Annotated in this window: 108 protein-coding genes and 1 tRNA gene (1 of these 109 only partly in view); 69 read left to right on the top strand and 40 right to left on the bottom strand. The window is 68.2% G+C overall.

Features of this window, described 5'->3' with window-relative positions; all coding sequences use genetic code 11:
- Positions 1-13: 13 nt before the first annotated feature.
- Complete coding sequence (locus IEW24_RS05205; RefSeq protein ID WP_188576034.1) at positions 14-1597, top strand: MDR family MFS transporter; 1584 nt, start codon at positions 14-16, stop codon at positions 1595-1597.
- Positions 1598-1779: 182 nt separating this feature from the next.
- Here IEW24_RS05205 and zigA read toward each other — a convergent pair whose 3' ends face one another.
- Positions 1780-3030 (bottom strand): zinc metallochaperone GTPase ZigA, encoded by a 1251-nt coding sequence (gene zigA / locus IEW24_RS05210; RefSeq protein ID WP_188576036.1) that lies wholly within the window; start codon positions 3028-3030, stop codon positions 1780-1782.
- 119 nt (positions 3031-3149) lie between these two features.
- Positions 3150-4025 (bottom strand): bifunctional helix-turn-helix transcriptional regulator/GNAT family N-acetyltransferase, encoded by an 876-nt coding sequence (locus IEW24_RS05215; RefSeq protein WP_188576038.1) that lies wholly within the window; start codon positions 4023-4025, stop codon positions 3150-3152.
- A 293-nt stretch (positions 4026-4318) separates the two neighbouring features.
- Here IEW24_RS05215 and IEW24_RS05220 point away from each other — a divergent pair, with 293 nt between their 5' ends.
- The 8 genes from IEW24_RS05220 (at position 4319) to IEW24_RS05255 (ending at position 11611) form a co-directional block, all read left to right on the top strand.
- Positions 4319-4549: a hypothetical protein gene (locus IEW24_RS05220; RefSeq protein WP_188576040.1), complete on the top strand. Its 231-nt coding sequence runs from the start codon at positions 4319-4321 to the stop codon at positions 4547-4549.
- Positions 4550-4871: 322 nt separating this feature from the next.
- Positions 4872-5423 carry a hypothetical protein gene (locus IEW24_RS05225; RefSeq protein WP_188576042.1) on the top strand — a complete coding sequence of 184 codons (552 nt, stop codon included), beginning with the start codon at positions 4872-4874 and terminating at the stop codon, positions 5421-5423.
- A gap of 377 nt (positions 5424-5800) precedes the next feature.
- Entirely contained in the window at positions 5801-7171 is a 1371-nt protein-coding gene (locus tag IEW24_RS05230; protein ID WP_188576044.1) for a DNA-packaging protein, read from the top strand.
- 511 nt (positions 7172-7682) lie between these two features.
- The gene (locus IEW24_RS05235) at positions 7683-8861 is read left to right on the top strand and encodes a phage portal protein (protein ID WP_188576045.1); all 1179 of its coding nucleotides are present in this window, start codon (positions 7683-7685) and stop codon (positions 8859-8861) included.
- An 11-nt stretch (positions 8862-8872) separates the two neighbouring features.
- Positions 8873-9058: a hypothetical protein gene (locus IEW24_RS05240; protein WP_188576047.1), complete on the top strand. Its 186-nt coding sequence runs from the start codon at positions 8873-8875 to the stop codon at positions 9056-9058.
- Positions 9059-9610: 552 nt separating this feature from the next.
- A complete protein-coding gene (locus IEW24_RS05245) occupies positions 9611-9787 on the top strand; it encodes a hypothetical protein (protein WP_188576049.1) in 177 nt (58 codons plus the stop codon).
- Entirely contained in the window at positions 9787-10329 is a 543-nt protein-coding gene (locus IEW24_RS05250; RefSeq protein WP_188576051.1) for an HK97 family phage prohead protease, read from the top strand. The genes IEW24_RS05245 and IEW24_RS05250 overlap by 1 nt, the downstream gene beginning before the upstream one ends.
- 34 nt (positions 10330-10363) lie before the next feature.
- Positions 10364-11611, top strand: a complete 1248-nt coding sequence (locus IEW24_RS05255) for a phage major capsid protein (RefSeq protein WP_188576053.1) — start codon at positions 10364-10366, stop codon at positions 11609-11611.
- A gap of 37 nt (positions 11612-11648) precedes the next feature.
- On the opposite strand, the gene IEW24_RS05260 is transcribed toward IEW24_RS05255, so the two are convergent.
- Positions 11649-12395 carry a S1 family peptidase gene (locus tag IEW24_RS05260; RefSeq protein ID WP_188576055.1) on the bottom strand — a complete coding sequence of 249 codons (747 nt, stop codon included), beginning with the start codon at positions 12393-12395 and terminating at the stop codon, positions 11649-11651.
- Between the two features lie 338 nt (positions 12396-12733).
- Here IEW24_RS05260 and IEW24_RS05265 point away from each other — a divergent pair, with 338 nt between their 5' ends.
- The 8 genes from IEW24_RS05265 to IEW24_RS05300 are packed head-to-tail and all read left to right on the top strand — an operon-like array spanning position 12734 to position 15967.
- Positions 12734-13297: a head-tail connector protein gene (locus IEW24_RS05265; protein ID WP_188576057.1), complete on the top strand. Its 564-nt coding sequence runs from the start codon at positions 12734-12736 to the stop codon at positions 13295-13297.
- Entirely contained in the window at positions 13294-13620 is a 327-nt protein-coding gene (locus IEW24_RS05270; RefSeq protein ID WP_188576059.1) for a head-tail adaptor protein, read from the top strand. The genes IEW24_RS05265 and IEW24_RS05270 overlap by 4 nt, the downstream gene beginning before the upstream one ends.
- The gene (locus tag IEW24_RS05275; RefSeq protein ID WP_188576061.1) at positions 13617-13907 is read left to right on the top strand and encodes a hypothetical protein; all 291 of its coding nucleotides are present in this window, start codon (positions 13617-13619) and stop codon (positions 13905-13907) included. The genes IEW24_RS05270 and IEW24_RS05275 overlap by 4 nt, the downstream gene beginning before the upstream one ends.
- Positions 13907-14323, top strand: coding sequence for a DUF3168 domain-containing protein (locus tag IEW24_RS05280; RefSeq protein WP_188576063.1), 417 nt, complete (start codon positions 13907-13909; stop codon positions 14321-14323). Before IEW24_RS05275 ends, IEW24_RS05280 begins: the two co-directional genes overlap by 1 nt.
- Before the next feature lie 14 nt (positions 14324-14337).
- Complete coding sequence (locus IEW24_RS05285) at positions 14338-14745, top strand: phage major tail protein, TP901-1 family (RefSeq protein WP_188576065.1); 408 nt, start codon at positions 14338-14340, stop codon at positions 14743-14745.
- Between the two features lie 11 nt (positions 14746-14756).
- On the top strand, positions 14757-15110 hold the full coding sequence (locus IEW24_RS05290; protein ID WP_188576067.1) for a gene transfer agent family protein: 354 nt from the start codon (positions 14757-14759) through the stop codon (positions 15108-15110).
- On the top strand, positions 15107-15328 hold the full coding sequence (locus tag IEW24_RS05295; protein ID WP_188576069.1) for a rcc01693 family protein: 222 nt from the start codon (positions 15107-15109) through the stop codon (positions 15326-15328). The genes IEW24_RS05290 and IEW24_RS05295 overlap by 4 nt, the downstream gene beginning before the upstream one ends.
- Positions 15329-15340: 12 nt before the next feature.
- Entirely contained in the window at positions 15341-15967 is a 627-nt protein-coding gene (locus tag IEW24_RS05300) for a phage tail tape measure protein (protein ID WP_188576071.1), read from the top strand.
- Between the two features lie 144 nt (positions 15968-16111).
- Here IEW24_RS05300 and IEW24_RS05305 read toward each other — a convergent pair whose 3' ends face one another.
- On the bottom strand, positions 16112-16441 hold the full coding sequence (locus IEW24_RS05305) for a hypothetical protein (RefSeq protein ID WP_188576072.1): 330 nt from the start codon (positions 16439-16441) through the stop codon (positions 16112-16114).
- Between the two features lie 554 nt (positions 16442-16995).
- The gene (locus IEW24_RS05310) at positions 16996-17700 is read right to left on the bottom strand and encodes a hypothetical protein (RefSeq protein ID WP_188576074.1); all 705 of its coding nucleotides are present in this window, start codon (positions 17698-17700) and stop codon (positions 16996-16998) included.
- Between the two features lie 109 nt (positions 17701-17809).
- On the opposite strand from IEW24_RS05310, the gene IEW24_RS05315 reads away from it, so the two are divergent.
- From IEW24_RS05315 to IEW24_RS05340, 6 genes are read left to right on the top strand one after another with little or no spacing between them, the layout of a single operon-like run.
- The gene (locus tag IEW24_RS05315; protein ID WP_188576076.1) at positions 17810-18448 is read left to right on the top strand and encodes a DUF2460 domain-containing protein; all 639 of its coding nucleotides are present in this window, start codon (positions 17810-17812) and stop codon (positions 18446-18448) included.
- 21 nt (positions 18449-18469) lie between these two features.
- A complete protein-coding gene (locus IEW24_RS05320; protein WP_188576077.1) occupies positions 18470-19357 on the top strand; it encodes a phage/gene transfer agent baseplate hub protein in 888 nt (295 codons plus the stop codon).
- Complete coding sequence (locus IEW24_RS05325; RefSeq protein ID WP_188576079.1) at positions 19354-19815, top strand: NlpC/P60 family protein; 462 nt, start codon at positions 19354-19356, stop codon at positions 19813-19815. The genes IEW24_RS05320 and IEW24_RS05325 overlap by 4 nt, the downstream gene beginning before the upstream one ends.
- Positions 19816-19848: 33 nt before the next feature.
- Positions 19849-23766: a baseplate multidomain protein megatron gene (locus IEW24_RS05330; RefSeq protein ID WP_188576081.1), complete on the top strand. Its 3918-nt coding sequence runs from the start codon at positions 19849-19851 to the stop codon at positions 23764-23766.
- Positions 23767-23786: 20 nt separating this feature from the next.
- Entirely contained in the window at positions 23787-25268 is a 1482-nt protein-coding gene (locus tag IEW24_RS05335; protein WP_188576083.1) for a DUF2793 domain-containing protein, read from the top strand.
- Between the two features lie 18 nt (positions 25269-25286).
- Entirely contained in the window at positions 25287-25553 is a 267-nt protein-coding gene (locus IEW24_RS05340; RefSeq protein WP_188576084.1) for a hypothetical protein, read from the top strand.
- Positions 25554-25579: 26 nt separating this feature from the next.
- On the opposite strand, the gene IEW24_RS05345 is transcribed toward IEW24_RS05340, so the two are convergent.
- Entirely contained in the window at positions 25580-25780 is a 201-nt protein-coding gene (locus IEW24_RS05345) for a hypothetical protein (RefSeq protein ID WP_188576087.1), read from the bottom strand.
- A gap of 85 nt (positions 25781-25865) precedes the next feature.
- On the opposite strand from IEW24_RS05345, the gene IEW24_RS05350 reads away from it, so the two are divergent.
- The 14 genes from IEW24_RS05350 (at position 25866) to IEW24_RS05415 (ending at position 42599) form a co-directional block, all read left to right on the top strand.
- Positions 25866-26720 (top strand): glycoside hydrolase family 108 protein, encoded by an 855-nt coding sequence (locus tag IEW24_RS05350; protein ID WP_188576088.1) that lies wholly within the window; start codon positions 25866-25868, stop codon positions 26718-26720.
- 17 nt (positions 26721-26737) lie between these two features.
- On the top strand, positions 26738-27025 hold the full coding sequence (locus IEW24_RS05355; protein ID WP_188576090.1) for a hypothetical protein: 288 nt from the start codon (positions 26738-26740) through the stop codon (positions 27023-27025).
- Between the two features lie 383 nt (positions 27026-27408).
- Positions 27409-28080 carry a response regulator transcription factor gene (locus IEW24_RS05360; RefSeq protein ID WP_188576093.1) on the top strand — a complete coding sequence of 224 codons (672 nt, stop codon included), beginning with the start codon at positions 27409-27411 and terminating at the stop codon, positions 28078-28080.
- Between the two features lie 28 nt (positions 28081-28108).
- Positions 28109-29503, top strand: coding sequence for an ATP-binding protein (locus IEW24_RS05365; RefSeq protein WP_188576094.1), 1395 nt, complete (start codon positions 28109-28111; stop codon positions 29501-29503).
- Positions 29504-29627: 124 nt separating this feature from the next.
- A complete protein-coding gene (locus IEW24_RS05370; RefSeq protein ID WP_188576096.1) occupies positions 29628-30050 on the top strand; it encodes an RT0821/Lpp0805 family surface protein in 423 nt (140 codons plus the stop codon).
- A 127-nt stretch (positions 30051-30177) separates the two neighbouring features.
- The gene (gene ccmI, locus IEW24_RS05375; protein WP_188577393.1) at positions 30178-31350 is read left to right on the top strand and encodes a c-type cytochrome biogenesis protein CcmI; all 1173 of its coding nucleotides are present in this window, start codon (positions 30178-30180) and stop codon (positions 31348-31350) included.
- 5 nt (positions 31351-31355) lie between these two features.
- Positions 31356-31907 (top strand): cytochrome c maturation protein CcmE, encoded by a 552-nt coding sequence (ccmE, locus tag IEW24_RS05380; protein ID WP_188576098.1) that lies wholly within the window; start codon positions 31356-31358, stop codon positions 31905-31907.
- A complete protein-coding gene (locus tag IEW24_RS05385; RefSeq protein WP_188576100.1) occupies positions 31904-33910 on the top strand; it encodes a heme lyase CcmF/NrfE family subunit in 2007 nt (668 codons plus the stop codon). Before ccmE ends, IEW24_RS05385 begins: the two co-directional genes overlap by 4 nt.
- A gap of 8 nt (positions 33911-33918) precedes the next feature.
- Entirely contained in the window at positions 33919-34425 is a 507-nt protein-coding gene (locus tag IEW24_RS05390; protein WP_188576102.1) for a cytochrome c-type biogenesis protein, read from the top strand.
- A 168-nt stretch (positions 34426-34593) separates the two neighbouring features.
- Positions 34594-36138 (top strand): Do family serine endopeptidase, encoded by a 1545-nt coding sequence (locus tag IEW24_RS05395; protein WP_188576103.1) that lies wholly within the window; start codon positions 34594-34596, stop codon positions 36136-36138.
- Positions 36139-36437: 299 nt separating this feature from the next.
- Positions 36438-37154 (top strand): response regulator transcription factor, encoded by a 717-nt coding sequence (locus IEW24_RS05400; protein ID WP_280514956.1) that lies wholly within the window; start codon positions 36438-36440, stop codon positions 37152-37154.
- A gap of 31 nt (positions 37155-37185) precedes the next feature.
- Positions 37186-38580 (top strand): sensor histidine kinase, encoded by a 1395-nt coding sequence (locus tag IEW24_RS05405; protein ID WP_244644174.1) that lies wholly within the window; start codon positions 37186-37188, stop codon positions 38578-38580.
- Positions 38581-38780: 200 nt separating this feature from the next.
- Positions 38781-41753 carry a bifunctional [glutamine synthetase] adenylyltransferase/[glutamine synthetase]-adenylyl-L-tyrosine phosphorylase gene (locus IEW24_RS05410; RefSeq protein WP_188576105.1) on the top strand — a complete coding sequence of 991 codons (2973 nt, stop codon included), beginning with the start codon at positions 38781-38783 and terminating at the stop codon, positions 41751-41753.
- A gap of 147 nt (positions 41754-41900) precedes the next feature.
- Positions 41901-42599, top strand: coding sequence for a superoxide dismutase (locus tag IEW24_RS05415; protein WP_188576107.1), 699 nt, complete (start codon positions 41901-41903; stop codon positions 42597-42599).
- A 4-nt stretch (positions 42600-42603) separates the two neighbouring features.
- Here IEW24_RS05415 and IEW24_RS05420 read toward each other — a convergent pair whose 3' ends face one another.
- From IEW24_RS05420 to IEW24_RS05445, 6 genes are read right to left on the bottom strand one after another with little or no spacing between them, the layout of a single operon-like run.
- Positions 42604-44412 carry a BatD family protein gene (locus tag IEW24_RS05420; protein ID WP_188576110.1) on the bottom strand — a complete coding sequence of 603 codons (1809 nt, stop codon included), beginning with the start codon at positions 44410-44412 and terminating at the stop codon, positions 42604-42606.
- The gene (locus IEW24_RS05425) at positions 44409-46472 is read right to left on the bottom strand and encodes a VWA domain-containing protein (protein ID WP_188576112.1); all 2064 of its coding nucleotides are present in this window, start codon (positions 46470-46472) and stop codon (positions 44409-44411) included. Before IEW24_RS05425 ends, IEW24_RS05420 begins: the two co-directional genes overlap by 4 nt.
- The gene (locus tag IEW24_RS05430; protein ID WP_188576114.1) at positions 46469-47500 is read right to left on the bottom strand and encodes a vWA domain-containing protein; all 1032 of its coding nucleotides are present in this window, start codon (positions 47498-47500) and stop codon (positions 46469-46471) included. Before IEW24_RS05430 ends, IEW24_RS05425 begins: the two co-directional genes overlap by 4 nt.
- Entirely contained in the window at positions 47497-48033 is a 537-nt protein-coding gene (locus tag IEW24_RS05435) for a DUF4381 domain-containing protein (protein WP_188576116.1), read from the bottom strand. The genes IEW24_RS05430 and IEW24_RS05435 overlap by 4 nt, the downstream gene beginning before the upstream one ends.
- Positions 48030-48989 (bottom strand): DUF58 domain-containing protein, encoded by a 960-nt coding sequence (locus IEW24_RS05440; protein WP_188576117.1) that lies wholly within the window; start codon positions 48987-48989, stop codon positions 48030-48032. The genes IEW24_RS05435 and IEW24_RS05440 overlap by 4 nt, the downstream gene beginning before the upstream one ends.
- Before the next feature lie 38 nt (positions 48990-49027).
- Positions 49028-49948 carry an AAA family ATPase gene (locus IEW24_RS05445; protein WP_244644245.1) on the bottom strand — a complete coding sequence of 307 codons (921 nt, stop codon included), beginning with the start codon at positions 49946-49948 and terminating at the stop codon, positions 49028-49030.
- Positions 49949-50437: 489 nt separating this feature from the next.
- On the opposite strand from IEW24_RS05445, the gene IEW24_RS05450 reads away from it, so the two are divergent.
- The 5 genes from IEW24_RS05450 (at position 50438) to IEW24_RS05470 (ending at position 55968) form a co-directional block, all read left to right on the top strand.
- Positions 50438-50959, top strand: a complete 522-nt coding sequence (locus tag IEW24_RS05450; RefSeq protein ID WP_188576121.1) for an RNA polymerase sigma factor — start codon at positions 50438-50440, stop codon at positions 50957-50959.
- Positions 50960-50996: 37 nt separating this feature from the next.
- Positions 50997-52028, top strand: a complete 1032-nt coding sequence (locus IEW24_RS05455; protein ID WP_188576123.1) for a FecR family protein — start codon at positions 50997-50999, stop codon at positions 52026-52028.
- A gap of 164 nt (positions 52029-52192) precedes the next feature.
- On the top strand, positions 52193-54592 hold the full coding sequence (locus tag IEW24_RS05460; protein WP_188576125.1) for a TonB-dependent siderophore receptor: 2400 nt from the start codon (positions 52193-52195) through the stop codon (positions 54590-54592).
- A 107-nt stretch (positions 54593-54699) separates the two neighbouring features.
- On the top strand, positions 54700-55782 hold the full coding sequence (locus IEW24_RS05465) for a PepSY-associated TM helix domain-containing protein (protein ID WP_244644175.1): 1083 nt from the start codon (positions 54700-54702) through the stop codon (positions 55780-55782).
- 3 nt (positions 55783-55785) lie between these two features.
- Positions 55786-55968, top strand: coding sequence for a hypothetical protein (locus IEW24_RS05470; RefSeq protein WP_188576129.1), 183 nt, complete (start codon positions 55786-55788; stop codon positions 55966-55968).
- 250 nt (positions 55969-56218) lie between these two features.
- Here IEW24_RS05470 and IEW24_RS05475 read toward each other — a convergent pair whose 3' ends face one another.
- Positions 56219-57382, bottom strand: a complete 1164-nt coding sequence (locus tag IEW24_RS05475) for an acyl-CoA dehydrogenase family protein (protein WP_188576131.1) — start codon at positions 57380-57382, stop codon at positions 56219-56221.
- 258 nt (positions 57383-57640) lie between these two features.
- Positions 57641-58573 carry a 3,5-dioxohexanoate:acetyl-CoA acetone transferase gene (gene kce / locus IEW24_RS05480; RefSeq protein WP_188576133.1) on the bottom strand — a complete coding sequence of 311 codons (933 nt, stop codon included), beginning with the start codon at positions 58571-58573 and terminating at the stop codon, positions 57641-57643.
- A 625-nt stretch (positions 58574-59198) separates the two neighbouring features.
- Between kce and IEW24_RS05485 the strand changes: the two genes are divergently transcribed.
- A complete protein-coding gene (locus IEW24_RS05485; RefSeq protein ID WP_188576135.1) occupies positions 59199-60221 on the top strand; it encodes an NADP-dependent oxidoreductase in 1023 nt (340 codons plus the stop codon).
- A 104-nt stretch (positions 60222-60325) separates the two neighbouring features.
- On the top strand, positions 60326-61075 hold the full coding sequence (locus IEW24_RS05490) for a FadR/GntR family transcriptional regulator (RefSeq protein WP_188576137.1): 750 nt from the start codon (positions 60326-60328) through the stop codon (positions 61073-61075).
- 75 nt (positions 61076-61150) lie between these two features.
- Here IEW24_RS05490 and IEW24_RS05495 read toward each other — a convergent pair whose 3' ends face one another.
- Both IEW24_RS05495 and IEW24_RS05500 read right to left on the bottom strand, forming a co-directional pair.
- Positions 61151-62023 carry an HpcH/HpaI aldolase/citrate lyase family protein gene (locus IEW24_RS05495; RefSeq protein ID WP_188576139.1) on the bottom strand — a complete coding sequence of 291 codons (873 nt, stop codon included), beginning with the start codon at positions 62021-62023 and terminating at the stop codon, positions 61151-61153.
- Between the two features lie 43 nt (positions 62024-62066).
- Positions 62067-62297: a hypothetical protein gene (locus IEW24_RS05500; RefSeq protein WP_188576140.1), complete on the bottom strand. Its 231-nt coding sequence runs from the start codon at positions 62295-62297 to the stop codon at positions 62067-62069.
- Between the two features lie 69 nt (positions 62298-62366).
- Here IEW24_RS05500 and IEW24_RS05505 point away from each other — a divergent pair, with 69 nt between their 5' ends.
- The 3 genes from IEW24_RS05505 (at position 62367) to IEW24_RS05515 (ending at position 65119) form a co-directional block, all read left to right on the top strand.
- Positions 62367-63341, top strand: a complete 975-nt coding sequence (locus IEW24_RS05505) for a Bug family tripartite tricarboxylate transporter substrate binding protein (RefSeq protein ID WP_188576142.1) — start codon at positions 62367-62369, stop codon at positions 63339-63341.
- A 68-nt stretch (positions 63342-63409) separates the two neighbouring features.
- Positions 63410-64600, top strand: coding sequence for a CaiB/BaiF CoA transferase family protein (locus IEW24_RS05510; RefSeq protein WP_210324126.1), 1191 nt, complete (start codon positions 63410-63412; stop codon positions 64598-64600).
- Positions 64601-64651: 51 nt separating this feature from the next.
- Positions 64652-65119 (top strand): MaoC family dehydratase, encoded by a 468-nt coding sequence (locus tag IEW24_RS05515; RefSeq protein ID WP_188576145.1) that lies wholly within the window; start codon positions 64652-64654, stop codon positions 65117-65119.
- A gap of 360 nt (positions 65120-65479) precedes the next feature.
- Here IEW24_RS05515 and IEW24_RS05520 read toward each other — a convergent pair.
- A tRNA-Thr gene (locus IEW24_RS05520) sits at positions 65480-65555 on the bottom strand.
- Positions 65556-66266: 711 nt separating this feature from the next.
- On the opposite strand from IEW24_RS05520, the gene murA reads away from it, so the two are divergent.
- From murA to IEW24_RS05545, 5 genes are all read left to right on the top strand, one after another.
- Positions 66267-67556, top strand: coding sequence for a UDP-N-acetylglucosamine 1-carboxyvinyltransferase (murA, locus tag IEW24_RS05525; RefSeq protein WP_188576146.1), 1290 nt, complete (start codon positions 66267-66269; stop codon positions 67554-67556).
- A gap of 134 nt (positions 67557-67690) precedes the next feature.
- Complete coding sequence (locus tag IEW24_RS05530) at positions 67691-68128, top strand: DUF2948 family protein (RefSeq protein WP_188576148.1); 438 nt, start codon at positions 67691-67693, stop codon at positions 68126-68128.
- A gap of 131 nt (positions 68129-68259) precedes the next feature.
- Positions 68260-69564: a histidinol dehydrogenase gene (hisD, locus tag IEW24_RS05535; RefSeq protein WP_188576150.1), complete on the top strand. Its 1305-nt coding sequence runs from the start codon at positions 68260-68262 to the stop codon at positions 69562-69564.
- A gap of 6 nt (positions 69565-69570) precedes the next feature.
- Positions 69571-70056, top strand: a complete 486-nt coding sequence (locus tag IEW24_RS05540; RefSeq protein ID WP_188576152.1) for a UPF0262 family protein — start codon at positions 69571-69573, stop codon at positions 70054-70056.
- A 5-nt stretch (positions 70057-70061) separates the two neighbouring features.
- Entirely contained in the window at positions 70062-70538 is a 477-nt protein-coding gene (locus IEW24_RS05545; RefSeq protein ID WP_188576154.1) for an arsenate reductase/protein-tyrosine-phosphatase family protein, read from the top strand.
- Positions 70539-70625: 87 nt separating this feature from the next.
- Here IEW24_RS05545 and IEW24_RS05550 read toward each other — a convergent pair whose 3' ends face one another.
- Complete coding sequence (locus IEW24_RS05550) at positions 70626-71699, bottom strand: alpha/beta fold hydrolase (protein ID WP_210324127.1); 1074 nt, start codon at positions 71697-71699, stop codon at positions 70626-70628.
- 268 nt (positions 71700-71967) lie between these two features.
- Here IEW24_RS05550 and IEW24_RS05555 point away from each other — a divergent pair, with 268 nt between their 5' ends.
- The 4 genes from IEW24_RS05555 (at position 71968) to IEW24_RS05570 (ending at position 74891) form a co-directional block, all read left to right on the top strand.
- Positions 71968-72588, top strand: coding sequence for a Maf-like protein (locus IEW24_RS05555; RefSeq protein ID WP_188576158.1), 621 nt, complete (start codon positions 71968-71970; stop codon positions 72586-72588).
- A complete protein-coding gene (gene yacG / locus IEW24_RS05560) occupies positions 72585-72788 on the top strand; it encodes a DNA gyrase inhibitor YacG (RefSeq protein ID WP_188576160.1) in 204 nt (67 codons plus the stop codon). Before IEW24_RS05555 ends, yacG begins: the two co-directional genes overlap by 4 nt.
- 119 nt (positions 72789-72907) lie before the next feature.
- Positions 72908-74308, top strand: coding sequence for an aspartate aminotransferase family protein (locus IEW24_RS05565; protein ID WP_188576162.1), 1401 nt, complete (start codon positions 72908-72910; stop codon positions 74306-74308).
- Positions 74309-74501: 193 nt separating this feature from the next.
- A complete protein-coding gene (locus tag IEW24_RS05570; RefSeq protein ID WP_188576164.1) occupies positions 74502-74891 on the top strand; it encodes a DUF1236 domain-containing protein in 390 nt (129 codons plus the stop codon).
- A gap of 99 nt (positions 74892-74990) precedes the next feature.
- Here the strand turns inward: IEW24_RS05570 and IEW24_RS05575 are convergent, their stop codons facing one another.
- The 9 genes from IEW24_RS05575 to IEW24_RS05615 form a co-directional block, all read right to left on the bottom strand.
- Positions 74991-75581: a glutathione S-transferase family protein gene (locus tag IEW24_RS05575; RefSeq protein ID WP_188576166.1), complete on the bottom strand. Its 591-nt coding sequence runs from the start codon at positions 75579-75581 to the stop codon at positions 74991-74993.
- A gap of 137 nt (positions 75582-75718) precedes the next feature.
- A complete protein-coding gene (locus IEW24_RS05580) occupies positions 75719-76570 on the bottom strand; it encodes a 23S rRNA (adenine(2030)-N(6))-methyltransferase RlmJ (RefSeq protein ID WP_188576168.1) in 852 nt (283 codons plus the stop codon).
- Positions 76571-76615: 45 nt separating this feature from the next.
- Positions 76616-77257 (bottom strand): ribonuclease T2 family protein, encoded by a 642-nt coding sequence (locus IEW24_RS05585; RefSeq protein ID WP_188576170.1) that lies wholly within the window; start codon positions 77255-77257, stop codon positions 76616-76618.
- Entirely contained in the window at positions 77257-77724 is a 468-nt protein-coding gene (locus IEW24_RS05590; RefSeq protein ID WP_188576172.1) for a hypothetical protein, read from the bottom strand. Before IEW24_RS05590 ends, IEW24_RS05585 begins: the two co-directional genes overlap by 1 nt.
- Positions 77725-77839: 115 nt before the next feature.
- Entirely contained in the window at positions 77840-78814 is a 975-nt protein-coding gene (gene msrP / locus IEW24_RS05595) for a protein-methionine-sulfoxide reductase catalytic subunit MsrP (protein WP_188576174.1), read from the bottom strand.
- A gap of 82 nt (positions 78815-78896) precedes the next feature.
- Positions 78897-79640, bottom strand: a complete 744-nt coding sequence (locus IEW24_RS05600; protein WP_188576175.1) for a DUF992 domain-containing protein — start codon at positions 79638-79640, stop codon at positions 78897-78899.
- A gap of 14 nt (positions 79641-79654) precedes the next feature.
- Positions 79655-80179: a DUF992 domain-containing protein gene (locus IEW24_RS05605; protein ID WP_188576177.1), complete on the bottom strand. Its 525-nt coding sequence runs from the start codon at positions 80177-80179 to the stop codon at positions 79655-79657.
- Between the two features lie 85 nt (positions 80180-80264).
- Complete coding sequence (locus tag IEW24_RS05610; RefSeq protein ID WP_188576179.1) at positions 80265-80747, bottom strand: DUF992 domain-containing protein; 483 nt, start codon at positions 80745-80747, stop codon at positions 80265-80267.
- 120 nt (positions 80748-80867) lie between these two features.
- Positions 80868-82070: a pyridoxal phosphate-dependent aminotransferase gene (locus tag IEW24_RS05615; RefSeq protein WP_188576181.1), complete on the bottom strand. Its 1203-nt coding sequence runs from the start codon at positions 82068-82070 to the stop codon at positions 80868-80870.
- Positions 82071-82302: 232 nt separating this feature from the next.
- On the opposite strand from IEW24_RS05615, the gene IEW24_RS05620 reads away from it, so the two are divergent.
- On the top strand, positions 82303-82980 hold the full coding sequence (locus tag IEW24_RS05620; RefSeq protein WP_373870011.1) for a glutathione S-transferase family protein: 678 nt from the start codon (positions 82303-82305) through the stop codon (positions 82978-82980).
- Positions 82981-83149: 169 nt separating this feature from the next.
- Positions 83150-83506, top strand: coding sequence for a hypothetical protein (locus IEW24_RS05625; RefSeq protein WP_188576183.1), 357 nt, complete (start codon positions 83150-83152; stop codon positions 83504-83506).
- 52 nt (positions 83507-83558) lie between these two features.
- Here the strand turns inward: IEW24_RS05625 and IEW24_RS05630 are convergent, their stop codons facing one another.
- Complete coding sequence (locus tag IEW24_RS05630) at positions 83559-83909, bottom strand: DMT family protein (RefSeq protein ID WP_188576184.1); 351 nt, start codon at positions 83907-83909, stop codon at positions 83559-83561.
- A gap of 148 nt (positions 83910-84057) precedes the next feature.
- On the opposite strand from IEW24_RS05630, the gene IEW24_RS05635 reads away from it, so the two are divergent.
- The 4 genes from IEW24_RS05635 to IEW24_RS05650 all read left to right on the top strand — a co-directional run bounded on the left by IEW24_RS05635 (position 84058) and on the right by IEW24_RS05650 (position 89419).
- Positions 84058-84387, top strand: a complete 330-nt coding sequence (locus tag IEW24_RS05635; protein WP_188576187.1) for a DHCW motif cupin fold protein — start codon at positions 84058-84060, stop codon at positions 84385-84387.
- Between the two features lie 63 nt (positions 84388-84450).
- A complete protein-coding gene (gene uvrB, locus IEW24_RS05640; RefSeq protein ID WP_188576190.1) occupies positions 84451-87081 on the top strand; it encodes an excinuclease ABC subunit UvrB in 2631 nt (876 codons plus the stop codon).
- A gap of 156 nt (positions 87082-87237) precedes the next feature.
- Positions 87238-88773, top strand: coding sequence for a GGDEF domain-containing protein (locus IEW24_RS05645; RefSeq protein ID WP_188576192.1), 1536 nt, complete (start codon positions 87238-87240; stop codon positions 88771-88773).
- 67 nt (positions 88774-88840) lie between these two features.
- The gene (locus IEW24_RS05650; protein WP_188576194.1) at positions 88841-89419 is read left to right on the top strand and encodes a DUF2478 domain-containing protein; all 579 of its coding nucleotides are present in this window, start codon (positions 88841-88843) and stop codon (positions 89417-89419) included.
- Positions 89420-89440: 21 nt separating this feature from the next.
- Here IEW24_RS05650 and IEW24_RS05655 read toward each other — a convergent pair whose 3' ends face one another.
- The 5 genes from IEW24_RS05655 to IEW24_RS05675 all read right to left on the bottom strand — a co-directional run bounded on the left by IEW24_RS05655 (position 89441) and on the right by IEW24_RS05675 (position 96960).
- Positions 89441-89845 carry a DUF930 domain-containing protein gene (locus IEW24_RS05655; protein WP_188576196.1) on the bottom strand — a complete coding sequence of 135 codons (405 nt, stop codon included), beginning with the start codon at positions 89843-89845 and terminating at the stop codon, positions 89441-89443.
- Positions 89846-89956: 111 nt separating this feature from the next.
- Positions 89957-91837, bottom strand: a complete 1881-nt coding sequence (locus IEW24_RS05660) for a DEAD/DEAH box helicase (RefSeq protein ID WP_188576198.1) — start codon at positions 91835-91837, stop codon at positions 89957-89959.
- Between the two features lie 275 nt (positions 91838-92112).
- Positions 92113-94428: a sensor histidine kinase gene (locus IEW24_RS05665; RefSeq protein ID WP_188576199.1), complete on the bottom strand. Its 2316-nt coding sequence runs from the start codon at positions 94426-94428 to the stop codon at positions 92113-92115.
- 353 nt (positions 94429-94781) lie between these two features.
- Positions 94782-95759, bottom strand: coding sequence for a LysR family transcriptional regulator (locus IEW24_RS05670; RefSeq protein ID WP_188576201.1), 978 nt, complete (start codon positions 95757-95759; stop codon positions 94782-94784).
- Positions 95760-96009: 250 nt separating this feature from the next.
- The gene (locus IEW24_RS05675; RefSeq protein WP_188576203.1) at positions 96010-96960 is read right to left on the bottom strand and encodes a DMT family transporter; all 951 of its coding nucleotides are present in this window, start codon (positions 96958-96960) and stop codon (positions 96010-96012) included.
- Positions 96961-97085: 125 nt separating this feature from the next.
- On the opposite strand from IEW24_RS05675, the gene IEW24_RS05680 reads away from it, so the two are divergent.
- Positions 97086-97577, top strand: coding sequence for an Lrp/AsnC family transcriptional regulator (locus IEW24_RS05680; RefSeq protein WP_188576205.1), 492 nt, complete (start codon positions 97086-97088; stop codon positions 97575-97577).
- 10 nt (positions 97578-97587) lie between these two features.
- On the opposite strand, the gene IEW24_RS05685 is transcribed toward IEW24_RS05680, so the two are convergent.
- Positions 97588-98529 carry an ABC transporter ATP-binding protein gene (locus IEW24_RS05685; protein ID WP_188576206.1) on the bottom strand — a complete coding sequence of 314 codons (942 nt, stop codon included), beginning with the start codon at positions 98527-98529 and terminating at the stop codon, positions 97588-97590.
- A 53-nt stretch (positions 98530-98582) separates the two neighbouring features.
- Here IEW24_RS05685 and modA point away from each other — a divergent pair, with 53 nt between their 5' ends.
- Both modA and modB read left to right on the top strand, forming a co-directional pair.
- Complete coding sequence (modA, locus tag IEW24_RS05690; protein WP_244644176.1) at positions 98583-99323, top strand: molybdate ABC transporter substrate-binding protein; 741 nt, start codon at positions 98583-98585, stop codon at positions 99321-99323.
- On the top strand, positions 99320-100024 hold the full coding sequence (gene modB / locus IEW24_RS05695) for a molybdate ABC transporter permease subunit (protein ID WP_188576210.1): 705 nt from the start codon (positions 99320-99322) through the stop codon (positions 100022-100024). Before modA ends, modB begins: the two co-directional genes overlap by 4 nt.
- Positions 100025-100045: 21 nt before the next feature.
- On the opposite strand, the gene pepN is transcribed toward modB, so the two are convergent.
- Positions 100046-102676, bottom strand: a complete 2631-nt coding sequence (pepN, locus tag IEW24_RS05700) for an aminopeptidase N (protein ID WP_188576212.1) — start codon at positions 102674-102676, stop codon at positions 100046-100048.
- A 132-nt stretch (positions 102677-102808) separates the two neighbouring features.
- A complete protein-coding gene (locus IEW24_RS05705) occupies positions 102809-103279 on the bottom strand; it encodes a MarR family winged helix-turn-helix transcriptional regulator (RefSeq protein WP_188576214.1) in 471 nt (156 codons plus the stop codon).
- 230 nt (positions 103280-103509) lie between these two features.
- Here IEW24_RS05705 and IEW24_RS05710 point away from each other — a divergent pair, with 230 nt between their 5' ends.
- Together IEW24_RS05710 and IEW24_RS05715 are read left to right on the top strand one after the other, a co-directional pair.
- Complete coding sequence (locus IEW24_RS05710; protein WP_308468404.1) at positions 103510-103911, top strand: hypothetical protein; 402 nt, start codon at positions 103510-103512, stop codon at positions 103909-103911.
- Between the two features lie 162 nt (positions 103912-104073).
- Complete coding sequence (locus IEW24_RS05715; RefSeq protein ID WP_188576217.1) at positions 104074-105291, top strand: acyltransferase family protein; 1218 nt, start codon at positions 104074-104076, stop codon at positions 105289-105291.
- Here IEW24_RS05715 and hisG read toward each other — a convergent pair.
- Both hisG and IEW24_RS05725 read right to left on the bottom strand, forming a co-directional pair.
- The gene (gene hisG / locus IEW24_RS05720) at positions 105255-106250 is read right to left on the bottom strand and encodes an ATP phosphoribosyltransferase (RefSeq protein WP_188576219.1); all 996 of its coding nucleotides are present in this window, start codon (positions 106248-106250) and stop codon (positions 105255-105257) included. The genes IEW24_RS05715 and hisG overlap by 37 nt on opposite strands.
- Positions 106247-107398, bottom strand: a complete 1152-nt coding sequence (locus IEW24_RS05725) for an ATP phosphoribosyltransferase regulatory subunit (protein ID WP_188576220.1) — start codon at positions 107396-107398, stop codon at positions 106247-106249. The genes hisG and IEW24_RS05725 overlap by 4 nt, the downstream gene beginning before the upstream one ends.
- 226 nt (positions 107399-107624) lie before the next feature.
- On the opposite strand from IEW24_RS05725, the gene IEW24_RS05730 reads away from it, so the two are divergent.
- The gene (locus IEW24_RS05730) at positions 107625-107903 is read left to right on the top strand and encodes an exodeoxyribonuclease VII small subunit (protein WP_188576222.1); all 279 of its coding nucleotides are present in this window, start codon (positions 107625-107627) and stop codon (positions 107901-107903) included.
- A gap of 108 nt (positions 107904-108011) precedes the next feature.
- Here IEW24_RS05730 and IEW24_RS05735 read toward each other — a convergent pair whose 3' ends face one another.
- Positions 108012-108632 (bottom strand): protein-S-isoprenylcysteine O-methyltransferase, encoded by a 621-nt coding sequence (locus IEW24_RS05735; protein ID WP_188576224.1) that lies wholly within the window; start codon positions 108630-108632, stop codon positions 108012-108014.
- Positions 108629-109939 carry a hypothetical protein gene (locus IEW24_RS05740; protein WP_188576226.1) on the bottom strand — a complete coding sequence of 437 codons (1311 nt, stop codon included), beginning with the start codon at positions 109937-109939 and terminating at the stop codon, positions 108629-108631. Before IEW24_RS05740 ends, IEW24_RS05735 begins: the two co-directional genes overlap by 4 nt.
- Before the next feature lie 196 nt (positions 109940-110135).
- Between IEW24_RS05740 and IEW24_RS05745 the strand changes: the two genes are divergently transcribed.
- A protein-coding gene (locus tag IEW24_RS05745; protein WP_188576228.1) for a glycosyltransferase family 2 protein crosses the window boundary here: on the top strand, positions 110136-110517 show its start. 578 nt of this gene lie beyond the right edge of the window; the window shows 382 of its 960 coding nt (coding positions 1-382); it begins with the start codon at positions 110136-110138; its stop codon lies beyond the right edge, outside the window.

Consider the following 110517-nt stretch of genomic DNA (forward strand, 5'->3'; position numbering starts at 1 on the left):
TCACGAGTCGCCGATGTCCGCCCTTCCGCCCGCTTCCGCCCAAGCCGACGCCTCCGAACCGTCTTCCTCCGAACCGTCTTCCTGCGCCCCGGACAGCCCGCCCGCTCCATCCGGGGCCGCCTCCCAGAAGGCCAAGACGACACCGCGCAAGCAGCCCGGCTATCGCGCCGTGGCGCTGATCGTGGCCAGCGCCATGTTCATGGAGCAGCTGGACGCCACCATCCTCTCGACCGCGCTGCCCGCCATGGCGCGCGACTTCGGGGTGACGGCGCCGCACATGAGCATCGCGCTGACCTCCTATCTGCTGTCGCTGGCGGTGTTCATTCCCGCCTCCGGCTGGGCGGCGGACCGCTTCGGCGCCCGCACCGTGTTCGCCACCGCCATCGCCGTCTTCACGCTCGGTTCGCTGGCCTGCGCCTATGCGGACAGCCTGACCTATCTGGTGGTCGCCCGGCTCCTCCAGGGCATGGGCGGGGCGATGATGATTCCCGTCGGCCGCCTGGTGCTGCTGCGCTCCACCACCAAGGCGGAGCTGGTCTCGGCCATGAGCTGGCTGCTGGTGCCGGCCATGATCGGCCCGGTGGTGGGCCCGCCGCTGGGCGGCTTCATCGTCACCTATCTGGACTGGCGCTGGATCTTCTACATCAACGTGCCCATCGGCATTCTCGGCCTCATTCTGGTGAGCCGCTTCATCGCCAACACCCGCGAGGAGCGCCCCGGCAAGTTCGATGGCATCGGCCTCCTGCTCTCCGGCGTCTCGCTGGGCAGCCTGCTGTTCGGCTTCGAGCTGACCAGCCGCGGCGAGGGCGATGCCCGCGTCATGTACGGCCTGCTGCTGCTGGGCCTCATCTCCGGCGCGCTCTATCTGCGCCATGCCCGCGTGCTCTCGGCCAGCGGCCGCCTGCCCATCCTCGACATGTCGCTGATGAAGATCGAGACCTTCCGGCTCTCGGTGATCGCCGGCAACATCACCCGCATCACGCAGGGCGCGCAGCCCTTCCTGCTGCCACTGATGCTGCAGCTCGGCTTCGGCATGACGGCGGCGCAGTCCGGCCTGATCACGCTCTCCACCGCCGTGGGCTCGCTGCTCAACAAGGGCGTGGCGCCCAAGGTGCTGCGCCGCTTCGGCTTCCGCACCACGCTGCTGGTGAACGGCGTGATCTGCACCAGCATCTATGCGCTGTGCGCGCTGATGCGTCCGTCCTGGCCGGAATGGTCCATCTATGTGCTGCTCACCGCCGCCGGCTTCTTCATGTCGATGCAGTTCACGTCCTACAACACCATCGCCTATGACGAGATTCCGGCCGCGCGCATGAGCGCCGCCTCCAGTTTCTACACCACCTTCCAGCAGCTCATGCTCTCCATGGGCATCTGCGTGGCGGGCGTGGCGCTGGCCACCTCCATGGCCGCCTATGGCCGCACGGTGGCGGGGCTGGCGGACTTTTCCGTCGCGTTCGTCTGCGTGACCACCATCTCCATGGCGGCCACCTTCTGGAACGCCCGCATGCCGCATGACGCGGGCGCGGAGATCTCCGGCCACCGCAAGCGCCGCAGTCTCGCGGCAGCGGTGAACGAGGCGACCGACGCGCCGGATTGAGGGGGCTACACTCCCTCGGACCCGTCATCCCCGGGCTTGTCCCGGGGATCCACACCGAGCGGCCGGGAACAGCTTTCGAAGGTTTGCACCGTCGGCCCGACGTGGATGCCCGGGACAAGCCCGGGCATGACGTTGTTCCTGGTGAATAGCGCTCGATAAGCCTCGGCTATTCCCTTCCTCCCTCACGCCACGCGCTGCGGGGCCCAGCTCGGGAACGGGTCGGGCAGGTGGCTCAGCTTGGCGAAATCGAGCTGTGACGGATCGGTGGGGCCGGCGAGGCAATCGTCCAGCGCGGCGCGGATCGTGGCCTCGTCGAGCTTCATGCCGATGAACACCAGCTCCTGCCGCCGGTCGCCATAGAAGGCGGTCCAGTGGCGCTTCAGCTCCATGCGCCATTCCGCATTGTCGGGCCAGTGCTCCTGCGGCACCGCCGCCCACCACAGGCCGAGCTTTTCCGTGCGGCAGAGCGCGCCGGCAAGGCTCATCTCGCCCACATAAGGATCGCGCGTCGCCAGCCAGAACAGGCCTTTGGCGCGGATCAGCCCCGGCCACGTGCGCTTCAGGAAGTCGGAAAACTTCTGCGGGTGAAACGGCCGGCGCGCGCGATAGACAAAGCTGCCGACGCCATATTCCTCCGTTTCCGGCACATGGTCGGCGAAGCCGTTCAGCTCCTTGTACCAGAGCGGATGCTGGTGGGCGGCCTCGAAGTCGAAGCGGCCGGTGTCGAGGATGGTGTCCAGCGGCGCCTGCCCGAAATCCACCTCGATCAGCGCCGCATCCGGGTTCAGCCCCCGGATGACGGCGCGCGCCAACTTCAGCTGCTCGGGATCGGTGGACGACACCTTGTTGAGCACCACCGCATCGGCGAACTCGATCTGGTCCACCATCAAATCGACGATGGTGCGCTCGTCCTCCTCGCCGAGGCTCTCGCCCCGGTCGCGCAGGAAATCGGTGGAGGCGTAGTCCTTCAGCAGGTTCGCCGCATCCACCACCGTCACCATGCTGTCGAGGCGGGCGATGTCGGAGAGGGAGAAACCCTCCTCGTCGCGGAACTCGAAGGTGGCGGCCACGGGGAGGGGCTCGGCGATGCCGGTGCTCTCGATCACGAGGGCGTCGAAGCGATCCTCGCGGGCGAGGCGCTTCACCTCCGAGAGCAGGTCGTCGCGCAGGGTGCAGCAGATGCAGCCGTTGGTCATCTCCACCAGCGTCTCCTGCGTGCGGGAGAGATCGCCGCCGGAGGCGCGCACCAGCTCGGCGTCGATGTTCACCTCCGACATGTCGTTGACGATCACCGCCACTTTGAGCCCGGCGCGATTGGCGAGGATGTGGTTGAGCAGCGTGGTCTTGCCGGCACCGAGGAAGCCCGAAAGCACAGTGACCGGCAGGCGCGGATCGGACTGCGCGCTGCGGCGCGAGGGGGAGCGGGAAACCATGGCGTCACCTGTAAATGATATAATGTATCTTTTACTGCCATGGGAGCGGCGCAGGGCGCAAGGGGGCTCCCTGCGGAAGGGGAGGAAGAGCGGACGGGGAGGCGGCGGCGGGCCGCCGGTCAGAGGCGCTTTTCGAAGAACGTGTCCGGATAGGGATCGTCGTTGAAGCGCGGGATCTCGGTCCAGCCGGTGCTGCGATAGAGTTTCTGGGCTTCCGGCAGCGCCTTGTTGGTATCGAGGCGCAGCACCTCCACCCCCAGCGAGCGTGCCGCCTCTTCGGCGCCGGCCATCAGTTTGTGGGCAAGGCCGATGCCGCGCGCGGCGGGCGACACCCACAGGCGCTTGACCTCGGCCACGGCTCCTCCTTGCCCCTTCACGCCCACGCAGCCCACCGCCAGCTCTTCCGACAGGGCCACCAGGAAGGCGCCGCGCGGGCGGATCATGTCGGCGGCATCCGGATCGCGCGACAGCTTCACGTCGAACCCGCCCTCGAACCGGACGGCCAGCTCGGCATAATAGGCTTCAAGGCAGGCGCGGGCGACGGGATCGCGCGGGTCCATCTCCTCCAGCGCGATGCGGTGGCGGCCGAGTGCCGAGGCCACCAGATCCATGGCCGCCAGCAGTTCGTCCGGCCGGGCGTGGCGGTCGAGGAAGCCGCCCGCCTGCGTGTTGGACAGATCCTCATAGGCGGCGAACTCGGCCGCTCCCGCCGGCGTCAGCCGGGCCACGCGGCGGCGGGCATCCTCCGGATGCGGCACGGTCTCGATCAGCCCCTCCTCCTCAAGCGCCCGCAGCAGGCGGCTCATGAGGCCGGAATCCAGATTGAGACGCTCGCGGATGGCGGTGACGTCCGACTGGCCGTGGCCGATGGCGTTCAGCACCCGGGCGCTGCCCAGCGGCCGGCCACGCCCGAGAAAGGACGTATCCAGCGCCCCCACCTCGGCGGTGACGATGCGGTTGAAGCGGCGGATGCGGGCGATGGCGTCGGATGTCATGATGTCTGACTTAAGTCAGCTAATGCGCATCGTCAATCACACCTTCGGCATCCGGATGAGGTGGGCGTAGGCCGGACGGCACCGAAAGGGTGTTGGGTATAACCATACGTCACTTTTGCCACTCAATTGCCAGCTTCGGGCAATCCAAATGCCGTAAGGTTCGGGTCATCTGGAGTGCGCGCATGGCCGTAGGATGGTCATGATCCGGATGCCGCGCAGCACCGCCGAAGAGCCGGCGGACGCAGCGGCGCAGCGAGCAGGCGGGGGGCCGCGAGAGACGCGGAAGAAGCGAGATGGCGACGTTTCTGCAAGCCAGCAAGACGATCATGGAAGCGGACCACGCGTTCGACGACCGCACGGCCTATTGCACCCGCTGCGGCTGCCACTGGAACACGGCCTACCAGCTCCGCAAGGGCTGCGTGGACGCGCCGAACGTGACCGCGATTTCCCATCTGCGGGCGCGGGCGCGGCTCGATGCGCTCATCGCCGCCCGGCCCCCGCACGCCCCCTACGGCGAGGTGTGAGGCCCGCAACCGCATCTGTCAGAACGGCGTTTTCCGCCGGGTTGCGGTTGTAGGAAAATATACCTTGACAGCGTGGCGCTGCTCACGCATGCTTATCCCACGCTCCAGATTTGTGCCCCGGCCACTTGGCGGTGATGCCGCCGCTGCGCAAGCATGCCAACGGCTTTGAGCTTTAGGGGCGCATCAGCGTTCGTTCTTTCTGCGGCTTTCGTCGGCGTCCTTCGGGGCGCCGTTTGCGTTTCTGACTTCGGCTTCTTCGCTTTTCGCGCGCCGCCGCAGGCGGTGTCTTCCGTGCCGCGTCCCCGCTTTCGGATCCGAGCCCATGCCCAATCCTCCGTCGCCGGAAACGACCGAGCAGGCCCGCGCGCTCTATGCGCGCGGCGTGCCCGTCAGAACCATCATGGCCGACACCGGCCTTTCCCGCCGCCAGATCTATTACTGGCTGGACCGTGGACCGGGGCGGGACGCAGAGGCCACGCCGAAACCCACGCCGCGCCGCGCCACGCGCCGTCGCAGCGATCTCGCCCGCCCGCCGAGCCTTGAGGCCCGGCGCCGGCTGATGGGGCGGCTGTGGCGGGCGGCGGAATGCCAGATCAGCGAGATCGAGGATCGCCTCGTGGCCGCGACCGCCGGGGAGGCCGATGCGCCGCCCCGCGATGCCGAGCGCGATGCCCGCGCGCTGGCGGTGCTGGCCCGGGTGATGCGCGAACTCTCCGCGCTCGATGCCGCCGCCCGCCGCGACCGCGCGGCGGACGAAGCCGGACGCGCCAGCCGCGACCCCGAGACCTTCCGCCGCGAACTCGCCCGCCGCCTCGCCCAGATCCAGTCGGGGGAGAAGGGGGCGGCGGCGCAGGCGGAGGGGGAGGGGGAGTGAGGGGCTACAGGACTTTCCCTTCCGGCTCGCCGGGTCTGCCCCCTCCCTAGCGCTCCCCCGCACGCAAGTCGGATGTTTCCGACTTGCGTGCGTTGCTTCCGAAACCGGCAACATCCGGTTTCGGGCGGGAGAGGGAACTGCGGTGTTCCCGGCCTGCCCGTCGCCATACTGTTCCCGCACTCACCACCTGCCTGACAGGCTCCCTCTCCCGCTTGCGGGGGAGGGGTGGGGAGGGGGAAGGGCGCGAGGGGGCAGGCTGGGCGGCTCCCGTCCCATTCCGGCACACCTTCTCCGGAGCACCGGAACAGCACCGGCACAAACCCCGTCCGAATCGGCGCGCCCTTAAGATTTCCCTTTTGTTCGCAGGAGCGTAACCCATGCATCTGCCGCCCGTGTCCGCGACGCCCGAGGGGCTGCGGGCGGCGCTGCAAGCCTGCCTCGCACGGCCGGCCTGGACGTGCAGTCTGCTCGACACGCTGGGCGAGGAAGATGCCGAGCAGCTGCTCAGCGACTGGCCGCTCTGGGCGCGACCCGATCAGCTGCCGCCGCAGACCGCGCCCAACGGGCGCCCCTGGACCACATGGCTGGTGCTGGGCGGGCGCGGCGCCGGCAAGACGCGGGCGGGCGCCGAATGGGTGCGTGGCCTCGCGCTCGGCCGCCCGCCCTTCGCCGATCGCCCGGTGGGGCGCATCGCGCTGATCGCAGAGACCATGGCCGATGTACGCGAGGTGATGGTGGAGGGTGTTTCCGGCCTCATCGCCATTCATCCAGCCGGCGAACGCCCGGTGTTCGAGGCGACCCGCCGCCGTCTCGTCTGGCCCAATGGCGCGGTGGCGCAGGGTTTTTCGGCGGAAGACCCCGAGAGCCTGCGCGGCCCCCAGTTCGAGGCCGCCTGGCTCGATGAGCTGGCCAAATGGCGGCGCGGGGAAGCCACCTTCGACATGCTGCAGTTCGGCCTGCGCCTCGGCGACTGGCCGCGCCAGATGGTAACGACGACGCCGCGTCCCGGCGCGCTGCTGCGCCGCCTGCTGGCCGATCCGGCGACCGTCACCAGCCGCGCCCGCACGGCGGACAATGCCTTCCATCTCGCCCCCGCCTTCCTCGACACCGTGCTTTCCCGTTATGGCGGCACGCGGCTCGGGCGGCAGGAGCTGGACGGCGAGATCATCGAGGACCGCGCCGACGCTCTGTGGTCGCGCCCCGCGCTGGAGGCCGCGCGCGAGCGTGAGGCGCCACCGCTCGCCCGCATCGTGGTGGCGGTGGATCCGCCCGCCTCCTCCCGTGCCGGGGCGGACGCCTGCGGTATCGTCGCGGCCGGCATCGATACTGGCGGCACGGTGCATGTGCTGGCGGACGAGAGCGTCGCGGGCCTGCGCCCGGCGCAATGGGCGGCACGTGCCATCGCGCTCTATGTGGCGCATGAGGCCGACGCCATCGTCGCCGAAGTGAACCAGGGCGGCGAGATGGTGCGCGCGGTTCTGGCCGAGGTGGATGCCGCCGTACCGGTGGTGAGCGTACGCGCAACGCGTGGCAAATATGTACGGGCCGAGCCCGTGGCCGCGCTCTACGAGCAGGGGCGCGTGCGCCATGCCGGCGCCTTTCCGGCGCTGGAGGACGAGATGTGCGACTTCGGCCCGGATGGCCTGTCCTCCGGCCGTTCGCCGGACCGGATGGATGCTCTGGTCTGGGCCGTCACCCATCTGGCGCTCGGCCCGCAGGCCCCCGCGCCAAGGGTGCGGCGGTTCTGAGGGTTTGCAGGAGGTTGCGCCCGGTCTGCCCCCTCCCTAACCCTCCCCCGCAAGCGGGAGAGGGGATGTGTTGTGCGTGGTCGGACCGTTGTCCTGTTCTTACGCTTCCGCAGCGCTGTTGATCGTGCACTTCCTTTCCATCTGAGCGACAGGCTCCCTCTCCCGCTTGCGGGGGAGGGGTGGGGAGGGGGAAAGCGCGCTCTCCGCTGGCGTGCTGAAGGTCATGAGAACACGCACCCCATACAGTTCGTCATGGCCGGACTTGATCCGGCCATCCACGTCCCTCCGCATGTGGTTGGTTCAATGATGAGCGAGCGGTCATCATCCGCTTCATTCTGCTGACGGCCGCCAACGTCGCGACGTGGATCCCCGGGAGTCGGCTCTTGCCGACCTCCGCACTTTGGAACCGAAGTCGGAAACATCCGACTTCGGGATCAAGTCCGGGGATGACGGTCCTTTGCTGCACGGACCTCGTTCTGTGCAGGCCGATCCCTTTCCCCCGGAGCCCGACATGCTGCAAACCCTCGCCCGCGCTTTCCGCTCCCCGCAGTCCCGTCCGCAGGAAGCCAAGGCCAGCCGCACCGCCGCTCTCGTGGCGCTGCTCTCCACCGGGCGGGCGCGCTGGACGCCGCGCGATTATGCCGGCCTTGCCCGCGAGGGGTTCGCCCGCAATGCGGTGGCCTATCGCGCCGTGCGCCTCGTGGCGGAAGCCGCCGCCAGCGTGCCGCTGCTGCTGATGGACGGCCCCCGCGAGATCGACGCCCATCCGCTGCTGGATCTCATCGCCCGGCCCAACCCGCGCGCCGTGGGCGCGGAGGTGCTGGAGGCGGTCTATGGCCATCTCATGGTGGCCGGGAATGCCTATGTGGAAGCGGTCGCGGCGGGCGGCGCGGTGCGCGAGCTGCACGCACTCAGGCCGGACCGCATGAAGGTGGTGCCGGGGCCGGACGGCTGGCCGGAGGCCTTCGACTACACGCTGGACGGGCGCACCCTGCGCATTCCGCAGGAGAGCATCCTCTCCGACGCCACGGTGCCGCCGCTGCTGCACCTGACCCTGTTCAATCCTCTGGATGATCTCTACGGCTTCGCCCCCATGGAGGCGGCGGCGCAGGCGCTGGACCTGCACAATGCGGCGGGCGCCTGGAACAAGGCTCTGCTCGACAATGCCGCGCGCCCCTCCGGAGCGCTTGTCTATGGCGGCACGGGCAGCCTGAGCGAAGACCAGTTCGAGCGTCTGAAGGGTGAGCTGGAAGCCAGCTTCCAGGGCGCCGCCAATGCCGGGCGGCCCATGCTGCTGGAAGGCGGGCTCGACTGGAAGCCGCTGGGGCTGTCGCCGCGCGACATGGATTTTCAGGCGGCGCGCGAGGGCGCGGCGCGGGAGATCGCATTGGCGCTCGGCGTGCCGCCCATGCTGATCGGCATCCCCGGTGACAACACCTATGCCAATTATGCCGAGGCCAACCGCGTGCTGTGGCGGCAGACCGTGCTGCCGCTGGTCAAGCGCGTGGCAGCCTCGCTCAGTGCGTGGCTCGGGCCGGCCTATGGTGGTGCGCTCACTTTGGTGCCCGACCTCGACCAGGTGGAGGCGCTGGCAACCGAGCGCTCCGAAATGTGGGCGCGCGTGGGCGCGGCGTCCTTCCTCTCCGATGACGAGAAGCGCGCGGCTGTGGGCTACGGCCCGGCGCGCTAAAAGGCTGCTCGATGGACGCCGTGATCCGCACCTTCGCCGAGCGCGGCGACCTCGCCCATCTGGCGCTGGTGGCCTGGGCGGTGAGCGCCTCCGGCGTCGCCATGGCGGCGCTGGGGGCCCTGTCGCGCGCACACCAGCGCATGGATGATTTCGTCCGCGAACTCGCCCGCTTCAACGCCCGGCACGGGGAGGAGTAGGGGGCGTGATGCCCGGTCTCCGCGCTGGCGCGCGGCCCCCTCCCTGGCCCTCCCCCGCAAGCGGGAGAGGGGATCCGGTGTGCGGGGTGGGACTGCTGTTCTGCTTTTTCGCCGTGCTGCTGATCGCGCGCTTCCTTCCTCGCCTGCGCAACCTGCTCCCTCTCCCGCTTGCGGGGGAGGGGTGGGGAGGGGGCTGGCGGGGCGCCTGTCCCTTATCGGGACACACGATGTCGATGCACGGAACGGGGCGAGGACAAAGCCTGTCCGAATCGCTGTCTGGGCGATGTGCGCCGTTCGTTCCACCCGGCTCCCCGCGCTGGCGCGCGGCCCCCTCCCTAGCCCTCCCCCGCAAGCGGGAGAGGGGATCCGGTGTGCGGGGTGGGACTGTTGTTCTGCTCTTCCGCCGCGCTGTTGATCGCGTGCTCCCCCTCGGCCCGGGCAGCCTGCTCCCTCTCCCGCTTAAGGGGCCGTGGGGACGGGGCGAGCCGGGCGGGCACGCAGCGCCGCAAGTGATCCAACACTCATCTAAACCGGTCGCAACAGGAGACTTCCATGCGTCCTCCCTTCCTCGCCAAGGCGTCGGTGCCGCGCATCCGGGCGATTGCGCCCGGTGCGCCGCGCGTCGCGCCGCCGCCCTCGGCCGGCGTGTTCCGCGAGTTCGTCGCCACGCTCGAGCGGCTGGAGAAATCCCGCCGCCGCAAGCCGCGCACCCCGCCGAGGCCGCGTTGATGGACGGGCTCTTCAGCCCCTTCGAGGGCTATGCCTGCCTGTTCGGGCAGCAGGATCTCGGCCGCGACATCATCGCTCCCGGCGCCTTCGCCGATACGCTGGCGAAACGCGGCGTGGGCGGTGTGCGGCTGCTCTATCAGCACGATCCCGCCGAGCCCATCGGCGTGTGGGCGCGCCTCACCGAGGATGCCATCGGCCTCAGGGTGGAAGGGCGCCTTTCGCTGGAGGTGAAGCGCGGCCGCGAGGTGGTGGCGCTGATCGCCGCCGGCGCGCTGGATGGACTGTCCATCGGCTTCAAGGCGGTGGAGGCCCGTACCGATCCGCGTGCCCGCGTGCGGCGGATCACCCGTATCGATCTGTGGGAGGTGTCCGTCGTCACCTTCCCCATGCAGCCCGGTGCCCGCATCCGCCGCCCCGATGGGCTGCGGATGCCTGCGCTTACGTCGTCCGGCCCGCTGTCGCCCGCCGCCGCCAGCCGGCTGGCGGCAGCCGCCGTCACCCGCGCCGCCGCGCGGCTGCGGCCGCATCTCGCGTCCGTCTGATCGTTTCATCCTCTCTCAAGCCAGGGAATTCTCCATGACCGTCCTCACTGCGCCCGAAACCAAGGTGGCCGCGCCCGAGAGCCAGTCGGCGCTCGATACGCTGATGCGCGCCTTCGAGACCTACAAGGAGACCAACGAGACCCGCCTCGCGCAGATCGAGCGGCGCGGCGTCGCTGATCCGCTCACCGAGGATCAGGTGACGCGCATCGACGCCGCGCTCGCCGCCTGTTCGGCGCGCATCGCGCAGGTGGAGACGCGCGGCGCGCGCCTGCCGCTGGGCGGGCGGCTGGAGACCGGCGACGCGCAGGCCCGCGCCCACGGCAGCGCCTTCCTCTCTTATGTGCGCCATGGCGAGGCGGATGGCCTCAAGGCGCTGGAGGCGAAAGCCCTGTCCGCAGGCGTCGGCGCCGATGGCGGCTATCTCGTGCCCTATGAGACCGAGCAGGAGATCGGCCGTCGCCTCGCTGCGCTCTCGCCCATCCGGGCGCTGGCCACCGTGCGCACCATCGGTGCGGGCACCTATCGCAAGCCGTTCATGACCTCCGGCCCCGCCACCGGCTGGGCGGCGGAGACGGCGGCGCGGCCGCAGACCGACAGTCCCGCTCTGGCGGAACTCGCCTTCCCGGCCATGGAGCTCTACGCCATGCCCGCCGCCACCCAGACCTTGCTGGATGATGGGCAGGTGAACATCGAGGAGTGGATCGCCGGCGAGGTGGACAGCGCCTTTGCCGAGCAGGAGGGCACCGCCTTCGTCTCCGGTGACGGCGTGGCCAAGCCGAAGGGTTTTCTCGCTTATCCCAAGGCGGCGGAGAGCGCCTGGAGCTGGGGCAGCACGGGCTATGTGGCGACGGGAGCTGCGGGGATGTTTCCCGCCGCCGACTCCTCCGACGTGCTGCTGGATCTCGTCTATGCGCTGAAGGGCGGCTACCGGCAGAATGCGGCCTTCGTGATGAACCGCCGCACCCAGTCGGCGGTGCGCAAGCTGAAGGATGCCTCCGGTGCCTATCTGTGGGCGCCGCCCGCTGCGGCGGGGCAGCCGGCGAGCCTGATGGGCTTCGCGGTGCATGAGGCGGAAGCCATGCCGGATATGGCGGACGGCGCCTTTCCCATCGCCTTCGGCGATTTCCGGCGCGGCTATCTGGTGGTGGATCGGGCGGGGGTGCGCGTGCTGCGCGATCCCTATTCGGCGAAGCCCTATGTGCTGTTCTACACCACCAAGCGGGTGGGCGGCGGCATCCAGGACTTCGACGCCATCAAGCTGCTGAAGACCGCCGCGAACTGAGCGCGGCGGCCGGAGGTGGATAGGCTCGGCCCCCCGCTCAGTTGAGCGGGCTGCCGAGCTTGCGCGCGGTGGCGTCGATCCAGTCGCGGTTGAGCCCCACGAGGGTGATGCCGGTGACGCCGCCGCAGCCGCGCGCGCCGTTCGGCCCCGTGGCCCAGCCGATCACGCCGGACAGCTTGCCCGACTGGAAGGCCGGGCCGCCGCTGTCCCCGGTGCAGGCGCCGGCCAGGCCGATGGAGGGCGAAAGCCGCGCCATGATGCCGCCCGTGGTGCCTATGCTGGCCAGACTCACGCAGCGCAGGGTGCCGGCGGTGTTGTCGTCGCCATCCGCCGCCATGCCGTAGCCGGCGATGAGAAATTCCGTGCCCGCCTGCGGCAGGGTGGTGGTGCTGGCCATGGTGGCCGGGCGGATGCTGGAGGGCAAAGCCTCGGCCAGCTTCACCAGCGCGATGTCGGGCGTGGGATGGCGGTTGCGATACTGGTCCGGATCGAAGCGCGGATGCACCACGACGCGCAGCGCCGGGATCAGTCGGGGCGTGCTGCCGCCCACCAGCGCCACCGCATAGTCGCCGGCCGGGCCGACGCAATGGGCGGCCGTGAGGATGAGATCCGGTGCGATGGCCGTGCCCGAGCACGAGGCGCCCCGGGTGGACACCAGCATCACGGTGTGCGGACCTGCGCTGCCGCCGCCGATGCGGCCGGCGACGATGGCATGGGCCGGGGCGAGCCCCGACAGCAGTGCTCCCGCCACCAGCATGGCGCCCAAAGCGTTTCCGCGTTTCATGGAAACGCGGAAACGCTCCAACCATTCAGTAGAGACTGTCTTTCGGCTCTGATTGCAAAGCAACCGACGCCGGACATGCTCTGGCGCGCCTTTGCGGATCGACGAAACGGCTTTGTGCACGAACCCCTCTTCCTCTGCTCGGGCAGGCGCGGCCTGCGGCGGCAGTTGACCTCTGCGGGGCTCTTGCGGCCCCCGGACAACGCCGGTTGACCCCGGCGCGACCGACCCATCGTCGCAAGTTCGGGGCGCTCCTGTCCAGCACCCAACGGGGTACCGGCGTGCCGCCGCCCGTTCCGCGCCCGTCTCCCGAAACCCTACCAGCCCATCAGGACGGTCCCATGACGCAACGTATCGCGGCCCCTGCGGCCGAACCCCTCACGCTGGCCGAGGCACGGGATTTCCTGCGTCTCGACCAGACCGACGGGGACGCGCTGGTGGCGGCGCTCATCGCCGCCGCGCGGCAGATGGTGGAGTCCGCCACCGGGCGCGCGCTGATGGCGCAGGACTGGCGCGTGACTCGCGACGCCTGGCCGCCGGGCGGCATCTTTCCGCTGCCGGTGGCGCCGGTGAGCGCGATCATCGATGCCCGCGTGCGCGCCGCCGATGGCAGCGAGATCCTCGTGCCCGAGGGCGCACTGCGTCTCATCGCCGATCGCGCGCCCGCGCTGATCGAGGTGGACGGCCCGGCCGTGCCCCGGCCCGGCGTGGCGCGCGGCGGCATCACCATCGACATACGCGCCGGTTATGGCGGCACGGCGGCGGACGTGCCGCCGGATCTCGTGCAGGCGGTGCGGCTCGTGCTGGCCCATCTGCATGAACATCGCGATGCGCCCGGCGATACCGCGCGCCTGCCGGCCACCGTCGCGGCGCTGGTCGCGCCCTATCGGCTGGTGCGGCTGTGAGCGGGCCGGCCATCGGCGCGCTGCGTCATCGCGTGGACCATCTCGCCCCGGTGGAGACGCCGGACGGCGCGGGGGGCAGCACCATCAGCTTCGTCACCGTGGACCGCCTGTGGGCGGCGCTGGAGGAGAGCGCCGCCGGCGCCGTCTCCGAGGAGCGCCGCATCGCACTGGCGGGCGTGCGCGTGACCGTGCGCGCGCCCAACACCATTGCGGCGGGCCACCAGCTGCGCCTCGGCACGCGCCAGCTGGAGGTGGAAGCCACCTCCGATCCGGACGGGCGCGGCCGCTTCACCCGCGTGCATTGCCGGGAGGAACGCACATGATCATCTCCGCCCGCATGATCGGGCTCGACGATCTCGCCGCGCGGCTGGAGGCGCGGCTGAACGAGGCGCCGATTGCCGCTGTGCTCGATCGCATGGCGGACCGCCTCGCCACCGCCGCCATCGCGCGCGGCGGCACCGGCGTGGAGGTGGAAACCGCGCCCGGCCGGCGCGAGGTCGGCAGCGCGGATCCCGCCGCCGTGGCGCGGGAGATCGGCGGGCCGCACACGCCCGCCGCGCCCTGGCTCATGCCGGCGCTCGCCGCCGTGCGCAGCGGGGAGGGCGCGTGATGAGCACGCCCATCTCCGCCGCGCATGCGCTGCGCCGGGCGCTGCGCGCGCGGCTTCTCGTCGACACGCCGCTGGCGGCGCTGGTCGGGGCCCGCGTCCATGATGTGCCGCCTGCGGACGTGGTCTTTCCCTTCGTGACGCTCGGTGAGGCGGTGGTGTCCGACTGGTCCACCGCCACCGAGGGCGGTAGCGAACAGGCGCTGACCCTGCACGTCTTCTCGCGGCAGGGCGGACGGGCGGAAGCCTCGACCATCTGCGCCGCCGTTCAGGAGGCCCTTCACGATGCGCCGCTGGCGCTGGAGGGCCACCGCCTCGCCAATCTGCGCGCCACCACCGCCGAGGTCCGGCGCGATGGCGACGGACGCACCTTCCACGGTCTCGTGCGCTTCCGCGCCATCACCGAGCCGCTCACCTGACAGGAGGATTTTTCATGGCCGCGCAGAAGGGCAGCGACCTGCTGCTGAAGATGCTCGATGGGGCGAGCGCTGTGACGGTGGCGGGCCTGCGCTCGCGCCGCATCGCCTTCAACGCCCAGACCGTGGACGTGACCCACGCCGAGAGCGCCGGGCGCTGGCGCGAGCTGCTGGCGGGGGCGGGCGTGAAGCGCGCCAGCATCACCGGCTCCGGCGTGTTCAAGGATGCCGCCTCCGATGCGCTGGTGCGTGCCGCCTTCTTCGCCGGTGAGCTGCGCACCTGCCAGCTGGTGATCCCGGACTTCGGCACGCTGGAGGGATCGTTCCAGATCTCGGCGCTGGAATTCTCCGCCGCGCATGATGGCGAGGTGACGTTCGACCTGACGCTGGAGAGCGCGGGCGCGCTCACCTTCGCCGCGCTGTGAGGGAGGGCATCATGGTCAATCGACATCGGGGGGAAATCTCGGCTGTCCTCGACGGCGCGCCGCGCACTCTGGTGCTCACGCTGGGCGCGCTCGCCGAACTGGAGGCCGCCTTCGCGGCGGACGATCTGGTGGCGCTGGCCGAGCGCTTCGGGCGTGGCCGGCTGGCCGCCGCCGACATGGCGCGCGTCATCGGCGCGGGCCTGCGCGGGGCGGGGGCTGCGATCAGCGACGATGAGGTGAAGGCCATGCGTGCGGAGGGCGGCGCGGCGGGTTTCGCGCGCATCGTCTCCGCGCTCATCACGGCGACCTTCGGCGGCGAGACGCGGGAGGACGCGCCACGCCCTTCGCCGCCGCAGGGGGCGTGAGCGAGGCCCGGCCGCGTGCCTTTCCCTGGGACGCGGCCATGGGCTTCGGGCTCGGCTGCCTGCGGCTTGCTCCCCGTGACTTCTGGGCCATGACGCCGCGCGAGCTGGCCGCCGCCGTGCGGGCCGTGAACGGGCCGCCGACGCGCGGCGCGGCGCTCGATCGTGCGGGGCTGGCGGCGCTGATGGCGCGCTTTCCCGATGCGCCGCTTATGGGCTGAACGGAGAGGCATATGGAGATCATCGATACGATCGGGGTGGCGGTCATCGCCGACACCTCCGCTTTCACCGCCAGCGTCGCGGAGGCGCAGAAGGCGATGGAAAATCTCGGCACCGGCACCTCAGCGGCGCTGAATGCGGCGCAGGCCCCCGCGCGCTCCTTCAGCAGCGCGCTCACCGATGCCTTCACCGGCCTGGCGGTGAAGGGGCGCGACCTCGACGACGTGGTCGCGAGCCTCGGCCAGCGCCTCTCCAACATGGCGCTCAACGTAGCGCTGAAGCCGCTGGAACAGGGGCTCACCGGGAGCATCGGCAAACTGCTGAGCGGCATGTTCGCCGATGGCGGCGTGCTGCAGGCCGGGCGCGTGCGCGCCTTTGCCGATGGCGGCGTGGTGTCCGCGCCCACCTATTTTCCCATGGCGACCGGCGTCGGGCTGATGGGAGAGGCGGGAGCGGAAGCCATCCTGCCGCTGGCACGCGGGGCCGATGGCGCGCTCGGCGTGCGCACGGAGGGCGGGGGTGGCGGCACGGTGGTGAACGTCTCCGTGGCGACGTCGGATGCCGGTTCCTTCCGGCGCTCGGATGCCTATCTCTCCGGCCTCATCGCCCGCGCCGTGGCGCGCGGCCAACGCAGCCTGTGAGGCGTGCCGGGTGCCAAGTATTGAGCAGGGAGGCAGGGGGCGCTGGCAGAACGTCGGTTGTATAAGCGGGAGCTTGGCCGTGCGCGCGGATGGTGTGCCTGGGCGAATGCGGAGCGAACTGTCGCGGGATATACCCCGGTCCGCTCAGCGGGTGCGCATCCACGTATTGTCGGAGCCGGTCGGTGAGGAGGGCGGCGTGGGCGTGCCCGAAAAACCCTGGTTGGGCGCGTTGACCAGCGACCGGCCGGTGCCCACCGTGATGCCGACACTGCCACTGATCTGCACGCAGGTATTGCTTCCGGGCACGCGCTTGAAACCCTCGCCCATGGCGGCGCAGGCGGCATCCGCCCGCGCGTCCTTATCGTCCGCATGCGCCACCGGCGCGGCGAGGCAAAGGGCGGCGGCGATCAGGCCGGCGGTTCCGGAGAGAGCCTGCCACGCGCGCCTGTCGCGAAGACGGGAAAGTGAGGTCATGGCGTGTCTCCCGTGGTCGGCGTCCTGCCGAGCGGCAAGCCTGCGGCAGTCGGCATATACGGCCGCAGGGTAGGCGAGACGATGTCCGTTGCAAGCCCCGTGGCGCACATCTGCGCGAGCGGCGTCACGTGATGCGTAGAGGGGAGAGCGTCCGGCTGTGCTGCCTGCGGCGGTCGATGCGCGGGGACGGCTGATGTGATGCGGGCCGAACGGAAGAGCGCGCGATGGAAAGGTGCGCAGGCTCGGATGCGTGCAGCTGGGTTGCGCGCAGATCCGCAGGGCAGCTCTTCAGGGGCAGGTTCGGCGGGAACCGGGCAGATGCGCGTCGGTCCAGCGCGGGGCCAAGCCAGTGCGGATCCAGGCCGGTGAGTGTCCAGGCCGGTGTCCGGAAATCCAGGGTCCGATCATCCCGATGCCGGAATGTCCGGCGCAGCGGATGCCGCGATCTGGTGACTGTGTGTTGAAGCGTCGCGCACTCCGCGCCATCCGGCGTACGCATGATCGCAGACGCAAGATACAGCGCCGCGCCCGTTGAGGGCGCGGCGCTGAGCGGATCACTTCTTCTTCGCGGGCGCCTTCTTGGCGGCGGCGGGCTTGGCAGCCTTCGGCGGCTCGGCGGCGGCGGCCGGAGCGGCCGGAGCAGCGGCCTTGGCGGCAGCCTTCGGCGCCTTCTTCGGCGCGGCGGCTTTCACCGCGGGTGCCTTCTCTGCGGCCTTGGGAGCAGCGGCGGCTTTCGGCGCAGCAGCCTTCTTGGCGGGTGCCTTGGCCTTCGGAGCGGCGGCAGCCTTGGGAGCCGCAGCGGGCTTCGCGGCGGCGGCGGGCTTGGCAGCCGCGCTCTTGGCAGCCTTGGGCGCCTTCGCGGCCTTCGGCGCGGCGGCTGCCTTGGGGGCAGCAGCAGTCTTGGGAGCAGCGGCCTTCGCCGCCTTGGGAGCGGCAGCGGCCTTCGGAGCCGCGGTCTTCGCGGCGGTGGCCTTGGGGGCCTTCGCCGCCTTCGGAGCAGCGGCCGCCTTGGGGGCAGCGGCGGCCTTCGGAGCGGCAGCGGCCTTGGGTGCCTTGGCAGCCTTCGCGGGCGCCTTGGCGGCGGGTTTCGCAGCCGCCTTCGCGGGGGCCTTCGCCGCGGATTTCGCAGCGGCCTTTGCGGGTGCCTTGGCGGCGGGTTTGGCGGCAGCCGGCGTGGGGGCGGCCGGGGTCACAGCTTCGGTCTTCTTCGCAGCCGGCGCCTTGGCGGCGACGGTGGTCTTCCGGGTCTTGGTGGCCATCACGGCGGCTCCATCCTTTACGACGGACCTAAAGACAAGTCGTCACACTCAACTATGTCAAGACTGATTTTATTAACGGAACGCCAGAATTGAAGGGAATAGAGAGAAGATGCCCTCCTTTCATGAGGTTTTGTTTCCGATCGACGTGGCACGCGGTGCCGCAGGCGGCCCGGAACGGGTGACGGAGGTCGTCACAACCGTCTCCGGACGCGAAGAGCGGAACACGCGACGCGCTGATTCGCGTCGCCGATGGGACGCCGGATACGGGGTGAAATCGCTCGCCGCGCTCCACACCGTCCTGGCGTTTTTCGAGGAGCGTCGCGGACGTCTTCACGGCTTCCGCTGGCGTGATCCGATGGACCCCTCTTCCAGCGTGCCGGGCGTGGCGATCACGCCTCACGATCAGGTCATCGGAACCGGCGATGGCACGACGCGTGCCTTCGTGCTCACCAAGACCTATGGCGCGCTCCACGCGCCCTATGTGCGGCGGATCACGAAGCCCGCTGCGGGCGTGCGCATCGCTGTGGGCGGTGTGGAGCGGCAGGAGAACACCGACTTCACCTGCGACCTCTCCACCGGCACCGTGTGGTTCGCGGAAGGCCACGCGCCACCGGCCGGCGCCACCGTCTCGGCCGGCTTCACGTTCGACGTGCCGGTGCGCTTCGACACCGATTATCTGGAGATCAATCTGTCGCATTTCGCGGCCGGCGATATCCCTCGCATCCCCATCATCGAGATCCGTCCCTGACGCACGGCGGAGGAGGCTTCCATGCGCGCGCTTCCCGAGGCCATGAGCACGGTTCTGGCCAGCGGTGTCACCACCTTCTGCAATGGCTGGCGGATCACACGCCGCGATGGCCTGGTGCAGGGCTTTACGGATCATGACAACGACATCGTCGCCGATGGCACTTTGTTCCGCGCGGCGAGCGGCATCGCCGGCAGCGAGAGCACCCTCGCGCAGGGGCTCGGCGTCACCGGCATGGAACTCTCCGGTGCGCTCAGCGACGATGCGCTGAGTGAGGATGACCTCGCCGCCGGTCTCTATGATGGGGCGACCATCGACCTCCTTCTCATCGACTGGATGTCGCCCGCCAGCTGTGTGCTGTTGCGGCGGGGCACGCTGGGCGAGGTGCGGCGGCAGGGGCTCGCCTTCACGGTGGAATTGCGCAGCCTCGCCGATGCCCTCAACCAGGTGCGCGGGCGGGTCTACAGCGCGCTGTGCGACGCCGATCTCGGGGATGCCCGCTGCGGCGTGGACCTCGCGCAGGCGGCCTTTCATGCGGTCGGCATCATTGTCGCGCGGGAGGAGGGCGCGCGGCTGCGCGTGTCCGGTCCAGCCCATTCGGCGGGCTGGTTCACGGGCGGGCGGATTACCGTTACCTCGGGCGCGCTGGCGGGCTTCGCCGGCGAGGTGAAGACCCATGTGTGGGATGCCTCCGGCGTCGTGCTCGATCTCTGGCAGGAGATGCCTGCGGGCATCGGCGCGGGTGATGCGTTCGCCGTCACGGCGGGCTGCGACAAGCGCTTCTCCACCTGCCGCGAGCGCTTCGCCAACGGGGTGAATTTTCGCGGCTGCCCGCACATGCCCGGCAATGATCTCGTGCTCGCCATGGGCGTGCCCGGCGAGGGCGGCAACGACGGCTCGGTGGTGTCATGAGCGGGGCGGTCATCCAACGCGCGACCGCCGATGTCGATCGCCGCGCCCGCATCATCGCCGAGGCGCGGGCGTGGGTCGGTACGCCCTATCATCACCGCGCCTCGGTGCGCGGGGCGGGGGCGGATTGTCTCGGTCTCGTGCGCGGTGTCTGGCGCACGGTGATGGGCACCGAGCCGGAGGCGCTGCCCGCCTATGCGCCCGACTGGGCGGAGGCGCTCCGGCAGGAGACGCTGGCCGAGGCGGCGGCGCGCCATCTCGTGCCCGTGGCGCTCACCGACATCGCGCCCGGCGACGTGCTGCTGTTCCGCTTCCGCGCCCATCTGCCGGCCAAGCACTGCGCCATCCTCGCGAGCCCTTCCACCATGGTCCACGCCTATGACGGCGCGGCGGTGTGCGAGGGCCGGCTGGCGCCCTGGTGGCGGCGGCATCTGGCCTACGCCTTCGCCTTTCCCGGCTGATCCTTCTTTCTTCCCACACGCAGGACATCATCCATGGCGACGCTCCTTCTCGGCGCGGCGGGCAGCTTCATTGGCGGCGCGCTGTTCGGCCCCATCGGCGCCATCGCCGGGCGCGCGCTCGGCGCGCTGGGCGGAGCGATGATCGACCAGACGCTGCTGGGTGGATCGCGCTCCACCACCACCACCGGATCGCGCCTCACCGACCTCGACGTGATGACGTCCAGCGAGGGCGCCAGCATGCCACGCCTCTATGGCCGCGCCCGCGTGGGCGGTCAGGTGATCTGGGCCACGCGGCTGGAGGAGCAGGTGTCGGTCTCTTCCACCACCACCGGCGGCAAGAGCGCATCTCAGGGGGTGAAGAGCACCAGCATCGAGTATCTCTATTACGGCAGCTTCGCGGTCGGTCTGTGCGAGGGGCCGGTGAGCCGCATCGGCCGGGTGTGGGCGGATGGCAAACTGGTGGATCTCACCATCGTCACCATGCGCGCCCATCTCGGCACCGAATGGGAACAGCCCGACCCCTGGATCGAGGCCAAGCAGGGGGCTGGCAATGCACCGGCCTATCGCGGCATCGCCTATGTGGTGTTCGAGCGCCTGCCGCTCGCCAGCTATGGCAACCGCCTGCCGCAGATCACGGTCGAGGTGGAGCGGGTGGTGGGGCAGCTGGAGCATCAGGTGCGCGCCGTCACCCTCATCCCCGGCGCCACCGAATTCGGCTATGCGCCGGACCAGTTGCTGCGGGTGATCGGCGCCGGAGCCTACACCCCCGAGAACCGCCACGCCTCCACCCATATCTGCGATCTCTATGCCTCGCTCGACATGCTGCAGGCGCAGTGCCCGAACCTGAAGCGGGTGTCGCTGGTGGTGAGCTGGTTCGGCAGCGACCTGCGGGCCGGGGCCTGCCGCATCGAACCCAAGGTGGAAAGCCGGGGCCGCGAGACGGTGGGCGCCCAGTGGCAGGTCGGCGCGCTGGTCCGCGCCACGGCCGCCACCGTCTCGCTGCATGGCGGGTCCGCCGCCTATGGCGGCACGCCGTCGGATGTCAGCGTCATCACCTGCATCCGCGAGCTGAACCGGCGCGGGATTGAAGTCACGCTCAATCCTTTCGTCATGATGGACATTCCCGCCGACAACGCGCTGCCGGACCCCTGGACGGGCGGCGTGTCCGCGCAGCCCCCCTATCCCTGGCGCGGGCGCATCACCTGCGATCCGGCGCCGGGCGTCATCGGCTCGCCGGACACCGCCACGGTTGCGGAGGAGCAGGTGGACCGCATGTTCGGCGCCGCGCAGGCGAGCCACTTCCTGCGCTTCGGCGACATGCTGTTCTATTTCGGGCCGGATGAATGGAGCCTGCGCCGCATGGTGCTGCACTACGCCCATCTCGCCATGATGGCGGGCGGCGTGGAAACCATGCTGATCGGCTCCGAGCTGACCGCGCTGACACGGGTGCGCGGCGCGCAGGGGCGCTTTCCCGCCGCCGAGCGGCTCGCCACGCTGGCGGCCGACGTGAAGGCCATCGTGGGCACGGGCACCAACGTCTCCTATGGCGCCAACTGGGATGAATATGGCGCGCAGACCTTCCTCGACGGCGCCACCGCCTTTCCGCTGGATGTGCTGTGGGGATCGGCGTCGGTGGACTTCGTCGGCATCGATTATTACGCCCCGCTGGCCGACTGGCGCGACGGAACCACCCATCTCGATGCCGCCAAAGTGCGCACCATTTCCGACCGCGCCTATCTGAAGGCGAACCTGCGCGGTGGGGAAAATTACGACTGGTATTATGCCGATGAGGCCGCCCGCCTCGCGCAGATCCGCACCCCCATCACCGATGGCGCTTATGGCGAGCCCTGGGTGTTCCGGCAGAAGGACATGTGGTCCTGGTGGAGCCTGCTGCACCACGCGCGGCCCGCCGGGGTGCGCAGTGCATCGCCGACCGCGTGGGTGCCGGGCTCGAAGCCCATCCGCCTCATGGAGACCGGCTGCGGCGCCGTGGACAAGGGGCCGAACCGGCCCAGCACCTTTCCCGACGCAAAGTCCTCCGAGGGCGGCTACCCGCCCTTCTCCAACCAGAGTCGCGACGACCTCATTCAGCGCCGCATGCTGGAGGCGGTGACGGCCGCCTTCGATCCTGCCTTCGGCGCCGGCGATGGCGACAATCCGCCCGCCGCCGTGCCGGGCGGGCGCATGGTCGATCCGGCAGGCATCTATATCTGGACCTGGGATGCGCGGCCCTTTCCGCAGTTCCCGCTCTCCACCGACGTATGGGCCGATGGCGAGAACTGGGAGACCGGCCACTGGCTCACCGGCCGCCTCGGCACCGCGCCGCTGGATGGGCTGGTCGCCGCCATCTGCACCGACCATGGCCTCACCGGCATCAGCACCGCCGCGCTGGAAGGCGTGGTGGACGGCTATGTGGTGGACCGCCCCATGAGCGCCCGCGCCGCCATCGAGCCGCTCGCCAATGCCTTCTCCTTCGCGGCGGTGGAGGACGGGGCGACGCTGGTCTTCCGGCCGCGCGGCATGGCGGTGGCGATGAGCCTCAACGAGGATGATCTGGTGGTGGCGGAGGAAAGCGGGCCGCTGACGCTCACCCGCACGCAGGAGAGCGAACTGCCATTGCAGGTGCAGATCTCCTTCGGCGACGGCACCGCCGATTTCCGCCGCCTCAGCGTGTCGTCCCGCCGCCTCACCGGTGCGAGCCGGCATGTGGCGCAGGCCGAGGTGGCGGTGATGGCCACCGATGCGGTGATGGCGCGCGCCGCCGACATCTGGCTGCAGGATCTGTGGGCGCGGCGGGAGAGTGCGAGTTTCACGCTCGCCCCCTCGCGCCTCGCCTTGCTGCCGGGTGACGTGGTGGACCTGACCTGCGATGGCCGCACCCGGCGGCTGGAGCTGACCGAGGTGCGCGACGAGGGCGCGCGCGTGGTGAGCGCACGCTCCATCGACCTGTCCGTGTTCCGCGCCGCCTTGCGCAGCGCGAGCAAGGGCAGCGTGAGCGTGCCCGCCGCAGTCGGCCCGCCCTTTGCCCTGACGCTGGACCTGCCGGCGCTGGATGGCATCGACCCGCCGGTGCTGCTTTATCTGGCTGCCGGCGCTTCGCCCTGGGCGACGCTGGCGGCGTGGCGCTCGCTCGATGGCGCGAGTTTTTCCCTTGCCGCCACCGTGACCGCGCCGGCCACCGTGGCGCAGCTTCTGGATGACCTCGCACCGGGGCCGCTGTGGCGCTTCGACCGTACTGCGCGACTGCGGGTGCAACTCGTCTCCGGCGCGCTCATCGGGGCCAGTGAGGCGCAGGTGCTGGAGAGCGTCAATGCCGCCGCCCTGATCGCCGATGGGCGCGCTTTGGAGGTCATCCAGTTCACCGAGGCCGAACTGCTGGAGACCGGCGTTTATCGCCTGTCCGGCCTTCTGCGCGGGCAGGCGGGCACCGAGTCTGCGGGTGAGGAGACCTGGCCGGCAGGTACGCATCTGGTGGTGCTGGATCGTGCGCTGGTCCCGTTGTCCACGGGCCTGCCCGATCTTGGCCGCACGCTCATTCATCGCATCGGCCGCGCCGATCGCGGCGAGGGCGATGCCATGGTGAGCGAGGTCACGACCACAGTGTCCGGCACCGCGCTTCTGCCCTATGCGCCGGTGCATCTCTCCGCCGTGCGTACGTCCTCGGGCGTGGCCTTCTCATGGGTCCGCCGCACCCGTGTGGACGGCGACAGCTGGGCGGCGGTGGAGGTGCCGCTTGGCGAGGAGAGCGAGATGTACCGCGCCGAGATTCTCTCAGGGGAGACCGTCGTGCGTACGGTCAACGTGGGGGAGGCCGGCTGGCTCTATCCGCGGGCCGAGGAACTGGCCGACTTCGGCGCGCCGCAGGCGGCGCTGACCCTGCGTGTGACGCAGCTGTCGGCCGTGGCCGGGCCGGGACGGGCCGCCACCGCGACACTGATCCTTCCCGCCTGATCCCGATCCGGAGATATCCCATGTCGAGCCTTACCAGCGCCAATCTGGCGCTGCCCTATCTCGCCGCCGCGCAGGCGCAGAAGCACATCACCCACAACGAGGCGCTCCGGGCGCTCGACGCCCATGTGCACCTGCGGCTGGAGAGCCTTGCCGTCACCGCGCCCCCGCCAGGTTCGGCGGAGGGCGCATGCTGGTTCGTGCCTGCCGGCGCGAGCGGGGATTTCCTCGGGCGGGAGGGCACCATCGCGGCACATGAGAGCGGGGCCTGGGATTTCCTCGCCTGCCCGGCGGGTACGCTGGCCTATGTGGTGGATGAGCGGCGGCTCGCTCTGTTCGACGGCACGTACTGGGTGTCGCCGCTGGCAGCGGGGGCGCATGGCGGCATGCTGTCGGCGCACGTGCTGGAGGAGGATGTCTTCCTGTTCGGTGCCAGCGTTTCCACCACCATCGCCATTCCCGACCGGGCCATCGTGTTCGGCGTCTCCACGCGCACGCTGGAAACGGTGACGGGGGCGAGCGCCTATCATTGCGGCGTGGCTGCGGAGCCCAACGCCTTCGGCGGCTGGCTGGGTGTCGGCGTGGGCAACACCAATTCCGGCGTCATCGGCCCGCGCGCTTACTACGCGCCGACGCCGCTGTTGATCAGCGCCGAAGGGGGCGTCTTCACCGGCGGCATCGTGCGGGTGGCACTGCATTATTTCACCTGCGATGTGCCGCGTGCCGAGGCGGCCGCCTTCGCCCTTTCGCGGCCGGAAACAATGGCGCTGGTGGCTCGCATGGGGACCCCGCCTCCGCTGTCCCGGCAATGGCTGATCGACCGCTTGGTCGGCGAACTGGTGAAGGCGGGCGTCTGGGCGAAGCTTGATGCGCTTTATCTGCTGGCGGCACCCGATGCGCAGGCAGCCCGGCTCAACTGGATCTCATCCGCCTATGGCCTCACGGCGGTGAACAGCCCGGCCTTCACGGTCGATCGCGGCTATGCGTCCGATGGCGCCGCCGGCCATTTGGTCACTGGTTTCGTACCGGGCGCGGGCACCTTGTTCCAGCAGGATGCGGCGGGGCTCGGCACTTGGGTGCAGGAGAATGGCCGGCTTGGCCTCGCCATGGGCGCGCTGCTTGCGTCGACATTTTCCGGCAGCCACATCGCGCGTTACGGTTTGGAAGGTGGCTCCTATTGCGCATTGACGGCGACGGAGGAGGCCATTCGGAGCGTCAGCAGCTACGCTGATTATCTCGCCACCGGCTTCTATGCGGCGGTGCGTAGCGGGCCGAACGCGGTAGTTTGCTATCGCAATGGTGTGGGGTTGGAGACGGCGGCGACTGGCTCGGTGCCATCGCCCCAGCTCGATTTCTATCTGCTCGGCATCAATTTCGGCGGTCCGCTGGTGAACAGCACCGGACGGCTGGCCGCCGCCTTCATGGGCGCCTCCCTCACACCCGCGCAGATGGCGGCCTTCCACGCCGCGCTGGCCCGCTATCTCACCGCCATCGGCGCGGCTTGAAAATCACAGGAGACATCCATGCAGGACGATAGTGAGCAGCCCGATGCGACGGGCACCGAATGCCTCATTCTCACCGCGACGGACGCGGCTGCGCTGGCGGGTCCGACTGCGCCCGGTGCCGCGCTGGCACCGGTGGCGCTTGCCGATGGCGTGACCTTCGTGCTGCCGCTGCAGGTACTTGACGATCCCGCACATCAGGCGCTGTCGGCCCTGCTGGCCCAACTGCCGGTGGAGCGGGTGGAGGCCACGCGCTTCCCGGCGCTTCCCGCGCAACTGGTGCCGTAGAGGCAGGCTGGAGCCGGAACCCGGCGCTAGAAGGTCTGGCGGGTCAGCGGGCACTTCCGACGCGAATCGTGGAAGGTTACATCGTGGAACTCAAGGCCAGAATAATAATGGCAGGTGAGTTCGTCGCCGCTGAAGGTGCGCCAGTACAGAATGCCATAGGCATTGGCGTGCAAGTAGAAGACTGCGCTCACAAGCGCGAGGGTCAGGCCGAGAAATAAGACGGCCAATGCCCGTTCCATGACAGTGCCTCATGTGGCCGACGCGCAAACGTTGCGCTTCGCAACCGATTCTCACCATCAATAGGAGGTACTAATGGTCGCGTCCAGTTTTGACGCAGCCCTTTCGCGCGTCCTGGTGCATGAGGGGGGGTATTCCAACCATCCCGCCGATCCCGGCGGCCCCACCATGCGCGGCGTGATTCAGCGGGTTTATGATGCCTACCGCACGGGCAAGGGCCTCAACCGCCGGCCGGTGCGGCAGATCGAGGCAGCGGAGATCAGGGAGATCTACCGGACCCAGTACTGGGACGCGGTGCGGGCGGACGATCTGCCCGCTGGCCTCGATTACGTGGTGTTCGACGGGGCGGTGAATTCCGGGCCCGGTCAGTCCGCCAAATGGCTGCAGCGCGGGCTCGGACTTGGCGCGGACGGGCAGGTGGGCGCGGTGACGCTGGCCGCTGCCCGCGCCTCGACCGATCTGCCGGGGCTCGTGGAGGCGATCTGCGACCGCCGCCTCGCCATGCTCAAGAGCCTCTCCACCTGGCCGGTGTTCGGTGCTGGCTGGGGGCGGCGGGTCGCGGAGGTGCGCCGCGACGGGCTCGCCTGGGTGGCGGCGGGCACGGCCGAGCCGGTGGGCGGCAAGGCACGCGCCGACAAGGCTGTGGCCGGCAAGGCTCCGGCCGCCAGTGCGCCGCCTCACGCCACCGGCCTTGCCACCGGCACGGCGGCGGGCGGAGCGCTGGCTTCGGCGGTGTCCGAGGCGGCCCGTCAGATCGCGCCTTTCGCGGGCGGCTCCTCCACGCTTGCCCTGCTGTTCGCGGGTCTCACCGTGCTCGGCGTGCTGGTGACGCTGGGCGGCCTCGTTCTCATGTGGCGAGCCGGCCGGAAGCAGGCGGTGCGGGCGGCGGTGCTCGATCTGGAGGCGGGGGCCGCCGGAGGTGGCACGTGAGCGCGCTCGCGCTCTGGTTGTCCTATGGCCTGCCGTGGTGGGTCTGGGCGTTGCCGGCGCTCGCCGTGGTGCTGGGGCTGACACGCCTGTTCGGCTGGCGGGTGGGGCTGGGGACGCTTGGTGTCCTCGCGCTGGTGCTGGCGCACCGGCGCGGGGCGCAGCGGGGCTGGGCTGGGGCGCGGGCAGGGGAGGCGAGGCATGCTGACGAGGCTGTGGAACGGGCGGCGCAGGCACGCAGCGCTGCCGATCTTGCTGGGGCTGACGCTGGCCGGCTGCGGGACACCGACGGCTGGCGGCGGGACTGATGTGTTCTGCCGCGCGGCACGGCCCCTGCGCTGGTCGGTCGCGGATACGGACGACACCATAAGGCAGGCCAAGGCGCACAATGCGGTGGGGCGCACGCTCTGTGGCTGGCGCTGAATTGGCAGCAGATTTGCCCTGTCCTCCCCTTACGGGGCCTGACAGGCGGCGGCGGCTCTGGCATGTTCGCAGCGAAAGCGGATTCCCCCTTGTCCTCCATCGGCGTGACGGAGGAGGTGCCCGGGGGGCCGCTTCGTGAGGTAGAGCGCGTTTTACCGACCTTTTCGGGGCGGAACGGCGCTCGCATGCTGGAGCGCGGCCGCCTGCGGGGGTAGGATCGGCTCGCCGCAAACGCTCCGGCCTGCGGGATCATGATTGAGGAACCACCGTGCGGCTGTTGGTTATCGAGGACGATCCGGATCTGAACCGCCAACTTGTTCATGCCTTGGGGGATGCGGGTTACGCCGTGGACTGCGCCTTCGATGGCGAGGAAGGGCATTTCCTCGGCGACAGCGAACCCTATGACGCGGTGGTGCTGGATATCGGCCTGCCCAAGCTCGACGGCATCTCGGTGCTGGAGCACTGGCGCCGCGCCGGCAAGCGCATGCCGGTGCTGATCCTCACCGCCCGTGATCGCTGGAGCGACAAGGTGCAGGGCTTCGATGCCGGCGCCGACGATTATGTGGCAAAACCCTTCCATATGGAGGAGGTGCTGGCGCGCCTGCGCGCGCTGCTGCGCCGGGCCAGCGGCCACGCCTCCAGCGAGCTGACCTGCGGCCCGGTGCGGCTCGATACCCGCTCGGGGCGGGTGTCGGTCAACGGCACGCCGGTGAAGCTCACCAGCCATGAATACCGCCTGCTGTCCTATCTGATGCACCATGCCGGCCGCGTGGTCTCCCGCGCGGAACTGGTCGAGCATCTCTACGAGCAGGATTTCGACCGCGATTCCAATACCATCGAGGTGTTCGTGGGGCGCCTGCGCAAGAAGATCGACTGCGACGTCATCCAGACGGTACGCGGCCTCGGCTATCTGCTCACGGCGCCGGAAGCGGCGCGGTGAGCCTGAAGGACGGATCGCCGCGCGCCCCATGATCCTGCCTCGCACTCCCGGCTCGCTGGCCTTCCGCCTGTTCCTGTCGGCGGTGGTGGTGACGGCGTTGGTCCTGCTGGTGGTGGGCGTGGTGCTGTCCTCGCTCTACCGCGCGGGCACCGAGCGCGCCTTCGACCGCCGGCTCGAGGTCTATATGAAGACCATCGTCGGCGGCATCGCGAACAGCGCGGTGCCCTCCGCCAGCAGCCTGCCGGACCCGCAGGCGCTCACCGATCCCCTGTTCATCTTCCCATTCTCCGGCTGGTACTGGCAGATGGCGCGGCTGGATACGCCGGAGCCGGAGGTCCGGCGCTCGCGCTCGCTGCCCGAAGGCAAGCTGCCGACGCTGGAATCGCTGGGCGTGGAGGAGCGGCCCGGCGGCGTGCGCGAAGGCTATGCGCCGGGGCCGGAGAAGCAGGTACTGCGGCTGGTGGAGCGTTCGCTCGATCTCGGGCAGGACGGGCGCTACCTGATCACGGTGGCAGGCGACGCCTCGGAGATCGAGGAGGAGATCACCAATTTCAATCTCGCGCTGGTGGGCACCTTCGGCGTGCTCGGCCTCGCCTTCCTGCTGATCGTGGTGTTCCAGGTGCGGTTCGGCCTGAAGCCGCTCGGCCGCATCCAGGAGGCGCTGTCCGCCGTGCGCTCGGGCAAGGCGGAGCGGCTGGAGGGCGAGTATCCGGAGGAAATCGCCCCGCTGGTGCGGGAGGTGAACGGCCTCATCGACGCCAACAAGGAGATTGTCGAGCGTGCCCGCACACATGTGGGCAACCTCGCACATGCGCTGAAGACGCCGCTCTCGGTGCTGGTGAACGAGGCCGGCAATCGCGACGATCCGCTGGCGGTGCGGGTGCGCGATCAGGCGGCGGTGATGCGCAATCAGGTGGGCCACCATCTGGAACGCGCCCGCATGGCGGCGCGCGTGTCGCTGGTGGCCACCGTGTGCGAGGTGACGCCCATCGTCACCGGCCTTGCCCGCACCATGGAGAAGATCCACCGCACCAAGGATCTGGCCATCGACGTGCTCGGCGCCGAGCAGGACGTGCGCTTCCGGGGCGAGCGCAACGATCTGGAGGAGATGATCGGCAACCTCATCGACAATGCCTGCAAATGGGCGGGGTCGCGGGTGGAGGTGAGCATCATCACGGACGTGCGCAGCGGGCGTGAGCGCAATTTCTTCCGCATCATCATCGACGATGACGGGCCGGGCCTCAGTCCCGGCAAGCGGGCGGAAGTGCGCCGGCGCGGTCGGCGGCTGGACGAATCCAAGCCGGGCTCGGGACTGGGCCTGTCCATCGTGCATGAGCTGACGGCGCTCTATGGCGGCCGGTTCGAGATGAATACCGCCCCGCTGGGCGGCCTGCGCACCGAGCTGGTGTTGCCGGCCGTATGAATTTTTGAAGAGGATCATGCAGATCGGTGCATCTGGGCAGGTGCACAACGCTGATCTTTCGCCTAAATCAGGGCAGTCCCTCAGCTTCCGCATTGCGGAAGGTTCCTGCCAAGGCTGTCGTGTGATGATTCCGCGAAAGGCGCTCTGTGTTCCCTTCCTCGCCCTGTCCCTGTCGGCGTGCATCAGCACGTCGGGCGACGGGCCGAAGGTTGCCGCCTTGAGCACGCCATCCGCCCCGCCGGTTTCCACCAACCCCGTTCTGGGTCTGGAAGCGGGCTATGCCAATGCCGCCATCGGCGAGCAGGAGCGCCAGCGGGCCTATGCCGCCGAGGTGCAGGCGCTGGAATATGGCGGCCCCGGCGCGCCCGTGGGCTGGAAGGGCGACAGCGGCGCCTATGGCACCGTGATCGCCGGCCCGGCCTATGCCCGGCCGGGTAATCCACAGTGTCGAGATTACTCACATACCATTTATGTGCAGGGCAAGCCATTGACGACTCGTGGTGTCGCCTGCCGCAGCGCGGATGGCACCTGGGGTGCGCCCAGCTGACACATGGTCGTCCGGTACCATTTTAGAGTTATGTCAATGACGGTTGCGTGAGGTTCCGCGACGGTGACACGCCGCGACCGAAAGCGGCGTTTGCTTTTGGCCTCCACTCCGTTAACGGCAGAGGATGATGACGTCCGCCCCGCTTTTTGTTGCCTTTGCTGCCATGACCGCCATCGCGATCATGGCGGTGCTCTGGCCCCTCAGCCGCCGGCGCCTCGCCCGGAGCGAGCGCGCGGCGGATCTTGCCGTTTATCGTGACCAGCTCGCTGAAGTGGTGCGCGACCAGGCCGCTGGCCGGCTCTCGGCCGAGCAGGCGGAAGCCGCCCGCATCGAGGTCAACCGCCGCATTCTGGCGGCCGGCGCGCGCGACGACGCGGCCGGGGAGGGCACGGGTTCCACCGGGCGTCGCCGCGCCGCCGCCCTCTTCGCGCTGCTGCTGGTGCCCGCCGTGGGGGCTGGGCTCTATATGACGCTGGGCTCGCCTGCGGTGCCCGGCGCACCGCTCGCCGCGCGCCTCGCCGCCCCGCCGGATGGCAACGACATCGCCATTCTGGTGCGCCGGGTGGAAGAGCATCTCTCCGCCAATCCCAATGACGGCCGGGGCTATGAGATCCTCGCCCCGGTTTATGCCCGCCTCGGCCGGCTGGACGATTCCGCGCAGGCCTATCGCGCCGCCATCCGCACGCTGGGGCCGAGCGTGGAGCGCTATTCGGCGCTCGGCGAGGTGCTGACCGCCGCCGCCGACGGCATGGTGCCGCAGGATGCGGTCAAGGCCTTCACCGCCGCCGTCGACATCGACCCGAGGGCTGTGAAGGCGCGCTATTTCCTCGGCCTCGCCGCCGAGCAGGACGGCCGCAAGGCCGATGCCGTCGCCCTCTGGCGGAGCATGCTGGATGAGGCGTCTGCCAATGCGCCGTGGCGCCCGCTGGTGGAAGCCGCGCTGACCCGCGCGGGCGCTGCCCCCAAGGCTGGTGCGCCCAACACTGGTGCGCCCGCGGTGTCCGCGCCGCAGGCGGCCGCCCCTGGCCCCAGCGCCGAAGACGTGGCCGCCGCGCAGCAGGCCACGCCTGAACAGCGTTCCGCCATGGTTATGGGTATGGTGTCGCGCCTTGAGGAGCGCCTCGCGGCCGAGCCGAAGGATCTCGACGGCTGGCTGCGTCTGGCCCGGGCCTGGAGCGTGCTGGGGGACAAGGCCAAGGCTGGTGCCGCGCTCCAATCTGCAATGACCGCCTTCACCGGCGATGAAGACGCCGGGCGCCGCATCGAGGCCGCCCGCGCAGACCTCGGACTTGGAGGCTGAGGACCATGACACGCAAGGGCCGCCGCCTCGTTCTCATCTCCGTTGGTCTCGGCGTGCTGGCGCTCGCCGCCGGCCTGATCCTGACCGCGCTGAACGACACCATCGTCTTCTTCCGCACCCCCACCGAGGTCGCCGCCAAGACCTTCGCCCCCGGCTCGCGCCTGCGCATGGGCGGGCTCGTGGAAAGTGGCAGCGTCGAGAAGCACGGCGCCACCACGCAATTCATCGTCACCGATGGCAATGCGCAGGTGAAGGTCGCCTATACGGGCCTGCTGCCGGATCTGTTCCGCGAGGGGCAGGGCGTGGTGACGGAAGGTATTCTCCAGAGCGACGGCACCGTGAAGGCCGACAGCGTGCTGGCCAAGCATGACGAGCGCTACATGCCCCGTGAGGTGGCCGATGCGCTCAAGAAGTCCGGCCACTGGAAGGAAGGCGAGGAGGGCGGCCCCATGCCGCCGCCGGCCAAGCCCGCCGCGCCGGTGAAGCCCTCGGCGGCGCTGCCGACCGTCTCTCCCGCGCCGGTCACGGCGGCTGCCGAGCGGAGCCCTGCCCAATGATCGCGGAACTCGGCCATTACGCCCTTGTCCTCGCGCTGGCGCTCTCGCTGGTGCAGATGGTGGTGCCCTTCTGGGGCGCGCGGAAGGACGATCCGGTGCTCATGGGCGTCGCCGCGCCGGTGTCGCTGATGATGCTGGCCTTCGTCACCTTCTCCTTCGGCGCGCTGATGACGGTCTACGTCACCTCGGATTTCTCCGTGCTGAACGTGGTGGAGAATTCCCACTCGCGCATGCCGCTCATCTACAAGTTCACCAGCACGTGGGGGAACCATGAGGGCTCCATGCTGCTCTGGGTGTTCGTGCTGGCGCTGTTCGGCGGGCTGGTGGCGCTGTTCGGCGGCAATCTGCCGGATCGCCTGAAGGCCAATGCGCTCGCCGTTCAGGGCGCCATCGCGGTGGCCTTCCTCACCTTCATCCTGTTCACCTCCAATCCCTTCACGCGCATCATCTCGCCGCCCGCCGAGGGACGCAGCCTCAATCCGATCCTTCAGGATCCCGGCCTCGCCATCCATCCGCCGCTGCTCTACCTCGGCTATGTGGGCCTCTCCATCGCCTTCGCCTTCGCCATGGCGGCGCTGATCGAGGGCCGCATCGATGCCGCCTGGGCGCGCTGGGTCCGGCCGTGGACGCTGGCGGCGTGGGTGTTCCTGACGCTGGGCATCGCCATGGGCTCCTACTGGGCCTATTACGAGCTGGGCTGGGGCGGCTGGTGGTTCTGGGACCCGGTGGAGAATGCCTCCCTGATGCCGTGGCTCGCCGCCACCGCGCTGCTGCATTCCGCCGTGGTGATGGAAAAGCGCGACGCGCTGAAGATCTGGACCGTCCTGCTCGCCATCCTGGCCTTCTCGCTGTCGCTGATCGGCACCTTCCTGGTGCGCTCGGGCGTGCTGACCTCCGTGCATGCCTTCGCCACTGATCCGGCGCGCGGCGTCTTCATCCTCGGCATCCTCACCTTTTTCATTGGCGGCAGCCTGCTGCTGTTCGCGCTGCGGGCGGGCGATCTGCGGCAGGGCGGCATCTTCGCGCCGGTGTCGCGCGAGGGCGCGCTGGTGATGAACAACCTGTTCCTCACCGCCGCCACGGCAGCGGTGTTCGTGGGCACGCTCTATCCGCTGGCGCTGGAGATGATCTCGGACGCCAAGATCACGGTGGGGCCGCCCTTCTTCAACATCACCTTCGGCGGGCTGATGCTGCCGCTGGTGTTCGCCATTCCCTTCGGCCCGCTGATGGCCTGGAAGCGCGGCGACCTGCTCGGCGTGGCCCAGCGCCTCACGGTGGCTGCGGCCGTCGCGGTGGTGGCGATCGTGGTCACGGCGGCGGCGACCGGCGGCGGGCCGGTGCTGGCGGCGGTGATGGTCGGGCTCGGCGTGTTCATCATCGCCGGTGCCCTCACCGACATCGCCGAGCGCGCCGGCATCGGGCGCGTGTCCGCGCGGGTGGCGTTCGCGCGCCTCAAGGGCGTGCCGCGCTCGGCCTTCGGCACGGCGGTGGCCCATCTCGGCGTCGGCGTCTGCCTGATCGGCATCGTCTGCGAGACCACGTGGAGCCAGGAGCACATCGCCTCCATGAAGGTGGGCGACAGCTTCACCATCGGCTCGCATGATCTGACCTTCCTGCGCATTGAGAATCGCACGGGGGCGAACTTCACCGCCCGCACCGCCGTGTTCGGCCTGTCCACGGACGGCGAGCCGGAAGGCAACATCGAAGCCTCGCGGCGCAATTTCGAAGCCCGGCAGATGGGCACCACGGAAAGCGGCATCCGCACCTTCGGCTTCTCGCAGCTCTATCTCTCCATGGGCGAGGAGACGCCGGACGGCCACATCTCCGTGCGCGCGACGTGGAAGCCGCTGGTGACGCTGATCTGGCTCGGCGCGGTGGTGATGTCGCTGGGCGGCTGCCTGTCGCTGGCCGACCGCCGCCTGCGGGTGGGCGCGCCGCGACCGGCCAAGGCCAAGCCGCGCCAGGACAAGCGCCCCGCGCCCCAGCCAGCCCCGGCGGAATAGGACATAAGATGACGTTTCTTCGCCGCCTCGCCTGTGTCCTCCTGCTGCTCGTGAGCGTCGGTCCGGCGTTCGCCGTGCAGCCGGACGAGGTGCTGAGCAATCCCGCGCTGGAAGCTCGCGCGCGCACGCTCTCCAAGGAGCTGCGGTGCATGGTCTGCCAGAATCAGTCCATCGACGATTCGGATGCCCCGCTCGCCCGCGACCTGCGCATTCTGGTGCGCGAGCGGCTGGCGAAGGGCGACAGCGACCGGCAGGTGCTGGACTTCCTTGTGGCGCGCTACGGCGAGTTCGTACTGCTGCGTCCCACCTTCTCCGCCCGCAATGCGCTGCTGTGGAGCCTGCCCTTCATCGTGCTGGTGGTGGGCGGAATCGCCGCTTTCATGGCGTTCCGGGGCCGCTCGCAGACGGATGTGCAGCAACTGACGCCGGAAGAGGAAGCGCGCCTGCGCGCCATTCTCGCCGCCAATGGCGAGACCGGGGCCGAGACCCCGCCGAAGGGCGGCAAGCCGGGCTGACGGCGTCGAGGGGTAAGGCTTTGCGCCCTTCCGCCGCTGCTCACGCGGCCGTGACGCGCCTTACCGATCTGTAATCCCACCGCCAGCGGGCCGTAAGGGTCGCGGCGCTAGCTTCTCCTTCAGACGCCGCCCAGATGGGGCGGCCGACAGAAGAGAGATGCAACGCGCATGACCCGCCTTTCCACCTTCTCCTCCCTGACCAAGCGCCGCACCGCTCTGATGGCGGGCGTGGTCGGCCTCGCGGTCGCCGGTGTCGCGATCGGCCAGTTCGGCTATCCCTCGACCCCCGCGCTGGCCCAGGCTCAGGCGCCCCTCACCAGCAACAGCTTCTCCTTCGCCGACATCGTGCAGAAGGTGAGCCCGGCCGTGGTCTCGGTGAAGATCAAGAAGGACAGCTCGTCCCAGCAGACGGCCATGGGCGATGACGACGACTTCGGCGGTCAGCAGGTGCCCCCGCAGATCGAGCGCTTCCTCAAGCGCTTCGGCCTTGAGAACGGCCCGCAGGGTCCGCAGGGCCCCATGCAGCGCGCCCCGCGCTCCGGCCCCGGCGAGCGCCGCGTGGTCGGCCAGGGGTCCGGCTTCATCATCTCCGCCGACGGCTATGTGGTGACGAACAACCACGTGGTGGACGGCGCCGCCGAGGTGGATGTGACCACCACCGACGGCAAGGAATACACCGCCAAGGTGATCGGCACCGATCCGCGCACCGACGTGGCCCTGATCAAGATCGAGGGCAAGACCGATCTGCCGTTCGTGAAGCTCTCCGACACCGCGCCGCGCGTGGGTGACTGGGTGATCGCGGTCGGCAATCCGTTCGGCCTCGGCGGCACCGTGACCGCCGGTATCGTCTCGGCCCGTGGCCGCGACATCGGCTCCGGTCCCTATGACGACTTCGTGCAGATCGATGCGCCCATCAACCGGGGCAACTCGGGCGGCCCGACCTTCGATCTTTCCGGCAACGTCATCGGCATGAACACCGCCATCGTGTCGCCCTCCGGCGGCAACGTGGGCATCGCCTTCGCCATCCCCTCCGAGACGGTGAAGACGGTGGTGGACCAGCTCCGGTCTTCGGGTTCGGTGGCGCGCGGCTATATCGGCGTGCAGATCCAGCCGGTCACGGACGATCTGGCCTCCGGTCTCGGCCTCAACACCGCCGAGGGCGCTCTGGTGGCGCAGGTGCAGTCCGACACCCCCGGTGCTAAGGCCGGCCTGAAGAGCGGCGACGTAGTGACCAAGGTCAACGGTGAGGCCATCAAGGATGCCCGCGACCTCAGCCGCAAGATCGGCATGATGAAGCCCGGCACCTCCGTGGCCCTCACCGTGGTTCGCGACGGCAAGGCCATGCCCTTCGACGTGAAGCTGGAGCAGCTGCCCGGCGAGAAGCAGCTCGCCAGCGTCTCCGGCAAGGACGAGGGCACCCATGACGTGCCGCGCCTCGGCCTCCAGCTTGCCCCCGCCAAGAGCGTGCAGGGTGCCGGTAGCGAGGGCGTGGTGGTGACGGAGGTGGACCCGCGCGGTCCCGCCGCCACCCGCGGCATCCGCTCCGGCGACGTGATCCTGGATGTGGGCGGCAAGTCCGTCTCCAGCCCCGCCGACGTCCGCGCCGGCCTTGCCGCAGCCAAGACCGAGAACCGCAAGGCGGTGCTCATGCGGGTGAAGAACGATCAGGGCACGCGCTTCGTCGCCATCACCCTCGATCCCAAGGCGGGCTGATCGCTCGGTCCAGCCTGATGTGTTCGGGCCGCGGGGGGCCTAAGGGCGGGAATGGCGCGGGGAACGCCGTTCTCGTCTCTCCCGAAGCCCGGCGCGCCGCGCCTCGCATGGCGGCCCGGCGCCCCCGGCCGGATCGGAGTCCAAGCGGTCCGGCCGGGACGATATTGCGATTGGTGCCGAGGCGGTCCTCCGTCGCCCCAAACTCCGCCAAGACACCGATCGGCGGGGGAAGCGAAGTCTTCCCCCGCCGTCATCTTTTCAGCGCCTGTGCGCGGACTTGAGATGGTGAGTAGACTGCCATGGACGCGAATCTCGAACCGGACTTCAGCTTCTCCATGCGACTGCTCCTCGTCGAGGACGACCAAGACGCCGCCGACTACCTGCGCAAGGCGTTCCGCGAGGCGGGCCACGTGGTGGACCACGCCGCCGATGGCGAGGACGGCCTCGCCCATGCGCTGGACGGCAAGTATGACGTGCTGGTGGTGGACCGCATGCTGCCCAAGCGCGACGGCCTCTCCGTGGTGGCCGAACTGCGCGGGCGCGGCGATGCCACCCCGGTGCTGATCCTCTCCGCCTTGGGCCAGGTGGACGACCGCGTTGTCGGCCTGCGCGCCGGCGGCGACGACTATCTGCCGAAACCCTACGCCTTCACCGAGCTGCTGGCCCGCGTCGAGGCGCTGTCCCGGCGCGGCGCGCCGCAGGCGGCCGAGACGGTCTATCGCGTGGGCGATCTCGAACTGGACCGGCTGGCCCATCGCGTCGCGCGCGGGGGCAAGGAGATCCCCCTCCAGCCGCGTGAGTTCCGGCTGCTCGAATATCTCATGCGCCATGCCGGGCAGGTGGTGACGCGCACCATGCTGCTGGAAAACGTCTGGGACTATCATTTCGACCCCCAGACCAACGTCATCGACGTCCACGTCTCGCGCCTGCGCTCGAAGATCGACAAGGGCTTCGAGGTGCCGCTGATCCATACCGTGCGCGGCGCCGGCTACATGGTCCGGGTGGGGCTGCGCTGATGCGCGCCTTCCGGGGAGAGACCGGCACGCCATGATGCTTCCACGCGATCTCTCGCGTCTGGTCCGCACCACCGCCTTCAAGCTGATCGCCGTCTATCTGGTGGTGTTCGCCGTGTTCGCCGTGGGCATGATCTCCTATGTGGCGTGGCACACCCGCGCGCTGGTGGAGAGCCAGGTGTCGGACAATGTGGAGGGAGAGGTGCGGTTCCTCGCCGAGCAGTATCGCATCGGCGGCATCCAGCGCCTGATCTTCGTCATCGACCGCCGCACCCGCAGGCCGGGCTCGTCCATCTATCTCGTCACCAATTTTGCCGGCGAGGTGCTGGCCTCCAACGTCTCCGAACTGCCCATCGGCCTGCTCGACCAGCAGGGCGCGCGCATCACCTCCTACAAGCGCTCCGACGAGCCGGGGGCGAAGGAGAACCTCGCCTATGTGCAGGTGTTCATGCTGCCCGGCGGCTATCGTCTGCTGGTGGGCAAGGACGTCGAGGATCGCGACACCCTGCGCCAGCTCGTGGTGCGCCCGGCACAGGGCGCGCTGGTGGTGATCCTGCTGCTGGGTCTCGCGGGCGGCATCTTCGTCACCCGCCGGGTGCTGAAGCGCATCGACGCCATGACCGCCACGTCTGAACGCATCATGGCCGGCGACCTGTCCGGCCGGCTCTCGGTGGACGGCTCCGGCGACGAGTTCGACCGCCTCGCCCACAGCCTCAACCAGATGCTGGACCGCATCGAGGCGCTGATGGCGGGGCTCAAGGAGGTTTCCGACAATATCGCGCACGATCTGAAGACCCCGCTCACCCGCTTGCGCAACCGGGCGGAGGAGGCGCTGCGCGGCGCGCGCGCGGAGGAGGACTGGCGCTCGGCGCTGGAGACGACCATCGAGGAGAGCGAGGGCCTCATCCGCACCTTCGACGCGCTGCTGATGATCGCCCGCGCCGAGGCCGGGCAGGCCCGCGACACAATGGTCGGTGTGAGTCTCGCCGATATCACCGAGAATGTGGCCGAGCTGTACGAGCCATTGGCCGACGAACAGGGGCTGGACCTCGTCGCCGAAATCCAGCCGGTGACGCTGTACGGCCAGCGTGAACTGCTGGCGCAGGCGCTCTCCAACCTCATCGACAATGCCATCAAATACGGCCTGCCGCCCGACGGCGCGCGCGGCCGCATCACCGTCTCGCTCGCCCGTGACGGAGCGTTCGCCGTGCTGACCGTCACCGACAGCGGCCCCGGCATTCCCGACGCCGACCGCGACCGCGTGATGGAGCGCTTCGTTCGGCTGGAGGCCAGCCGCTCACGCCCCGGCTCGGGTCTTGGCCTGTCGCTGGTGGCGGCGGTGGCGCGGCTGCATGGCGGGCAGCTCAGCTTCTCCGATGCCGCGCCGGGCCTGCGTGCGACACTCCGCCTGCCGGCGAAGGATGGATGATCTGGTGGAGGTAGTATCGGCGGGTGTGGCGCAGGAGAACGTTCACTGTTGAGGGGATAAACTTTGCGCAGCAAGCGGCGCCGGTTCAACCTATGATCTCCGGCGTGGAGACTTCTCCTGCCGGAATATCCCGCCATGTGCCTGATATTACAGCTCCGGACTTGCGCAGGCCCCTCGGCTTGTGCCTTTAAGTCGAGCACATGACTGCGCCAACCCTTCATGCCCCAGACCTGAGCTCCGGCCTCGCCTCGCGGATGCGGGAAGCCCCGGTGCTGATCGACGCGTCCGCCGCCGCCGTGCGGCTGGAACAGGTGCTGGAACGGCTGGATGCGCCGGGCCGGGCCCGCCTCGACGCGCTTCTGGCGGACGCGCCCGTCGCCCGCACGGTGGTGCTGGGTGTCATGGAGGGCGCGCCCTTCCTCACCGATGTGATCCGCCGCGATCCCCTGCGCCTCATCCGCGCGCTGGAGACGCCGCCGCTGCTCCATGTGGAGGGGCTGGCGGCCGCCGCCCGCGCGGCGGTGAAGGCGGCCCGCGACGAGAGCGACGTCATGGCGGCGCTGCGGCGCATGCGCAGCGAGGCGGCCCTCGTGATCGCGCTCGCCGACATCGGCGGCGTGCTGGGCCTCATGGAGATCACCGGCGCGCTGACGCTGGTGGCCGACACGGCCGTGGCCGGCGCACTCGACTTCCTGCTGCGCGAGGCCGCCGCGAGCGGCAAGCTCATCCTGCCCGATCCCGAGACGCCGGGCACCGGCTGCGGCCTCGCCGTGATCGCCATGGGCAAGCATGGCGCGCGGGAACTGAACTATTCCTCCGACGTGGATCTCATCCTCGTCTATGACCGCGAGGTCGCCCCGGTGGCCGAGGGCGTGGAGCCCGGTCCGCTCTATGTACGCATGGCGAAAAGCCTCGTGCGCCTTTTGCAGGAGCGCACCGAGGACGGCTATGTGCTGCGCGTGGACCTGCGCCTGCGGCCTGATCCCGGCTCCACGCAGGCCGCCCTCTCCACCGCCGCCGCGCTCGCCTATTACGAGCGGGAGGGCGCCACCTGGGAACGCGCGGCCTATATCAAGGCCCGGCCCATGGCCGGCGACATCGCGGTGGGCCGCGAATATCTCTCGGATCTCGCCCCCTTCATCTGGCGCCGGGTGCTAGACTATCAGGCGATCTCCGACGTCCATGCCATGAAGCGCGAGATCCATGCCTTCCGCGGCCACGAGGTGGTGGCGGTGGAAGGGCACAATGTGAAGCTCGGGCGCGGCGGCATCCGCGAGGTGGAATTCTTCGTCCAGACCCAGCAGCTCATTGCCGGCGGCCGCGACCGCGACCTGCGCTCGCCGCGCACGCTGGAGGCACTCGGCGCGCTGGTGGAACACCGCTGGATCGCCGCCGAGGTGCGTGACGACCTTGCCGAGGCCTACGACTTCCTGCGCCGGGTGGAGCATCGCCTCCAGATGGTGGCGGACGCCCAGACCCACACCTTGCCGGAAGAGCGCGCGCCGCTGGAAGCCTTCGCCCGCTTCATGGGCTATGCCGACCGCGACGGTTTCGCCGCCGCGCTGGTGGAGCGGCTGCAACGGGTGCAGGGGCATTACGCCCATCTGTTCGAGGATTCGACCACCCATCCCTGTCTTCAGGGCGAGCTGAACTTCCCCCCTGACGCCGATGACAAGCCGACGCTGGGCACGCTCTCCCGCCTCGGCTATCGCGAGCCGGTGGCGGCGAGCCGCACGGTGCGGGGCTGGCTCTCCGGCGAGCCGCGCGCCCTGCGCACCGAGGTAGCCCGCGATCACCTCATCAAGATCGTGCCGCTGATGCTGGAACAGCTCTCCCACGGCGGCGATCCCGATGGCGCGCTCGGCGCCATGGATGCCTTCCTGCGCGATCTGCCGGGGCCGCATCTGCTGGCGGCGCTGGAGCACAATCCGGACCTCGTGCGCCTCATCGCCACCATCGTGGCGGCGGCCCCGCGCCTCGGCGAGACGTTGGCCCGCCGGCCCTCGCTGGCCGATGCGCTGCTGGATCCGGCCTTCTTCGACACCTTGCCCGACGAGGCCAATCTCACCCAGCGCCTCAACGATCTGCTCGACGCCGCCCCCGATGACGAGGAGCGGTTCGATCGCGCCCGCCGGTTCCGGCAGGAGCAGCATGTGCTGATCGGCGTGCGCATCGTCTCCGGCACGCTTCCGGCGGCCCGCGCAGGCGAGGCCTATGCGCGGGTTGCGGAGGTCATCATCCGCGCACTGCATGCCCGCGTCTGGGCGCGCTTCAAGGAAAATCACGGCAGCATTCCCGGCGCCGAGACAGCGGTGCTCTTCATGGGCAAGCTGGGTAGCCGCGAGATGACGGCGGGTTCGGACCTCGATCTCATCCTGCTCTATGACTACGACCGTGAAGCCGACGGCATGTCGGACGGCGAGCGGCCCTTGCAGGGCGCGCATTATTTCGCCCGCTTCACCCAGCGCCTCGTCACCGCTCTGACCTCGCTGACCAATGCCGGCAAGCTCTACGACGTGGACCTGCGCCTGCGCCCGTCCGGCCGTGCCGGCCCGGTGGCGACCCGGCTCGGCTCGTTCGCGAATTACCAGCGCACCGAGGCCTGGACCTGGGAGCACATGGCGCTGACCCGCGCTCGGGTGATCACCGCCAGCGCCGATTTCGGCCTCACGGTGCAGCAGGTGATCCTGGAAGTGCTGGCCAATCCGCGCGATCCGCGCCGCATCGCGGGCGACATTCTCGACATGCGCCGGGCGATTGCCGCCGAGAAGGGCGAGGATGACCGCTGGAACCTGAAGCATGCGGCGGGCGGGCAGGTGGACGTGGAGTTCCTCGCCCAGTTCCTCGTTCTGGTGCATGCGGCGGGCCATCCCGAGATCGTGGACACCGCCACCGCCCGCATCCTCTCCGTGGCCGGCGCGCTGGAACTGCTCTCGCCGGAGGATTGCGCGCAGCTGTCCGCCGCCTGCAAGCTCTATCAGGACCTCACGCAGGTGCTGCGCCTCGCCATCGACCGGCCGTTCGTGCCGGCGGAAGGCAGTCAGGCGCTCAAGGCGCTGCTGGCGCGGGCCGGCGAGATGCCCGACTTCACCACGCTGGACGCGCATCTGGCGGACACGCAGGCGCGTGTGCGCGCCATCTTCGAGCGCATTCTGGAGAGCGCGGCGGGCTGAGGGGCGGGGCCGGCGCGGTCACGTCTGCGCCAGCCTTGTCTTAAGGGACGGACCCATCCTCCGCCGTCCGGGTTGTCTGCGTGACGGCCTCGTTTTCGCGCTCGTGCGCCTGAGGCCGCCGCAAGCAACGACTGGCGGAGACCTCCAATGGATACGCACCCCACAGCCTCGTCCGCCTTCAGCCGCCGCGCGGCGCTGGCGCTCGGCACCGCAGTGCTCGCGGGCGCCGTGTTCCGCCCCCATGTGGCCCGCGCCGCAGGCCCCTTCACCCAGCCGCCCTTGCCCTACAAGGAGGACGAACTGGTGCCCACCATCTCGGCCCGCACGGTGGGCCTGCACTATGGCAAGCACCACAAGGGCTATTACGACAAGCTGAACACGCTGGTGCAGGGCAAGCCCTATGCGGACATGTCCCTCTCCGAAGTGGTGGTGGCCGCCCGCAAGGCCAATGATGCGGACGTGTTCAACAACGCCGCGCAGGCCTGGAACCACGACCTCTACTGGGCGAGCTTCAAGGGTGGCCCGGCCGCGCCCACGGGCGCCTTCGCGCAGGCCGTGGAGAAGGAGTTCCAGTCCGTCGTCGGCCTCCAGCGCAAGATGGTGGAGGCGGGCGACAAGGTGTTCGGCACCGGCTGGGTATGGCTGGTGCGCGATGGCGACAAGCTCGCCATCATCGGCATGAAGGATGCCGCCAACCCGCTGCCGGACGGCAAGAAGGTGCTCCTGGGTATCGACGTGTGGGAGCACGCTTATTATCTCGACTATGAGAACCGCCGCACCGCCCATGTGGAGGCGGTGCTGAAGGATCTCGTCAACTGGCAGGTGGTGAGCGAACGCTTCGGCTGACCTGTCAGCTGGGATAAAGCGGGGCGAGCTTCGCCCCGCGTACCGCTTTCGGTTTGGCGCCGCGCGCCTTCTGCTCGGCGCGGAAGGCCTTCAGGAAGCTGCCGCCGTCGAAGCGCGCGGGTGTCTCGCCATAGACGCTCGTGCGCAGAGTGCCGAGGGCGCGCTCCAGATCCGGGCTCACCGGCGTGCCGGCGCCGCCCGACAGGCGCAGCCACGCGAGCACCGCGCGATGGGCTGCACCCGCATCCTTCGCCTTGCAGGCGTTGATCAGCGCCTGCTCTGCCGCTTCCGGATCACGCAACGCGTTGGCGCGGGAGGGCGTTGCAGGGGCGGTGACGGCAACGGGCGCGTTCCGCTTGCGGGCGGCGATCGCACCGCGCAGCCAGCGACCGAGATAGCCCAGCGCGAACAGGACGATGGCTGCCCCCAGCACGCTGCCGATGATTTCGCGATGGCGCAACAGGAAGGCCCAGACGTCCGCCATGCGGTCGCTGGCCGGCGCGGCCACCGGCGGCGGGGTGGGCGTGGCGCCGGGGGGCGGGGCCGTGGTGCTGGTGACGGGTGTCGGAGGCTCCTGCGCCATGGCGCGCGGATCGGGGGCGACGGTGAAGGTCTCCGCCGGCAGCACCGCCGTCTGCTGCTGCTGGGTGGCCGTGTTCCACCATGCCACCTCGATGGCGGGCAGCGTATAGGTGCCGGCGCGGGTGGGCACCACGGAGACGGTCTGCGTCAGCAGCGCGCCCTGCTCGCCACGGATGGGCGCGCTTTCGGAGCGGTTGGTCTCCACATACTGGCGGATGCCGGCCACATCCGCCGGGGTCAGGGGCGGCAGCTGGTTCGGGCCCGCGCCGACCGCTTCCAGGCGGATGGTGCGCGAGAGCACGCTGCCCACCTTCGCGTCCTTGAGCGGCGTGGTCCATTCGCTGGAGATGGCCACCCTGCGGGCGGGCAGGAACCAGCCCTTGGCATCGGCAGGCCGCTCGCGCACGGTGATGGTGAGCGGATTGGACTCCGTGATCATCTCGCGGGTGGCGGTGGGCGTGTTCATCCACGGCATGGTGCCGGGCGGCCGGCCGAGCATGCGCGCCATGGCATCGGACGCCTCGTTGCCGCTATAGGACACCACCCGCGCCCGCAGCGTCACCGGCTTGACGGTGATGGTGCCGGAGCGCTGCGGGCGCATCAGATAATTCTGCTCGATCACCTGATACCGGAACTTGCCGATGGCGCGCGCGTACTGGCGCTGCTCGCCCTGCGGGGTGAAGGCGGCGCCGTCCGCCTCGGGCGGCGAGAGGCCGCCGCCCAGCATGTCGATGCGCGCATAGACGCGCACGCTCACCGGAATGTCGCTCTGCACGAAAGGTGAAACGTCGCCGGCCTCCAGCCGCACGAACAGCGGCTTCTCGTCCATGTCCTGCGTGGCCGTGGCGGAGGGCACCACGGTGATGGTGAGCGGTTGCGAGAGGAGGCCGGCCACCGCCAGCTGCGGAATGACCAGCTTGCCCGACCGCTTGGGGGCGAGGGTGATCAGCCACTCATTCACCGTGACGCGGCGGCCGTTCTCGGTGACGGGGCGGCTGCGGCGGCCCTGTTCCACCACATCGAAGTCGCGGGTGAGGGCGGAGAGGTTGGGCGGCTGCTTGCCGTCGCCATCGGTGAGGCTGAGCACAAGCTCAACGGTATCGCCGTCGATGATGTTGGTGGGCGACACGGTAGCGGTCAGGCTCGCGGCTATCGCAAGGCCCGGGGCGAGGGCCAGCAGCAGGACGAGGGCCGCGCGGAGCCGGGCGAGGTGCGTGGGCAGACGCATCATGGCGCGTCCGTCCCCTGCACCGGCACGGGCCGGCCGGCATAATGGGCGCGGATGCGCGCGCGCAGCAGGCCCATGGGATCGTCCGGCACCATGCGCAAAGCCTGCTCGCGGTTCTGCTCGTCCGCCGTGAGCGGACGCTGGCCGAGCGGCAGCGCGGCGAGGTCCTGCTTGTCCTCGTCCTTCTCCGCGCCCGGCTTGTCGCCGCCCGGTTGTGCGGGTTGCGCCTGCATGGGCTGAGGCTGAGGGGCCGGCTCCGGCTTCTGCGGGTCGGGCTTGGCGGGCTGGTTGCCGGCGTTCTTCGGGTCGGGTCTAGCCGGGTCCGTGTCGCCGGGCTTGGGCTGGTTCTGCGGCTGGTCCTTGCCCGGATCCTTGTTCTGGCCCTGCTCCTTCGGATCCGGCTTGGATTTCGCCTGATCGTCGCCCTGTGGCTTCTGGTCCTTCGGCGTATTGCCTTGATCCTGCGGCTTGTTCTGCGCGCTGTCCTGCTTCTGGTCCTGCTTGTCAGGCTGGTTCTTCTGGTTCTTCTGGTTCTGCTGGTCCTGCTTGGCCTGATCCTGCTTGTTCTGGTCGCTGCCGCCACCGCCACCACCCTGCTGGGGCGGGGGCTGGGGGAGGTCGGGCTTGTTCTTCGCGTCGATCTGCTTCTGGGTCAGCGCGCGGTTGTAGAGCGCGTCGGCATTGTCGGGATCGGATTTCAGCGCCTTGTCATAGGCCTTGATCGCATCGTCCAGCTTGCCGGCGCGGGCCAGCGCATTGGCCTGATTGTAGGCGCCGTTCGGCAGCCGGCCGAAGGCTTCGGCGGCCTTCTCATACTCGCCGTTCTTGTAGAGCGACGTGGCCTGCCAGTCCGGGTTCTGAAAGCTCTGGGCCGCGCCGGAATAGTCCTTGCGGTCGAAGGCGCTGGCGCCCTGCTGGTCCGGCGTCTGCCAGAGATCCCGCCAGCGCTGCTCGAATGGGGGCGCGGTGCTGTCCTGCGCCCGCGCATCGCGCGGCGCGCCGCCTGTCGCCAGCACTGCCAGCAACAGTGCGGCGATCCAGCCGCGCCGGAAGGCGAGGGGGGCGAGCGCGATGGCCAGCACCAGAACGAGCCACGGTCCCATGTCCACCCATTGATCGGCCGAGAGGCCCGCGTCCTGCGGGTTGGTGCGGGCGGTCCCGGGCAGAGCATCGGCGAAGATGGTGTCGAGATCGCGGTCGCCTGCGGTAAGCGGCGTGAAACGGCCGTGGCCGGCGGCGGCCAGATCGCGCAGGCCGGCGGCATCGAGGCTGGTGGTCAGAACGGTGCCGTCGCGCCCGTCCAGCTTGCGGCCGTCGAAGGCCAGCAGCGGCACCGGCGTCTCGCCGCCGAGGCCGATGACATTCACGCTATAGCCGGCTGCGGCCGCAGTCGCGGCGGCGGCGCGGGTCTGCTCCGGCCGGTCGCCCAGCCCATCGGTGAGCAGCACGATGCGGCCGGTGGGGGAGCCGGTGTTCTTCAAAAGCTCCACCGCTTGCCGGATGGCGGCGTCCGGCCGGTTGTCCATCACCGGCATCAGGTCGGTGGCGATCTCGGGCAGCATCTGCTCGACGACGCGCGCATCCTCGGTGAGGGGCGCGGCGACGAAGGGCGCGTCGGCGAAGATGACGAGCGCCACCTGTCCGCCGCGCATGCGGTTGAGGATGTCGGCCACCTTGTGCCGGGCCGCCGTGATGCGGTTCGGGCTCTGGTCGGTGGCGTTCATGGACTGGGCGAGGCTGAGCACCACCACGGTGGGGTCGATGCGATCGGAGGCCGGCTGCGGCAGTTTTTGCCATGTGGGGCCAGCCATGGCGATGCTGGCGAGGGCCACGGCCAGGAACAGCAGCGGCACGGGCCAGCGCTTGGCGGAGCCGCGATCCTTCAGCGCGAGCGCGCGCAGGAGATGGGCGTCCACAAGTCCGATCCACGCGCTGCGCCCCTTGCCCATGCGATGCCACAGCAGCCCACAGAGCAGCAGCGCAGGCACCATTGCCAGCATCCAGAGCGGGCGCAGGAGATGGAAATCGGCGGGCAGGATGGCGGCGAGGGCTGCGGGCATCATGGCCGTGCGCCCTCCGCTTGCGGGGGCTCGGGCTGCGGAGCGGTGGACCGCACGCGGCGCGGCAGCAGCAGCGCGAAGCCGAACAGGCCGGCAAGCCCCAGCGCCGCTCCCAATGGCCAGAAGAACAGCGCCACCGTGGGGCTGAGATAGAGCGGATCGCCGGCCGTGGGCTCCATGCGGTCGATGTCGTTATAGATGGCCGCCAGCCCCGCCGCGTCACGGGCGCGGAAATAGCGGCCGCCGGTCATTTCGGCGATCTTGTTGAGCGTCTCTTCATCCAGCTCGCTGGTGGCGTTCACCATGCGCTGGCCGATGGCGAAGCCGTCCGCGCCGACGCCGATGGTATAGATCTTCACCCCGTCCGCCTTGGCCAGCTCGGCGGCCTGCACCGGGTCGAGCACGCCGGAATTGTTGGCGCCATCGGTAAGCAGCACCAGCACGCGCTGTTCCTTCGGCCGCGTGCGCAGCGTCTTCACCGCAAGCGCGATGGCGTCGCCGATGGCGGTTTCCTGCCCGGTGAGGCCGATGACCGAGGTGCGCAGCAGATCGCGCACCACATTGCGGTCGAAGGTGAGCGGGGCCTGCACATAGGCGCGGGTGGAGAACAGGATCAGCCCCACCCGGTCGCCCCTGCGCCGGGCGATGAAGTCATCGGCCACGCCCTTCACCACGGTCAGGCGGTCCACGGGAATGCCGCCGCGCGCCAGATCCTGCCGCTGCATGGAGCCGGAGAGGTCCACCGCCATCATCAGGTCGCGGCCTTCCACCGGCACCGGCACGGGCTTGCCCATCCAGGCCGGGCGCATGGCGGCGAGGACCAGCAGCAGCCAGATGACGCTCATGAGCGCGAGGCGCACGAGGCGCTTGCGCCGCCCGCCATCCGAGACGAGCCCGACGCCGGCGATCTCGCGATAAAAGGGCAGGCGGAGCGCGCCCGCGCGCGTCTTCGGCGCGGCGGGCATCAGCAGACGCACCAGAAGGGGCAGGGGCAGGAGAGCGGCAGCCCAGAGCCACTGGAACTCGATCATGCGTTGCCCCGGATCCAGCGCTTCAGCGCGCGCACCAGCCTGTCCCGCTCCATGGCACGGGCGGCGGGCGCGGTGGGCGGCAGATAGGGCGCGGCGGCGAGGAAGCGGCTGATGTCGTCCGGCAGGCCGGCCTTGCCTTTGCCGAGGAAGGACTGCCAGTCGTCGCCGGTCAGTACGGCGGCGGCAGGGGAGTGGGCGCGGGTCACGAGGATGCGGCGCACCAGCAAGGCGGCGGCGGCGCCGACCGCGCGGGAGTCCTGATAGCGCGCGGTGTCCTTCGCGATGGCCTCCAGCTCGCGCATGGCGCGATAGGCGAGCGTCTGCCGCCGCCGCCATTCGAGGATGGCAGCCAGCAGGGCGGCCAGCAGGATGATGGCCAGCAGCCCCCACCAGCCGGGGGCGGGCGGCCAGAAGGACACCGCCTGCGGCAGATGGATATCGCGCAGCGCCAGCAGCGGATCGCCCGCGCCGGGATCGAGCCGCAGGCCGGGGGCGTTGGTGGGCACGCTGTCGGGGGCGGGGGTATCCGTCATGCGCTTGCGCCCTTCGGCCGGCGGGCGAGGCGCTCGGGATGGAGAAGGTCGGCGGGGTCTTCGCCGGTGCGGATGGGCACGAAGCCCATGCCCCGCTGCCGGGCGAGCGCCGCCACCATGTGCCGGCGGGCGGCAAAGCGGCGGGCATAGGCGGCGCGCACCGCCTCGCTGTCGGCGTCCAGCATCGCTACCGCGCTGCCGTCGCTCACCGGATAGGCGCCGTGCGCGGGCGTGTGAGCCTCCAGCGCGTCATAGATGAAGACGTTGGTGACGTGGGCGTGCAGCGACAGGCGGTTCAGCTCGCGCGCGGCGGCGGCGTCGAAATCGTGGAAGTCGCTGACGATGAACACCAGCGTGCCCGGCCGCGAGACGAGGCGCAGGCGGCCGATGGCCTCGGCCAGCGGGGGCTCCGATCCGGCCATGGGCTCGCGGCCGAAGCCGTCCTGTGTTGCTTCCGCGACGGCTCGCACGAAGCCCAGCACCCGGCTGCGGGCGCGCTGCGGCGGAAAAGCGTGGGCGCCGGTGGGGGAGAGCACCACGCCGCCCACGCGGTCGCCGCCATCCATGGAGGTCCAGGCCAGCACGGCGGCGGCCTTGGCGGCGAGCACGGACTTGAAGGTGTCGCGGGTGCCGAAGCGCATGAAGCTGCGCGCGTCCATGAGGATGAGGACGGGGCGCTCGCGCTCCTCCTGAAACAGCTTGGTATGGGTGCGGCCGGTGCGGGCGGTCACGCGCCAGTCGATGGTGCGGATGTCGTCGCCGGGCTGATAGGCGCGCACCTCGTCGAATTCCATGCCGCGCCCCTTGAAGGGCGAGCGATAGCCGCCGTTCTGCTGGGTCTTCACCCGGCCACGGGAGGCAAAGCCGTCGCGGCCGCCGGGGCGCACGGCGATAAGCTCGTCGAGCCGGGCGACGAGGCCATAGAAATCGGAGCTGGCGAAGTCCGGGTTGGGCATATGAGGTCTGTGCGGGTCGGGTTCTGGCGGCTGTTACGTCAGGCCACGGGCACCCGGCCGATGAGCGTATCGAGGAACAGGTCCGTCGTCATGCCGTCCGCCTGGGCCTCGAAGTTGAGCAGGATGCGGTGACGCAGCACCGGCTTGACGATGGCCTGCACGTCCTCGGGCACCACATAGTCCCGGCCGCGCAGCCAGGCGAAGGCGCGGGCGCTGCGGTCGAGCGAGATGGTGCCGCGCGGGCTGGCGCCGAAAGAGATGACGCCCGCCAGATCCTTGCCGTACAGCTCCGGATTACGGGTGGCGAAGACGAATTGCAGCAGATACTCCTCCACCGCTTCCGACATGTAGGTGGCGAGTGCCTGCCGGCGTGCGCCGAAGATGGTGGACTGGCTGACGCGCTCGCCGAACGCCACCACCTCGCCCTGCGCCTCGCCACGCACGAGGCGCAGGATGGCGCGCTCGGCGGCGATGTCGGGATAGTCCAGCTTCACATGCAGCAGGAAGCGGTCGAGCTGGGCCTCGGGCAAAGGATAGGTGCCCTCCTGCTCGATGGGGTTCTGGGTCGCCATGACGAGGAACAGCTTGGGCAGCGCATAGGTGGCCCCGCCCACCGTCACCTGCCGCTCGGCCATGGCTTCCAGCAGCGCCGCCTGCACCTTGGCGGGGGCGCGGTTGATCTCGTCCGCGAGGATGAAATTGTGGAACACCGGCCCCGCCTGGAAGCGGAAGGAGCCATCCTCGGGGCGGTAGATGTCCGTGCCGGTGAGGTCGGAGGGCAGCAGGTCCGGGGTGAACTGGATGCGCTGCTCGTCGCAGTCGATGGCCTTGGCCAGCGCCTTGATGGCCTTGGTCTTGGCAAGGCCCGGCGCGCCTTCCACCAGCAGATGGCCATCGGCCAGCACCGCCACCAACAGCAGGTCCACGAAGGCCGGCTGGCCGAGGATGGAGGCGTTCATATAGTCGGCGAGGCGGTGGAAGGCCCTGCGGTAGCCGTCATGTGCCTGCGCGGACTGGGCCTGCGCATTTGCGGCCATGGCGAGGGCGTCGGGGGTCACGGTCATTCCAGAAATCGTTCCAGTTCGGGCATCCACCTGCGCCCTCTATACCTCAGAGGCAGGTCGCACTGGAAATGTTCTCTGGCCGCAATCACGCAGCCGTGGCCCACGCCCGGTCAGGATTGCGTATGACGCCTGCCGGAGGTGCGCGAGGCAGGGCTGAACCCTACTTGGGTAATGCTGAATTCAGCCGGAGCACGCATGGCGTGGCTGCATCGGCCGGGCTCAAGCATCCGCTCGCATTGGCATTGCGCCTTTCGCCAACAGATAAATATCTTCATTATAATAATTAAAAGTAATGCATATTGATGTTTTCTCTGGGGCACGCTTAGCATGCGTTGAATTGGTGGGCGCTTCGACAGGTCCAGCGTCGTCCCTGTTGGAAACGGCATGCAGTCCGAAAGTCTGACCCATATCCTTTCGCAGACCTTCCGGAGCGAGAAGGGACGCCTCGTCCGTCTCGTGCAGCGGATCGTGGGCAATCGCGCCACGGCGGAAGAGCTGGTGCAGGACGCCTTCCTCAATCTGATGAAAGCCGATGGCGTGGACCGCGCGCCCGCCTATCTGGCGCGGGCGGCGCGCAATCTCGCCTTCAATCATCTGCGCCATCTCCGGCAGGGGGTGGAGCTGGATGTGGGCGAGGCGGCACGCGACAGCGTGGCCGATGCCGCCCCCTCGCCGGAGGAGATCGCCCTCTATCGCAGCGAGCTTCGGCGGCTGCTGGAGGCGGTCGCCGCCTTGCCGCCCCGGCGTAGGGAGGTATTCGTGCTGCACAAGTTCGAGGGCCTGTCTTATGACGCGGTGGCGGCGCGCATGGGCATCGCGCGCAATACGGTCATGGTGCAGATGGTGAATGCCCTGGCCGATCTCGACCGCGCGCTCGGCGCGGATACGCTGTTCACGGAGTGGTGAGCGGGTAATTCTCAATCCAGCCCCACGGGTCTAACCCATGAGGACGCCGCTTCCGCCGCTCACATGGCCGTTCGAGGACTTGCAGGTGCCACCCGCCGAGCCCATGCCGCCCGCTGCATCCGCCCCGTCCGGGCCGGAGGAACCATCCGCGCTTTCGCCTGTGCAGCAGGAAGCGCTGGGCTGGTTCGTGCGCCTGCGCGACGAGGCGGCGACCCCGGCCGATCATGCGGCCTTTGCCGCCTGGCTGGCGCAGGGGCCGGACCATGCCGTCGCCTTCCAGCGCGCCGAGCGACTGTGGCAGCGCTTCGATCTGCTTGATGACACCATGCGGGAGGGCCGCCGGCAACGCCGCCCCAGCCGTCGCGCGGTGCTCTCCGGCGCGGCCGGCCTGCTGCTGGCGGGTGGGGGCCTGTGGTGGGCCTCGCGGCCGGGCCGGTTCGCCGACTATGCCACCGATGTGGGCCAGCGGCGCAGCTTCGCGCTGCCGGACGGCTCGCAGGTGGAACTGGGCGCCTATAGCGCGCTGGATGTCGCCTTCGGTTCGGATCTCCGACGGGTGACGCTGCATTATGGCGAAGCCTATTTCACGGTCACGGAAGAGGCCGCACGTCCCTTCGTGGTGGAGGCCGGGCCGGGCCGCACACGGGCGCTGGGCACGCGCTTCGACGTGAAGCGCCTCGATGGCCATGTCACCGTGGCGGTGGACGAGCATGCGGTGGAGGTCCGTGTCGGAGGCGGTGCGCCGGTGGCGCTCGAGACCGGCTATCAGGTGAGCTACGACCGCGACGGCGTAGGGGCCGTGACCGCCGCCGACGCAGAGACCGTGCAGGCCTGGCGGCGCGACCGGCTGGTGTTCGCCGATGTGCCGCTGCGACGGGTGCTGGCCGAACTGGAGCGCTACCGGCGCGGCTCCATCCTGCTGGCGGATCAGCGTCTGGGCGACATTCCCGTCACCGCCGTGTTCGATGCCCGGCAGAGCGATCAGGCGCTGCGCTCGCTTGCCGATACGCTCCAGCTATCCATGGTCGGCGCGCCGGGCTTCGTCACCGTCATCCTGTCGGGCGGCTGAAAAAATCCGCATGCCCATAATGCTCCCCCGCCTGCCGGGTGTCGGGAAAACATGAGGCCCGTGATGCGGGCCGGTTGTTTCATCGGATTGGCAGAGGTGGGGATATGACGCGCGCGGCGGCTGGAACGGCATTCGGCAGCAACGGCACCCGGAGCAAGGCGCGTATGCGTGCGCTGCTGGTGTCCACCGTGCTGGCGGCGGCCCCGTTCGCGGTTCTGCCGCAGATGGCGGCGGCGCAGGTGGCGCGCCCGTCCGAGATCGCCTTCAACCTGCCGGCCCAGCCGCTCTCGCAGGCGCTGCTGCAATTCTCCCGCGTGGCCGGCGTGGAGCTGTTCCTCAATGCCGACCTCGTGCGCGGCAAATCCTCTCCCGCCGTGGTGGGCAGCATGAGCCGCGAGCAGGCAATGGCGCGGCTGCTGGCGGGCAGTGGGCTGACCTATCGCTTCACCAATAATTCCGTCTCCATTCAGGCCCCGGCGCGCGGCGGGGCGGTCGATTCCGGTGGCGGCATCCTGCTCGATACGGTGGACGTGCAGGGCGCGCAGCAGACGGCGCTCGGCCCGGTGGACGGTTATGTGGCGCTGGTGAGCATGGCCGGCACCAAGACCGACACGCCGCTTGTGGACGTGCCGCAGTCCATCTCCGTGGTGACGGCCGACCAAATCCAGGATCAGGGCGCGCAGAACCTCGTGCAGGCGCTGCGCTACACGCCCGGCGTCTTCGTCGAGCCCAATGGCGAGAGCGCGCATTATGACGACATGCGCATCCGCGGCTTCGATCCGCTGAAATATCTCGACGGCATGCCGCTGCCGCTGCTCCAGTTCTACGGCTCCCCGCGCATCGAGGTGTACGGTCTGGAGCGGGTGGAGGTGATCAAGGGGCCGGCCTCGGCGCTCTATGGCGAAAGCTCGCCCGGCGGCCTCATCAACATGATCAGCAAGCGGCCGACCGCGGAGACGATCCGCGAGATCGAATTGCAGACCGGCAGCTTCGACCGCATTCAGGGTGCCTTCGACGTGGGCGGGGCGGTCAATGACAGCAAGACCCTGCTGGTGCGCCTGACCGGTCTCGCCCGCGATGCCGGCACGCAGGTGAACGACACCAAGGACGAACGCCTCTTCCTCGCGCCCTCCTTCACGCTGAAGGCGTCCGAGGACACGACGCTGACCGTGCTCGCCCAGTATGGCCGCGACGAGGGCACCTATCCGCAGGCCTTCCTGCCGGCGCAGGGCACGCTGTTCCCGAACCCCTACGGGCGCCTGCCGCGCTCCACCTATCTCGGCGACCCCGCCTTCGACAATTATTCGCGCGAACAGTGGATGGTGGGTTACGAGTTCAACCATCGCTTCAACGATGTGTGGAGCTTCGAGCAGAAGGCCCGCTACGCCCATGTGACGGCGGATGTGAGCGCCACCCGCTCGGAAGGCGTGCAGAGCAATCTCTTCATGGTGGACCGCAGCGCCTTCATCATGGGGGCGGACGCTGGCACCTTCACCATGACCAATCTCGCCAGGGCCGAGTTCGCCACCGGCGCGCTCCGGCACGAGATGCTGTTCGGCCTCGACTATCTGCGCACCTCCGGCGACTTCAACATGAAGGTGGCGCTGGCACCCGCCGTGAACATGTATGCGCCGCCCGTTTCCGTGCCCATCGGGCCCTTCTTCAACCGCACCGACAATTCGCAGACGCAGACGGCCTGGGGCGTCTATGTGCAGGACCAGATCTCGTTCGACCGCTTCATCCTGACTGTCTCGGGCCGGCAGGACTGGGCCAGCATGGACACCACCGACTGGCTGGCCGAAACCAGCTCCAGCCAGAACGACAGCGACTTCACCTATCGCGCCGGGCTGACCTACAAGTTCGACAACGGGATCGCGCCCTACATTTCCTATGCCACCTCGTTCCAGCCCGTGATGGGCTTCGACGCCGATGGCAACGGCCTCAAGCCGACCACGGGCGACCAGATCGAGGCCGGCGTGAAGTATCAGCCGCCGGGCATGGACGCGCTGTTCACGGCGGCGGTTTTCCAGATCCATCAGGACAATGTGGTGACGACGGATCCCGTCACCTTCATCTCCTCGCAGATCGGCAAGGTGGAGGTGAAGGGACTTGAGCTGGAGGCCAAGGGCAAGCTGAACGCCAATTGGGAGTTCACTGCCGGCTATTCTTATGTGGACAGCGAGACCACGGAGAGTTCCAATCCTTATGAAGTGGGACGTCCGGCGCCTTACACGCCCGAGAACCAGGGCTCAGTTTGGATTAAATACAACTTCACTCAGCCCCAGCTGGCCGGCCTTTCGGTGGCCGGGGGCGTGCGGTATGTTGGCTCGACTTATTCGGAAATTTCGAGCGTGGACCCGATCAAGGTTCCCGGATATTCACTGGTCGACGCGGCGGTGTACTACGACTTCGGAGCGCTTTCCACGCAGCTTCAGGGGGCGAAGTTCGCGCTGAATGTGAGCAACCTGTTCGACAAATACTATCTGACCTATTGCTACGGCGCGCCTTACTGCGCGCTCGGCTCGGGTCGCACGGTGTTGGCGACACTATCCTACAAGTGGTGATGCTGGAGCGCACGCAAACCCCGCCCAAGGAACCCACACGGGAACCTGCAAAGCATGCAAAGCCCGGCAAGTCCGGGCTTTCTCCACGTGGGCTCAAGGCATGGCAGGTGGTGCACACCTGGACCAGCCTGATCTCCACCGTGTTCATGCTGCTGCTCTGCCTCACCGGGCTGCCGCTCATCTTCCATCACGAGATCGACCACATGCTCGGGCAGGAGGCGGAAGCGCCCGACCTGCCGGCGGGCACGCCGCATCTGAGCCTCGACCGCATCATCACCAACGGTCTCGCGCCCAATTCCACCGAGCAGGTGCGCTATGTGGTGTTCGATGATGACGATGCCAATCTCGTCCATCTCCTCATCGCCGCCACCAAGGACGCGCCGGACGAGGACAACCGCTTCGCCACGCTGGATGCCCGCACGGGTGAGGTGCTGCGCGCGCCCGACCGGAGCCTGACCTTCACCGGCCTCATGCTGCGCCTGCATACGGACCTGTTCGCCGGGCTGCCCGGCATGCTGTTCCTCGGCCTGATGGGCCTGCTGATGGTGGTGGCCATCGTTTCCGGCGTGGTGCTCTATGCGCCCTTCATGCGGCGGCTGGAGTTCGGCACCGTGCGCAAGGGCCGCTCGCCGCGCCTGCGCTGGCTTGACCTGCACAATCTGCTCGGCATCGTCACCGTGTGCTGGCTCACCGTCGTGGGCTTCACCGGCGTCATCAATACGTGGTCGCAGCTGGTGCTGATGGTCTGGCAGCAGGACCAGCTGGCTGAGATGGTGGCGCCCTATCGCGACATGCCGCCGCTGACCCGTCTCGGCCCCGTGCAGCCTGCGCTCGACACCGCGAAGCAGGCGGTGCCGGACATGCACGCCTCCTTCATCGCCTTTCCGGGCACGCCCTTCACCAGCGCGCACCATTATGCGGTGTTCATGAAGGGCGACACCACGCTGACCTCGCGCCTGATCCGCCCGGCGCTGATCGATGCGGAGAGCGGCAAGCTGACCGACTCGCGCGTGCTGCCCTGGTACGTGACGGCGCTGCTCGTCTCCCAGCCGCTGCATTTCGGTGATTATGGCGGCATGCCGCTGAAGATCATCTGGGCGGTGCTGGACGTGGCCGCCATCGTGGTGCTCGGCAGCGGCCTTTATCTCTGGATCGCCCGCCGTCGCGGCGCGCACGGGCGAAAGGCGTAAGCCATGAGTGCGCGTGATCTTTCCATGTCCCGCATCTTCGCCATCCCGACCCTGCTGGCGGTACTGACCGCCATCGGCCTTCTGGCCGGGCTGCTGGGCGAGGGCCCGTGGAAGTGGGTGTGCTGGGCCGGTGTGGGCATCCCCGCCGCCGTTCTCCTCTGGTACGTCTGGCGCGCCGACCGCTGAGGGCGCGTGCGGAACCCGTCCGACGCGATCGGCGGTGCCTTTGGTTCGTGCAGACATTCGTCTCCGCCCCGGCCGTGCCTTCTCCCTCCGGCAGGCGGGAGAAGGGGATCTCCCGCCTGCATTTCTGGCGTGCCCATTGCGGGGAGCCCGCCAGGCCCCCTCTCCAGACTGCGGGGAAGGGGTGGGGAGGACAGCAGCCGATCGGCTTTGGTGGCGCTGAAGGCGGACGCGCCCTTGCGGGCCGGCGTCCTCAATAGGATTTGGGCTGCCCGAGCACCTTCTCGGCGATGAAGGAGAGAATGAGCTGCTCGCTCACCGGCGCCAGCCGCGTGACCAGCACCTCGCGCAGCAGCCGCTCCACCTGATATTCCTTGGCATAGCCCATGCCGCCATGGGTCATCACCGCCTGCAGGCAGGCATCATAGCCCGCGCGCGCACCGAGGAATTTCGCCGAATTGGCTTCTGCGCCGCACGGTCTGCCGGTGTCGTAGAGCGTCGCGGCCTTCATCGCCATCAGCCATGCGGCTTCCAGCGCGATCCAGCGCTCGGCCAGCGGATGCTGGATGCCCTGGTTCTGGCCGATGGGACGGCCGAAGACGTTGCGCTCCCGCGCATAGCGCGCCGCGCGGCCGAGCGCGTCCTGGCCGATGCCGATGGCCTCCACCGCAATGAGCACACGCTCAGGGTTGAGGCTGTCGAGCAGATAGGTGAAGCCCTTGCCCTCCTCGCCCACCCGGTCTTCCTCGGGGATGAACACGTCGTCGATGAACACCATGTTGGAATCCACCGCTGCGCGCCCGTGCTTGGGGATGCGCTGCACCTCGAAGCGGGTGCGGTCGAGGTCGGTGTAGAAGATGGTAATGCCGTCCGTGGGGCGCTTGGCGTCGGCCTTGGCGGTGGTGCGCGTCAGCAGCAGAATCTTGTTCGCCACCTTTGCGGTGGAGGTCCAGATCTTGCGGCCCGAGACGCGATAGCCGCCCTCCACCTTCTTCGCGAAGGTGGTGATGCTGGTGGTGTCGAGGCCTGCATTGGGCTCGGTGATGCCGAAGCACACCTGATCCTCGCCGGCCACCAGTCGGGGCACCCAGCGGGCCTTCTGCTCCGGCGTGCCGTGCACCACGATGGGGTGGGGGCCGAACATGTTGATGTGGATGGACGAGGTGGCCGCCATGGCGCCGCCGTGGCTGGCCACCGTGTGCATGACGAGGGCGGCCTCGGTGACGCCGAGGCCGGCGCCGCCATATTCCTCGGGCATGGTGACGCCCAGCCAGCCGTCCGCCGCCATGGCCTTGTGAAATTCATGCGGAAAGCGCGCCTCGCGCTCGCATTCCGCCCAGTATTCGTCGTCGAAGCGCTTGCACACGGCGGAGACCCCGTCGCAGAGGGCGCGCTGGTCGTCATTCAGTTCGATCATGCGTTGAGCTTTCGGTCATGATGAAGCAGGTCTGTCAGGCTCGTGATGGGCGGTGAAACAACAGAACATCGTCATGCCCGGACCTGATCCGGGCATCCACGTCCCAACGCCTGAAGAACCGTGAACGCTTTGGCGAAACGGCCGCCGCATACCTGAGTTTCGCACCGCCCACCGTCGGCCCGACATGGATCCCCGGATCAGGCCCGGGGATGACGATCCTGCGCGGCAGGGCGGTTGAACGGCGCATGTCGCCCGGCGCTAGAAGGCCGTCTTGTCCGCGCCCTTCAGGCCCAGCATGGCGCGGGCATCGTCAGGACTTGCGACCTCAAGGGAGAGTTCGGTGAGGATGCGCTTCATCTTCTCCACCTGCTCGGCATTGGAGCGGGCCATCACGCCCTTGCCGAGGTGGAGCGAGTCCTCCAGCCCCACGCGCACGCAGCCGCCGAGGATGGCGCCCATGGTGACGAGGCGGGTCTGGTGCCGCCCGGCTCCCAGAACGGAGAGGATGTAGTCGCTGCCGAACAGGCCGTCGGCCACGCGCTTCATATGCATGAGGTTTTCCGCGTCCGGGCCGATGCCGCCGAGCACGCCGAAGATGCACTGCACGAGGAAGGGGGGCTTGATCAGCTTCTGATCAACAGCCCAGGCCAGATTGTAGAGGTGGCCCACGTCGTAGCATTCGAACTCGAAGCGGGTGCCGTGGGCGCTGAGTTCCCCGATGCCGCGCTCGATCTGGGCGAAGGTGTTCGACAGGATGAAATCCCGCGTCATCTCCAGATAGCCCTTCTCCCAGGGCTGCTTGAAGGCCTTCATCTTCTCGGCGGCGGGAAACAGGCCGAAGTTCAGCGAGCCCATGTTCATGGAGGCCAGCTCGGGCTTCAGCGTGTTGGCGGCCAGCAGGCGCTGGTCGAGGCTCATGCCCAGCCCACCCCCGGTGGTGATGTTCACCACCGCATCGCAGCCATCCTTGATGCGCGGCAGGAAGCGCATGTAATCGGCGGGATCGGAGGAGGGCGCGCCATCCGCCTCGTTGCGGGCGTGCAGATGCAGGATTGCCGCGCCCGCCTTCGCCGCCGCGATCGCCTGCTCGGCGATCTGGTCGGCATTGACGGGCAGGGCATCCGACATGCTCGGCGTATGGATCGAACCGGTGATCGCGCAGCTGATGATCACTTTGTCAATGCGCTTCATGAGACTGGCTCCGGATGTGCGAGTGGATCGGGCAGGGGAGCAGAGCCCCTACGGCGTCAGCACCATGCGGCCGAGATCATGGTGCCCTCCCACAGGTGCGCGTCGCTGTGGCAGGCGCCGGCCCCCGCACCTTGAGCAGAACCTCCGTTCCCGTGGGCTCTGGCCGTACCGTCTCGCGGGCGGCGAGGTTCTGACCGAAGCCGGTCGGCTGATAGCAGCGCATCATTGCTCGCATGGTCGTCCTCCTCCGACGGCGTTCTTCGGGCGCTGGGGCCACGCTCGTCCCTCCAATGCGTAGCGCTCGGCGCTCAAACCGTCAAATGGTTTGACCATTTAGGGGCGGCTTGGTAGTCCTGTGAAAAATAGGACGCCTGCAAACCGGCCGGGCCTCGACGCCTGCGCCGGAGACAAAGATAAGCCGGGAGGGAACCATGTCACCGAACACAATCGGACGACGACGCCTGCCTTGCCGTCTGCGGGGGCTGCTTTCAGCGCTCACCGCCTGTAGCCCGAACGGCATCCACGGGGCGGGCCCGGCGGTCTGCCCGCTGGTCAAGCTGTAGTGGCATTCGGCGCGCGCGTGATCTCGCGGCGCGCGCTTCTCTCCCCATGCAAGGATAAGCCGATGATCAACCGCCAATGGCTTCTCGCTTCCCATCCGCAGGGGCAGGCCACTCTCGACACCTGGCGCCTCGCCGAAGCGCCCGTGCCCCAGCCGGGGCCGGGCCAGATTCTGGTCCGGACGCAGTGGCTCTCCCTCGATCCCTACATGCGCGGCCGCATCAGTCCGTCCACCAACTACACCAAGGGCGTCGGCATAGGCGAGGTGATGCAGGGGGGCGGCGTCGGCGAGGTGGTGGCCTCCAACCACGACGACTGGAAGCCCGGCGACATCGCCGAGGCCATGGGCTTCGGCTGGCAGGAATATGCGGTGCTGAGCCCCGATCTGCCGGGCGCCGCGCGGGTCAACAAAGTGAACACCGCCCTTGCCCCGCCGCAGGCCATGCTGTCGTGGCTCGGTATGCCGGGGCTCACCGCCTATATTGGCCTGTTCGAGATCGGCCGGCCGAAGCCCGGCGACACGCTGGTGGTGTCCGCGGCTTCCGGGGCCGTGGGGCAACTGGTGGGGCAGATCGCCAGGCTATGCGGCGCGCGCGTGATCGGCATCGCCGGTTCCGACGACAAGCTGGCCTGGTGCCGCGAGATCGGCTTCGACGCCACGCTCAACTACAAGACCGAGACCGATCTCAGGGGCGCCATCGCCGCGCTGGCGCCGGGCGGCGTGGACGTGTTCTTCGACAATACCGGCGGCCCCATCCATGATGCGGTGCTCAACAATCTGGCGGTGGGTGCGCGGGTGGTCATCTGTGGCCGGATCGCGCTCGCCAATGATTTCGACGGGGAGGACATCGGCCTGCGCGCGTCATCGCGGCTCATCGTCACCCGCTCGCTGGTGCAGGGTTTCATCGCCTTCGACTGGTGGCACCGCCGCCCGGAGGCCATGGCGCGCCTCGCGGCATGGCACCGCGATGGCAAGCTGATCACCCGCGAGGACATTCTGGATGGCTTCGAGCGCATGCCGGAAGCGTTCCTGCGCATGATGTCGGGTGGCAATATGGGCAAGCAGCTCGTAAGACTGGGCGGCTGACCGGCGCGCTCCGGAACGGGCGGGAAGCCCTGCGCGCGATTTGCTCTTACCTTTGTATCTTATAGAGCCTATGCTCAGGGTTTCACCATACGGACCAGGATACTATGACCAAGCCGGATCGGACGCCGGAGCCCATGGTTGGGCGCATCTCCGTCCCGAAATCCTATGAGGTTCTGGCGGACAAGCTGCGCCAGACCATTCTCGACGGTTCGCTGAAGGAAGGCATGCGCCTGCCCACCGAGCGCGAACTGGTCAGCCAGTCGGGACTGAGCCGGGGTTCCGTGCGCGAGGCTTTACGCAAGCTGGAAGTCGAGGGGCTGGTGAAGACGAAGCTCGGCCGCAGCGGCGGCAACATCGTCTCAAAGCCCGGTCCTGAATCCATGGCTCACGTCATCACCCAGTTCGTGCGCGGCCGGCGGCTGTCGCTGCGCTCGCTGCAGGAAACCCGCGAGGCGCTGGAGCCCGGCATCGCACGCCTCGCCGCCGAGCATCGCACCGCCGCCGAGGTGGCGCGGTTGCGCGAGCTGAATGCGGAAATGGCTGATGCCATCGATGACAGCAGCCGCTTCGCGGCCGTCAATGTGGCCTGGCATACGGCAGTGGCCACGGCCAGCCACAACGATCTGCTCGTCGCCTTCCTGTTCTCCATCTCCGATGATGTGCTCGTCGTCACCATCAGCGAGGAGTACGACACGCCGGACTTGCGGCGGGAGGTGCTCAAGGCGCACGAGCGGATCATCGTCGCCATTGAGGCGGGCGATGGCGATGCGGCCTTCCGGCGCATGCAGCGGCACGTGCAGGCCACCCGCGCCCGGACGCGGGCGCGGGAAGCGAGCGAGGAGAGCGAAGCCTAGGGCATGTCCGGCTTTGATTGCTCCGCAATCCGAGCGACAAGACGTTCTCTATCAATGAGTTGGAGCCTTCAGCCCTCATTCCTCGCCAGCGGCGGCCAGAATGGACCGGGCGAGCTTGAGATGCGGGATGTCGTACATCTTGCCGTCGATGCCCACCGTGCCGATGCCGGGATCGGCATCGAAAGCGGCAGCGATGCGCCGGGCCTGCGCCACATCGTCCGCTGACGGGGAGAAGCAGCGGTTGATGGTCTCCACCTGATCGGGGTGGATGGCGACGCGGCCGGTGAAGCCGTCGCGCTGGGAGAGCCGGCAATCCGCCTCCAGCCCGGCCGGATTGCGGAAATCGGCATAAAGCGTGTCGATGCGGGCCACTTCGGCAGCGGCGGCGGCGAACAGGCACATGGTGCGGGCCACCCGGTAGGGCTGCGTCCAGTCTCCATCGGGCTGCTTGTTGGTGCTGGAGCCCACCACGGCGCCCAGATCCTCCGCTCCCCATGTGAGCCCGGCGAGGCGCTCGTGAGCGGGCGCATAGCTGCCGAGATTGAACATGGCCACCGGCGTCTCGGTGGCCACCACGATGATCTTCACCGTGCCGCGCGCCATGCCGCTGCGGGTCTCCAGCGCATCGAGATAATGGCCGATCCGCGCGATGTCGGCCGCGCCATTGGCCTTGGGCACCATGATGCCATCGAGGCCCGGCAGCACGACGGCGGAGAGATCTTCCAGCGTCAGGCCGGTGTCCAGCGCATTGACCCGCACCCAGAAGCGCCAGGGGCGCGGGCCGTCCGCCGCCAGCATCTCCTGCACCATCCCCCGCGCCACCGGCTTGCGGGCCGGTGCCACCGCATCCTCCAGATCGAGGATCAGGCCATCGGCGCCGCTGGTCTGGGCCTTGGCGAATTTCCGCTCGCTGTCGGCGGGGACGAAGAGCAATGAACGCAGCCGCATGGGATGGCCTCCTCTGAGTATCCGTCGTTAGCGCGGCTGAGTATCAATCGTCAAATGGTTTGACCATTTCCATTTTTGCGCTAGCCTCACGATAAATGCAGGCCATCAATGGTCGCGATCGGGAGGGAAAGCCGAAACGGACGCAAGCCGGATGCCGCAGGGCCGCGATCCGGATCGAGCCCGGCCATGACGCGCTGCCCTTGAACCGCAGGTGGCAGGCGCGCGACGCCGGAGATTTCTTCAAGGCGGATGCGCCGTTCGGTTTCAGAACCATCGCCATATCGATCGGGCGCGCATTATCGATACTCGGTTGCTCAATAATAAAATGCCAAGGGAGGACGGAATGAAGGGATGGACAGCGCGCGCGCTGCTGGTGGCAGCGGCGATGGTGTGTGGATTCGAGGCCGCCCATGCCGAGACGGATGCCTATCCCCAGCGTGCCGTCACGCTGGTGGTGCCCTTTCCCGCCGGCAGCGCCACGGATGCGGTGGCTCGCAAGGTGGGCGAGGGGCTCCAGAAGGCCTTGGGCCAGCCCTTCATCATCGACAACCGGGCGGGGGCGGGCGGCCTTATCGCCGTGCGCCATGTGATCACGGCGAAGCCAGACGGCTACACGCTGATGATCGCCACCAACACCACCCACGCGGCCAATCCGAGCATCTACAAGAGCCTGCCCTACGATCCGAAGAAGGATTTCACGCCGATCGGCGGCATCATCCGCATTCCCTATCTGGTGGCGGTGCGGGCGGATTCGCCGGCCAACACGCTGGCGGAATTCGTGCAGGTGGCGCGGGCGGCCAAGTCGCCGCTCTCATACGGCACCGGCAACACCGGCGGCCGCGCCTCCGGCGAACTGCTCAAGGCGCGCCTCGGCTTCGACATGATGGAAGTTCCCTATCGCGGCTCGCCGCAGGCAATCACCGATCTCATCGGCGGCCACATCGACGTCTGCTTTCCCGATCCGGCGAGCGCCCTCAGCCTGCTGCACGAGAAGAAGTTCAAGGTGCTGGCCGTCACCGGGCCGAAGCGGGTGCCGAGCCTGCCGGACGTGCCGACCGTGATGGAATCCGGCGCGCCGGATTACAGCATCGTGGCCTGGGTCGGCGCCTTCGCCCCCGCCGGCACGCCCCAGCCGATCGTCGAGAAGCTGAATGCCGCGATCAACGCCCAGCTGCGTGATCCGGCCATGGTGGAGTTCATCAACCAGATCGGCGCCGAGGTATTCGCCACGACGCCGGCCCGTCTGTCCTCCTATGTGGAGGAGGATACGCGGCGCTGGGCCGAGCTGGTGGAGCTGGCCAAAATCCCGCGCAAGTGAGCCCGCGAACAGGCGCGATGCGTCCAACCCCTTCGAACATGCGTCCGGCGCGGCGCGGGAGACGTTGTGTGTCCAAGCCTCTGACGGGTGTGAAAGTTCTGGATCTCAGCAAGGTGCTCGCCGGGCCGCTTTGCGCCCAGTATCTGGGCGAGATGGGGGCCGAGGTGATCAAGGTCGAGCCGGTCGGTGCGGGCGACGAGACGCGTGGCTGGCCGCCGTTCCGGGCATCCGGCCTTGGCGCTGTGTTCCTGAGCGCCAACCGCAACAAGCGCAGCATCGCCATCGACCTGAAGACGGAGCAGGGGCGGGCGGTCGTGCACCGCCTCGCGAAGGAAGCGGATATCGCCATCGAGAGCTTCAACACCGGCGTCGCCGAGCGTATCGGCATCGATGCCGCAACGCTCAGGGGGATCAACCCGCGCCTGATCCATTGCAGCATCTCCGGCTTCGGCCGTACCGGGCCGATGCGGAACGCGCCGGGCTATGATGTCATCCTGCAGGCTTTCTGCGGGGTGATGGGGCTGACCGGCGATGAGAGCGGCGGGCATATCCGCAGCCCCATCTCGCCCATCGACCAGATGACCGGCACCCATGCCCTCAGCGGCATTCTGGCCCGGCTCTACCAGCGGCAGGCGACGGGGGAGGGCGGCACCGTGAACGTCTCGCTCTACGACACCGCCATGGGTCTGCTCAGCTACAATCTCCAGACCTTCTGGGAAAAGGGCGTGCAGCCGGCCAAGTGCGGCTCCAGCCACGAGTCCCTGTGCCCTTATCAGGCGTTCGAGGCGGCTGACGGGCCGATCATGATCGGCGTCGCCAATGACAATCTGTGGCGCAAGTTCTGTGCGGCGGTGGGGCTCGGGTCGATCGTGGATCATCCCGACTTCCGCACCAATGCGGACCGGGTACGCAACCGGCCACAGACGCTGGCACATGTGCGGGGCGCGCTGGAGCAGAACACGGTGGCCCATTGGCACGAGGTGCTGTCCGCCGCGGGCATTCCCTGCTCGCCCATTAATTCGCTGGCCCAGCTTCTCGAGCATCCGCACACGCAGGCCAGCGGCATCGTGATGACCTATGAGCATCCCACCGGCGGCACGCTGAAGGGCATCGGCCAGCCGGTCCGCTTCGGCGGCGAAGCGAACCGGCCGGGGCGTCCGCCGCCCGATCTCGGTCAGCACACAGACGAGATCCTGGCCGAACTCGGCTTCTCCGATGCGGATATCACCAGCCTGCACGCCGCGCGCGCGGTGGGCTGAGCCACCGTACGTCAGTTGTTGAACAGAGAATCATTACAAGGGAGAGCGGCCATGGCCGGAGTGTATTTCGACGAACTGACGATCGGCCAGACCTTCCGGCACGAGATCCGCCGAACCATCACCGAGACCGACAATGTCTGGTTCAGTGCCATCACCCACAATCCGGCCCTGCTGCATCTGGACGAGGAATATTGCCGGACGCAGACCGAATTCGGCCAGCGCCTTGTCAACAGCGCCTTCACTCTGGGGCTGATGGTGGGCATCTCGGTGGGCGACACCACGCTGGGCACGGCCGTCGCCAATCTGGGCTGGGACGAGGTGCGCTTTCCCAAGCCGCTGTTCCACGGCGACACCATTCGCGTCGAGACCGAGGTGCTGGAGTTGCGCGACAGCCGCTCGCGCCCGGATGCGGGGATCGTCACCTTTCTGCACCGCGCCTTCAACCAGCGCGACGAGCTGGTGGCCCATTGCCGCCGATCCGGTCTCCAGCGCAAGCGCCCTGCGGCTTCAGTCGCCTGAGGACGTCTCGGACGCAGCAGAAAAAGGGCGACGCCGGAGCGTCGCCTTTATCGCCTCGTCCGCCTTGCGGATCGCTCAGCCCGGATCTGTCCATGGAGAGCGTGCTCGACCTACTGGCCTGCCCTATGGCCGGCTGGCGCGCCCAAGCAAGCATCAGGCCTTCTGCGGGGTGAAGTTTGCCGATCTGAAGGTGGGGCCAATCTATGCGCCCATCTGGGGAGAGGTGGTGGGGCATGCCTATTTTGTGGAACGGGAAGGATGACACGCGACCGCCCAAAGCCGGGTTCCTTGGGCAGTTTCCGGGGCGCGGGCTGGCTGTCCCTTTTACCGCTACTTTAGTCGCTGATTTTATTGAATAAATGGTGCCGCTTGAGGGATTCGAACCCCCGACCCCCTCATTACGAATGAGGTGCTCTACCAGCTGAGCTAAAGCGGCACGGCGACCTGGGTCGCGGTTCCGATGAGGGGAGGGGCCTTGCCGCACGGATGCGCCATCGGCCCGACGCCGCAGCATCGAACGCGCTTCTCATACGGAAGACACGACCGACTTTCAAGAGCCGGGCGCTCCGATCCGCCCCAAGCATGGGGACATACGGTGCGAGACGTTGCGGCGGAAAGACTTCCTCCACCATGCCGCATGCTTTTGCCGGCCAGCGCGCCCGCGCGGGCTTGCGCGGGGCTGGTGCGAGGGATACCGGAAAGGGATGAGCGGAGATGACGACAAGGCCGCCCGGCTGGCCGCTGCGCTCCGGGCCAACCTCGCCCGGCGCAAGGCGCAAAAGCGCGCCCGCGCGGCAGAGGCTGATTCTCCTGCGCCGGATACCGCCGCGACAGAGCCGGATGGGCGCCCGCAGCGGGATCGGGTCGAGGGTGGGACGGAATAGCGCGCGGGTCCAATGGTTTGGCGGCGCGGCACGGGGTGCCGTTGTGCCGGGCCGCAAGGCGGGCTAGACCTCGCCGCTTGAATTCATCGCGCCGGGGGGCGTGATCTTAACGGATAGACGGCGGCGCAGGCGTCCGGGGCGGCCCGAAATGGGCACCCGAGCCAGGGGGGCGTTTTAGAGACGGAGGCACGGATCAGATCATCAATCTGACCCGATCCGGCTCTAGGGCAGAAGCCCGAGGCGACATAAGGAGCAGTCGTTATATGGACAAGATTCGCATCGTCGGCGGGCAGAGCCTGAATGGCACCATTCCCATTTCGGGTGCCAAGAACGCCGCCTTGCCGCTGATGATCGCATCGCTCCTCACCGAGGAGAAGCTGGTGCTGGAGAATGTGCCGCGTCTGGCCGACGTCGCCCTCCTGCAGCGCATCCTCGGCAATCATGGCGTCGACATCACGGTGGCGGGCAAGCGCAACGGGGATGACCCCCATGCCGGCCAGACCATGGAAATCGACGCCCGCGTGATCGTGGACACCACCGCCCCCTATGACCTCGTTTCGCGCATGCGGGCGAGCTTCTGGGTGGTGGGGCCGCTGCTGGCGCGCATGGGCGAGGCCCGCGTCTCGCTGCCCGGCGGTTGCGCCATCGGCACCCGGCCCGTGGACTTCCATCTGGACGCCCTGCGGGCACTGGGCGCGGATATCGATATCGACGCCGGCTATGTGGTCGCCCGCGCCCCCAATGGGCTCATCGGCGCGCGCATCGACTTCCCGAAGGTGTCGGTCGGCGCCACCCACACCGCGCTCATGGCTGCGGCGCTGGCCAAGGGTGAGAGCGTGATCGAGAACGCCGCCCGCGAGCCGGAAATCGTCGATCTGGCCGATTGCCTCATCAAGATGGGCGCGCGGATCGAGGGGGCCGGAACCTCCACCATCCGCATCGAGGGTGTTCCGCGCCTGCGCGGGGCGCGTCATTCCGTGCTGCCGGATCGTATCGAGACCGGCACCTATGCCATGGCGGTCGCCATGACCGGCGGCGATGTCACGCTGGCAGGTGCACGCGCTGATCTGCTCGAGAGCACCATCGAGGTGCTGCGGGCTGCCGGCGCGCAGATCGATGTCAACAACGAGGGCATCCGCGTGCGCCGTAACGGCGCCGGTCTGTTCCCGGTGGACGTGTCGACGGCGCCCCATCCCGGTTTCCCCACCGATCTTCAGGCCCAGCTGATGGCGCTGATGACGCGGGCGCAGGGCCGCTCGCGCATCACCGAGACCATCTTCGAGAACCGCTTCATGCATGTGCAGGAGCTGGCCCGCCTCGGCGCCAAGATCCATCTGGATGGCGACACCGCCATCGTGGAGGGCTCCGATCGCCTGAAGGGCGCGCCGGTGATGGCCACCGATCTGCGCGCCTCGGTCTCCCTCGTCATCGCCGGCCTTGCCGCCGAAGGCGAGACCATGGTGCAGCGGGTCTATCACCTCGACCGTGGCTTCGAGCGGCTGGAAGAGAAGCTGTCCCGCTGCGGCGCGCAGATCGAGCGCATCAGCGGCTGAGGCGTGACGGGCCGGTTGAACGGCCCGTCGTTTTCCCCGTAACTGACCATCTCCGCGCCAAACCCGCGCAATCCCTTGCATTGCGCGGGTTCGATCTCTATCTGCCGTTCAGATCAGATAAGGAGTGCCGGCTCATGGACGAGCTCAAGCTCTTCGCTTTGGACGATGAGGATCTCGCAGTTATTTCCACCCATCTGCAGGATGCGGTGGTGAAGGTGGGCGACATGGGTTTTGTGCCCAAGTCGCAGCGCTTCGCACTGTTGCTCAACCGCTTCGACTGGGACCAGAAGGCGGATGGTGGCACCTTCGTGCGCCGTCGCTCCGGCCTGCATTTCGAGCGGGTGCGTAATGTAAAGGTGCGCGGCTTCGACCTGAAGGCGCAGGAGCAGGTGCTGAACCTGCTCGCCATCACCTTCCTGCCCACCGAGGAGCCGTCGGGACTGCTTCAGCTGACCTTCTCCGGCGGGGCTGAAATCCGCCTGGAGGTGGAGTGCATCGAGGCCGGCATGTCCGATCTCGGCCCGGCCTGGGGCTGCCCTCACAAGCCCGAGCACCGCGACAGCGTGGCCTGACCGGGCCACCCGTCACGCCGGCGTGCGACAGTGCGCGCGCCGGAACGGGGCGCTCATGCGGGGGAGGGTGTTGCAATCCGCGCCGATCGGCTTCAAGGAAGCTCAGCCTGAGGAAAGCCTGATTTAGCCTGATGCCGATCCGTCTCGATACCAAGTCCCCGTCCTTCGCCGACGCCTTTGCCACCTTCCTGGCCAGCAAGCGGGAAGCCTCGGCGGATGTGGCAGCCGCCGTCGCTGATATCATTGCGGCCGTGCGGGCGCGCGGCGATGACGCCGTCATCGAACTCTCGCGCACCTTCGATCGCGTGGACCTCTCCGGCCGCATCCGCGTCACCGAGGCCGAGATCGACGCGGCGCTGAAGGAAGTGCCGGCCGAGACGCTGGACGCGCTGAAATTCGCCAAGGCCCGCATTGAGGCGCACCATTCCCGCCAGCTGCCGCAGGACGAGCGCTATACGGATGCCGCCGGCGTGGAGCTGGGCCAGCGCTGGACGCCGGTGGATGCGGTCGGCCTCTATGTGCCCGGCGGCACCGCCGCCTATCCGTCCTCCGTGCTGATGAATGCCGTGCCGGCCAAGGTCGCGGGCGTGCCGCGCGTGGCCATGGTGGTGCCCTCGCCGGATGGCGTCATCGCGCCGCTGGTGCTCGCCGCTGCCCGCCTTGCGGGCGTGGATGAGGTGTACCGCGTGGGCGGGGCGCAGGCGGTGGCAGCGCTCGCCTATGGCACGGCCAGCATCGCGCCCGTGGATAAGATCGTCGGCCCCGGCAATGCCTATGTGGCCGCCGCCAAGCGGCAGGTGTTCGGCAAGGTGGGCATCGACATGATCGCCGGGCCGTCCGAGGTGCTGATCCTTGCCGACGCCAACGCCAATCCCGCCTGGATCGCCGCCGATCTGCTGGCGCAGGCCGAGCACGACACCGCCGCCCAGTCCATCCTCGTGACCGACTCAGGTGAGCTGGCGGACGCCGTGGCCCGCGCCGTGGAGGCGCAGCTCACCACGCTGCCGCGCCGGGAGATCGCGCAGGCGTCCTGGAATGATCACGGCGCCATCATCCTCGTGCGTGATCTGGAAGAGGCGCTGCCTCTGGTGGACCGCGTGGCGCCCGAGCATCTGGAAATCCATGCCGAGGCGGCGGAGGAACTGACCGCGCGCATCCGTCATGCGGGCGCGATCTTCGTGGGTGCCTATACGCCGGAAGCCATCGGTGACTATGTGGGCGGCACCAACCATGTGCTGCCCACGGCCCGCTCGGCCCGCTTCTCCTCGGGGCTGGGTGTCTATGACTTCATGAAGCGCACTTCTATTCTGAAGTGCACCGCGGCGTCGCTGAACCTCATCGGTCCGGCGGCGGTGCGTCTTGCGGAGGTGGAGCGGCTCGATGCCCATGGCCGTTCAATCCTGATCCGCACCAATGCCGGCCCAACGGATGCGTGAGACGCCATGACCTCCAGCCCGCCCGTGAACCGTCTGTGTGCCGTCACCCTCGACGATGCCTCCATCGGGCGGTCCGGGGCGGACGTGGAGCATGAACGGGCGACCGCCATCTACGATCTTCTGGAAGACAACCGGTTCACCCCGGTGGGCGATCCGGGAGAGGGGCCGTACACACTGCACATCGGGCTGGTGGACAACCGGCTGGTGCTGGATGTGAAGCGGCAGGACGGCGGCGAGGTGGTGCAGCACCACCTGTCGCTGACCCCGCTGCGCAAGGTGGTGAAGGACTATTTCCTCGTCTGCGAGAGCTATTACGCGGCCATCCGCACTGCCTCTCCGACCCAGATCGAGGCCATCGACATGGGCCGGCGCGGCCTCCACAACGAGGGCTCGACGCTTCTCCAGGAACGGCTGAAGGACAAGGTGGAGGTGGATTTCGACACCGCCCGCCGCCTGTTCACGCTCATCTGCGCGCTGCACTGGAAAGGGTGACGCGCATGGATGCCCCGGCGCCGCCTCCGCGTGCGGCCCGTCCCCAGTCGGTCCTGTTCCTGTGCAGCCAGAATGTGGTGCGCTCGGTGATGGCGTCCGCTCTGGCGCGGCACCTGTTTGGCAAGTCCATCTATGTGGCCTCCGCCGGTGTCAGCGCCGGCGAGCAGGATCCGTTCGTGACCGCCGCGCTGGAGGAGATCGGCCTCGACGCCTCGCGTCACAAGCCGAAGAGCCTGGAAGAGCTGGAGGAGTATGAGGGGCTGGGGTTCGATCTTGCGATCACCCTTTCGCCCGATGCCCACCATCTGGCGCTGGAAGCCACCCGCACCAACGCGCTGGCAGTGGAATACTGGCCAACGTCCGATCCGACGCTGGAGACCGGCAATCGCGAGCAGCGCCTCTCCGCCTATCGGCAGGTACGTGACGAACTGGAAATGCGCATCCGCGCGCGGTTCCGCCAAGGTGCGCCCCGCGGGCCGTAAACGGGTGAAGCGCGCGCCCCGCGGGCCGTGAAAGCAATACGGCGGGCTTGAGCCCGCCGCGTGCGATGTCTCAGAGCTGGGCGGATCTCACTTCAGATCGCCGAGGCCCTTCAGCAGCGCCTCGTTGAAGCGGTCGGGCGCCTGGATCTGCGGGGCGTGGCCGAGGTCGGGAAAGGCGACGAGCTTCGCATTGGGGATCGCCTTGGCGGTCTCCGGGCCGAGCTTGGCATAATTGCCCACCTTCTTCTGCACGTCCGGCGGGGCCATGTCCTTGCCGATGGCGGTGTTGTCCTTCTCGCCGATCAGCAGCAGGGTCGGGGCGCGGATGTGGCCGAGTTCGTAGACCACGGGCTGGCTGTAGACCATGTCGGAGGTCAGCGCCTGATCCCAGGCCACCGCTGCCTTGCCCTCGCCCATATACATGCCGGCCAGCATGGCGACCCAGCGGTCGTAGTCCGGCGCCCAGTGGCCGGCGTAATAGGTGCGCTGCTGATAGGCCTTGATGCCATCGAAATTGGTGCGCAGCTCGCCCGCATACCACTGGTCCACGGTGCGCGACGGGATGCCGGCGGCGCGCCAGTCCTCAAGGCCGATGGGGTTCACCAGCACGAGGCCGGACAAGGCGTCGGGGAAGGAGAGGGCGTAGCGCATGGCCAGCATGCCGCCCATGGAGTGGCCCATGACGATGGGCTTCTCGACGCCGATCTGGTCCAGCAGCGCCTTGGTGTTGGCAGCGAGCTGGTGCAGCGAGAACTGGTAGCCGAGCGGCTTGGAGGACTTGCAGAAGCCCACCTGATCGGGGGCCACCACGCGGTAGCCGGCCTTCACCAGCGGGGCGATGACGCTCTCCCAGGTGGCGCCGCAGAAATTCTTGCCGTGGAGGAGGACCACCGTGCGGCCGTTGGGCTGCTCGGGCTTCACGTCCATATAGGCCATGTGCAGCGCCTTGCGCTGAGACACGAACTCGAACCGCTGCACCGCGTGGGGATAATCGAATTCCTGCAGCTCCAGCCCATAGGGCCGGACAGCGGGGCCTGCTTGCGGGGCGCCCTGGGTGGGGGCGCCGGCAGGCTGGGCGGCAGGCGGCTGGGACGCGGGCGTCTGCGCGGCAGCGGGCGTGGCGAGGGTGAGCAGCAAAGCGGCGAGGCGAGTGGCGCGCATGGATCCTTTCCCGAAGGGCCGACTGTCAGGACCGACGTCGGCGGCTGCACGGTCCGGGACGGACTCAATGCGGGAAGCGGCCGGCTCTGGCAAGCCTGCCGGTGTTTCCCGCATCCGCCCCGATGCGTGGCAGAACGATGGCCATGGCATCAGGCGGGGGCAAGGCGCGATTGGATCGTTTCCTCGTGAGCGGCTTTCGGCTAGCGTGCCGCCCGCGCCGTAGCGCGTTGCGCGGCAAGTGTTTGGTTGTTGGTGAGGTGACGCAGACGTGAACGATCGGGTCCAGCTCGTGCTCGCTTCGGGGTCTCCCCGCAGGCTCGCTCTGCTCAATCAGGCCGGCATCGAGCCGGACCGCCTCATGCCCGCCGACGTGGACGAGACGCCGGAACGCGGCGAACTGCCCCGCCGGCTCGCCCTGCGCCTGGCGCAGGAGAAGGGCGAGCTGGTCGCCAGCCGCTGCCGCGAGGCGGACATGCCGGCGCTGGTCCTCTCTGCCGATACGGTGGTTGCCGTGGGCCGGCGCGTGCTGCCGAAGCCGGAACTGCAGGATGAGGCGGAAGCCTGCCTGCGCCTGCTGTCGGGCCGTGCGCATCGCGTCTTCACCGGCGTGTGCGTGGTCTCGCCCAAGGGGCGCGTGCGCACGCGCCTCGTGGAGACGCGCCTGCGCTTCAAGCGCCTGAGCCATGACGACATCACCTCCTACCTCGCCTGCGGCGAATGGCGCGGCAAAGCGGGCGGCTATGCCATTCAGGGCATCGCCGGCAGCTTCGTGGTGAAGCTCACCGGTTCCTATACGAGCGTGGTCGGCCTGCCGCTGGCGGAAACCATCGCGCTGCTGGGCGGCGAGGGCTATCCCATTCGCGCCGGCTGGGTGGAGAAGGCGGCATGAGCGAGGCCGCCACTGCCACCAAGCCGTGCCCGATCTGCGGCAAGCCCATGGTGGAGAAGTATCGCCCGTTCTGCTCCAAGCGCTGCGCCGACGTGGACCTCAACCGCTGGCTGACCGGCGCCTATGCCATTCCCGGCACCGAGGAAGAGGACGAGGATGGCGAGGGCGCGCCTGCGCCCCAGAAGCCGCGCCCGGAGTGAACGGACGCGCCTCTGGCACTGCCGGATAAGAGTGCCGGGGCGGCCTTGTCTTGAGGGCGGGCGACAGGCAGGAATGGGCGTCCGCGCCCGCCTGTCGCGCCCGTTCAGAGGAGAGGCCCTTGTCCGCGCCCATCGCCAATTCCACCGCCCACTGGCGTGCCCTCGATGCCGCGCACCATATCCACCCCTTCTCCGACACCAAGGCGCTGAATGCGGAAGGTGCGCGCGTCATCACGCGCGCCGAGGGCGTCCATATCTTCGACAGCGAGGGCAAGAGCTATATCGACGGCATGTCCGGCCTGTGGTGCTCGGCCGTGGGCCATGGGCGCGGGGCGATCGTGGACGCCATCGCCGACCAGTTGCGGCAGCTCGATTATTACAACACCTTCTTCAAGACCACCCATCCGGGCGTGGCCGAACTCGCGGCGGCCATCGCGCAGGTGGCCCCGCCCGGTTTCCAGCGCACCTTCTTCACCTCCGGCGGCTCGGAGGCGGTGGACACCGTCATCCGCATGGTGCGCCACTATTGGGCGGCGGTGGGCAAGCCTTCGAAGCACATCTTCATCGCCCGGCGGAATGCCTATCACGGCTCCACCATGGGCGGGGCCTCGCTGGGCGGCATGAAGCCCATGCATGCGCAGGGCGGCCTGCCCATTCCCGGCATCATCCATGTGGCGCAGCCCTATTGGTGGGGCGAGGGCGGGGACATGTCGCCGGAGGATTTTGGTCTTTGGGCGGCGCAGGAGGTGGCCAGGGCCATCGATGCGGCGGGGCCGGAGAATGTCGCCGCCTTCATCGGCGAGCCGATCCAGGGCGCGGGCGGCGTGATCATTCCGCCCGCCACCTACTGGCCGGAGGTGCAGAAGATCTGCCGCGAGCGCGACGTGCTGCTGGTCTCCGATGAGGTGATCTGCGGCTTCGGACGCACGGGCGAGTGGTTCGGCTGCCAATATATGGGTGTTGAGCCGGATCTCATCACCTTCGCCAAGGGCGTCACTTCCGGCACTTTCCCGCTGGGTGGGGTGATCGTGGGCGACCGCGTCGCCGAAGGGCTGATCGGGCAGGGTGGGGAGTTCCACCACGGCTACACCTATTCCGGCCATCCCGGCGGCTGCGCGGCGGCACTGGCGACCCTGAAGATCATGCATGAGGAAGATCTCGTCGCACGGGTGAAGAGCGACATCGGTCCCTATCTCCAGAGCCGCTGGACCGCGCTGGCTGAGCATCCGCTGGTGGGCGAGGCGCGCATGGTGGGGCTGATCGGCGCGCTGGAACTCACCCCCGACAAGGCGCGGCGGGCGAGGTTCGCTGCCGAGGAAGGCACGGTCGGGCTCATCGCCCGCGACATCTCCTTCCGCGAGGGACTCGTGATGCGGGCCGTGCGCGACAGCCTGATCCTCGCCCCGCCGTTCACGCTTTCCGAAGGCGAGGCGGATGATCTGGTGGCCATCGTCGGCCGCGTTCTGGATGCGACTTGGGCGGAAGTGCGGGCGCGGGGGCTGGTTGCCACCTCAGCCTGATCGAGGAATACCAAGTATATATTCGGTCAAGCTCACGTCTTGATGCTTGCCTGAGTTCGGCAAAATTCTGTCGGCAATAAGACGCGAGACTGTTTCAGTTTATTGCAGGGCAATGCGCCCGAAAATAACGATGGAACGAAGTCGCTCACGGTCGCGTTGGGAGCGTGGTTCAGGTCAACAGAGGAGACGAACCATGCGAAATCGTCTTATTGCTTCCGCTATCGTTCTGACGACGCTGGCCCCGGTGGCCGCCTTCGCCCAGGCTTCGACTGCCACCGGTGCCGTGGGTGGCGCTGCCGTGGGTGCAGTCGTGGGTGGTCCCGTGGGGGCTGTCGTTGGCGGCGTCGCCGGCGCGACGGTTGGTGCTGCGGCCGAGCCGCCTGCGGAAGTGCGGTCCTATGTGATCCAGGAGCGCCGCCCCTCGGTGCGGGTGGAGCGTGAAGTGGTCGTGGGCGAGGCCGTACCGGCCGGTGTCCAGCTCTACACCATCCCCAACAACAGCGCTTACGAATACACCGTGGTGAACGATCGTCGCGTGATCGTGGAGCCGCGCACCCGCAAGGTGATCCAGGTCATCGAGTGACGCATCGGGCCGGCGACAGCGCGTAATAGCTGGCGCCAGCTGAGAGTCTGCGTATCCGGAGCGGCCGGCGCTGAGCGCCGGCCGTTGTCGGTTCTGAAATCAGACCGGCGGCTTGGTGGCGGCAAAAGCCGGAACGGCCGTGGCGAAATTATCGAGCCAGGCCACCAGCTTGGGATGATAGTCCCGCCAGATGCCGCCGAAGCGCAGGTCGAGATAGCCGAGCGCACAGGCCAGAGCGACGTGGCCGTTGGTGATCGGCCCTTCCGGCGGCTGCGCCTCCAGCACGGCGAGGGCGCGGGACACCTTGGCGGCCTGCATGTCCAGCCACTTCTGCACCTTCATCTCTTCCGGCCGGTACCGGCCTTCATAGACCTGCAGCAAAGCGGCGTCGGCGAGGCCGTCGGCGAGGGCTTCCAGCTTCAGGGCCGCGAAGCGGGCCTTGGGCTCGGTGGGGATGAGCTTGTTGCCGGATAGATGATCGAGATAGGCGAGGATGACGGGAGAATCGAACAGCACGTCGCCATCATCGAGGATCAGGGCCGGGATCTTGGCGAGCGGGTTCTGCGTGCTGATGGAATCGTTGGGATCCATCGTGTTGCAGTCTTCAAGCTCAAGCTCGATGCCGAGAATGGCCGCGGCGATGCGGCACTTGCGGACGAAGGGCGAAGCGGGGGCGAAGCGCAGGCGCATGGGCGGCTCACTGGAAAAGGAAGGGGCGGCTCGAAACGGTCGCCTTCAGGGGCTGGCGGCGACCTGTGTCGCCGCCCCCATCTAGAGCATGCCGGGGGACCGGTGGTCCATCTCCGCGCCGGATAGATTCGGCGCTATCAGCCGCCCTGCGTCAGCCAGGACACGCGCACGCGCCCCTTTCCGTCGCGGGCCATCAGGGGATTGATGGCGGTGAGGATGGTGCGCATCTCGTCGGCCAGCGTGAAGGGCGGGTTGACGATGATGAGGCCCGATCCCGACAGCTGGGTGAGCGAGCGCACCTCGGCGAAGTCGATCTCCACCTTCAGTGTCTTGGGGAGGCCGAGCCGGGCCACGTCGCGACGGAAGGCGTCCACCGCCTGAAGATCCTTGATGGGGTACCACAGCATCACCGTGCCGGTGGCGAACCGTTCATAGGCCGACTTCAGGGCTTCCACGAGACGGTGGAATTCGCCAGGCTCCTCGAAGGGCGGGTCGATGAGCAGCACGCCGCGCCGCTCGCGCGGGGGCAGATGCGCACCTACCGCCTGCCAGCCGTTCTGGTTCATGATCTTGGCGCGATGATCGTCGCCAACATTCTTCTCCAGCTTCTGCCGCTCTTCGCCATGCAGTTCGCAGAACAGGAAGCGGTCCTGTGGCCGGCCGAGCGCGAGCGCGAGGGCCGGGGAGCCGGGATAGCGGCGCGGACTGGAGCTTTGCCGGAGCGTGCGCACCGTGTCGAGATAGGGGGCGAGCAGCGCCGCCACCGGCTCCGGCAGGTCCGCCGCCAGCACGCGCTCGATACCCTCGTCCGCCTCGCCGGTCTTCAGCGCCGAGGTGCCGCCCAGATCGTAGATGCCGGCACCCGCATGGGTGTCCACCACGCGATAGGCATTGTCTTTCTTGGCGAAGTAGGTGAGCACGCGGGCAAGGGCGGCGTGCTTCATGACGTCCGCCGGATTGCCGGCGTGGAAGGCGTGGCGATAGTTCATGCCGTCTCTTGAACGGGCTGCACCGTCAGCGCAAGGGGGGAGCGCTCAGCGCAAGGGGGGAACGGCCAGCCGGCGCCCGGCGGGGCAGCTTTGCGCATTCACCTGCGGACAGGCGCGGAACGCCAGATCCTTGGTGAGGCATACCCGCACCTCGCGCAGGCGGGTCTTGTCGCACTGGACGGAGATCATGTCCGGCCCGAGTCCGGGATTCGCGGCGATGAAGGCTGTCTCCACCTCGGCCGGGGACACCGTGCGATAATCCGGCGGGTCCACGTAGGAAGGCGGGATCGCCACCTTCTCGCGGGCCGCGCGCACAAGGTCGAAATAGGCGGTCGAGGGCAGGCCCGAGCAGGTGCCGTGCTTGCGCCATTCGTGGATCACGAGGCCGGGACTGGGCATCAGGTCCAGCATGGCGTCGATCTGGCGCTGGGGCAGGCGGGGGGCCGCGCGGTTGCAGTCCTCGGGGAAGCCGCGCTCATATTGCGGCCACAGGCCGTGCACCACGAAGGCGAAGGGACGCGGCCCGCCGCATTGCAGGCCATCCGGCTTGTCGCGGGTGGCGCAGTATGTAGGCGACCACGACAAGGCGAGGACGTAGAAGTCGAATGCGCCCGGCTGGTCGTCCCGGGCGCTGGCCCCGCCCGCTGCCGCAAGCAGAAGCAGCAGCGCGGCGAGGAGACGGGCCATCAGGGACGGGCCATCTTGCAGTTCGGCGCGTAGGCGAACTCGCGGTCATAGCCCTCGATGCACCATTCCACGCCCCAGCTCGTGCTCATGAAGCCGGCTTCCTCGATGATCGAGTAGTAGATGGTGCGGGGCTTGGTCTCGTTGGTCAGGGTGATAGCGGCCGTGCAGTAGCGGCGCGGCACGAAACCCTCTCCCCACGGCTGGTTGGCGATCTCGCGGACGTTGTAATAATTCGCGATGTTCACGCCATTCTGCCAGTAGAGACGTTCGGTCTCGGCGAAATGGTTGGAGATGGTGCCCAGCGCCAGCGGTTCGGTGCAGGCCGGCACATTGCCGCTGAACTTGTCGTTCGGCAGCCAGAAATTCTTTTCGAGGAAATTGGCCGCATGGGCCGGTGCCGCGATGCTGGTGGCCAGCAGCAGAGCCGCCATGCCGACCTTCGCGAATGCCTTCGCCGTCCCAACCATCGTCATCTCCCAAACTCAAGCTTTCGGGCGGACGATGGCGTCCGGACCCGCGCGGGTCAAGCGCAGGCGTGCAACACCCGGCCGAATTCCGTTTGGAAGACGGCCGGCCGTTACGTCACATGAACAGCTTCTGACCCTTGAAGGCCGGATCGTCATAGAGCGAAGACACGAACTCGCCATAGCCGTTGTAGAGCAGCGTCGGGCGGCGCTCCCCGGTGGCGATGTCCTTTTCCGTGGCCTGGCTCCAGCGCGGGTGGGGAACCTGCGGGTTCACATTGGCCCAGAAGCCATATTCCGAGCTCTGGATGCCCTCCCAGAAGGTCTTGGGCTGCTCCGCCACGAAGGAGAATTTCACGATCGCCTTGATGGACTTGAAACCGTACTTCCAGGGCGTGGCAAGGCGCAGCGGCGCGCCGAACTGGTTGGGCGCGGGCTTGCCGTAGATGCCGGTGACGAGGAAGGCCAACTCGTTGGTGGCCTCCGCCATGGAGAGCCCCTCCACATAAGGCCACGGATAGAAGCGGCCGGACTGGCCCGGCGCCACCGCGCGATCGAGGAAGGTCTCCATGCGCACATACTTCGCGCCCGAGAGCGGCCGGGCGTACTCAACCAGCGCCTTCATGGGAAAACCGGTCCACGGCACCGCCATGGACCACGCTTCCACGCAGCGGTGGCGATAAACGCGCTCCTCCAGCGGCATGGCTTTCAGCAGATCGTCGATGCCCACCTGCCGGGGCTGCTCCACGAGGCCGTCGAAAGTGACGGTCCATGGACGCACCTTCAGCTTCGCGGCGGCTTTGCCGACGTCGTAATTGGTGCCGAACTCATAGTAATTGTTGACCGTGCTGGCGTCCTTCTCGGGCGTCAGCGGCCGATCCAGCGTGTAGCGGGGATTGCGCTTCGCGGGATAGAGACCGGCCGAAGGATCGGGCACGTCTGCGGCGCGTTGGGCTAGCGCGCCGGCGGGCAGAAGCCCGGCGCCGATCAGGCCGGCACCCGCGCCCAACAGGGAGCGGCGCGACAGATAGGCCGCTTCCGGTGTCGCATCCCGCTCGGGAATTTCCCAGCCACGCTTCGATTTGATGAGCATGCGCATTCTCCGTTGCACGGAGCATCTGCGCCTGTGGCGCCGTACGCAATTCAAACGGTTGTGTCTGTGGAATAACGTAACGTCAGCGTTTTGGTGAAGGTGCGGACTTCGGCGCGGGCACGGACTTCAGCGTCAGGCTGGCGGCGGCGAACGAGATGCTGAGGCCCGAATCGGACGACACGCTGAGCGGCTGGAGGGCGATGCCCGTGGTGGCGTCCTTCGCCACCAGCACATTGGCCGAGAAACCGGGACCGATGGCCGCGCCGCTGCTGAAGCCCACATACTCGCCCGCCAGCGCGCTGGGACCGAGGTTGGCGGAGGTCGCCAGCACCATCCAGATCATGCTCGCCTGGTCGGAGATGCCGAAATCCAGGCCCGCGCGGTTGAGCGTGCCGGCGTAATACTGATTCTGCCCCACGGCGGGGCGATATTCGCAGGTGACGTCGCGGGTGGAGCCTAGTCCATAAGCGGTGGCCATGGCGCCGCGGCATTCCAGCAGCCCGGCCTGCACGCGGGCGGAGGGCTCCTCAAGCGTGGAGGACGGGGCGGGGGCTATGGCGGGTGGGGTCGGCAGCGGTGCCGGGGCCTGCGCGGTCGGAGCCTGCGCGGTCGGAGCCTGGGTTGCGGCTGGAGCCTGCGGTGCGGCCGGTGACGTCGCAGATGGCGAGGTGCCGGGAGCCGTGCTGCCGGGCGCGGGATCGATGACCCACGACTTGCGTCCGCTCTGGTCCTGCGCGGCGACGGGGCCGGCGGTCAGCAGAAGGGTCGCGGCGATGCAGAGGGGGAGGAAGTGCGGCTTGCGCCGCACTTCCGAAAGGCCGTCCATCGGACCGGCCCGTCTCACTTGACGTACTTGACGCGCTTCGCCGGGGCGGCGACCGGGGTCAGGGTCAGGTCGGCCACGCCGGCGGCAATCGTCAGGCCGGTGAGGCCTTCGACGGAGAGCGGCTGCAGGGCAACCTGCTGCTGGGAACCGCCGAGCAGCACGTTGGCGCCGCCGCCGAAGCCCACGGCCACATTGGCGGTCGCGCCGATGTACTTGCCGCTCAGGTCAACGGCCGCCGGGGCGGTCGAAGGCGCAAACACGCCCCACTGCAGCGTGCCGGCGCCGGTGGCGCCGATGTCGATGCCGAGGCGGCTCACGGTGCCGGTGTACTTGGCGGCAACCACCGGGGCGGCCGGGGTGCCCTGATAGAAGTCACAGGTCAGCTGACGGGTGGAGGTGAACACGAGGCCAACGCCCGGCGCCACCTGGCAGGACAGCACGCCCACCTGGACCTTCGGGGCGGTCTGGGCCGAGGCCGGGGCAGCAGCGAAGGCGGCGCCGAGGAGAGCGGCGGCCGAGAGAGCGGAAACAAAACGCATGGGATTCCCCCGATGGAGACAGGCCGGCCATGGGGTCCGGCCGCAGAGATGCTCCCGGCCGCGAGGGCCGGGAGCAGGAGATGGATCAGCGTACAGTCAGCGTCAGATCGGAAACGGTCAAGCCCAGGTTTACGCCCGTACCACCTTCCACCGAGATCGGCTGGAGGGTGATGGCGTTGCGCGAACCGCCGATCAGCGCGTTGGCACCGAGGCCGACGCCCACCGCCGCATTGGCGGAAGCGCCCACATAGGTGCCGGCCAGATCGCCGGGGGACACGCGACGGGTGGGAGCCAGAACGCCCCAAACGAGCGTCTGCTTGCCGCTCATGCCGATGTCGAGACCGAAGCGGCGGATCGTGCCGGCATACTTGCCAGCGCGGGTGGAGCGGGTGGCCGGGCGCAGGCTGCAATCCAGATTACGCACCGAGCCGACAACGAAGGCGACATTCGGTTGAACCGTGCAAACAAGGGTGCCGATCTGTACCGACTGAGCCGAAGCGGGCGCAGCGAACGCGAGCCCGGCGCAGGCGAGAGCGGCGGCAAAGCCAGCCTTCACGATTGTCTTCATAGGACCTTCCTCCAAACGGGCGCCGAACGGTGCCCACCCGGTTGCGGGTGGGCAAGGCTTAGCTCGGCCTCGACCGTTCGCCAACGCATTTGGAGGCTTCCGGTTCCTTTTTGTTAAGACTCAGGTAAGCGAGCCACAGAAACGCTGGATGCGGCGGCAAGCTTCCTCAAGGTCCTTGGTAGACGTTGCATACGAGATGCGGAATGCCGGGCCGAGGCCGAAGGCAGAGCCGTGCACCACCGCCACGCCTTCAGCTTCAAGGAGCGCGCCGGCGAAATCCTCGTCGGTGGCGATCACCTGACCCGTTTCCGTCTTCTTGCCGATGGTGCCGGCGCAGGACGGGAAGACGTAGAATGCGCCTTCCGGCTTCGGGCACTGGAGGCCCTTGGCCTGGTTCAGCATGGACACCACGAGATCGCGGCGTTCCTTGAACGACTTGTTGTTCTCGGCGATGAAGTCCTGCGGGCCATCCAGAGCCTCGAGCGCCGCCCACTGGGCGATGGAGGAGGGGTTGGAGGTGGACTGCGACTGCAGCGTGCCCATGGCCTTGATGAGGGCCTCGGGGCCGGCCGCGTAGCCGATGCGCCAGCCGGTCATGCAGTAGGCCTTCGACACGCCGTTCATGGTGAGCGTGCGGTCATAGAGCTTGGGCTCGACCTGCGCCGGGGTGACGAACTTGAAGTCGTCATAGACCAGGTGCTCGTACATGTCGTCGGTGAGGATCCACACCTGCGGATGGCGCAGCAGCACGTCGGTGAGGGCCTTCAGCTCATCGAAGCTGTAGGCGGCGCCCGACGGGTTGGACGGCGAGTTGAAGATCAGCCACTTGGTCTTGGGCGTGATGGCGGCTTCCAGCGTCTCGGGACGGAGCTTGAAATTGTCCTCGATGGTGGTGGGCACGCTCACCGGCGTGCCGCCGCAGAACTGCACGATGTCCGGATAGGAAACCCAGAACGGGGTGGGAATCAGCACCTCGTCGCCGGCATCGACGGTGGCGACCAGCGCGTTGAACAGCACCTGCTTGCCGCCGGTGCCGACCGTGACCTGCGAGGGCTTGTAGTCCAGGCCGTTCTCGCGCTTGAACTTGCGGCAGATGGCGGCCTTCAGCTCGGGCATGCCGTCAACGGCGGTATACTTGGTCTCACCGCGGCGAATGGCGGCGATCGCGGCTTCCTTGATGTTCTCGGGCGTGTCGAAGTCCGGCTCGCCGGCGCTCAGGGCGATGATGTCGCGCCCACTCGCCTTCAGCTCGCGCGCCTTGTTGGAAATGGCGATGGTGGCGGAGGGGTTGATACGCTTGAGAGCAGACGAAAGAAGGCTCATGGCCGAAAGGCTCCGGGCACGTCGGACCAGCCGCATTCCGTGGCGCTGGCGGGCGACGCGAAGGTGACACGAAAGCCCGGCCGACCGGACTGGCCTTGCCGAGCGCGCGGCACACTAATGGAGGCATCTGCCCGGAACAAGCAACGATCCTGAATGGATGCCCATAAGCTTTTGATGGGTCGTGACTTGCGTCCGCCGCCCGGTACGACCATCTAGCGGCGACACCGGGGACATGGCCGTGCTGACGCTTTATTCCACCCGCTCGTCGGGAAATGCCTACAAGGTGCGGCTGCTGCTGGCCAAGCTGAACCGTCCGTTCCGTCTGGTGGAGGTGGACATCTTCGCCGGCGAGAATCGCACGCCCGAATTTCTCCTGCTCAATCCGGAGGGCCGCGTCCCCCTGCTGGAGCTGGAGGGCGGCCACATCATCGCCGAATCCAACGCCATCCTGTTCTTCCTCGCCGATGGCACCGATCTGCTGCCCGCCGACCCGGTGGCGCGGGCGGACACGCTGCGCTGGATGTTCTTCGAGCAGAACAACCACGAGCCCGGCATCGCCCAGGCTCGCTTCTGGCTGCGGCAGGTGCGAGGCGGGCGCGAACTGCGCACCCATGACGTGGACCGCTGGATGGAAGAGGGTTACGCCGCCCTGCGCATCATGGAGCGGCATCTGGGCGCACGGGACTATTTCGTCGGCGATGCCCTGACCATTGCCGACATTGCGCTCTATGCGCACACCCATGTGGCCCATGAAGGCGAGTTCGATCTTACCGGCCTGCCCAATGTGCGCGGCTGGATGGCGCGGGTGGAGGCGCATCCGGGCCATGTGGAGCTGGATTGGGAAGAGGGGACCGCGCTGCCGTTCGACCCTGCAACCCACGCCGTGGCGCCCAAACTCTCACTGGCGTGATCTAAATCATTAATCCGCCACGGTTTGTCGCGGCTGTGGCGCGGCGTCGCCACAATCTCATCGCGGGGCGGGCGCAACTTTTGGTGAGTCGGTGAAACCGATTCGTACGCGAGGCAGTTGGGTCTTCAAATGGCCCGGGCGGCTTCGCCCCAATTGTCGCGAGATGACGATGTCGCAGTTTCGTGATTTCGAGCTTCAGGAATTCGGACCGTCCGCTACGGACCCGCAGATCCTTGCGCGGGCGGTGAAGAAGCACCAAATCGGTGACGTTGTGGCACAGATTGCCTTAACCATCGTCTTGATGTTGGCGATCTGCGCTGTCACCTTTGTGCTGAGCCTGGACCGTGCATCTGCGGCCAGTCTCCAACCCATGGAGGGTGTGGCTGTGTCGACGTCCCTGTCTTTGTCCTTCACTGCCATCGTGACGCTGTTCGGGCTCGCCGCTGCCATGCTTCTGGTGCCCCAGCGCAAGTTGAAAGCCATTCCGGTGCGCGTACGCGCCCGTCGGACCATCCGCCGCGACTGATTGACGGTGGTGCCGGGCCTCGCGGCCCGGCGTCCGAAGTGCGTCTGCGTGCTCAGAATTTGTGGAAGATGAAGAAGGCTCCCCCGATGATGAGGGTGAAGCCGACCGCGTGGTTCCAGCCCAGCGGCTCCTTCAGATAGAGCACCGAGAAGCCCGCGAAGACCACCAGCGTGATGACCTCCTGAATGGTCTTCAGCTGCGCGGTGGTATAGACGCCCGAGCCCATGCGATTGGCCGGCACCGCGAGGCAATATTCGAAAAATGCGATGCCCCAGCTCGCCACGATGGCGATGAGGATCGGTGTGCCCTTGTATTTGAGGTGCCCGTACCAGGCGAACGTCATGAAGATGTTCGAGGCCAGCAGCATGAGGATGGGCAGCGCGGCGGGAGCGAGATTGGGCATGGGGCCTATGGGTTCCTGGCTGTGGGCTGGCGTTGCGGCAGGCGGAGCCACCTGCCGAAAAGGCTGGAACTAACGCTGATTTCGCGCTTTTGATCCAGCCCCCGGATGTGGCGGCGCCTGTGCCGCCGGCCGGCTGGAGACGACGATCGTGCAGATGAGCGGAATTCCCTTCGGCACCACCGACTGGTCCGATGTGCCTGTGACCGAGCACAAGGGCGAGGCGGGGATGGCGCTCTGGCGTACCCGGCAGTTCGGCGACATCCGCGTGCGCATGGTCGAATACACCCCCGGCTACATTTCCGACCATTGGTGCGTGAAGGGGCACATCCTGCTGTGCCTCGAAGGCGAACTACACACCACGCTGGAAGACGGCCGCACCTTCGTGCTGAAGCCCGGCATGAGCTATCAGGTGGCCGACAAGGCCGAGCCGCACAGCTCACGCACGGCTGTGGGCGCGAAGCTGTTCATCGTGGACTGAAGCCGCCACGGGGTGCCCCCGGCGGCCCTTCCCAGCCGCCGCCGGCACCCCCATATTGGCGCCATGGCCAAAGCATCCCGTCCCGGCAAGCTCGGTGAGCGTTCGCAGCGTCACTTCGAGCCCGCGCCCGCCCAGACTCTCGATCCCGCGCTCGCCCAGTCCCTCGGGCTGAGCCCCGGCGACACCCTGTCGGTGGATTTCGAGGCCAGCGGGGCCTCCGCCACGGTCGCGGCGCTGTCGCGGCTGATCGAGGAAGGGCGGCCGGAAGTCACCGGCCAGACCTGGGTGCCCCATCGCCCGCCGCGCCCCGAGAAGAGCGAGGGCGGCGTTCCCCTCGTCATCAAGAGCGAGTTCGAGCCCTCGGGCGACCAGCCGCAGGCCATTGCGGAACTGGTGGCGCAGGCGCAGGCGGTGGAGCGCGATCAGGTGCTCCTCGGCGTCACCGGCTCCGGCAAGACCTTCACCATGGCCAAGGTGATCGAGAAGCTTCAGCGCCCCGCCATCATCCTTGCGCCCAACAAGACGCTGGCGGCGCAGCTCTATGGTGAGTTCAAGAGCTTCTTCCCCGACAATGCCGTGGAATATTTCGTCTCCTACTACGATTACTACCAGCCGGAGGCCTATGTGCCCCGGACGGACACCTATATCGAGAAGGAATCCTCCATCAACGAGCAGATCGACCGCATGCGCCATTCGGCGACCCGGTCGCTGCTGGAGCGGGACGATGTGATCATCGTCGCCTCGGTGTCCTGCATCTACGGTATCGGCTCAGTGGAGACCTACGCCTCTATGACCTTCAAGCTGGAGGTGGGCGAGCGCATCGACCAGCGCCAGTTGCTCGCCGATCTGGTGGCCCTCCAGTACAAGCGCATCCAGTCCGATTTCGCCCGCGGCACCTTCCGGGTGCGCGGCGACGTGGTGGAGATCTTCCCGGCCCATTACGAGGACCGGGCCTGGCGCATCTCGCTGTTCGGCGACGAGGTGGAGAGCATCGTCGAGTTCGACCCGCTCACCGGCCACAAGACCGGCGACATGAAGAGCGTGAAGGTCTACGCCTCCTCGCATTATGTCACCCCGCGCCCGACCCTCATCCAGGCCGTCAACGGCATCAAGGCCGAGCTGAAGGTGCGGCTCGAGGAGTTGTACAAGATGGGCCGGCTGCTGGAGGCCCAGCGGCTGGAGCAGCGCACGCGCTACGACATCGAGATGATGGAGGCCACCGGCGCCTGCGCGGGCATCGAGAACTATTCCCGCTGGCTCACCGGCCGCAAGCCGGGCGAGCCGCCGCCGACCCTGTTCGAATACGTGCCCGACAATGCGCTCGTCTTCATCGACGAGAGCCACGTCACCATTCCGCAGATCGGCGCCATGTACCGGGGCGACTTTCGCCGCAAGGCGACGCTGGCGGAATATGGCTTCCGCCTGCCGTCCTGCATGGACAACCGGCCGCTGCGCTTCGAGGAATGGGAGGCCATGCGCCCCCAGACCGTCCATGTCTCGGCCACGCCGGGACCGTGGGAGATGGACCGCACCGGCGGCGTGTTCGTGGAACAGGTCATCCGCCCCACCGGCCTCATCGACCCGGAAGTGGACGTGCGACCCGCTCGCACGCAGGTGGACGACCTGCTGGGCGAGATCCGCGCCACCTCGGCCAAGGGCTACCGGACCCTCGTCACCGTGCTTACCAAGCGCATGGCGGAAGACCTCACCGAATATCTGCATGAGAACGGCATCCGCGTGCGCTACATGCATTCGGACATCGACACCATCGAGCGCATCGAGATCATCCGCGACCTGCGCCTCGGCGCCTTCGACGCGCTGATCGGCATCAACCTGCTGCGTGAGGGCCTCGACATTCCCGAATGCGGCCTTGTCGCCATTCTCGATGCCGACAAGGAAGGCTTTCTGCGTTCGGAAACCTCGCTGATCCAGACCATCGGCCGTGCGGCGCGAAACGTGGACGGGCGGGTGATCCTCTATGCCGACAAGGAGACCGGCTCCATGGCGCGCGCCATGGCGGAGACCGCCCGCCGCCGCGAGAAGCAGGTGGCCTACAATCTGGAGCACGGCATCACGCCGGAGAGCGTGAAGAAGGCCATCGGCGACATCCTCAATTCGGTCTATGAGCGCGACCATGTGGTCGTGGATTCCGGCCTCGCGGAGGAGGGTGCGGCTTTCGGCCACAACCTCAAGGCCATCATGGCCGATCTGGAGAAGCGCATGCGCGCCGCCGCCGCCGATCTCGACTTCGAGGAGGCTGCGCGCCTGCGCGACGAGATCAAGCGTCTGCAGGCCACCGAGCTTGCGGTCTCCGACGATCCCATGGCCCGGCAGGAGGCGGTGGATGACCGCACCGGCGGCTTCCGGGGACCGCGAAAGTACGGCAAGGCGGCCAACCTTCCGGCCGCTGCCGCCAAAGGAAAAGGGCGCGCCCGCGCGCCTGCGAAGAACGAGGAGGAGGACGTGGGCGAGGCGCAGTCGCGCTACGCGCCCGATACCTCCAGTCGCAGCGGTCCCGCCGAGATGCCGATGTTCGCGCCCCGCGCCGGATCACGCGCGGCGAAGCCCTCCCTCGACGACATGGGGCCGGGCACCGACCGGGCCGAGCCGACGGGCGCGGACGATTTTCGTCCCGGTCCGCGTCCCGATCCGGGCACCAAGAACTATCGGAAGGGAGGCCGGCGGCGCGGCTGAAGCGTGGCCGTACTGGTCGGATGCCCGACAAGGTGCTTTAGTAGGTTTCCGCTTTGAAGCGCCGACCTGTCGTCAATCCGTCATGGACTGAGCCTACCCCAGGCTCAGGTTGACGCCTGAACGTCTCGCGCCACCGGATATGGGAGAGGTGGGGTGGTGATCGGATCGGACACGAACAACGCGAAGCGCGGGTTCGGTCGCCGACTCTGGATCAACGCCCCCATCATCTTCTGCATTGCCGCCGTCGTGGCGGTGGGCCTGGCCCTCTACAATTACTCCGAGACCTATTACCAGCAGGCGCAGGCGCGGGCGGTGTCGCAGGCGCAGGACACCATCCGGCGGGTGATGCTGGACGTCAGTCAGGTCTTCTATTCCTACGACAGCATCCTGAAGGCCTCGATCGCCTTGCTGGGCGATGCCGCTCTGGAGGCCTTGCCGGAAGACACCAAGGACCGGCTGCTCTCCCGTATGCTGGCTGAATTCCCCTATGTGCATGCGCTTCTGTTCCTCGGCGAGAATGGCGAGGTGCGGTTTTCGGCGGGGCGGGAGCGGGTGCCGGAGCAGGGCTTCAGCGGAGCGGACTTCTTCTCGGTGCAGGTGAGCGGCGCACTGGTCGGCCCCTATCTGGCCGTCACGCGGCAGGATGGGGCATCCGGTCCCGAAGTCGCCATCAGCCGCCGTGTCACCTATGACGGCCAGTTCCGGGGCGTGGCCGTGGCGTTCATCCGGCTCAGCGATTTTCGCGACCAGTTCACCAACATCCACATCGGCGACGGCAACAGCATCGCCCTTGCCCATGAGAACGGGCGTATCCTGACCCGCCGCCCCGCGCTGGACGGGCAGGGGGATTTCGGCGTGCGCCTCTCGGCCACCGAGCGGGCGCGGCTCGCCATCAATGCGGGCACCTATCTGGCGGTGTCCGCCGTGGATGGGAAGGAGCGCCTGTTCGTCTTCCAGCATGTGCCGGACTGGCCACTGGACCTCATCTTCGGCGTTCCGGTTTCGGTCATCGATCAGGCATGGCGGGATCGCATGACGCTGGCCAGCGGCGGCGCGGGGCTGGTCTGTGCGGGATTGCTGCTGCTCGGCGTCCGGCTGCGGCGCGAGCGGGTGCGACGGGTGGCTGCGGAGGCGGCCCTCGAACAGCTGTCCGTCACCGACTTCCTGACCGGCCTCGCCAACCGCAGGCGGTTCGACGAGGTGCTCCAGCGCGAGTTCCGTCGCGCCGAACGGACCTATGCCTGGATGTCCGTGGTCATCATCGACGCCGACCATTTCAAGGCCCTCAACGACCGCTACGGCCACGCCGCCGGTGACGAGACCCTGAAGCTCATCGCCGCCACCATTACCCAGCATGCCCGGCGGGCCGGGGATTTCGCTGCCCGGCTCGGTGGCGAGGAGTTCGCGCTCGTCCTGCCGGACACGCCGGCGAGCGCCGCCTTCGAGATCATGGAGCGGATTCGCATCGCCATGGAGCGCAGCGTCGGGCTGGAGGCGGGGCCGCCCTCCACCACCCTCAGCGCGGGTGTCGCCAGCACGCACGATCGTCCCCGTCCGGAAACCTGGCGGGTCCTGTTCGAGCGCGCGGATCAGGCGCTCTATCGGGCCAAGCGCGAGGGCCGGAACCGCACGGAGCTGGCCGCCGCCCAGCCTGCCGCCCAACCGGAACCTGCGGAAACCGTGGCGCTCTGAGCGGCCTCTTTCTTGCTTCGCTCTCGACTTTCGGGCCACGTTGTCGGAAACCCGACATGGGAGGCACATGATGGGCGATGTTGCGCAGATTCTGGCTCTGACCGGCTCCGACCGCGAGACCATCCAGGCCTTGCTGGGTCATGCGGCGCGGGATTTCCGGGCGGCGGGCTATCATGTGGTGGGCGTCGTGGAAGAGATGCTGCCGGGCGGCACGGATGTCCTGCTGCGGGATCTCGTGAGCGGCGCGCAATACAAGCTCACGCAGGATCTCGGCCCCGGCTCGGCCGGCTGCAGCCTGGATCCGGCCGGACTGGCGGCGGCGTGTGCGGGGGTGGAGGAAGCCATCTCGGCGCTCGATGGAGCGAGCGCCGGAAAGGGCACCGTTGTCATCCTCAGCAAGTTCGGCCGTCAGGAAGCGGAAGGGCGGGGACTGACTCACGCCTTCCATGCAGCCGTGGCCGCGGAACTGCCGATCCTCACGTCGGTTTCGCCAGTGGTTGTGGCGGCCTGGGAAGGGTTTGCCGGTGAGCTGTCGTCGTTTGCGCCCGTGGAGCCCGAGGCCGTCACCGGCTGGCGGGAGCGGCTGGGCGGTGCGGACGCGGTCCTCGAGACGGAACAGATTCCGCTGGAGCGGCGGGCCGGCTGATCGGGCCTGGATGGACCGGGCCTATGGCGGCACGAGATAGTGCTGGGACCACTGGTCGCGCGGCACCTCGCTGCCGAGCGTATAGGTGAAGGTCGTCACTTGCGTGCCGTTGTCGGCGGTCTGGCAGCTGTAGGAGAGCCGGTACCACTTGCCACGGGAGCGCACGGCGGCGCCGGGGGCCAGAATGAGGCCATCCTTCAGCTTGGTGTCGGCGAAGGCATAGGCCACCAGTTCGTCCGGGCGCATACCCTTCCGCTCGCGGCCGATGGTGCCCATGGCCTTGGCGTTGCACCGCTGCTCCATGCGTGCGCTCGGGGCGAGCCGCAGCAGGGCCTCCTCGTTTGAGCGGGCCAGAGCGGGTACCGTTGCCACCGTAGCGAGCACGGCGCAGGCGATGGGCAGCAGTGCGATCCTGGCGGTTTCCATAATCCCATTCCCCCGGCGCGGGCATCGTGTCACGACCGCCAACACATGCTTCGTGTGGCGGTCGTAAGGCAGGGATCAAGCTGCCGTAGGGGCGTTCCTGAAAGGGTGATGTCAGCCCCGCGGGCGGGCCTTGCCCTTGGCGCCGCGTGGGGCCTTGGCGGAGGGGGCAACCGGGCTCCAGCCGCGCACGGACGGCTGATGCTGGCCGCCGGCGCCCTGGCCGCCCTCGTGGCGGCCCGCGCCATACTGGCCACCGTGATGGCTGTTGCCGGCATTGCTGGCACCGTGGCTCTTGCCGCCGGGGCCGCCCTTGCCGCGCCCGCCATGGCTGTGACCGCCGGCACCATGACCACCGCCATGGCCGTAGCCGCCACGGCCCTGCGGGCGGCGTTCCGGCTGGCTGCCGTCATGGGGCTCGATGGGATAATCGCCGGCCTCGCTGGCGCGGGCGGAGACCAGGAAGGACTCGGCCAGCGGCTCGGCGATCTCGAAGATTGTCTCGTTGTCGAAGATGCGGATGGCGCCGATGTCGGACTTGGTCAGGTTGCCGCGCCGGCAGATGAGCGGCAGCAGCCACTTGGGATCGGCATTCTTGCGCCGGCCAACGGGCATGCGGAACCAGGTGCCGCCACCCATGGGGGCGCTGGAGCGCGCGGGCGCCTCGCGGCGGCCACGGCCTTCGCCGGGATCGGTGACTTCCTCAGGAGCGGGCAGGCGGGCGCGATAGAGGCGCACCAGCGCGGAGGCCAGTTCCTGCGGGGAATACTGCGCCATCAGCGCGGCGGCGAGGTCCGCATCCTCGGTGGCCGGCAGTTCGGAGAGCTGCGGATCGGAGAGCATGCGCTCCTGATCGAGAACGCGCACTTCCTCGGCGGTGGGCGGGCCGCTCCACTGGGCGGTGACGCGGGCTTCGGCCATCAGGCCTTCCGCCTTGCGGCGGCGGGACGGCGGCACCAGCAGGACGCTGACGCCCTTGCGACCGGCGCGGCCGGTACGGCCGGAGCGGTGCTGGAGGCTCTCGGCATCGTGCGGCAGCTCGGCATGGATCACGAGGCCGAGGCCGGGCAGGTCGATGCCGCGCGCGGCGACGTCAGTGGCGACGCAGACGCGGGCGCGGCCGTCGCGCAGGGCCTGAAGGGCGAGGTTGCGCTCGTTCTGGCCAAGCTCGCCGGACAGGGCGACAGCCGAAAAGCCGCGCTCCTGCAGGGTGGCGGTGAGATGGCGCACGGCTTCGCGGGTGTTGCAGAAGACGATGGCGCCGGGGGCCTCGAAGAAGCGCAGCAGGTTGACCACGGAATGCTCGATCTCGCGGGGCGAGACGCGCACGGCGCGATATTCGATGTCCGCATGGCCAACCTTCTTGCCGGCCACCTCGATGCGCAGGGCATCGCGCTGGTAGCGGCGGGCGAGGTTGGCGATGTCGCGGGGCATGGTGGCGGAGAACAGCAGGGTCTGCTTCTCCTCCGGGGTGGCTTCGAGGATGAACTCCAGATCCTCGCGGAAGCCGAGGTCCAGCATCTCGTCGGCCTCGTCCAGCACCACGGCGGCCAGAGCCGAAATGTCGAGGCGGCCACGCTCCAGATGATCGCGCAGGCGGCCGGGGGTGCCGACCACGATGTGCGCGCCGTCCATGAGCTGGCGCTTCTCCTTGATGGGATCCATGCCGCCGACGCAGGAGACGATGCGCCCGCCGGCATCCTTGTAGAGCCACAGCAGCTCACGCTGCACCTGCAACGCCAGCTCGCGGGTGGGGGCGATGACGAGGGCCAGCGGCGCGCCGGCGCGTGGCAGGCTCTCTTCGGCGCCGAGCAGGGTCTCGCCGATGGCGAGGCCATAGGCCACCGTCTTGCCGGAGCCGGTCTGGGCGGAGACGAGCATGTCGCGCCCGGCGGTATCCGGCGCGATCACCGCGCTCTGGACCGGGGTCGGCTCATCATAGTTCTGGCCGGCGAGGGCGCGGGCAAGGGCGGGGGACGACGTGTCGAACGGCACGGGAAACCTTTCTGGTCCCCGCACATATGCCGAGGACAGGCAGCGCAGCGAAGGGGCACCCGGCGGATGATTCCGCTGCCCTCACATCTGCAATTGAAGAAGACATCCGGCTCGGCCTGATCTTGCCCGGTAATGGTCCGGGCCCCTGATCCGACAGTGGCCGAGCGTGTAGGGCAGTGCTTCGCTGCACCGCACATGACCGCTTCTGTAGCGGCAAGATCGTGGCGGCGCCATGGCGTTCGGCGAATGGCTGGCATGTGCCAGCCAAAAAATCGTCAGCGCACGGCGGTCAGGCGGGGGCTTTCGTTGGAATTGGCGGCGCCCGCATTCAGCGGCAGGCGCACGACGACAGTCGTGCCCACCCCTTCCGTGGAGCGGATGCGCATGGCGCCCCCATGCAGCTCCGCCAGCGACTTGGCGATGGCGAGGCCGAGGCCGGAGCCCTTGTAGGTCTTGGTGAACTGGCTCTCCACCTGCTCGAACGGGCGGCCGATTTTGGCCAGCGCGTGGCGCGGGATGCCGATGCCGGTGTCCTCGATGGCGATCACCGCCGCTCCACCGTTCACGCGCGCCCGCACCGAGATGTTGCCGCCTTCGGGCGTGAACTTAACCGCATTGGAGAGCAGGTTGAGCAGGATCTGCTTCAGCGCCCGCTTGTCGCCGCGGATGGGGCCGGCGGTGCCGGTCTCGGCGGTCATGGCGAGCTGCTTCTCCTCGCCCTTCACCGCCATGACACGCATTGCGTCGGCGACGATCTCGTCGATCCGCACGTCCTCCAGCTCCAGCTGCATGCGGCCGGCCTCGATCTTGGACATGTCGAGGATGTCGTTGATGACGTCGAGGAGGTACGTGCCGGAGCCCTTGATGTCCGCGCAATATTCTCCGTACTTCTCCGAGCCGAGCGGGCCGAACATGCCGCTCTCCATGATCTCCGAGAAACCGATGATGGCGTTGAGCGGCGTGCGCAGCTCGTGGGACATGTTGGCGAGGAACTCGCTCTTGGCGCGGTTGGCGTCCTCGGCGCGGGTCTTCTCTTCCGAATACTTTTCCGCCAGCTCCGCCAGCTGTTGGGCCTGATGTTCCAGCGTCTGCTGGGATTTGCGCAAATCGGCCACCAGCGCCATGAGGCGTTTCTCATTGTCCATGAGGCGTTCCTCGTGGCGCTTGAGCGGCGTGATGTCGGTACCCACCGAGACGTAGCCGCCGTCCTTGGTGCGGCGCTCGGCGATCTTCAGCCAGCGGCCGTTCGAGAGCTGGGCCTCGAAGGCGCGCGAGCCTTCCTCCGGCTTGTCCTCGGGCTTCAGCGGCGTGCGGGTGACGGGATGGCGGCCCACATTGGCGATGACGTCGAAGGGCGTGCCGCCGACGATGGCGTCGTCCGGCAGCTCGTGCAGGGTCTGGAACTTGGAGTTGCAGAGCACGAGGCGGTTCTGGCTGTCCCAGAGCACGAAGGCTTCCGAGATGCTCTCGATGGCATCGCGCAGGCGCATGTCGGCGGTGACGGTGCGTTCGGCGAGGCGCTGGGCCTCGGTCACGTCCATGGCAATGCCGATGAGGTGGGGACCGTCCTCGCCTGCCTGCTGGACCACTTCGGCGCGCATGCGCAGCCATACGAAGTCGCCCTTGGCGGTGCGCATACGGAAAACGCGGTCCACGGAAGCGCCGGGGCGCTCGGCCAGTTCCTGCGCCAGCTCGTAGAGGTCGCCGTCGTCCGGATGTACCAGCTTGGCGATCTCGCCGAAGGACATCAGTTCGTCCCGGCGCTCAAGGCCGAGGATTTCGAACATGGTATCGGACCAGTACATGCGGCCTCGCGCCATGTCCCAGTCCCACATGCCGCAGCGGCCGCGGTTGAGCGCCGTATCGATGCGCATGCGCACGGTGTCGTAGATGTGGTCCGCCTCGCGCGCCCGGCTCGCCTGCCAGTGGAAGGAGAAGCCGAGGATGAGCAGCACCGCGCCCGTGGTGGTGAACAGGGTGATGGTGAGGGTGGTGCTGTCGGACCAGGCGGTGAGCGCGCGGCTCATGGGCTGGATGAAGACGATCTGGCCGAGCGGCGGGTTGAGGTTGCGCACGGTGGCGAGCGCGCTTTCCTGCGCGGTCGGGATTTCCAGCACGCCGGCGCGTTCCGCGAACACGGTGAGCGGCTGGGAGGGATCCATCAGGTCCGCCATGGTGGCGGCGCGCGGCGCACTGGCCGGCTCGGCGGCGATGATGCGGCCGGACGGGTCGGTGATGTAGATGCGTCGGCCGTTGGCGGTGGCGCGCGGGGGCAATGCGGCTTGCAGAGCCGTGCCCACATTGGCCATGGAGCCGCCAAGGCGATGGTTCAGGCCCTCGGCGGTGGCGAGCGACAGCAGGCCAAGGTCGTCCTTGGCGCTGTCGAGTACGGCCTGCCGATGACTGTGCACCTGCACGGCCGCGCCGATGCCGAGCACGAGCAGGAAGGTGATGATGAGCGCAGGAACAATCCGGCGCAGGAAGGGCTCAGCCTCCAGCAGCCGCTGATAGGCGGGTCGCGCCACGGATTTCGCCAAACCACCTATGGCGTCGCCGCGCACGCCGACGCTCGCCGCGTTGGCCCGTGCCATCGCCAGCCCCTTTCGGATATCCCAGGCCCCGGGCGCGGCCACGCACCCGGAAAACCTACCGTCCTCGCAAGATCAGAGGGACGTGCCGCATCTCTCCGAATCGAGAATATAGGAATCGAATCGAGGGGCTCTTGTCTAGAGTCCGGGGAGTCAAGGGTCTGAAAAAATGGTTGCGCTCGCGCTCGCCGGTGCTGTTGTCCGGCAGAGAATTGAGTCCCGCCAGCGGGGCGCGCGGATAAAGGGTGCGACGGACGTCTGCATGTGAAATCCGGGGATAGATTTCCCTGGTGCAGCTCAAGGCATGAACCTGCCGGGTCGAAGCAACCCGACAGGTGAATCAGTCCCCCAAATCACTAGGGTGCCGGCTCGCTCCAGTTGCGGGGCTTCTCGGTGATGATGGTCTTCGCCGGACCGCTGCGCACAGGGGCGAATTCGCCGCTGCTCCAGCGGTCGAACGCTTCCACGAGGAAGTCCACGAACACGCGCACCTTCAGGTCCAGCGTAGCGCGAGCGGGGAAGAGCACCACGGTCTCCACCGGGTCGCGCCGCCGCCAGTCCGGCAGCACCAGTTCCAGTTCGCCATTCTCCACCCGGCGACGGGCGAGGCAGCGCGAGATCATGGTGATGCCGGAGCCGCTGGTGGCCTGACGGATGGCCATGATGGCGTCGTTGGTGTCCAACACCGGATTGACCTTCAGATCCACCGGCGTATCCGGGCCTTCGAGGTTCCAGATGATCGGGCCGGGGGCGGTGCGCACGGCGATGAGCTGGTGGTTCACCAGTTCCTCGGGGTGCGTGGGGCGGCCCATGCGGTCGAGATAGGACGGGCTGGCCATCAACTGGAGCTGCTTCGAGCCGAGGCTGCGCACGTGATAGCTGGAATCGCGCACCGGACCGATGCGCACGGCCACGTCATAGCCGTGCTCGATGAGATCAAGCGGATGATTGTCCAGCGTGAGGTGGAGCTGCACCTTTGGATAGCGCTTGTGGAAGGCGGCCAGCTCCGGCTCCACCACGAGGATGGCGGTGGAATAATTGAGCAGCACCTTCAGGTGGCCTTCCGGCTCCTGCGTGAGCGCACGCATGGAGGCGTCCGCCTGATCGAGCGTCGCGATGGCGTCCACGCACTTCTGGTAATAGGCCTGCCCGGCCTCGCTCGGCCATACGCGCCGTGTGGTGCGGTGGAGCAACTGCACGCCGAGCCGCTCCTCCAGCGCCTTCACCTTGCGGCTGACGGACGTTGGCGGCAGGCCCAGTTGCTCAGCGGCGCCGTTGAAGCTGCCGCGATCCACCACGCGCAAGAACACTTCCACATCGTCCCAGCGTGCCATGGTCCCACCTCTCGCCAGCGCGTGCCGTCAGACACGCTTGCAACATGGGTAGCTGCATCCCGTCGTGCCAGCCGGACGTACCGGATGGCGCAGGGGCGGGCGCTACCTGACGCGCGGGGCCGGAGCCAGTCCCAAAAGCGGGTAGGGTGATCCGGTACGCGTGCGAGCCGTCAATGTAACGTATGTTGCGCGGGAGATAATAGCGGTCGGTGGGAGATATTATCCCGAAACGAGCATGAATTACCCGCGCTCAGGTTGTGCGGGACTTGGCCCGTCCGGCATAGGCGGCCAGCAGCATGCCCGCGATGACGAGGCTCAGGCCGGCGAAGAAAGCCGGCGACAGGCGGTTGCCGAGCACGATCACCGACGAGACGACGCCAATCAGGGGAACACCCAGCGTGAAGTTGGCCATGGCGAAGGCGCTGATGCGGCGCCCATGCTCTGCCGAAATGACGAAGCAGGCGGACGTCGCCACCGGGCCGATGAAGACCAGCAGCTCGAGCAGGTGGGTGCTCACCGGGATGCCGGCCGGCGATCCCTCGGTGGCATAGGCGAGGATCGCCAGCGGCACGGTGGCCAGCAGCATCTGCCACGGCGCCAGCGCCAACGGCGCGGACTGCCAGCGATGGCGGCGGATGTGCAGGATCACCGCCGACCAGCAGATCGCCCCCGCCAGCAGCAGGCCGGCGCCCATGAGCGTGCCGGGTGCGCGCCAATCCATCTCGGCGGGCGAGCAGATGAGCGCGACACCGGCGAGGCCCACGGCGAGTGCGAGGAATTGCAGGCGCGTGGGCGCTTCGCGGAAAAGCAGCCAGGCGAGCAGCACGCTCCAGAGCGGGGTCGTGTAGGCGAGCAGCACGGCGCGGCTGGTGTCGGTATGGGTCATGGCGACCATGCCCATGCCGGTGAAGGCCATCATCTGCATGAAGCCGATGCTCAGCACGATCGGCCAGTCATTGCGGCGGGGCAGGTGCAGTTCGCCACGCAGGCCCACGAACAGGAACAGGCAGATGCCGGCGCTGCCGAAACGGATCGCGGCCAGCCAGAGCGGCGGCACCACGTCGAGGGCAAGCTTGGTGGCAGGCCAGCTGAGGCCCCAGAGGATGACCATGGCGGTGAGCCAGACCGGCGTGGAATGGCGGCGCAGCAGGGCGAACGGCGAACGCGGTGCCTGAACTGTGCCGTGCGCGGTACTGGTCATCGGATCCTCACGGGATGGGGTGAGGAATGATGGGCGATGGCGCGCGGAAAAGCCGGTCTGGTTTGTGTTGCGCTGCGACACGAATGGGATATAAATTCCCCAAAATGAATATTTCGAGGTTATCTATGCCGAGTGGGCGCGATCAGCTGGACGAAGCCAGTCTGCGAATCCTCGATGTGCTGCAGGTGGAGGGGGAGATCAGCAACACCGATCTCGCCGAGCGCGTGGGCATGTCGGCCTCGCCCTGCTGGCGGCGGGTGGCGGATCTGCGCCGGCGCGGGGTCATCCGGGGCTCGGTGGCTCTCGTCGATCCGCTGAAGCTGGGGCTGGCGGTGAACGTGTTCGTGCACGTCACCCTGAAACAGCAGGACGAAGCCTCGTTGAAGGTGTTCACGGACGCCATCGCCAAGCGGCCGGAAGTGATGGAATGCTATCTGATGACCGGCGAGGCGGACTTCATGCTGCGGGTGGTGGTGGAGGATCTGCCCCGCTTTCAGGAACTGATGATGAGCTGCTTCACCAAGATTCCGGGGGTGGCGAACATCCGCTCCAGCTTCGCCCTCGATCAGGTCAAATACACCACGGCCCTGCCAACGGGGCATCTGCGGGGGCGGTGAGGGGGGAAGGTCACGGCAAGGCGGTGGGCTGGACGCAGGCTGTCTCCAGTTGCAGCGTCACCAGATCGCCCGGCGCGAGCCCCGGCGGCACGCTCTGATAGCGCAGGCGATGCAGCTGCCCGTCGATGGAGACGGTGGCATGCCCGGTCTCGTCGGGGCCGCTCACGTGATGGCCGAACACCCGCAGGCCGGCGCGCGGGGCCATGTCCGCGAGAGCCGTGCCGGCATCGTCCGCCGTGACGCGCCCATTCTCCAGCCGGATGACGCGATCCGCCAGCCGCAGGATTTCCGCGGTGTCGTGGCTCACCATGATGGTGGTGGTGCCGAATTCCCGGTGCAGGCGCTTCAGTTCGTCCTGTAATTGCCGCCGCATCTGCGGATCGAGCGCGGACAGGGGCTCGTCCAGCAGCAGCAGATCGGGCCGGCGGGCGAGGGCGCGGATGAGGGCGAGGCGCTGCTTCTGCCCGCCAGACAGACGTGCGGGGGAGGCGGAAGCGAGCGCGCCGAGCCCGACCAGTTCCAGCAGTTCGTCCGCCGCGCCGCGCCGTGCGTGACGGCCGAGGGCATAGTCCACATTGCCGCGAACGCTCATGTTGGGAAACAGCGCATAGTCCTGAAACACGAAGCCGATGGAGCGGCGGCGCACCGGCAGGTGGATGCCCCGCGCGACATCGCACCAGAGCGTTGATCCCAGCCGGATATGGCCCGCGTTGGCCGGCATGAGTCCGGCCAGCAGGCGCAGCAGCGTGGTCTTTCCAGCTCCCGACGGACCGGCGAGAGCCATGAAGCTGCCTTTGGCTATGGTGAGATCCACGTTCAGATCAAACGGTCCCACCGCACCATTGAGGCCGACCTTGAGGGCAAGGTCGATGAAGGGTTCGGCGGGCAGCCGCGCACCGGCTGCGACAGGTTCGCCCCGAGGGCCGAGAGAGCTTAAGCTATGTTTGTCCATATATAGGTTCGATGATATGGCTGGGCGCGTTTCATGGAAAGATGGATTGCGCCGTGTCCCGTCCCACCGTCCTTGCCGCGGCATTGGCCGTGGTGCTTCCGCTTCTCTCCCTTGCCGTCCCTGCCCGTGCCGATGAGGCCACGCTCGCAGCGGGTGCCGGCTTCCGCAAGCCTCTCACCGAGCTGGCGGCCGCCTATGAGGCGAAGAGCGGCGACAAGATCCTCCAGATCTATGGTCATCTGGGGCAGGTGCTGGCGCAGGCGCGGGAGAGCGACACCATCACCATTGTCTGCGGCGACAAGGCAGTGCTGCATCATGCCGGCGATCTGCATTTCCAGCGCATGGTGCGGCTGGGGCTGGGCAAGCTGGTGGTGGTGTATCGCAAGGGGCTGACGCTGGCCTCCGCCGCCGACGTGGCGCGTGCGGATGTGAAGCGCATCGGCATTCCCGATCAGGCGGCGGCCATCTATGGCAAGGCCGGCCGGCAGTTTCTGGACAAGGCGAAGCTGTCGGAAACGGTGGATCGCCGACTCGTGCCGGTGGCCACCGTGCCGCAGGTCACGAGCTATGTGGCGAGCGGCGAGGTGGATGCGGGCTTCGTGAACGCCACCGATGCCATCGGCGCTGGCAGCACGGTGGGCGGCTTCGTGGAGGTGGATCCGTCCCTCTATGATCCGGTGGAGGTGTCCTGCGGCATCCGTCACACGGCCGCCGCGACCCCTGCCGCCAAGGGCTTCGCCGATTTCCTGGGGACCCCCGAGGCTCAGGCCATCCTCACCCGCTACGGCCTGTGACGGACGCCCTGTCCGCTTTCTGGTCGGCGCTGGCGGACCCGGCGCTGGCCTATCCGGCGGTGCTGACCCTGAAGGTGGCCGGCCTCACGCTCATTGCCCATCTGGTGCTCGGACTGGGGCTTGGCTGGGCGCTGGCGCAGCCGCGCTGGCCGGGCCGCATGCTGCTGGATGCCCTCGTGACCCTGCCGCTGGTGTTTCCGCCGCTGGCGCTCGGCTTCTTCCTGCTGCTGCTTCTGGGCCGGCGCGGGTGGCTGGGCGGCTGGCTGGATGAAGCCTTCGACTTCTCCTTCATCTTCACGGTCGAGGGCGTGGTGCTGGCGTCGGTGATTGCGGGGCTGCCGCTGGTGGTCAAGCCCATCGAGGCGGCCATCGCCAATGTGTCACGCGCGCTTGGGGACGCCTCGCGCACGCTGGGGCGCTCCGAGCTTGAGACCTTCATTCATGTGATCGTGCCGAACATCCGGGGCGCCATCGTCGCCGGGCTGGTGCTGGGCACCGCCCGTTCGCTGGGCGAGGTTGGCATCACCCTGATGCTGGGCGGCAACATCGTAGGCAAGACCAACACCATGTCGCTGGAGATCTATAACGCCGTCTTCAACGGCGACTATGCCCGCGCGGTGGTGCTGTCCGGCTTGCTGGGCGCGGTCTCTCTTCTGGTCTTTCTGGCGCTGCGCCGGACCGGGCGGCCCGTCCTCAACTGAGGCGGGCCGCTGGACAGGCGATCAGCTCAGCGAGCGGATGGCGATGTCGGCCACATCAGCCGACAGGCCGGGCGTCACCGCCACACGCTGCAAGGCCCGCTCGGCGCTGGCGCGACGGGCCGGCTCCAGCTGACGGAACGACTTGAAGGCGGACAGCAGTCGTGCGGCCACCTGCGGGTTGGTGGCGTCGAGGCCGAGCACCACGTCCACTAGGAAGTTGTGGCCCTCGCCGCTGGCGCGGTGGAACTGGGTGGGATTGCCGACCGCGAAGGCACCCACCAGCGAGCGCACCCGGTTGGGGTTCGACATGGAGAAGACTGGCAGCAGGGTCAGCGCCTTCACCCGTTCCAGCGTACCCTCTTCGGGGATCTGGGCCTGCAGGCTCAGCCACTTGTCGATCACCAGCGGATCATTGACGAAGCGGCGATAGAAGTCGGCGAGCGCCTCCGTGCGGGCCGGGGTGTCGTGCTGCGACAGCACGGCGAGAGCGGCGAAGCGATCGGTCATGTTGTCGGCGGCGCCATATTGCGCCTGCGCCCGCGCGATGGCCTCCGATGTCGCACCCGAGGTGAGATAATCGAGCGCCAGATTGCGCAGGGAGCGCCGGCCGGCCGCCGCCGCATCCGGCGAATAGGGAGAGGTCGTGGTGAGGGCGTCGTAGGTCTCGCCGAGCGGGGCGGCCAGCGCCTCGGCCAGCACGGCGCGCAGCGCGCGGCGGGTGGTGAAGACGGCGTCCGGGTTCACATCCGTGGCGATCTCGCGGGCGATCTCGTTCTCGCCGGGCAACGCCAGCGCCTGCGCCTTGAAGGCCGGGTCAAGCGTCGTGTCGGTGAGGACGCGGCGGGCGGCCTCCACCAGCGGAGTGGCATCCGGCAGCCTGCCCTCGGCGGCACCCGTCTTCAGCAGCCGCAGGGCGAGGCCCTGCATGGCATCGAAGCGGTTGAACGGGTCCGCGTCATGGGCGGCGAGGAAGACGAGATCCTCGTCGCTGAGATTGGTGGAGAGGTTGATGGGGGCAGAGAAGCCCCGGTTCAGCGACAGCACCGGACGGGCGTCGAGGCCGGTGAAGACGAAGGACTGTTCCGCCTCCGTCACCTCGATCACCGGATGAGGCATGTTGCTGCCGCCCAGCGTGAGCGGCTGGTCGGCGCCGTCCGGCCCGATGAGGCCGAGGGTCAGCGGCAGCATCACCGGTTTCTTCTCGCTCTGGCCGGAGGTGGGCGCCGTTTCTTGGCGCACATCCAGCCGGAAGCTGCGGGCGGCTTCGTCATAGGCGCCCGTGGCGGTGACGCGGGGCGTACCGGACTGGGCATACCATAGCGCGAAGTGCGACAGGTCGCGGCCGGTAGCCTCGGCGAAGGCGGCGAGGAAATCCTCAATGGTTGCGGCATCGCCGTCGTGGCGGTCGTAATAGAGGTCCATGCCGGCGCGGAAGCCGTCCTCGCCCAGCAGGGTTTTGAGCATACGGACCACCTCGGCGCCCTTCTCATAGACGGTCGCCGTGTAGAAGTTGTTGATCTCGCGATAGGTGTCCGGCCGCACGGGGTGGGACAGGGGGCCGGCATCCTCGGTGAACTGGGCCGCCTTCAGGGTGCGCACATCGGCGATGCGCTTCACCGGGCGCGAGCGCTGGTCGGAGGAGAACTCCTGATCCCGGAAGACGGTGAGGCCTTCCTTCAGGCAGAGCTGGAACCAGTCGCGGCAGGTAACGCGATTGCCGGACCAGTTGTGGAAATATTCGTGGGCGATCACGCTCTCGATGCCGGCATAGTCGGCGTCGGTGGCGGTTTCCGGGCTCGCCAGCACGTATTTGTCGTTGAAGATGTTGAGGCCCTTGTTCTCCATCGCGCCCATGTTGAAGTCGGACACGGCGACGATGTTGAACACGTCGAGATCATATTCCCGGCCGAACGCCGTCTCGTCCCAGCGCATGGAGCGCTTCAGCGCATCCATGGCGTAGGAGGCGCGGCTTTCCTTGCCGGGCTCCACGTAGATGCCCAGCTCAATCGGGCGGCCGGAGCGGGTGACGAAATGGTCCGGCACCTTGGAGAGATTGCCGCCCACCAGAGCGAACAGATAGGCAGGCTTCGGCCAGGGATCGTGCCAGATGGTATAATGCCGGCCGGTGTCCGCCACCGGGCCATTGCGCTCCAGATTGCCGTTGCTGAGCAGGACCGGCGCTTCCGCGCGATCTGCTTCCACACGCACCGTGTAGACGGACAGCACGTCCGGCCGGTCGGGGAAATAGGTGATGCGGCGGAAGCCCTCGGCCTCGCACTGCGTGCAGTAATTGCCGCTGGAGCGATAGAGGCCCATCAGCCTTGTGTTGGCGGTGGGGTTCACCAGCGTCTCCACCTCCAGCACGAAGCGATCGGCGGTCGGCGCGCGCAGGGTCAGGGACTGCGGGGTGGCCTCATAGGCGCCGCCGGCCAGCGGCGCGCCATCGAGGGCAACACGCACCAAGGTCAGGCCATCGCCATCCAGCACCACCGGTGCATCGGCCGCGCCCTCGGGATTGCGGCGCAGGGCGAGGCGGGAAATCACGCGGGTGGCGGTGGGGTGCAGGGAGACGTCGAGGTCCACGGTGTCCACGAGCCAGGCAGGCGGCCGGTAGTCGGCCAGGCGCACGGGGACGGGCTCGGCATCACGCATGAAACACTCCAACGTCTGGCGCCGGCTGCGGCGCGGTGGGGAGACTAGAGCGCCAGCCGTTCATTTGGAAACAGAGGTTCTCCAAATGAGCGGTGAAACTTGAAAACGCCATTGGAAAGATGCGGCGTCGTTTCAGTCCGGACCGTCGGCCTCGCCCTGAAGTTTTTCCCGGAGCGTCGTCAGCAGGCGCTGCGCCGTCCGGATGTCGTCCAGCGAGAATTCGGCACCTACGGCGTCCGCGGTCGGGTTGTAGGCGTTGAGGGCGGCCTCGTATGCCTGCTGGCCCCTTGCGGTGAGCACCACCAGCTGTGCCCGCCGGTGATGGGGATTGGGCTCGAACACCACCAGTCCCTCCTTGTGCAGGTCGTTGACGATGCGCTGCACATTCTGCCGGTTGCTGCCGAGATCGCGGGCGAGCCACGCCACGGGCTGGGGCCGGTCCGCGAGGGCAATGGCGCCGAGAATCTGCCAGCGGGCGCTGGTCAGCCCGAACGGCGCCACCAGCCGGTCGCCCCACGTGAGCACCAGATTGTTGGCCCGGAACAGGGTGAGGATCAGATCGGTCAGCGCATCGCCCGCTGGGCTTCTGCCGGTGGTGGTCATTTGTCGCCTTAATCCCAAATTGACATCATAATGTCTAAATGACATGTGTTGATCGTGTCGAATTGACATTATCATTTCAATGTGGAGGGCCAAGCATGCCCGCATCACGATCTCCGGACGTCTCCTCCCGCATCGGCCGAAGCGCCATGGAGCAAGCCCCGCACGACGCCTCCCGGGGCAGGGGGCCTGTGCTCAGGATCCTGCATCCGGTCGCCGGCACCATCGCCCTGATGACCATCCTCACCTTCTGGCTCTCGACGGTGTTCAGCGAGCTTCTTGGGTCTCAGGCGGCGGTGGTCGCGGTCAAACTCGCCATACCGTGGGGCTTCCTGCTGCTGATCCCGGCACTGGCGACGACCGTCGCGACGGGTTTCAGGATGACGCGCGCTCCATCGCGCGGGCTTGTGAGCGCGAAGATCAGGCGCATGCCGTTCATCGGAGCCAATGGCCTGCTGGTCCTCATCCCATCCGCGCTCTATCTCGCGGCCAAAGCGGATGAAGGCGTGTTCGATGCTGTCTTCGTCACCGTGCAGGCGGTGGAGCTGACGGCAGGTGCGATCAACATCGTGCTTCTGGGCCTGAACATGCGCGACGGCCTGAAGCTGGGGAGGCGGCGGGCGGCGCGGCAGTGAAGCCCGCTCCATAGACGTCGGTCTGGTTCCCCAAGGTCAAAGAAAATTTTCGTAAATATGCCGTTCATCGGGCGGCCACAAAGGTTCCTCTTTGTGGCCAATTCGCTACCTCACCGGAACCCTATAGCACTGAGCCAGTTCGAGAGGCTGGAGGTGCTGTGTATGGCTCGTTTTGAATCGCTCGATGCATGGCGCGGTGTCTGCGCATTGCTTGTTGTATTGTTTCATTTCTGTTTCATTTTCGTATCTCCCCTCACAGATGTGCGGCTGGTCTCCAACGCCTATCTGTTCGTGGACTTCTTCTTCGTGCTGAGCGGTTTCGTGGTGTGCCACGCCTATCGCGACCGGCTGGGCGACGGCGGGCGCTGGCTGGGCTTCGTGGTGCGCCGTTTCGGTCGCCTCTGGCCGCTGCATGCGGCACTGCTGGCGGCCTTCGCCGTCTTCATCGGCGTGGTGAACCTGCTGCCCCATCCCGAGCGCTTCACACTCGCATGGGCGGATGGGGAATATTCGGTTCTGGGCATGGGCGCCTATGCGCTGCTGCTGAATGCGGTGAACCTGCACGGCATGGCGTGGAACGCGCCGAGCTGGAGCATCGGGGCGGAATTCTACACCTACCTGCTGTTCGGCGCGGTCTGCGTGCTGACGCGGGGGCGCCTGTCGCTGGTGGCCGGTTTGCTGGCGCTGGCCAGCATCGGCCTGCTGGCGCTGGTCTCGCCCACCTATATGAATTCAACCGCCGACTTCGGCCTCTTCCGCTGCATCGCCGGCTTCTTCACCGGCATTGTCGCCTATCGGGTGCATGAGGTGCTGGTGTCGCAGCTGAAGCCGCTCGGCGTGGGCGCGGCAACTGTTCTGGAAATCGCGGCGGTGGCGCTGGTGGTGCTGTTCGTCGCCAAGTCCAGCCATGGGCCGGATGCGGTGCGGGCCATCAGCCTCGCCGCGCCGGTGATGTTCGCCGCCGCCGTTCTGGTGTTCGCGCAGGAGGGCGGCCTCGTCTCGCGTCTCCTGCGGGCCAAGCCCTTCGCGGCGCTCGGTCGCTGGTCCTATTCCATCTATATGGGCCACCATCTGGTGCTGATGGCGACGCTCTATGGCGTTTGGGCCTTCTCGCGCTGGCAGGGCGTCTCACTGGAAACGCAGGTGCTGATCGGGGGGCACCCGAAGACGCTGTATGCGGTGGGCGGCACCTCGGGCAGCACGCTGCTGCTGGCTGGCATGCTGGCGGTGGTGATCGCCATGGCCGCCTTCACCTATGCCCGCGTGGAAGAGCCCGCCCGGCGCGCCTTCAACGGCATCGCCAAGCGACTTGAAACGCGACAGGCAATCGGCAGCGGCCGCGTTCAGGCGTCGGCCAGCCGGGCTTCCAGCGCCTCGTAGAGAGGGTTGTCGGCCGCGAACACATATTCAATCGGCCCCACCGTCACCATGCTCGCGCCCCTGGCCCGCAGAAACAGCGAAAGGGCGTGCAGCGTGTCCGGCGGGCAATGCAGGGTGAGCATGCCCGACGACGTGGGGCCGCCGAAGGGGGCGACCACGCGGAAGCGGGCGATGGCCTCATCCACCAGGTTCGCATCGCACGCACCGAAGCGGGTGCGGACCTCGCGCATGGTGCGGGCGCGCTTTTCGCCCGCCATGCGGTCGAACATGGCCTGCGCCGCCGCGCGCTGGCTTGGTCCCCACGGGGCGGTCAGGGAGGCGACGAGATTGGCCTCCGAGCGCAGCATCACGCCGTCTTCCATCACCTTCAGCCCGTTGGCGGCCAGTGTCGCCCCCGTGGTGGTGATGTCGACGATCAGTTCCGCCGTGCCGGCGGCAGGCGTGCCCTCGGTGGCGCCTGCGCTCTCCACGATCCGGTAGTCCACGATGCCGTGGCGGGCGAAGAAGCTGCGGGTGAGGTTCACATATTTCGTGGCGACGCGGATGCGCTGGCCGGTGCGGGCATGGAAATGCCCCGCCACGTCGTCCAGATCTTCCATGCTGCGCACGTCGATCCAGGCCTGCGGCACCGCCACCACCACATTGGCGCTGCCGAAGCCCAGCTTCTCCAGCAGGGCCACGCGGCGGTCGGCATCGGGGATGTTCTCGCGCACGAGGTCTTCGCCGGTCACGCCCACATGGACGGTGCCGGCGGCCAGCGCCGCCGCGATCTCGGAGGCGGACAGATAGGCCACTTCCACATTTTCCACCCCGCCCAGCACACCGCGATAATCGCGGGCGCCACGGGCCTGCATGAGCGGCATGCCGGCGCGGCCGAAGAAGGCGTGCACATTTTCCTGCAGCCGGCCCTTGGAGGGGACAGCGAGGATCAATTTGTCGCTGTTGAGGGTATCGCTCATGACTGGCTCTCCAGCAGGGCGAGACGCTCAACCCAGGCGGCAAATCCGACGGCAGGGACAATGGCGGACGCGCCGAGGCGGCTCAGCAGCGGGTCGTAGCGCCCGCCGGCCACCAGAGGCGATTCCACGCGGCCTTCGGGGTCCGACAGCTCGAACACCATGCCGCTGTAATAATCCATCGGCCGGCCGAAGGCGGCGGAGAAGTGCACGTCCGACAGGTTCACGCCGTGGGCGGTGAGGAAGCGGGCGCGGTTCTCGAACACGTCCAGCGCCTGCGAGATGTCGATCCCGGCCTCGCGGGCAAGGTCGCGCATCTCGGCGGCGGCGGTCTGCGGCTCGCCGGTGATGGCGAGATAACGGGAGAGAATGCCAGCCGCTTCCTGCGACAGGCCATTGCCTTCCAGAGCCGCCTGCTCAAGGAAGCGGGCGGCGATCTCCGACACCGAGCGGCCACCCACCGTGGTGATGCCGGCGATGGAGAGCAGGTCGGTGATGAGCGCGCGGGCGGCATCCGGATCGGCGCCGGCCAGTGCCGAGAGCACGCCGGCATGGGCGGCGGCGGTGCCGTTGGGTTTCTCGTCGGACAGGTGGTCGAGGTCGTCGCCGAGACGGCCCTGCCCAAAGTCCTTCATCAGGCGGCGGCGCCATGCGGGTGCCAGCGGCAGGGCTTCCAGCACGGCGGCGAACAGGCCGACGTCACCCAGCAGGATTTCCGGGTCCGCAAGGCCATAGATGGCGCAGGTCTCAAGGCCGAGGGCGATGATGTCAGCGTCCGCCGCCTCGCGGTCGAAGCGGCCGAAGGATTCCACGCCGGCCTGCCGGAACTCGCCGGGGCCGCCGCTGCGGATGCGGAACACCGGGCCGAGATAACTGACCGCCGCGGGCAGTTGCATGCGCAGGCGGCCGACCTCGCGGGCGACCGGGATGGTGAGGTCGGGCCGCAGGCACAGTTCCTGCCCGTCCTCGCCGGTGGTGAGGAACATGCTGCGGCGGATGGTTTCGCCCGACAGGTCGAGGAAGGCATCGGCCGGCTGCAGGATCGGCGGATCGAGCCGCGTGAAGCCCGCGGAGGCGAAGCGGACCATCAACGCCTCATCGAGGGCGCCTTGGTCACGCAGGGGGAAGGGGCTTTGCGCCTCGGTGGGCATCTCGGCTCTTGGCTCGTTACGCGGCAATGCCGCTTCGGGTTCGGTACGCGGCGAAGCCGCAGGCGCAGGCCGAGCCTGCCAATGTCGAGCGGGCTTCTAGCAAAGCTGGGCGCTCACCACCACCCCAAGCGGCGGAAGCATTTGGGAGGCCGGGTCCGTTGCCGCCTTAAGGCTGCCGCCCGGCTCGGCTATAAGGGCGCCTCCACGAGATTCGAAAGGGGCATCCATGGCCGAGACCAGCAAGACCGAAGGCACCCGGCGCGAGAAGGCTCCCGCCGTTTCCAGCCTGTCGTTCGAGGCGGCTCTGGCGGAACTGGAGACCATCGTGCAGCGGCTCGAGGCGGGCAATGTGCCGCTGGAGGAGAGCATCGCCATCTATGAGCGGGGCGAGGCGCTGAAGAAGCGCTGCGAGGCGCTGCTGGGCGAGGCGGAGGCGCGGGTCGCCACCATCACCCGCGATGCCGACGGCCGTCCCACCGGTACGGCGCCGCTCGATCCGGGCTGAGCTGTCCCGAGACGGGACAGTTCTTCCGACAAAAGCGAACGGCGACGGAACGGAACCTGACCGAATCGGACGTCTGCGCCGATTGCCCGTTCGTTCCGCCTGCCGCTCTCAGTACACGCCGGGGATGATGCGCTTGGTGCGGGCCATGTAGGCGTCGTACTCGGGCCCGAAGGTCTCGCGCATCATCAGTTCCTCGCGGCCGACGCGGAAGAAGAACAGGATGCCGAAGCCGACGAGGCCGGACAGGCCCGCCATCAGGTTCGGCAGCAGCAGCGCCTGCGCCACCGCCCACAGGAAGAAGGCCGAATACATGGGGTGCCGCACATGCCGGTACACCCCGTGGGTGATCAGCTTGTGGGTCTCCTTGATCTCCAGCGACACCGACCAGTTGCGCCCGAGATCCTTGTGGGTGCGCCAGAACAGCCAGAGCGCCACGAGGAACACCAGCGTCCCCGCCGCCACCTGAAGGGCGGACGCGGGGTAGGTGAGGGCACGCGGCCAGCGCGTGAGGCAGAACGCCGCCGGAATGATCCCCAGCCCGAGGGTGGAGACGCTCAGCAGCGCGGTCTCGCGGAATGTGCGGTGGCGGCGGTCAGCCACGCGGGTGCGGCGCACCTTCAGCTCGAACGGCAGGCGCAGCAGATACCAGGCGATGACGCACCCGGCCCAGATCCAACTGGCGAGGGTGAGCAGGGAGACGGTATGACCGAACAGGGAAAGCGAATTCATGCGCCCTTTTGCTGTGTCGCCGCCTCGGGTGCAAGCGTGGCCTCCGGCGCCCCCACGCTGCCATCTTCCCGAAACACCGCCAGCGGCCCCTCGGGCGTGCCGACCAGCACGTCATAGGGTACCGGGGCGCAGATGAAGGCGTAGAAGTCGTAGGGCGCGCGCTGGTCGTTGGCGAGGAAGAACTGGCAGTGCAGGCGCATCACGTCGATGCGGAACTTGGCATAGGTGGCGGGCGTCAGCATGGCGCGGATCGGCACCCGGCGCACCAGCGGGCGGCGGTTGGTGTCGCCATCGGTGATCGGGCCGAGGGTGACGGGGTCCACCTTGTAGAAGGAGACGATGTCGTCCTTGGCCTGATACTCGGTCCAGCCGATGGCCTCGGCCTTGTGCACCATCCGCGCCGCACTGCGCAGGCGCTCGCCTTCCGGATGCAGAGCGAACTTGGCCGTGGTCGAGCCCAGGGTCAGGATACGGATGGGAAGGGTGGTGCCCAGATCCGGTTCGTCGCGCAGCGCGCGGGCGATCACGCTGATCACATGCTGGGCGCCGAGGCTGTGACCGGCCAGCACGATCTCATCCACACCGCCTTTCGCCGCCACCGCCCGCAGCCGGTCGGCGAAGGAGGTGATGCGGCGGGTGATGTCCGGATGCCGGTCGTGGACGAAATCCACCGAGAATTCCGCGAGATCCAGTGATTGACGCAGCCGCAGCCGCTTGCTGAGAAGCCGGGTGATGACGAGGGCGGCGATGATCGCCACCACGACCCCGAACGCCGCGCCCACCCATTGGCCGAGGAAGACCCGGCCGGCGATCCAGGTGCCGACGAGCGCTCTGTCCACCAGCGGGGCCGAAAAATGGGCAGCCACCCAGCCGATGCCGGCGGAAACCGCCCAGATGGCGGCCAGCGTCAGATAGGTGAGGCAGAAGAAGATGCCGTAGCGGTGGCTGGTGCGGAAATAGCGGAAGATGGTGCCGGTGGCGATCATGTCCCCCAGCGCCCGTATGGTGCCGAAGAGATGCGACCAGCGGCTGCGGTTCATGTCCGCACGCACGAGGTCGTCCCACGCCAGGATCTCGAACCGCGTCTCCGTCTCCCAGTCCGGCCCGTGGCTGCGCGCCGTCCAGGAGCCGCCGGTGCGCACGGCGCGCGGATTGTTGTCCGCGCTGGCGGATACCCCCCACACTTCGGCGAAGCGCGCCAGTTCCCGCTGGAAGATGCGGTGATGGGCATCCACCGTCATCGGATCGTAGCCGGCCACGAAAAACAGGTGCCGGCGGAACGTACGGGCGGGAGGTTGAGGTGCCATGGTGACGCTAATCTAGTTGAGGGAGCCTATGGTGCAAGGCGGCTCCGCGACGGCCAATCTTGGATTTCGCGGGTCGTAATGCTACCCATCCCGCGCACGGGTGCCGGTTTACAGCGGCGCCCGCATCTTGTCCGGCTTATACGTGGCCGGCGTATGCTTGGCCTTCACATCACGGCCCTTGCGGTGGGAGTATCCGGTGTCGACGCCGCAGAGGCTGCTGTTCGTGAACGTCAGGAAACCGCCGTCCGTCAGCGTGGTGTTCGTCTCCTACAACAGCGGGGGCGTGCTGCCACGCGCAATCGCCTCGGTGCCGGAGACGCATCAGGTGGTGGTTGTGGACAATGCCAGCCCCGAGGGGACCAACTGGGTGGAGGGGCTGCAACGCCCGGTGGATCTGCTGCGGCTGGAAACCAACCGGGGGTTCGGCACCGCCTGCAATGCCGGCGCCCGCGCGGCGCGCGGCGACTATGTGCTGTTCCTCAATCCCGATGCGGTGCTGGAAGCCGGGACCATCCCGACCTTGCTGGAGGCCGTAAAGCGCTATGGCGACCCCGGCATCTTCATGCCGTCCATCATCG

The sequence above is a fragment of the Azorhizobium oxalatiphilum genome (genome assembly GCF_014635325.1).
GTDB lineage: Bacteria > Pseudomonadota > Alphaproteobacteria > Rhizobiales > Xanthobacteraceae > Azorhizobium > Azorhizobium oxalatiphilum.

Bases quoted from the DNA above. Each gene is read 5' to 3' on its own strand.
- IEW24_RS05550 (WP_210324127.1), bottom strand. From the start codon at position 71,699: ATGCGCGCCACTCGCCTCGCCGCTTTGCTGCTCACCCTCGCCACGCCC.
- IEW24_RS05610 (WP_188576179.1), bottom strand. From the start codon at position 80,747: ATGAAGACAATCGTGAAGGCTGGCTTTGCCGCCGCTCTCGCCTGCGCC.
- IEW24_RS05290 (WP_188576067.1), top strand. From the start codon at position 14,757: ATGGTCAATCGACATCGGGGGGAAATCTCGGCTGTCCTCGACGGCGCG.
- IEW24_RS05475 (WP_188576131.1), bottom strand. From the start codon at position 57,382: ATGATCGAACTGAATGACGACCAGCGCGCCCTCTGCGACGGGGTCTCC.
- IEW24_RS05310 (WP_188576074.1), bottom strand. From the start codon at position 17,700: ATGGCCACCAAGACCCGGAAGACCACCGTCGCCGCCAAGGCGCCGGCT.
- hisG (WP_188576219.1), bottom strand. From the start codon at position 106,250: ATGAGCGATACCCTCAACAGCGACAAATTGATCCTCGCTGTCCCCTCC.
- pepN (WP_188576212.1), bottom strand. From the start codon at position 102,676: ATGCGTGATGCCGAGCCCGTCCCCGTGCGCCTGGCCGACTACCGGCCG.
- IEW24_RS05425 (WP_188576112.1), bottom strand. From the start codon at position 46,472: ATGATGCCCGCAGCCCTCGCCGCCATCCTGCCCGCCGATTTCCATCTC.
- IEW24_RS05530 (WP_188576148.1), top strand. From the start codon at position 67,691: ATGGACGAGCTCAAGCTCTTCGCTTTGGACGATGAGGATCTCGCAGTT.
- IEW24_RS05485 (WP_188576135.1), top strand. From the start codon at position 59,199: ATGATCAACCGCCAATGGCTTCTCGCTTCCCATCCGCAGGGGCAGGCC.
- kce (WP_188576133.1), bottom strand. From the start codon at position 58,573: ATGAAGCGCATTGACAAAGTGATCATCAGCTGCGCGATCACCGGTTCG.
- IEW24_RS05330 (WP_188576081.1), top strand. From the start codon at position 19,849: ATGGCGACGCTCCTTCTCGGCGCGGCGGGCAGCTTCATTGGCGGCGCG.
- IEW24_RS05540 (WP_188576152.1), top strand. From the start codon at position 69,571: ATGACCTCCAGCCCGCCCGTGAACCGTCTGTGTGCCGTCACCCTCGAC.
- IEW24_RS05205 (WP_188576034.1), top strand. From the start codon at position 14: ATGTCCGCCCTTCCGCCCGCTTCCGCCCAAGCCGACGCCTCCGAACCG.
- IEW24_RS05715 (WP_188576217.1), top strand. From the start codon at position 104,074: ATGGCTCGTTTTGAATCGCTCGATGCATGGCGCGGTGTCTGCGCATTG.
- IEW24_RS05225 (WP_188576042.1), top strand. From the start codon at position 4,872: ATGCCCAATCCTCCGTCGCCGGAAACGACCGAGCAGGCCCGCGCGCTC.
- IEW24_RS05320 (WP_188576077.1), top strand. From the start codon at position 18,470: ATGCGCGCGCTTCCCGAGGCCATGAGCACGGTTCTGGCCAGCGGTGTC.
- IEW24_RS05710 (WP_308468404.1), top strand. From the start codon at position 103,510: ATGACCATCCTCACCTTCTGGCTCTCGACGGTGTTCAGCGAGCTTCTT.
- IEW24_RS05390 (WP_188576102.1), top strand. From the start codon at position 33,919: ATGACGTTTCTTCGCCGCCTCGCCTGTGTCCTCCTGCTGCTCGTGAGC.
- IEW24_RS05590 (WP_188576172.1), bottom strand. From the start codon at position 77,724: ATGGTTGGGACGGCGAAGGCATTCGCGAAGGTCGGCATGGCGGCTCTG.
- IEW24_RS05650 (WP_188576194.1), top strand. From the start codon at position 88,841: ATGATGGGCGATGTTGCGCAGATTCTGGCTCTGACCGGCTCCGACCGC.
- ccmI (WP_188577393.1), top strand. From the start codon at position 30,178: ATGACGTCCGCCCCGCTTTTTGTTGCCTTTGCTGCCATGACCGCCATC.
- IEW24_RS05335 (WP_188576083.1), top strand. From the start codon at position 23,787: ATGTCGAGCCTTACCAGCGCCAATCTGGCGCTGCCCTATCTCGCCGCC.
- IEW24_RS05490 (WP_188576137.1), top strand. From the start codon at position 60,326: ATGACCAAGCCGGATCGGACGCCGGAGCCCATGGTTGGGCGCATCTCC.
- IEW24_RS05365 (WP_188576094.1), top strand. From the start codon at position 28,109: ATGATCCTGCCTCGCACTCCCGGCTCGCTGGCCTTCCGCCTGTTCCTG.
- IEW24_RS05505 (WP_188576142.1), top strand. From the start codon at position 62,367: ATGAAGGGATGGACAGCGCGCGCGCTGCTGGTGGCAGCGGCGATGGTG.
- IEW24_RS05455 (WP_188576123.1), top strand. From the start codon at position 50,997: ATGAGGACGCCGCTTCCGCCGCTCACATGGCCGTTCGAGGACTTGCAG.
- IEW24_RS05665 (WP_188576199.1), bottom strand. From the start codon at position 94,428: ATGGCACGGGCCAACGCGGCGAGCGTCGGCGTGCGCGGCGACGCCATA.
- IEW24_RS05495 (WP_188576139.1), bottom strand. From the start codon at position 62,023: ATGCGGCTGCGTTCATTGCTCTTCGTCCCCGCCGACAGCGAGCGGAAA.
- IEW24_RS05440 (WP_188576117.1), bottom strand. From the start codon at position 48,989: ATGCCCAACCCGGACTTCGCCAGCTCCGATTTCTATGGCCTCGTCGCC.
- IEW24_RS05460 (WP_188576125.1), top strand. From the start codon at position 52,193: ATGCGTGCGCTGCTGGTGTCCACCGTGCTGGCGGCGGCCCCGTTCGCG.
- IEW24_RS05265 (WP_188576057.1), top strand. From the start codon at position 12,734: ATGACGCAACGTATCGCGGCCCCTGCGGCCGAACCCCTCACGCTGGCC.
- IEW24_RS05395 (WP_188576103.1), top strand. From the start codon at position 34,594: ATGACCCGCCTTTCCACCTTCTCCTCCCTGACCAAGCGCCGCACCGCT.
- IEW24_RS05680 (WP_188576205.1), top strand. From the start codon at position 97,086: ATGCCGAGTGGGCGCGATCAGCTGGACGAAGCCAGTCTGCGAATCCTC.
- IEW24_RS05275 (WP_188576061.1), top strand. From the start codon at position 13,617: ATGATCATCTCCGCCCGCATGATCGGGCTCGACGATCTCGCCGCGCGG.
- IEW24_RS05255 (WP_188576053.1), top strand. From the start codon at position 10,364: ATGACCGTCCTCACTGCGCCCGAAACCAAGGTGGCCGCGCCCGAGAGC.
- IEW24_RS05515 (WP_188576145.1), top strand. From the start codon at position 64,652: ATGGCCGGAGTGTATTTCGACGAACTGACGATCGGCCAGACCTTCCGG.
- IEW24_RS05215 (WP_188576038.1), bottom strand. From the start codon at position 4,025: ATGACATCCGACGCCATCGCCCGCATCCGCCGCTTCAACCGCATCGTC.
- ccmE (WP_188576098.1), top strand. From the start codon at position 31,356: ATGACACGCAAGGGCCGCCGCCTCGTTCTCATCTCCGTTGGTCTCGGC.
- IEW24_RS05220 (WP_188576040.1), top strand. From the start codon at position 4,319: ATGGCGACGTTTCTGCAAGCCAGCAAGACGATCATGGAAGCGGACCAC.
- IEW24_RS05250 (WP_188576051.1), top strand. From the start codon at position 9,787: ATGGACGGGCTCTTCAGCCCCTTCGAGGGCTATGCCTGCCTGTTCGGG.
- IEW24_RS05235 (WP_188576045.1), top strand. From the start codon at position 7,683: ATGCTGCAAACCCTCGCCCGCGCTTTCCGCTCCCCGCAGTCCCGTCCG.
- IEW24_RS05450 (WP_188576121.1), top strand. From the start codon at position 50,438: ATGCAGTCCGAAAGTCTGACCCATATCCTTTCGCAGACCTTCCGGAGC.
- IEW24_RS05230 (WP_188576044.1), top strand. From the start codon at position 5,801: ATGCATCTGCCGCCCGTGTCCGCGACGCCCGAGGGGCTGCGGGCGGCG.
- IEW24_RS05240 (WP_188576047.1), top strand. From the start codon at position 8,873: ATGGACGCCGTGATCCGCACCTTCGCCGAGCGCGGCGACCTCGCCCAT.
- IEW24_RS05730 (WP_188576222.1), top strand. From the start codon at position 107,625: ATGGCCGAGACCAGCAAGACCGAAGGCACCCGGCGCGAGAAGGCTCCC.
- IEW24_RS05305 (WP_188576072.1), bottom strand. From the start codon at position 16,441: ATGACCTCACTTTCCCGTCTTCGCGACAGGCGCGCGTGGCAGGCTCTC.
- IEW24_RS05300 (WP_188576071.1), top strand. From the start codon at position 15,341: ATGGAGATCATCGATACGATCGGGGTGGCGGTCATCGCCGACACCTCC.
- IEW24_RS05585 (WP_188576170.1), bottom strand. From the start codon at position 77,257: ATGGCCCGTCTCCTCGCCGCGCTGCTGCTTCTGCTTGCGGCAGCGGGC.
- IEW24_RS05740 (WP_188576226.1), bottom strand. From the start codon at position 109,939: ATGGCACCTCAACCTCCCGCCCGTACGTTCCGCCGGCACCTGTTTTTC.
- IEW24_RS05405 (WP_244644174.1), top strand. From the start codon at position 37,186: ATGATGCTTCCACGCGATCTCTCGCGTCTGGTCCGCACCACCGCCTTC.
- IEW24_RS05285 (WP_188576065.1), top strand. From the start codon at position 14,338: ATGGCCGCGCAGAAGGGCAGCGACCTGCTGCTGAAGATGCTCGATGGG.
- IEW24_RS05630 (WP_188576184.1), bottom strand. From the start codon at position 83,909: ATGCCCAATCTCGCTCCCGCCGCGCTGCCCATCCTCATGCTGCTGGCC.
- zigA (WP_188576036.1), bottom strand. From the start codon at position 3,030: ATGGTTTCCCGCTCCCCCTCGCGCCGCAGCGCGCAGTCCGATCCGCGC.
- hisD (WP_188576150.1), top strand. From the start codon at position 68,260: ATGCCGATCCGTCTCGATACCAAGTCCCCGTCCTTCGCCGACGCCTTT.
- IEW24_RS05670 (WP_188576201.1), bottom strand. From the start codon at position 95,759: ATGGCACGCTGGGACGATGTGGAAGTGTTCTTGCGCGTGGTGGATCGC.
- IEW24_RS05580 (WP_188576168.1), bottom strand. From the start codon at position 76,570: ATGAACTATCGCCACGCCTTCCACGCCGGCAATCCGGCGGACGTCATG.
- IEW24_RS05415 (WP_188576107.1), top strand. From the start codon at position 41,901: ATGGATACGCACCCCACAGCCTCGTCCGCCTTCAGCCGCCGCGCGGCG.
- IEW24_RS05605 (WP_188576177.1), bottom strand. From the start codon at position 80,179: ATGCGTTTTGTTTCCGCTCTCTCGGCCGCCGCTCTCCTCGGCGCCGCC.
- IEW24_RS05615 (WP_188576181.1), bottom strand. From the start codon at position 82,070: ATGAGCCTTCTTTCGTCTGCTCTCAAGCGTATCAACCCCTCCGCCACC.
- IEW24_RS05315 (WP_188576076.1), top strand. From the start codon at position 17,810: ATGCCCTCCTTTCATGAGGTTTTGTTTCCGATCGACGTGGCACGCGGT.
- IEW24_RS05385 (WP_188576100.1), top strand. From the start codon at position 31,904: ATGATCGCGGAACTCGGCCATTACGCCCTTGTCCTCGCGCTGGCGCTC.
- IEW24_RS05245 (WP_188576049.1), top strand. From the start codon at position 9,611: ATGCGTCCTCCCTTCCTCGCCAAGGCGTCGGTGCCGCGCATCCGGGCG.
- IEW24_RS05725 (WP_188576220.1), bottom strand. From the start codon at position 107,398: ATGCCCACCGAGGCGCAAAGCCCCTTCCCCCTGCGTGACCAAGGCGCC.
- IEW24_RS05655 (WP_188576196.1), bottom strand. From the start codon at position 89,845: ATGGAAACCGCCAGGATCGCACTGCTGCCCATCGCCTGCGCCGTGCTC.
- murA (WP_188576146.1), top strand. From the start codon at position 66,267: ATGGACAAGATTCGCATCGTCGGCGGGCAGAGCCTGAATGGCACCATT.
- IEW24_RS05280 (WP_188576063.1), top strand. From the start codon at position 13,907: ATGAGCACGCCCATCTCCGCCGCGCATGCGCTGCGCCGGGCGCTGCGC.
- IEW24_RS05575 (WP_188576166.1), bottom strand. From the start codon at position 75,581: ATGCGCCTGCGCTTCGCCCCCGCTTCGCCCTTCGTCCGCAAGTGCCGC.
- IEW24_RS05340 (WP_188576084.1), top strand. From the start codon at position 25,287: ATGCAGGACGATAGTGAGCAGCCCGATGCGACGGGCACCGAATGCCTC.
- IEW24_RS05430 (WP_188576114.1), bottom strand. From the start codon at position 47,500: ATGATCGAGTTCCAGTGGCTCTGGGCTGCCGCTCTCCTGCCCCTGCCC.
- IEW24_RS05420 (WP_188576110.1), bottom strand. From the start codon at position 44,412: ATGATGCGTCTGCCCACGCACCTCGCCCGGCTCCGCGCGGCCCTCGTC.
- IEW24_RS05600 (WP_188576175.1), bottom strand. From the start codon at position 79,640: ATGGACGGCCTTTCGGAAGTGCGGCGCAAGCCGCACTTCCTCCCCCTC.
- msrP (WP_188576174.1), bottom strand. From the start codon at position 78,814: ATGCTCATCAAATCGAAGCGTGGCTGGGAAATTCCCGAGCGGGATGCG.
- IEW24_RS05260 (WP_188576055.1), bottom strand. From the start codon at position 12,395: ATGAAACGCGGAAACGCTTTGGGCGCCATGCTGGTGGCGGGAGCACTG.
- IEW24_RS05470 (WP_188576129.1), top strand. From the start codon at position 55,786: ATGAGTGCGCGTGATCTTTCCATGTCCCGCATCTTCGCCATCCCGACC.
- uvrB (WP_188576190.1), top strand. From the start codon at position 84,451: ATGGCCAAAGCATCCCGTCCCGGCAAGCTCGGTGAGCGTTCGCAGCGT.
- IEW24_RS05620 (WP_373870011.1), top strand. From the start codon at position 82,303: ATGGCCGTGCTGACGCTTTATTCCACCCGCTCGTCGGGAAATGCCTAC.
- IEW24_RS05350 (WP_188576088.1), top strand. From the start codon at position 25,866: ATGGTCGCGTCCAGTTTTGACGCAGCCCTTTCGCGCGTCCTGGTGCAT.
- IEW24_RS05570 (WP_188576164.1), top strand. From the start codon at position 74,502: ATGCGAAATCGTCTTATTGCTTCCGCTATCGTTCTGACGACGCTGGCC.
- IEW24_RS05325 (WP_188576079.1), top strand. From the start codon at position 19,354: ATGAGCGGGGCGGTCATCCAACGCGCGACCGCCGATGTCGATCGCCGC.
- IEW24_RS05445 (WP_244644245.1), bottom strand. From the start codon at position 49,948: ATGAACGCCTCCATCCTCGGCCAGCCGGCCTTCGTGGACCTGCTGTTG.
- yacG (WP_188576160.1), top strand. From the start codon at position 72,585: ATGAGCGAGGCCGCCACTGCCACCAAGCCGTGCCCGATCTGCGGCAAG.
- IEW24_RS05705 (WP_188576214.1), bottom strand. From the start codon at position 103,279: ATGACCACCACCGGCAGAAGCCCAGCGGGCGATGCGCTGACCGATCTG.
- IEW24_RS05625 (WP_188576183.1), top strand. From the start codon at position 83,150: ATGTCGCAGTTTCGTGATTTCGAGCTTCAGGAATTCGGACCGTCCGCT.
- IEW24_RS05545 (WP_188576154.1), top strand. From the start codon at position 70,062: ATGGATGCCCCGGCGCCGCCTCCGCGTGCGGCCCGTCCCCAGTCGGTC.
- IEW24_RS05410 (WP_188576105.1), top strand. From the start codon at position 38,781: ATGACTGCGCCAACCCTTCATGCCCCAGACCTGAGCTCCGGCCTCGCC.
- IEW24_RS05435 (WP_188576116.1), bottom strand. From the start codon at position 48,033: ATGACGGATACCCCCGCCCCCGACAGCGTGCCCACCAACGCCCCCGGC.
- IEW24_RS05400 (WP_280514956.1), top strand. From the start codon at position 36,438: ATGGACGCGAATCTCGAACCGGACTTCAGCTTCTCCATGCGACTGCTC.
- IEW24_RS05675 (WP_188576203.1), bottom strand. From the start codon at position 96,960: ATGACCAGTACCGCGCACGGCACAGTTCAGGCACCGCGTTCGCCGTTC.
- IEW24_RS05500 (WP_188576140.1), bottom strand. From the start codon at position 62,297: ATGGTTCTGAAACCGAACGGCGCATCCGCCTTGAAGAAATCTCCGGCG.
- IEW24_RS05370 (WP_188576096.1), top strand. From the start codon at position 29,628: ATGATTCCGCGAAAGGCGCTCTGTGTTCCCTTCCTCGCCCTGTCCCTG.
- IEW24_RS05685 (WP_188576206.1), bottom strand. From the start codon at position 98,529: ATGGACAAACATAGCTTAAGCTCTCTCGGCCCTCGGGGCGAACCTGTC.
- IEW24_RS05735 (WP_188576224.1), bottom strand. From the start codon at position 108,632: ATGAATTCGCTTTCCCTGTTCGGTCATACCGTCTCCCTGCTCACCCTC.